Source organism: Bellilinea caldifistulae (assembly GCF_001306055.1).
GTDB lineage: Bacteria > Chloroflexota > Anaerolineae > Anaerolineales > Anaerolineaceae > Bellilinea > Bellilinea caldifistulae.
This window is the reverse complement of record NZ_LGHJ01000013.1, coordinates 1-115343: the sequence shown is the minus strand read 5'-3', so window position 1 is coordinate 115343 and position 115343 is coordinate 1. Positions and strand designations below refer to the sequence as shown.

Annotated in this window: 103 protein-coding genes and 1 pseudogene (1 of these 104 running past the window's edge); 71 read left to right on the top strand and 33 right to left on the bottom strand. The window is 52.2% G+C overall.

The features are described from left to right. A protein-coding gene (gene uvrA / locus AC812_RS07945) for an excinuclease ABC subunit UvrA (protein ID WP_061918254.1) crosses the window boundary here: on the top strand, positions 1-1353 show its end. The gene continues 1563 nt to the left of window position 1, outside the view; 1353 of the gene's 2916 nt are visible here — the last part of the coding sequence; the start codon falls outside the window, past its left edge; it ends in the stop codon at positions 1351-1353. A gap of 4 nt (positions 1354-1357) precedes the next feature. Here the strand turns inward: uvrA and AC812_RS07940 are convergent, their stop codons facing one another. The 4 genes from AC812_RS07940 to AC812_RS07925 all read right to left on the bottom strand — a co-directional run bounded on the left by AC812_RS07940 (position 1358) and on the right by AC812_RS07925 (position 5141). Next, a complete protein-coding gene (locus AC812_RS07940) occupies positions 1358-2035 on the bottom strand; it encodes an orotidine 5'-phosphate decarboxylase / HUMPS family protein (protein ID WP_061918252.1) in 678 nt (225 codons plus the stop codon). Beyond that, on the bottom strand, positions 2032-2805 hold the full coding sequence (locus tag AC812_RS07935; protein WP_061918250.1) for a slipin family protein: 774 nt from the start codon (positions 2803-2805) through the stop codon (positions 2032-2034). Before AC812_RS07935 ends, AC812_RS07940 begins: the two co-directional genes overlap by 4 nt. 130 nt (positions 2806-2935) lie before the next feature. Further along, entirely contained in the window at positions 2936-3727 is a 792-nt protein-coding gene (locus AC812_RS07930; protein ID WP_061918248.1) for a DNA-methyltransferase, read from the bottom strand. Positions 3728-3809: 82 nt separating this feature from the next. Then, positions 3810-5141, bottom strand: coding sequence for a UDP-glucose dehydrogenase family protein (locus tag AC812_RS07925; RefSeq protein WP_061918246.1), 1332 nt, complete (start codon positions 5139-5141; stop codon positions 3810-3812). Between the two features lie 217 nt (positions 5142-5358). Here AC812_RS07925 and folD point away from each other — a divergent pair, with 217 nt between their 5' ends. The 30 genes and pseudogenes from folD (at position 5359) to AC812_RS07780 (ending at position 37174) form a co-directional block, all read left to right on the top strand. Beyond that, positions 5359-6240, top strand: a complete 882-nt coding sequence (folD, locus tag AC812_RS07920; RefSeq protein ID WP_061918244.1) for a bifunctional methylenetetrahydrofolate dehydrogenase/methenyltetrahydrofolate cyclohydrolase FolD — start codon at positions 5359-5361, stop codon at positions 6238-6240. 118 nt (positions 6241-6358) lie between these two features. Continuing rightward, positions 6359-7747, top strand: a complete 1389-nt coding sequence (locus tag AC812_RS07915; RefSeq protein ID WP_061918242.1) for an 8-oxoguanine deaminase — start codon at positions 6359-6361, stop codon at positions 7745-7747. A gap of 53 nt (positions 7748-7800) precedes the next feature. After that, positions 7801-9594, top strand: coding sequence for an adenine deaminase (ade, locus tag AC812_RS07910; protein ID WP_061918240.1), 1794 nt, complete (start codon positions 7801-7803; stop codon positions 9592-9594). Between the two features lie 13 nt (positions 9595-9607). Beyond that, entirely contained in the window at positions 9608-10351 is a 744-nt protein-coding gene (locus tag AC812_RS07905) for a GntR family transcriptional regulator (protein WP_061918237.1), read from the top strand. Between the two features lie 133 nt (positions 10352-10484). Then, positions 10485-11441, top strand: a complete 957-nt coding sequence (gene pyrB, locus AC812_RS07900) for an aspartate carbamoyltransferase (protein ID WP_061918235.1) — start codon at positions 10485-10487, stop codon at positions 11439-11441. 27 nt (positions 11442-11468) lie between these two features. Continuing rightward, a complete protein-coding gene (locus AC812_RS07895; RefSeq protein ID WP_061918233.1) occupies positions 11469-12449 on the top strand; it encodes an ornithine carbamoyltransferase in 981 nt (326 codons plus the stop codon). Positions 12450-12486: 37 nt separating this feature from the next. Then, positions 12487-13440 carry a carbamate kinase gene (arcC, locus tag AC812_RS07890; protein ID WP_061918231.1) on the top strand — a complete coding sequence of 318 codons (954 nt, stop codon included), beginning with the start codon at positions 12487-12489 and terminating at the stop codon, positions 13438-13440. Positions 13441-13773: 333 nt separating this feature from the next. Beyond that, positions 13774-15096 carry a BMP family ABC transporter substrate-binding protein gene (locus AC812_RS07885; RefSeq protein ID WP_061918229.1) on the top strand — a complete coding sequence of 441 codons (1323 nt, stop codon included), beginning with the start codon at positions 13774-13776 and terminating at the stop codon, positions 15094-15096. Between the two features lie 108 nt (positions 15097-15204). After that, on the top strand, positions 15205-16668 hold the full coding sequence (locus AC812_RS07880) for an ABC transporter ATP-binding protein (RefSeq protein WP_061918227.1): 1464 nt from the start codon (positions 15205-15207) through the stop codon (positions 16666-16668). 28 nt (positions 16669-16696) lie between these two features. Beyond that, entirely contained in the window at positions 16697-17737 is a 1041-nt protein-coding gene (locus AC812_RS07875) for an ABC transporter permease (protein WP_211261470.1), read from the top strand. Between the two features lie 13 nt (positions 17738-17750). Next, positions 17751-18749: an ABC transporter permease gene (locus AC812_RS07870; protein ID WP_061918453.1), complete on the top strand. Its 999-nt coding sequence runs from the start codon at positions 17751-17753 to the stop codon at positions 18747-18749. A gap of 28 nt (positions 18750-18777) precedes the next feature. Beyond that, positions 18778-20025 (top strand): threonine synthase, encoded by a 1248-nt coding sequence (thrC, locus tag AC812_RS07865; protein WP_061918225.1) that lies wholly within the window; start codon positions 18778-18780, stop codon positions 20023-20025. 37 nt (positions 20026-20062) lie between these two features. After that, entirely contained in the window at positions 20063-21019 is a 957-nt protein-coding gene (locus AC812_RS07860) for a glycosyltransferase family 2 protein (RefSeq protein ID WP_061918223.1), read from the top strand. A gap of 14 nt (positions 21020-21033) precedes the next feature. Next, the gene (locus AC812_RS07855) at positions 21034-22500 is read left to right on the top strand and encodes a pyridoxal-phosphate dependent enzyme (protein WP_061918221.1); all 1467 of its coding nucleotides are present in this window, start codon (positions 21034-21036) and stop codon (positions 22498-22500) included. A 139-nt stretch (positions 22501-22639) separates the two neighbouring features. Next, positions 22640-23257 carry a hypothetical protein gene (locus AC812_RS07850; RefSeq protein WP_061918220.1) on the top strand — a complete coding sequence of 206 codons (618 nt, stop codon included), beginning with the start codon at positions 22640-22642 and terminating at the stop codon, positions 23255-23257. Positions 23258-23284: 27 nt separating this feature from the next. Then, a complete protein-coding gene (gene hydA / locus AC812_RS07845; protein WP_061918218.1) occupies positions 23285-24706 on the top strand; it encodes a dihydropyrimidinase in 1422 nt (473 codons plus the stop codon). A 2-nt stretch (positions 24707-24708) separates the two neighbouring features. Then, on the top strand, positions 24709-26301 hold the full coding sequence (locus tag AC812_RS07840) for a hypothetical protein (protein ID WP_061918216.1): 1593 nt from the start codon (positions 24709-24711) through the stop codon (positions 26299-26301). Positions 26302-26304: 3 nt separating this feature from the next. After that, entirely contained in the window at positions 26305-26880 is a 576-nt protein-coding gene (locus tag AC812_RS07835; protein ID WP_061918214.1) for a hypothetical protein, read from the top strand. Continuing rightward, entirely contained in the window at positions 26877-28280 is a 1404-nt protein-coding gene (locus tag AC812_RS07830) for a proton-conducting transporter transmembrane domain-containing protein (protein WP_061918212.1), read from the top strand. The genes AC812_RS07835 and AC812_RS07830 overlap by 4 nt, the downstream gene beginning before the upstream one ends. An 87-nt stretch (positions 28281-28367) precedes the next feature. After that, positions 28368-29546 carry a coiled-coil domain-containing protein gene (locus AC812_RS07825; RefSeq protein WP_061918209.1) on the top strand — a complete coding sequence of 393 codons (1179 nt, stop codon included), beginning with the start codon at positions 28368-28370 and terminating at the stop codon, positions 29544-29546. A 17-nt stretch (positions 29547-29563) separates the two neighbouring features. Then, positions 29564-31465, top strand: coding sequence for a selenocysteine-specific translation elongation factor (gene selB, locus AC812_RS07820; protein WP_061918207.1), 1902 nt, complete (start codon positions 29564-29566; stop codon positions 31463-31465). A gap of 14 nt (positions 31466-31479) precedes the next feature. Continuing rightward, the gene (locus tag AC812_RS07815) at positions 31480-32268 is read left to right on the top strand and encodes a YhfC family intramembrane metalloprotease (RefSeq protein WP_145962576.1); all 789 of its coding nucleotides are present in this window, start codon (positions 31480-31482) and stop codon (positions 32266-32268) included. A gap of 175 nt (positions 32269-32443) precedes the next feature. Beyond that, on the top strand, positions 32444-32761 hold the full coding sequence (rplU, locus tag AC812_RS07810) for a 50S ribosomal protein L21 (protein WP_061918203.1): 318 nt from the start codon (positions 32444-32446) through the stop codon (positions 32759-32761). A 5-nt stretch (positions 32762-32766) separates the two neighbouring features. Next, positions 32767-33030 carry a 50S ribosomal protein L27 gene (rpmA, locus tag AC812_RS07805; protein ID WP_061918201.1) on the top strand — a complete coding sequence of 88 codons (264 nt, stop codon included), beginning with the start codon at positions 32767-32769 and terminating at the stop codon, positions 33028-33030. An 80-nt stretch (positions 33031-33110) separates the two neighbouring features. Next, positions 33111-33320 (top strand): annotated as a pseudogene (gene rpmE / locus AC812_RS18125) (50S ribosomal protein L31); the annotation flags it as partial. Positions 33321-33347: 27 nt separating this feature from the next. Beyond that, positions 33348-33587 carry a DNA-directed RNA polymerase subunit alpha C-terminal domain-containing protein gene (locus AC812_RS18120; RefSeq protein WP_236839300.1) on the top strand — a complete coding sequence of 80 codons (240 nt, stop codon included), beginning with the start codon at positions 33348-33350 and terminating at the stop codon, positions 33585-33587. 127 nt (positions 33588-33714) lie between these two features. Continuing rightward, entirely contained in the window at positions 33715-34287 is a 573-nt protein-coding gene (locus tag AC812_RS07795; RefSeq protein WP_061918199.1) for a thymidine kinase, read from the top strand. A gap of 21 nt (positions 34288-34308) precedes the next feature. Then, positions 34309-34866, top strand: a complete 558-nt coding sequence (gene hpt / locus AC812_RS07790) for a hypoxanthine phosphoribosyltransferase (RefSeq protein ID WP_061918197.1) — start codon at positions 34309-34311, stop codon at positions 34864-34866. 12 nt (positions 34867-34878) lie between these two features. Next, complete coding sequence (locus AC812_RS07785; protein WP_061918195.1) at positions 34879-36420, top strand: CCA tRNA nucleotidyltransferase; 1542 nt, start codon at positions 34879-34881, stop codon at positions 36418-36420. After that, positions 36401-37174 carry an alpha/beta fold hydrolase gene (locus AC812_RS07780; RefSeq protein WP_061918192.1) on the top strand — a complete coding sequence of 258 codons (774 nt, stop codon included), beginning with the start codon at positions 36401-36403 and terminating at the stop codon, positions 37172-37174. The genes AC812_RS07785 and AC812_RS07780 overlap by 20 nt, the downstream gene beginning before the upstream one ends. A gap of 6 nt (positions 37175-37180) precedes the next feature. On the opposite strand, the gene AC812_RS07775 is transcribed toward AC812_RS07780, so the two are convergent. Both AC812_RS07775 and AC812_RS07770 read right to left on the bottom strand, forming a co-directional pair. Then, positions 37181-37477, bottom strand: coding sequence for a response regulator (locus AC812_RS07775; protein WP_061918190.1), 297 nt, complete (start codon positions 37475-37477; stop codon positions 37181-37183). 115 nt (positions 37478-37592) lie between these two features. Further along, positions 37593-37988, bottom strand: coding sequence for a response regulator transcription factor (locus AC812_RS07770; RefSeq protein WP_061918188.1), 396 nt, complete (start codon positions 37986-37988; stop codon positions 37593-37595). 215 nt (positions 37989-38203) lie between these two features. Here AC812_RS07770 and ppdK point away from each other — a divergent pair, with 215 nt between their 5' ends. The 5 genes from ppdK to AC812_RS07745 all read left to right on the top strand — a co-directional run bounded on the left by ppdK (position 38204) and on the right by AC812_RS07745 (position 46292). Beyond that, positions 38204-40972 (top strand): pyruvate, phosphate dikinase, encoded by a 2769-nt coding sequence (gene ppdK / locus AC812_RS07765; protein ID WP_061918186.1) that lies wholly within the window; start codon positions 38204-38206, stop codon positions 40970-40972. A 252-nt stretch (positions 40973-41224) separates the two neighbouring features. Then, the gene (locus AC812_RS07760) at positions 41225-42892 is read left to right on the top strand and encodes an APC family permease (protein ID WP_061918184.1); all 1668 of its coding nucleotides are present in this window, start codon (positions 41225-41227) and stop codon (positions 42890-42892) included. A 176-nt stretch (positions 42893-43068) separates the two neighbouring features. After that, a complete protein-coding gene (gene pdhA, locus AC812_RS07755) occupies positions 43069-44028 on the top strand; it encodes a pyruvate dehydrogenase (acetyl-transferring) E1 component subunit alpha (RefSeq protein ID WP_061918182.1) in 960 nt (319 codons plus the stop codon). Between the two features lie 12 nt (positions 44029-44040). Beyond that, a complete protein-coding gene (locus tag AC812_RS07750; RefSeq protein WP_061918180.1) occupies positions 44041-45012 on the top strand; it encodes an alpha-ketoacid dehydrogenase subunit beta in 972 nt (323 codons plus the stop codon). Beyond that, the gene (locus tag AC812_RS07745) at positions 45012-46292 is read left to right on the top strand and encodes a dihydrolipoamide acetyltransferase family protein (RefSeq protein WP_061918178.1); all 1281 of its coding nucleotides are present in this window, start codon (positions 45012-45014) and stop codon (positions 46290-46292) included. The genes AC812_RS07750 and AC812_RS07745 overlap by 1 nt, the downstream gene beginning before the upstream one ends. 59 nt (positions 46293-46351) lie before the next feature. Here AC812_RS07745 and AC812_RS07740 read toward each other — a convergent pair whose 3' ends face one another. Next, a complete protein-coding gene (locus tag AC812_RS07740) occupies positions 46352-48760 on the bottom strand; it encodes a lytic transglycosylase domain-containing protein (protein ID WP_062158852.1) in 2409 nt (802 codons plus the stop codon). Positions 48761-48936: 176 nt separating this feature from the next. Between AC812_RS07740 and AC812_RS07735 the strand changes: the two genes are divergently transcribed. The 4 genes from AC812_RS07735 (at position 48937) to AC812_RS07720 (ending at position 53475) form a co-directional block, all read left to right on the top strand. Continuing rightward, entirely contained in the window at positions 48937-49902 is a 966-nt protein-coding gene (locus tag AC812_RS07735; protein WP_061918175.1) for a carbohydrate kinase family protein, read from the top strand. A gap of 21 nt (positions 49903-49923) precedes the next feature. Next, positions 49924-51183 (top strand): adenosylhomocysteinase, encoded by a 1260-nt coding sequence (gene ahcY, locus AC812_RS07730; RefSeq protein ID WP_061918173.1) that lies wholly within the window; start codon positions 49924-49926, stop codon positions 51181-51183. Positions 51184-51397: 214 nt separating this feature from the next. Then, positions 51398-52558, top strand: coding sequence for a molybdopterin-synthase adenylyltransferase MoeB (gene moeB, locus AC812_RS07725; RefSeq protein ID WP_061918451.1), 1161 nt, complete (start codon positions 51398-51400; stop codon positions 52556-52558). A 17-nt stretch (positions 52559-52575) separates the two neighbouring features. After that, a complete protein-coding gene (locus AC812_RS07720) occupies positions 52576-53475 on the top strand; it encodes a PIG-L deacetylase family protein (RefSeq protein WP_061918172.1) in 900 nt (299 codons plus the stop codon). Between the two features lie 14 nt (positions 53476-53489). Here AC812_RS07720 and clpB read toward each other — a convergent pair whose 3' ends face one another. Beyond that, positions 53490-56084, bottom strand: coding sequence for an ATP-dependent chaperone ClpB (clpB, locus tag AC812_RS07715; protein WP_061918170.1), 2595 nt, complete (start codon positions 56082-56084; stop codon positions 53490-53492). A gap of 197 nt (positions 56085-56281) precedes the next feature. On the opposite strand from clpB, the gene lipB reads away from it, so the two are divergent. Further along, positions 56282-57019: a lipoyl(octanoyl) transferase LipB gene (gene lipB, locus AC812_RS07710; RefSeq protein WP_061918168.1), complete on the top strand. Its 738-nt coding sequence runs from the start codon at positions 56282-56284 to the stop codon at positions 57017-57019. On the opposite strand, the gene AC812_RS07705 is transcribed toward lipB, so the two are convergent. The 7 genes from AC812_RS07705 to AC812_RS07675 all read right to left on the bottom strand — a co-directional run bounded on the left by AC812_RS07705 (position 57008) and on the right by AC812_RS07675 (position 64259). Further along, positions 57008-58594: a Ppx/GppA phosphatase family protein gene (locus AC812_RS07705; RefSeq protein ID WP_201797722.1), complete on the bottom strand. Its 1587-nt coding sequence runs from the start codon at positions 58592-58594 to the stop codon at positions 57008-57010. The genes lipB and AC812_RS07705 overlap by 12 nt on opposite strands. Beyond that, entirely contained in the window at positions 58578-59618 is a 1041-nt protein-coding gene (locus tag AC812_RS07700) for a CHAD domain-containing protein (RefSeq protein WP_061918166.1), read from the bottom strand. The genes AC812_RS07705 and AC812_RS07700 overlap by 17 nt, the downstream gene beginning before the upstream one ends. Positions 59619-59748: 130 nt before the next feature. Further along, positions 59749-60429, bottom strand: a complete 681-nt coding sequence (gene phoU, locus AC812_RS07695; protein WP_061918165.1) for a phosphate signaling complex protein PhoU — start codon at positions 60427-60429, stop codon at positions 59749-59751. Positions 60430-60453: 24 nt separating this feature from the next. Then, entirely contained in the window at positions 60454-61242 is a 789-nt protein-coding gene (gene pstB, locus AC812_RS07690) for a phosphate ABC transporter ATP-binding protein PstB (RefSeq protein ID WP_114676148.1), read from the bottom strand. A 25-nt stretch (positions 61243-61267) separates the two neighbouring features. Next, positions 61268-62155, bottom strand: coding sequence for a phosphate ABC transporter permease PstA (gene pstA, locus AC812_RS07685; protein WP_061918161.1), 888 nt, complete (start codon positions 62153-62155; stop codon positions 61268-61270). Continuing rightward, entirely contained in the window at positions 62152-63072 is a 921-nt protein-coding gene (gene pstC / locus AC812_RS07680; RefSeq protein ID WP_061918159.1) for a phosphate ABC transporter permease subunit PstC, read from the bottom strand. Before pstC ends, pstA begins: the two co-directional genes overlap by 4 nt. Positions 63073-63158: 86 nt before the next feature. Continuing rightward, on the bottom strand, positions 63159-64259 hold the full coding sequence (locus AC812_RS07675) for a PstS family phosphate ABC transporter substrate-binding protein (RefSeq protein WP_082149154.1): 1101 nt from the start codon (positions 64257-64259) through the stop codon (positions 63159-63161). Positions 64260-64464: 205 nt separating this feature from the next. On the opposite strand from AC812_RS07675, the gene AC812_RS07670 reads away from it, so the two are divergent. Next, positions 64465-65631: an ATP-binding protein gene (locus tag AC812_RS07670; protein ID WP_062158850.1), complete on the top strand. Its 1167-nt coding sequence runs from the start codon at positions 64465-64467 to the stop codon at positions 65629-65631. Here the strand turns inward: AC812_RS07670 and cysS are convergent. From cysS to AC812_RS07655, 3 genes are read right to left on the bottom strand one after another with little or no spacing between them, the layout of a single operon-like run. After that, complete coding sequence (gene cysS, locus AC812_RS07665) at positions 65628-67016, bottom strand: cysteine--tRNA ligase (protein ID WP_061918155.1); 1389 nt, start codon at positions 67014-67016, stop codon at positions 65628-65630. The two genes, AC812_RS07670 and cysS, sit on opposite strands and share 4 nt — an antisense overlap. 42 nt (positions 67017-67058) lie before the next feature. After that, the gene (locus AC812_RS07660; protein ID WP_061918445.1) at positions 67059-67484 is read right to left on the bottom strand and encodes an EamA family transporter; all 426 of its coding nucleotides are present in this window, start codon (positions 67482-67484) and stop codon (positions 67059-67061) included. Positions 67485-67495: 11 nt separating this feature from the next. Further along, a complete protein-coding gene (locus AC812_RS07655) occupies positions 67496-68905 on the bottom strand; it encodes an aminotransferase class V-fold PLP-dependent enzyme (RefSeq protein WP_061918153.1) in 1410 nt (469 codons plus the stop codon). 160 nt (positions 68906-69065) lie between these two features. Here AC812_RS07655 and mraZ point away from each other — a divergent pair, with 160 nt between their 5' ends. The 20 genes from mraZ to AC812_RS07555 all read left to right on the top strand — a co-directional run bounded on the left by mraZ (position 69066) and on the right by AC812_RS07555 (position 91181). After that, positions 69066-69503 carry a division/cell wall cluster transcriptional repressor MraZ gene (mraZ, locus tag AC812_RS07650; RefSeq protein WP_061918151.1) on the top strand — a complete coding sequence of 146 codons (438 nt, stop codon included), beginning with the start codon at positions 69066-69068 and terminating at the stop codon, positions 69501-69503. A gap of 14 nt (positions 69504-69517) precedes the next feature. Then, entirely contained in the window at positions 69518-70453 is a 936-nt protein-coding gene (gene rsmH, locus AC812_RS07645; RefSeq protein ID WP_061918149.1) for a 16S rRNA (cytosine(1402)-N(4))-methyltransferase RsmH, read from the top strand. A 68-nt stretch (positions 70454-70521) separates the two neighbouring features. Beyond that, positions 70522-70995, top strand: coding sequence for a hypothetical protein (locus AC812_RS07640; protein ID WP_061918147.1), 474 nt, complete (start codon positions 70522-70524; stop codon positions 70993-70995). Further along, positions 70992-72761 carry a peptidoglycan D,D-transpeptidase FtsI family protein gene (locus AC812_RS07635; protein ID WP_061918145.1) on the top strand — a complete coding sequence of 590 codons (1770 nt, stop codon included), beginning with the start codon at positions 70992-70994 and terminating at the stop codon, positions 72759-72761. The genes AC812_RS07640 and AC812_RS07635 overlap by 4 nt, the downstream gene beginning before the upstream one ends. A 12-nt stretch (positions 72762-72773) precedes the next feature. Then, a complete protein-coding gene (locus AC812_RS07630; RefSeq protein ID WP_061918143.1) occupies positions 72774-74195 on the top strand; it encodes a UDP-N-acetylmuramoyl-tripeptide--D-alanyl-D-alanine ligase in 1422 nt (473 codons plus the stop codon). Next, complete coding sequence (gene mraY / locus AC812_RS07625) at positions 74192-75184, top strand: phospho-N-acetylmuramoyl-pentapeptide-transferase (protein ID WP_061918141.1); 993 nt, start codon at positions 74192-74194, stop codon at positions 75182-75184. The genes AC812_RS07630 and mraY overlap by 4 nt, the downstream gene beginning before the upstream one ends. Positions 75185-75186: 2 nt before the next feature. Next, positions 75187-76569 carry a UDP-N-acetylmuramoyl-L-alanine--D-glutamate ligase gene (gene murD, locus AC812_RS07620; protein WP_061918139.1) on the top strand — a complete coding sequence of 461 codons (1383 nt, stop codon included), beginning with the start codon at positions 75187-75189 and terminating at the stop codon, positions 76567-76569. Next, complete coding sequence (locus AC812_RS07615) at positions 76548-77798, top strand: FtsW/RodA/SpoVE family cell cycle protein (protein WP_061918137.1); 1251 nt, start codon at positions 76548-76550, stop codon at positions 77796-77798. The genes murD and AC812_RS07615 overlap by 22 nt, the downstream gene beginning before the upstream one ends. Next, the gene (gene murG, locus AC812_RS07610) at positions 77695-78834 is read left to right on the top strand and encodes an undecaprenyldiphospho-muramoylpentapeptide beta-N-acetylglucosaminyltransferase (protein WP_082149153.1); all 1140 of its coding nucleotides are present in this window, start codon (positions 77695-77697) and stop codon (positions 78832-78834) included. The genes AC812_RS07615 and murG overlap by 104 nt, the downstream gene beginning before the upstream one ends. Continuing rightward, positions 78828-79376 (top strand): hypothetical protein, encoded by a 549-nt coding sequence (locus AC812_RS07605; protein WP_061918133.1) that lies wholly within the window; start codon positions 78828-78830, stop codon positions 79374-79376. The genes murG and AC812_RS07605 overlap by 7 nt, the downstream gene beginning before the upstream one ends. Then, positions 79376-80767: a UDP-N-acetylmuramate--L-alanine ligase gene (murC, locus tag AC812_RS07600; RefSeq protein WP_061918131.1), complete on the top strand. Its 1392-nt coding sequence runs from the start codon at positions 79376-79378 to the stop codon at positions 80765-80767. Before AC812_RS07605 ends, murC begins: the two co-directional genes overlap by 1 nt. After that, complete coding sequence (locus AC812_RS07595; RefSeq protein ID WP_062158848.1) at positions 80760-80954, top strand: hypothetical protein; 195 nt, start codon at positions 80760-80762, stop codon at positions 80952-80954. The genes murC and AC812_RS07595 overlap by 8 nt, the downstream gene beginning before the upstream one ends. An 11-nt stretch (positions 80955-80965) precedes the next feature. After that, the gene (murB, locus tag AC812_RS07590) at positions 80966-81925 is read left to right on the top strand and encodes a UDP-N-acetylmuramate dehydrogenase (RefSeq protein ID WP_061918129.1); all 960 of its coding nucleotides are present in this window, start codon (positions 80966-80968) and stop codon (positions 81923-81925) included. Next, positions 81922-83034, top strand: coding sequence for a D-alanine--D-alanine ligase family protein (locus AC812_RS07585; RefSeq protein WP_236839267.1), 1113 nt, complete (start codon positions 81922-81924; stop codon positions 83032-83034). Before murB ends, AC812_RS07585 begins: the two co-directional genes overlap by 4 nt. Further along, a complete protein-coding gene (locus AC812_RS07580; RefSeq protein ID WP_061918127.1) occupies positions 83031-84056 on the top strand; it encodes a cell division protein FtsQ/DivIB in 1026 nt (341 codons plus the stop codon). Before AC812_RS07585 ends, AC812_RS07580 begins: the two co-directional genes overlap by 4 nt. An 11-nt stretch (positions 84057-84067) precedes the next feature. Continuing rightward, a complete protein-coding gene (gene ftsA, locus AC812_RS07575) occupies positions 84068-85303 on the top strand; it encodes a cell division protein FtsA (RefSeq protein ID WP_236839266.1) in 1236 nt (411 codons plus the stop codon). Between the two features lie 67 nt (positions 85304-85370). Further along, the gene (ftsZ, locus tag AC812_RS07570; RefSeq protein WP_061918123.1) at positions 85371-86522 is read left to right on the top strand and encodes a cell division protein FtsZ; all 1152 of its coding nucleotides are present in this window, start codon (positions 85371-85373) and stop codon (positions 86520-86522) included. Between the two features lie 669 nt (positions 86523-87191). Further along, positions 87192-87644: a transcriptional regulator NrdR gene (nrdR, locus tag AC812_RS07565; RefSeq protein WP_061918121.1), complete on the top strand. Its 453-nt coding sequence runs from the start codon at positions 87192-87194 to the stop codon at positions 87642-87644. A gap of 16 nt (positions 87645-87660) precedes the next feature. Continuing rightward, the gene (locus AC812_RS07560) at positions 87661-90279 is read left to right on the top strand and encodes an adenosylcobalamin-dependent ribonucleoside-diphosphate reductase (protein ID WP_061918119.1); all 2619 of its coding nucleotides are present in this window, start codon (positions 87661-87663) and stop codon (positions 90277-90279) included. A 347-nt stretch (positions 90280-90626) separates the two neighbouring features. Continuing rightward, positions 90627-91181, top strand: a complete 555-nt coding sequence (locus AC812_RS07555) for a hypothetical protein (protein ID WP_061918117.1) — start codon at positions 90627-90629, stop codon at positions 91179-91181. Positions 91182-91184: 3 nt separating this feature from the next. On the opposite strand, the gene lysA is transcribed toward AC812_RS07555, so the two are convergent. From lysA to AC812_RS07540, 3 genes are all read right to left on the bottom strand, one after another. After that, positions 91185-92498 carry a diaminopimelate decarboxylase gene (lysA, locus tag AC812_RS07550; protein ID WP_061918115.1) on the bottom strand — a complete coding sequence of 438 codons (1314 nt, stop codon included), beginning with the start codon at positions 92496-92498 and terminating at the stop codon, positions 91185-91187. A gap of 34 nt (positions 92499-92532) precedes the next feature. Next, a complete protein-coding gene (locus tag AC812_RS07545) occupies positions 92533-93057 on the bottom strand; it encodes a flavin reductase family protein (RefSeq protein WP_061918114.1) in 525 nt (174 codons plus the stop codon). 92 nt (positions 93058-93149) lie between these two features. Next, positions 93150-93359 carry an MreC domain-containing protein gene (locus AC812_RS07540; RefSeq protein ID WP_061918112.1) on the bottom strand — a complete coding sequence of 70 codons (210 nt, stop codon included), beginning with the start codon at positions 93357-93359 and terminating at the stop codon, positions 93150-93152. A gap of 167 nt (positions 93360-93526) precedes the next feature. Here AC812_RS07540 and udp point away from each other — a divergent pair, with 167 nt between their 5' ends. Further along, a complete protein-coding gene (udp, locus tag AC812_RS07535) occupies positions 93527-94288 on the top strand; it encodes a uridine phosphorylase (RefSeq protein WP_061918110.1) in 762 nt (253 codons plus the stop codon). Here the strand turns inward: udp and AC812_RS07530 are convergent. Then, complete coding sequence (locus AC812_RS07530; protein ID WP_061918108.1) at positions 94285-95805, bottom strand: YifB family Mg chelatase-like AAA ATPase; 1521 nt, start codon at positions 95803-95805, stop codon at positions 94285-94287. The two genes, udp and AC812_RS07530, sit on opposite strands and share 4 nt — an antisense overlap. Before the next feature lie 10 nt (positions 95806-95815). Further along, positions 95816-96259 carry a CBS domain-containing protein gene (locus AC812_RS07525; RefSeq protein WP_061918106.1) on the bottom strand — a complete coding sequence of 148 codons (444 nt, stop codon included), beginning with the start codon at positions 96257-96259 and terminating at the stop codon, positions 95816-95818. A 276-nt stretch (positions 96260-96535) separates the two neighbouring features. On the opposite strand from AC812_RS07525, the gene AC812_RS07520 reads away from it, so the two are divergent. Then, positions 96536-96901 carry a hypothetical protein gene (locus AC812_RS07520; RefSeq protein WP_061918104.1) on the top strand — a complete coding sequence of 122 codons (366 nt, stop codon included), beginning with the start codon at positions 96536-96538 and terminating at the stop codon, positions 96899-96901. Continuing rightward, the gene (locus tag AC812_RS07515; protein ID WP_061918102.1) at positions 96898-97884 is read left to right on the top strand and encodes a sodium:calcium antiporter; all 987 of its coding nucleotides are present in this window, start codon (positions 96898-96900) and stop codon (positions 97882-97884) included. Before AC812_RS07520 ends, AC812_RS07515 begins: the two co-directional genes overlap by 4 nt. Positions 97885-97939: 55 nt before the next feature. Here the strand turns inward: AC812_RS07515 and AC812_RS07510 are convergent, their stop codons facing one another. The 3 genes from AC812_RS07510 to AC812_RS07500 are packed head-to-tail and all read right to left on the bottom strand — an operon-like array spanning position 97940 to position 100640. Then, positions 97940-98794 carry a DUF6159 family protein gene (locus AC812_RS07510; protein WP_061918100.1) on the bottom strand — a complete coding sequence of 285 codons (855 nt, stop codon included), beginning with the start codon at positions 98792-98794 and terminating at the stop codon, positions 97940-97942. 56 nt (positions 98795-98850) lie between these two features. After that, a complete protein-coding gene (gene proC, locus AC812_RS07505; protein ID WP_061918098.1) occupies positions 98851-99699 on the bottom strand; it encodes a pyrroline-5-carboxylate reductase in 849 nt (282 codons plus the stop codon). Next, on the bottom strand, positions 99696-100640 hold the full coding sequence (locus AC812_RS07500) for a class I SAM-dependent methyltransferase (protein WP_061918096.1): 945 nt from the start codon (positions 100638-100640) through the stop codon (positions 99696-99698). Before AC812_RS07500 ends, proC begins: the two co-directional genes overlap by 4 nt. A 270-nt stretch (positions 100641-100910) precedes the next feature. On the opposite strand from AC812_RS07500, the gene AC812_RS07495 reads away from it, so the two are divergent. Beyond that, positions 100911-102077: a MalY/PatB family protein gene (locus tag AC812_RS07495; RefSeq protein WP_061918441.1), complete on the top strand. Its 1167-nt coding sequence runs from the start codon at positions 100911-100913 to the stop codon at positions 102075-102077. A gap of 55 nt (positions 102078-102132) precedes the next feature. After that, positions 102133-102726, top strand: coding sequence for a YdcF family protein (locus AC812_RS07490; protein WP_169787277.1), 594 nt, complete (start codon positions 102133-102135; stop codon positions 102724-102726). Between the two features lie 60 nt (positions 102727-102786). Here the strand turns inward: AC812_RS07490 and AC812_RS07485 are convergent, their stop codons facing one another. Then, positions 102787-102999: a cold-shock protein gene (locus tag AC812_RS07485; RefSeq protein WP_061918092.1), complete on the bottom strand. Its 213-nt coding sequence runs from the start codon at positions 102997-102999 to the stop codon at positions 102787-102789. A 285-nt stretch (positions 103000-103284) separates the two neighbouring features. Here AC812_RS07485 and AC812_RS07480 point away from each other — a divergent pair, with 285 nt between their 5' ends. From AC812_RS07480 to mtaB, 3 genes are read left to right on the top strand one after another with little or no spacing between them, the layout of a single operon-like run. Further along, positions 103285-104739: a tetratricopeptide repeat protein gene (locus AC812_RS07480; protein ID WP_061918090.1), complete on the top strand. Its 1455-nt coding sequence runs from the start codon at positions 103285-103287 to the stop codon at positions 104737-104739. A 59-nt stretch (positions 104740-104798) separates the two neighbouring features. Next, positions 104799-105464, top strand: a complete 666-nt coding sequence (locus AC812_RS07475; RefSeq protein WP_061918088.1) for a hypothetical protein — start codon at positions 104799-104801, stop codon at positions 105462-105464. 4 nt (positions 105465-105468) lie between these two features. Further along, positions 105469-106755, top strand: a complete 1287-nt coding sequence (mtaB, locus tag AC812_RS07470; protein WP_061918086.1) for a tRNA (N(6)-L-threonylcarbamoyladenosine(37)-C(2))-methylthiotransferase MtaB — start codon at positions 105469-105471, stop codon at positions 106753-106755. A 9-nt stretch (positions 106756-106764) separates the two neighbouring features. Here the strand turns inward: mtaB and AC812_RS07465 are convergent, their stop codons facing one another. After that, positions 106765-107397: a phosphatase PAP2 family protein gene (locus AC812_RS07465; RefSeq protein ID WP_061918084.1), complete on the bottom strand. Its 633-nt coding sequence runs from the start codon at positions 107395-107397 to the stop codon at positions 106765-106767. Positions 107398-107532: 135 nt separating this feature from the next. On the opposite strand from AC812_RS07465, the gene AC812_RS07460 reads away from it, so the two are divergent. Further along, positions 107533-109242: a glycoside hydrolase family 13 protein gene (locus tag AC812_RS07460; protein WP_061918082.1), complete on the top strand. Its 1710-nt coding sequence runs from the start codon at positions 107533-107535 to the stop codon at positions 109240-109242. Here AC812_RS07460 and AC812_RS07455 read toward each other — a convergent pair. The 5 genes from AC812_RS07455 to AC812_RS07440 form a co-directional block, all read right to left on the bottom strand. Beyond that, complete coding sequence (locus AC812_RS07455; RefSeq protein WP_061918080.1) at positions 109239-110198, bottom strand: L-lactate dehydrogenase; 960 nt, start codon at positions 110196-110198, stop codon at positions 109239-109241. The two genes, AC812_RS07460 and AC812_RS07455, sit on opposite strands and share 4 nt — an antisense overlap. A gap of 20 nt (positions 110199-110218) precedes the next feature. After that, positions 110219-111469 (bottom strand): CpaE/TadZ family protein, encoded by a 1251-nt coding sequence (locus tag AC812_RS07450; protein WP_061918078.1) that lies wholly within the window; start codon positions 111467-111469, stop codon positions 110219-110221. 4 nt (positions 111470-111473) lie between these two features. Beyond that, positions 111474-114740 (bottom strand): hybrid sensor histidine kinase/response regulator, encoded by a 3267-nt coding sequence (locus AC812_RS07445; protein ID WP_061918075.1) that lies wholly within the window; start codon positions 114738-114740, stop codon positions 111474-111476. Positions 114741-114789: 49 nt separating this feature from the next. Next, positions 114790-114954, bottom strand: coding sequence for a hypothetical protein (locus AC812_RS17820; protein ID WP_169787276.1), 165 nt, complete (start codon positions 114952-114954; stop codon positions 114790-114792). A 20-nt stretch (positions 114955-114974) separates the two neighbouring features. Next, positions 114975-115343, bottom strand: a 369-nt coding sequence (locus AC812_RS07440) for a transposase (protein ID WP_062158777.1), incomplete at its 5' end; no start/stop codon positions are given.

The window sequence follows — 115343 nt, the reverse complement described above, 5'->3', positions numbered from 1 at the left end:
GGTTCGCGGCTGATGGGCGTCTTGTACGTGCTGGACGAACCCTCGATTGGTCTGCACCCGCGCGACAACAACCGCCTGCTGGCAACTCTCAAAGGGTTACGCGATTTGGGAAACACCGTTCTGGTGGTGGAACATGATGAGGAAACCATTCGTGCGGCGGATTGGGTGATTGACCTTGGCCCGGGTGCGGGGGAACATGGCGGCTATATCGTCGCGGAAGGTACTCCGCAGATGATTCTGGAAAACCCCCAATCGCTGACGGGGGCTTATCTCTCCGGCCGTCAGCAGGTGCCACTGCCGCCCAAACGACGGAATGGCAACGGTAAAGCCCTGCGCATCATTGGCGCGCGCGCCAATAATCTGAAAAATCTGGATGTAACCATTCCACTTGGTAAACTGGTTTGCATTACCGGTGTTTCCGGGTCGGGAAAATCTACACTGATGGTGGATGTGCTTTACAATGCGTTAGCCCGTGATTTGAACGGGGCGCACACTCAACCGGGAGAGTACGAGCGCATTGAGGGGCTGGAACACCTCGATAAGATTATCAACATTGACCAATCTCCAATTGGAAGAACGCCGCGTTCCAACCCCGGCACTTATACCGGTTTATTCGATGAAATCCGCAAATTGTTTGCCGAATTGCCGGAGAGTAAACTGCGCGGCTACAAAGCCGGACGGTTTTCTTTCAATGTTCACGGTGGACGCTGCGAGGCGTGTCAGGGTCAGGGGCAGTTGCGGATTGAAATGCAATTTTTACCGGATGTATATGTTCCCTGCGATGTCTGCCATGGGGCGCGATTCAACCGTGAGACATTGCAGGTGCGTTTCAAAGGGAAAAATATCGCCGAAGTGCTGGATATGACCGTCAGTGAAGCGCTGGATTTCTTTTCTGCCTTTCCGGCAATCGTCAACAAATTGCGCACGCTGGAAGATGTGGGGCTGGGTTATATCCGAATCGGGCAGCCAGCCACCACACTCTCCGGCGGCGAGGCTCAGCGGGTCAAATTATCCCGTGAACTCTCACGACGAGCGACGGGGCGCACCCTGTATGTGCTGGATGAGCCTTCGGTTGGCTTGCACGCGGCGGACGTCCATAAATTGATTGAAGTGTTACAGCGATTGGTGGATGCCGGAAATTCGGTTTTGATCATCGAACACAACATGGACATCATCAAAGTGGCGGATTACATCATTGACCTTGGGCCGGAAGGCGGTGACCGGGGCGGTATGCTGGTTGCTGAAGGCACCCCGGAACAAATTTGCGGTTTTCCCGGTTCTTATACCGGTCAATACTTAAGTGAATATCTTTCCCTGCATCACCTGCACAATTGCAAGGACAACGGACGCTGAAAGTTTACTCGATTGTGGTCAAGAATTCGGCAGCGATGGCAGGCACATCCTGATCGGTGCGGATGCCCTGCCAATCGTCTCCGGGTTTGACCAGATTGACCACCACGATGTTGGCGCCGTTGAAGATGGCGCTGCGCGCCTCGCGCAAGTCCACCCCGCCGGCAGCCGAAATGACCACATCAAATTTACTGCGCAAGCGGTTGACGTGCCGGTATTGAATCACCTTGCCGCGGGTGCTTTCCTCATCCCGCCCGCGGTGGAGAATGACGACATCGGGCGGGTGGCGCATTTTCATGACCCTTTCAAGCGGATCGTCTACCCCAAGCATGTCCAGCATGGAAATCATGCTCAATTCGGCACACCGGCTTACGAAATGATTGAGCGTTTCAACCGGTGAACTGCCCAGTGCCGTAACCGCGGTTGCCCCAGCCTGATGTGCCATTTCGACTTCCTGACGTCCTCCATCGCTGACCTTCAAGTCTGCAACAATGTGACCCTTCCACATACGGCGCATTTCGCGGAGACCACGCATCCCCTCGTACTTGAGATAGGGAGTGCCTGCTTCAATAAAGATCCGCTCATTTTTCGGCAGAGAGGGAATAATCTGTCTGGCAAGCGAGAGGTCGTAATTGAAAGCAAGTTGCAGGTAGCGAGTTTTGGTGTCGAGAAGGTTGCGGCTCATTCTTTCTTGCTCATGATGGTGCTGAGGGTGTTGTTGATGTCCGATGGAACGAATAAGACAATCTTTTCAGAAGGATCAGCGGCAATGTCGCGGATGGTCTGTAAGGTGCGCAGGTGCAATGCCCCGGCGGATTGAGCAAGGGTTTCGGCGGCCTGGCGCAGGTTTTCTGCGGCTGAAAGTTCACCCTGCGAAGCAATGATCATGGCGCGTCGTTCCCGCTCGGCTTCGGCCTGTTTAGCCATGGCGCGTTTCATCTCGGCAGGGAGTTCAATTTCCTGAATCTTGATGCTTTCCACATCCACACCCCACCCGCTGGTTTCAGCATCTACAATCTCCTTGATGCTATTGGCAATTTTTTCGCGCTCGCTCAGCACAAAATCCAATTCGTGGTTGCCGATCACATCCCTCAAAGCAGCCTGAGTGTACTGGCGGATGGCATACACATGGTCTTCGATTTTGATGACGACATCTTCGGGGCGGACGACTTTGAAATAAACCACTGCATTGACCAGCATGGGGATGTTGTCCTTGGTCATGACTTCCTGACGCGGCACATCAGCGGTTTTGATGCGCATATCTACCTTTCGCATGGTCTGGATAACGGGAAAGATCAGGGTCAGACCGGGGTTGCGTGTGCCGCTGAATTTACCCAGCGTGAATACTACGCCACGTTCGTACTGATAGAGTTGCTTGATGGAAGAAAACAGCAAGAAAATCGCAACAAATAACAGGGGTACAAGACAGGCTGCCAGGCTGAGGATTTGCTCCATGAGATACTCCTTTACTGAAATGAATGTTCTCTTCTCGTCATCATAATATATGAAAAGGGATCCTTTGGGTTTCTCCCAAATGTTAAGAATGGGTTAAACCCTGAGTTTTTAAAAGGCAAACCCAATTCCATCAAGATTCACGGGATTGTTCGACAGACTCCCGCTTGATTTTTTCAATTCGTTTCAGGATGATCTGATAATACTGGGGGTTGATTTCAAAGGCAATGTAATTTCGCTGGTGGAGGATGCAGGCTGCTATGGTTGTCCCAGAACCAGCAAAGGGGTCGAGGACGACTCCCCCGCGCGGGCAAGAAGCTTTAACCATCCTTTCAATGATTTCGAGGGGCTTCTGAGTGGGGTGATTCTCGCGTTCATTGTGAATGCGGTGCAAGCGGCTGACCGACCAGACATCTTTGGGATTGTACCCCACTTCCAGCCACTTTTTTCCGACGAAAATCGAACGCGAGCGGGCTTTTTTGGTCTGCGGGTCATAGGGGATGCGGACAGAGTCGAGATCGAAGTAATACTGTTGAGTTTTAGCGAATAATCCAATGGTATCGTGTACCGAGGTAAAGCGGCGGGTTGTTCCGCCCATGCTGGGTACCTTGCGATCCCAGATGATTTCGTTAATCATGATCATGCGCTGCTTGAGGTAGATGAAGATTTCCGGGCTGTAGCGCCATGTGGTGAAAATATACAGGCTGCCGCTTGGTTTGAGTTTTGGCAGCACCAGATCAATCCAGCGGTATGTCCAGTTGAGCAATTCTTCGGGGTTGCGGCGGTCTGAATCGTTGCCATAATCTTTACCCAATCCATAAGGCGGGTCTGCAATCACCAGATCAATGCTTGCATCTGGCAGGTGGGGGATGCCTTCCAGCGCATCCTGATTGAGGACCTGATTCAACCAAGTGGTTGGCAACATGCGGCTAAACCTCGATTGGGATGCTCAACAGCATGCCGGGCACCCTTTTCAGGCGCCCGGCGATTGAGTGGATTGAGAGTTTTCAGGGGCAACCGCTCTGGTCGCTGCCGTTGAGCGAGGGACGCCCAATTCCATAATAGGTAAAGCCATACTGGCGCAGGCGTTCAGGATCCCATAGGTTACGCCCGTCCATGATCAATTTATTGCGCATCAGCCCGGCTATTCGTTCAAAATCAAGTTGCTTGAACTCGTTCCATTCCGTGGCGAGTACCAGAGCATCAGCGCCATCTGCAACCTCATAGGGGTTACTGCACAAATGCACTTTGGGCAGCATCGTGCGGGCAGCTTCCATTGCCTGAGGATCGTAGGCTTTGACAATTGCCCCTTCGACCTGCAACAGATGAATCACCTCAAGAGCCGGAGCTTCGCGAATATCATCGGTATTGGGTTTGAAGGAAAGCCCCAATACCCCGATGACTTTTTCGTCCAGCGAACCAAGCGCCTTACGCAGGCGTAGAACGACCCGGCGGCGCTGATTTCGGTTAATATCCATGACGGCTTGCAGCAGTTGAGGACTGGTGCCGTGGAGCACCGCCATGTGGGCAAGGGCTTTAACGTCTTTGGGGAAGCACGAGCCGCCCCAACCCAGACCTGCATCCAGAAATGCGTGACCAATCCGTTTATCCATGCCCATGCCCTGAGCAACCTGACGCACATCTGCACCCAATTCTTCGCAGATATTTGCCATTTCGTTAATAAAGGAGATTTTGGTGGCTAAAAAGGCGTTTGAGGCATACTTGATCATTTCAGCTGTGCGCAGGTCGGTGATCATGATCGGGCAGCGCAGGCTCAGGTAGAGTTGTGCCACCTTTGAGGCTGCCTCGCGGTTGACCGAACCCAGCACGATTCGGTCGGGGTACATGAAATCGTTGATGGCCGAACCCTCGCGTAAAAATTCCGGGTTGGAGACCACATCGAAATCCAGCGGTTTACCGGCGCGACGTTTGCGGATGATGTCTGCCACCCAGTCACCGGTACCAACCGGTACGGTGGATTTGTTGACGACAATAATCGGGTGGTCCACCAGATCGGCAATTTTCTCGGCAGCTGCGCGAACGTATTGTAGATCGGCTTCGCCATCCACGCCGGAGGGCGTACCCACAGCAATAAAGGCAAATTCAGCCGATTCCAGTGCCTCTTCGTAGTTGGTGGTAAAAATCAAACGCCCGGCTTTGACATTCTGACTGACCAGTTGTTCAAGGCCGGGTTCATAAATCGGCATAATGCCTTGTTTTAATTTTTCGATGCGCTGATGATCAATATCCAGACAGTGAACTTCGTTGCCAAGGTCGGCAAAGCAAGTTCCGGTTACCAGCCCGACGTAACCGGTTCCAATGACACAAATTTTACTCATGGGTTCGCGATCCTCCTGTTGATTTGAATTATAACGGAAAGTGTTGTCTCTATGCAAAACCTGTCCCTTTGATTTTAAACTCTTCGAGAAGGATGCCTTTTTCTGAAAAATCGGTATAATGGAATTATCCCAGCATTGTCAGATAACTGAACAACTCAACAGGCGGGTAAAAACGGCGCAGACTGCCGAAAAATTAGCTGAAAGAAAGGAGCGAAGAATGACGGCTGCAATAATTGACGGCAAGTTGATTGCAGAGGAAGTTCGGGCGCAGGTTAAAATGGCGGTTGAGGAGAGGATTGCCGCCGGAAAACCCAGACCGGGTTTGGCGACCGTGCTGGTGGGCGACAATCCAGCCTCGCATGTCTATGTTCGTTCCAAGCGCAAAGCCTGTGCAGAGGTTGGCATTGAGTCATTTGGATTTGAATTGCCGGCCGATGCTACCCAGGAGCAGGTGGAAAAAGTTGTTCGGGAGTGCAATGAAGATCCGCGCATTCACGGCATTCTGGTGCAGCTTCCCCTGCCTGCCGGGCTGGATGAAGAAGCGGTTTTGAATACCATCAGCCTTCATAAAGATGTGGATGGTTTTCACCCGGTCAATATCGGCCGTCTGGCTCAAAAAGGACGCGAACCGGCTTTTGTCCCCTGTACACCGGCCGGTTGTATTTACCTGTTGAAGAAGACCTTGCCTTCTTTGCGGGGAGTAAATGCGGTGGTGTTGGGTCGTTCTAACATTGTGGGGATGCCGGTTGCCTTGCTGCTGGTGCGCGAGGATGCAACGGTGACCATCTGCCATTCGCGCACCCGCGATTTGCAGGTGGTAGTGCGTCAGGCCGATGTGCTGATTGCTGCGGTTGGCAAAGCCGAGATGGTACGCGGTGATTGGGTTAAACCGGGTGCAGTGGTAATTGATGTCGGCATCAATCGGATCGAAGACCCCAATCATCCCAAAGGCTCGCGCCTGGTTGGGGATGTTGCCTTCGATGAGGTTAAGGAAGTTGCCAGTTACATTACGCCGGTACCGGGCGGGGTAGGGCCGATGACGATTGCGATGCTCCTGCAAAATACCCTGCGGGCAGCCGAACTGGCCGATAAAATGTGACGAAAATCATATTGTCTGACAATTGACAGAGAAACCGAAATCCATTAAACTGAGATTGTCTGATGTCTGATCAGAGGATTTTCCCCACCCCTGTTCAAAAAACGAGAATGGTTTTACCATGACGCAAACGCTGCTCGTCAAAAATGCTATGGTTCTGGTCACGATGGATGGCCTCCGCCGCGAGATTGCGGGTGGAGGTCTTTTCATCCGCGATGGCTTTATAGAACAGGTTGGTAAAAGCGAAGAATTGCCCCAAACCGCCGATGAGGTACTGGATCTTTCCGGTCATGTGGTGCTGCCCGGTTTGATCAATACCCATCACCATTTTTACCAGACCCTGACGCGGGCGGTACCGGCTGCTCAGGATGCTAATTTGTTCAACTGGTTGAAAACGCTGTATCCCATTTGGGCGCGGATGAATCCCGAAGATATCTTCATCTCGACCCAAACCGCGCTGGCAGAGCTGGCGCTCTCCGGCTGCACCACTGCATCGGATCACCTGTACCTTTTCCCGAATGGTTCGCGGCTGGATGATGAAATCGAAGCAGCCCGCCAGGTTGGGCTGCGTATTCATGCCTCGCGGGGTTCGATGAGTCTGGGTGAAAGCAAGGGTGGTTTGCCGCCCGACTCGGTGGTGGACAGCGAGGAGGACATTCTGCGCGATTCGCAGCGTTTGATTCAAACCTACCATGATCCCAATCCCGGTTCCATGGTGCAAATTGTGCTGGCACCGTGTTCGCCTTTCAGCGTCACGGGCGAGCTGATGCGCGAGAGCGCCCGGCTGGCGCGGGAGTACGGGGTTCATTTGCACACCCATCTGGCCGAAACGCAGGATGAAGAGGTTTTCTGCCAGCAGAAGTTTGGCTATCGGCCGGTCGGTTACATGGAATCGCTTGAATGGGTGGGTGAGGATGTCTGGTTTGCCCATGCCGTTCATGTCAACCCGGCCGAGATTCAGGTTTTTGCCCATACGGGCTGCGGGGTTGCGCATTGTCCCTCTTCGAATATGCGGTTGGCTTCGGGCATTGCACCGGTGATGAATTACCTGCAAGCCGGGGTGAAGGTGGGGCTGGGCGTGGACGGCTCCGCTTCCAACGACGGTTCGCATATGCTGGCTGAGGCGCGTCAGGCGATGTTGCTGGCACGCCTGGGGGCAGGTCTGGCGGGCGCTTCTCTCAGTCAGGAAGCCGCACCACCTTTGATGACTGCCCGGCAGGCATTGGAACTGGCTACCCGCGGCGGAGCGGCCGTGCTGGGACGCACCGACATCGGCTCGCTGGAAGTTGGAAAATGCGCGGATTTTATCGCCATCAACCTGAACCGATTGGACTACGCCGGTGCGCTGCATGACCCGGTAGCAGCGCTGGTATTTTGTCAACCGCGCCCGGTGGATTACACCGCCGTGCATGGCCGTTTCATCGTCCGCAAGGGTGAATTGCAGACGATTGACCTGATGCGTCAGATTGAACTTCACAACCAACGGGCAAGACGCTTATTATCCATTTAGCAGCGACCTGTTTCTTCTGAGAAACAGGTTGCGTTCTTACCGGAGGTAGAGAAATGGAAAAGTTAACCGCCGAGAACACTCGTAGATTGGTGGATTGCGCCATGGGGCGCATTCCGGCTGACCTGGTTATTCGCAACGGCAAATGGGTTTGCGTGCAGTCGGGTGAGATTATTCCTTCTACGGATGTAGCGGTTTTGGACGGGAGAATTGCTTTTGTGGGAGATTCGGCAGAGCATACGATTGGCGAACACACCCGCATCGTTGAGGCCGAGGGGCGCTACCTCAGCCCCGGCTTGCTGGATGCCCATATGCACGTCGAATCGGGTATGTTGACCGTGACAGAATTTGTGCGCGCCGTGGCACCCCGCGGCACAACCGGCATGTTCATTGACCCTCACGAGATTGCCAATGTATTTGGATTGAAAGGGGTGCAGCTGATGGCGGATGAGGCAGCCAATCAGCCAATTCACGTATTCGTGCAAATGCCATCGTGTGTTCCTTCGGCTCCCGGTTTGGAAACACCCGGTGCGGCGATTGGCCCCAAAGAGATTGCTGAGGCAATGCGGTGGGAGGGAATCATCGGGCTTGGCGAGATGATGAATTTTCCCGGCGTTTTCAACAGTGACCCAAACGTTCATGCAGAATTAGAGGAAACCCGCAAAGCCGGGAAGGTAATTGGTGGTCATTACGCTTCGCCGGATCTGGGTTTACCGTTTCACGGTTATGTGGCCGGCGGCCCGGAGGATGACCATGAAGGCACAACTCTGGAGGATGCGGTTCAGCGGGTGCGTCAGGGGATGAAGGTGATGATGCGTTACGGCTCAGCCTGGCATGATGTAGCGGCTCAGGTCAAAGCCGTTACAGATTTAGGTTTAGACCCGCGCCATTTCATCCTCTGCACGGATGATTCGCATTCGGCTACGCTCGTTCAGGAAGGCCACATGGATCGTGTTCTCCGCCATGCAATTGCACAGGGGTTGAAACCGATGCAGGCAATCCAGATGGCAACCCTTAACACTGCGGTTCACTTTGGCGTCAGCCGCGATCTGGGGATGATTGCTCCCGGCCGCTTTGCCGATATTGTCATTGTCGAAGATCTGGTCAATTTCCGTGCGGATTTGGTCATTGCGAAGGGGAAAGTGATTGCCAGCGGTGGAAATTTGCTGATCGAATTACCGGTTTATGCTTATCCCGACTGGGCAGTCCATTCGGTTCGGTTGAAGCGTCCGCTTACCCCGCAGGATTTTAATCTGGCTGTCCAGCACCCTGAAAATGGAAAAGTACTTGCCAATGTCATTGGTGTGATTGAAAATCAAGCGCCTACTCGCCATTTGAAGCGCGAAGTGAAAGTGGTCAATGGGCAAGTGATGTTGGCGGGGGAAACCGACCTAGCAAAAATTGCGCTGGTTGAACGCCACCATGCCAGCGGGGTTGTGCAGGTGGGATTGGTCTCGGGGTTTGGTTTTGACCAGAAATGTGCGATTGCCACTACGGTGGCTCATGACAGTCATCACATGATTGTTGTGGGGACGGATGAGGCGATGATGGCGCAGGCGGCCAATCATCTTGCAGAAGTTGGCGGCGGGCAGGTGGTGATCAAGGATGGCCAGATCATCGGAATGGTTCACCTTCCCATCGCCGGTTTGATGTCCAACAAACGCGCCGAAATGGTGGCGGCAGAAGCCGACAGCGTCTTGCAAGGCTTTAAGGCTTGCGGATGTTCATTGAATAATCCAAATATGCAACTCAGTTTACTGGCGCTGGTGGTGATCCCAGCGTTGCGTATCTCCGACCGCGGACTGGTGGATGTAAGCCGTTTCCGCTTCCTGCCGGTCGTTGAATCCTGATGAGAGAGGAAACATGGATACGATGATCCATCCTTTTCAAAGACTTCAAGTAGAACTGGCTGAAATTATTGCCCGAACTCCGCCAGGCGAGCGGCTGCCTTCCGAACCTGCGCTTGCCAAGCAACTGGGGGTTTCGCGGGCAACCCTGCGAGAGGCGATGCGCTCCTTCGAAGGGCAGGGCTTAATTCGCCGAAGACAGGGAATTGGCACTTTCGTGGTCAGTCATGTGCAGGTGATTGAAACCGGTCTGGAAGTTTTGCAAAGCATTGAGAGCCTGGCCGAAAAAATCAACCTTAAAGTGTACATGGGCGAGGTTAAGATTATCCGCCTGGAAGCAGATCCGATGCTGGCTGACAACCTGAATGTGGAAAAAGGGACACCTCTCATAAAGGTTGAGCGGGTGATCACCACGGAGCACAGGCCGGTTGCCTACCTGATTGACATTTTGCCGGAAAACATCCTTTCCCCCGCCGAGTTAGAGCAGGGTTTCACCGGCTCGGTGCTGGACTTTTTACTCAAACGGGGTGACCTTAACCTGATGAATTCTTACACGGAGATCAATGCCACTTCGGCTTCTTCGGAAATTGCAAAAGCATTGGAAATTCAACGTGGCGATCCCCTGCTGCTGTTTGAGGTATATCTTTATGATGATGGCGGGCGGGTGGTGGATTACTCCCACAGTTACTTCCTGCCCGGATATTTTCGTTTCCATCTGGTACGGAGAGTAGCCAGCCATCCGAACGTTAACCATGTGTGAAAAGAGGAGGTGATTTCAAAACCTTGTTGGCTGCAATGGCTGCAATTTCGGTTTTGACCGGATCAGAAATTTAAACGAATGACCAAGTTCACTTCGAGTTTCAATTTCAAAAATACAAACGGAGGTAATCAAAATGCGTAGTTTTGCTGGTCGTGATATTCTGTCTTTGAAGGACTTCGAACGGCAGGAATTCTTCCATGTGTTTGAAGTGGCGCGGAAAATGGAAGACATTGCCCGCGAACGAAAAAATATTGACCTGTGCAAGGATAAAACCCTGGTGACGGCTTTTTATCAACCCAGCACCCGCACCCGCCTGGCGCACGAAGCAGCCATGCACCGTTTGGGCGGGCACGTGACCGGTTTCGCGGATGCCAAGATGACCCGCGCCGGTGACTGGTATCAAGAATCGATCAAGGATACCGTTAAAATGCTGGAGTTCTACGGTGATGTGATCGTCATGCGTCACTTCCAGCAGGGAGCACCGCACGAAGCGGCCAAGTGGGCTTCGGTACCGATCATCAACGGTGGGGATGGCTGGGGTGAACATCCCACCCAGATTTTGACCGATCTATACACCGTGCTGCGCGAAAAAGGCCGCATTGACGGCTTGAAGTGGCTTGCAGTAGGCGATATGCGCATGCGCACCATGCACTCGCTCGGCTATGCTTTGACTCAATTCGACTGCCCGATCACCTTCGTTTCCCCGCCGGAAATGTCGCTGACCGAAGAATTCAAGGCAGAACTGAAATCCTACAGTTTGAACTTCCGCGAGGTGGAGCATGTCGAGCAGGCAATTGCCGAGGCGGATGTCATTCTGGTTGAGCCGGTGGTGCAGCCGGACTACACCAAAGCCCGCGATGAGCGCGCTGGCAAGGACGTCGGCATGACCCCCTCGAATTACAAGATTACCCGCGAATTGCTCACCACCAAAGCCAAATCGGATGCGATCCTGCTGCACTCGCTGCCGCGTATGGATGAAATCCCCACCGATGTGGACATTACTCGCTGGTCACGTTACTGGCAGGAAGCCTACAACGGCGTTGTGATGCGCATGGCACTGCTTGCGCTGGTTCTGGGCAAGATGGAGTAAGTTTTACTGCTGAAATTTGGAGGAAACATGCAAACCTTTCTTCACGGACGTGACTTAATCGGGGATCTCGATTTCTCGAAAGAAGAAGTCGAAACTATCCTGGATGTTGCTTTTGACCTCAAGCGCAAGCGTGCTTTGAATGAGTCTACCGCCTACCTGCGCGATAAAGTGCTGGCGATGCTGTTCTTCTTCAGCAGCACCCGCACACGCGGTTCATTTGAAGCGGGCATGGCGCACCTTGGCGGGCATGCCGCCTTTATCGAGAGCCGCACCACTCAAATTGCCCATGGCGATACCCCCAAAGAAATTGGTGAGATTTTCGGCCGCTATTTCGATGGGATTGCAATTCGGCATGTGGACTGGGGTGTCGGCAACAAGTACATCAGCGAAGTGGCTAAATACTCCCGTGTGCCTGTGTTGAATATGCAGTGCGATATCTGGCATCCCTTCCAGTGTCTGGCAGACCTGATGACCATTGTCGAAAAGAAAGGGCGCGATTTGCGCCGTAAAAAGATGGTGGTTTCCTGGGCGTATGCGGCTTCCTATCAAAAGCCGATGTCCGTGCCGCAATCTTTGATTGTGCAGATGCCGCGCTTTGGCATGGATGTGGTTTTAGCGCATCCGCCTGAATTCCGCCTGATGCCGGAAGTGATGGAGATGGCGCAGGAGCAGGCACGTAAGTACAAAGTCGGTTTTGAAGTGGTAGATGATATGGAAGAGGCTTTCAAGGATGCCGATATCATCTACGCCAAATCATGGGGCGCAATGGTGCATACGCCGGATGCCAATGAGGGCGCTGAGATTATCAAGAAATACTCTCACTGGATCACGGATGAACGCAAGATGGCGCTGGCCAAAGAAGACGCTATTTATATGCATCCCTTGCCGGCCGACCGCAACATCGAAGTCACCGACGGTGTGATGGACGGCCCTCAATCGGTTGTGTACGATGAAGCCGAAAACCGCATGCATGCCCAGATGGCGGTGATGGCGCTGACGATGGGCTAAAAAAAATTATCACTTTGAGAGAGGAGAATTGGAATTTATGGCTAAAAAACTGGCAGTTGTGGCAATCGGCGGAAATTCGCTGATCAAGGATAACTCCAAAGTATCGGTTGAAGATCAGTACCAGGCCGCCAAAGAGACCGCCTATCATATCGTGGATATGATTGAGGCGGGTTGGGATGTGGCGATTGGACATGGCAATGGCCCGCAGGTTGGGTTTATTCTGCGCCGTTCCGAAATTGCCGCAAAGGTAGAAGGAATGCACGAAGTTCCGCTGGATGTCTGCGGGGCCGACTCACAGGGTGCCATTGGCTATGCCTTGCAGCAAAACCTGCAAAATGAACTGCGCCGCCGCGGAATCGAAAAATCGGTCGCAACGGTGGTTACGCAGGTGCGGGTTGATCCGAATGACAAGGCTTTTCAGAACCCTACCAAACCCATTGGTGGTTTTATGGATGAAGCCGAGGCAAAACGCCGCGAGAAGGAAATGGGTTGGAAGGTTGTCGAGGATGCCGGCCGGGGCTGGCGGCGGGTGGTTGCTTCTCCCATTCCACAGGAAGTGGTTGAATTGCCGGCGGTTAAAACCCTGCTGGATGCCGGTGTGGTTGTCATTACGGTTGGCGGTGGTGGTATCCCCGTCGTCCGCAATGAGCAGGGTGACTTGCAGGGCGTGGCAGCGGTGATTGACAAGGATTACGCCAGCAGTCTTCTGGCGCGCGAGATCAATGCCGACCTGATGGTCATTTCCACCGCCGTGGAAAAAGTTGCCTTGAATTTCGGAAAACCCGACCAGAAGTGGATTGACCGCATGACATTAGCGGAAGCCAAGCAGTATCTGGCGGAAGGCACTCACTTTGCCAAAGGCTCGATGGCGCCCAAGATTCAGGCGATCATCTGGTTCCTGGAAGCCGGCGGCAAACAGGCATTAATCACCAATCCGGAAAATATCGGCCGCGCGTTGAAGGGCGAAACCGGTACCTGGATCGTCCCATAAACCTCAAAAAACAAGGGTCTGCCTGATATGATCGTATCAGGCAGACCCACCCCTCAAATGATTTAAGCTAATCTGGGGTTTAATTATATTGCCAGCGTTTGGAGCGAGTTTCTTCTTCTACCGGTATCTATTTCGTGTAAAATAGTAAGGTAATTCAGGGTTTGCCCCCCGACCCTTAATGTAAACCCGGAATGGGGTGGTCAAGATGGTTTCCCTATGTTTTTCAAAGATCAAGAAAGGAGGTTGGTAGAAGGAAAAGATTTGAGTTTATCCCTGATCCCACAGTCAAACGTTTCCAAATCTCTCGCTTTTAATTGAACAATGGAGGAGAAAATGAAATCCAAACGCATCTGGTTTGTCATGAGCTTTGTTTTACTGCTCACCCTTTTGGTGTCAGCCTGCCAACCGGCAGCCACTCCAACTCAGGCGCCCCAGCCGACTCAACCGCCCGCCGAACCGCAGCCGACTCAACCACCCGCCGAACCGCAGCCGACTCAACCACCCGCCGAACCGCAGCCGACTCAACCACCCGCCGAACCGGAAGAGTTCATCATCGGTATGCTTCTGGTGGGACCGTACAATGACCGCGGCTGGAGTCAGGCTCATTATGATGCCGGTCTGTATGTTGAAAAGAAAATCCCTGGCGTCAAGCTGATCTACATTGACAAAGTTAACCCGGCTGACCGACCCGGCACAACCCCCGAACAGCTGGCGGAGGATTTACTTTCGAAGGGTGCAAAGTTGATTATCTTCAACTCGGATGATATGAAGGATGGCGCCATTAACTTTGCCCGTGCCCATCCTGATGTGCCGGTCATTCACGCTTCCGGTGATACCTCCTGGAAAGAAGGCGTAAATTACATTGAATTCCCCAAATTCGGCAACACGATGGGGAGAATGGAATACGGTAAGATGATTGCCGGTTGTGCTGCTGCCCTGACCACCAAGACAGGCCAGATTGGCTATCTCGGCCCGTTGATCAATGATGAGACCCGCCGTCTGACGGCTTCGGCTTACCTGGGTGCCAAGTACTGCTATGAGAAATACGCTGGCAAGAACCCGGCCGACCTGAAGTTCAAAGTTACCTGGATCGGCTTCTGGTTCAACATCCCCGGTTTCACCGCCGACCCCACCCAGGTTGCGGATGATTTCCTGAACAGCGGTTACGATGTGGTCATCTCCGGTATTGACACCACCGAAGCATTGGTTCAGGCCAGCAAAGCCCGTGCTGCCGGAAAAGAAGTCTGGGCAATTCCGTATGACTATGAAGGTGCTTGCGCCGAAGCACCGGAAGTATGTTTGGGTGTGCCGTACTTCAACTGGGGGCCTGCTTACCTGCGGGCTGTTGAACAGGTTAAAGCCGGTACTTTCAAATCCTATTTTGAATGGCTAGGACCGGACTGGACGAACATCAACAACCACGATACCTCCGCGGTCGGCTTTGTGTTTGGCGATGCGCTCAGCGCGGATGCCAAAGCCAATGTGGAAAAATTCATCGCCGAACTGGCTGGTGGTTTGAACCTGTTCGTGGGTCCTTTGAATTACCAGGATGGCACGCCGTTCCTTGCCGAGGGTGAGGTGGCTACTGACTTGCAAGTCTGGTATCTGCCGCAATTGCTGGAAGGCATGGAAGGACAGAGCGTTCCCAGTAACTAATCATTCACATCCTATATGGATTTGGGGGCTGCCGCAGATGCGGCAGCCCCCAAAATGGAAGCACGAGCCAGATGGAAGGACTTTTGGTGTTAGAAGGCTGAGTTCTGCATGAAGGTTGAACTGATTCACATCCACAAACATTTTGGTGCAGTTCATGCAAACAATGATATCAACCTGACGGTTGAATCCGGGAAGATTCAGGGCATTCTCGGAGAAAATGGAGCCGGCAAAAGCACTCTGATGAAAATCCTTTCCGGCTATATTCAGGCCGATTCAGGAGAAATTCGGCTGGATGGAACACCGGTTAAAATCAGTTCCCCCTCGGATGCCATCCGAATGGGGATTGGTATGCTTCATCAAGATCCGCTCGATTTTCCACCCATGCGGGTGGTGGATAACTTGCTGATTGGTCAGGATGGGGGTTTATTCCCCAACCGCCGCGAGGTGGTGCGTGCGTTCAACGAGTTACAAAGCCAGTTTGGTTTCAGCATTGATCCTTATGCGTATGTGGATACCCTGACGGTAGGAGAACGTCAGCAGTTGGAAATCCTGCGTTTGCTCTGGTTGGGTGCGCGGGTGCTGATTCTGGATGAACCCACAACGGGGATCAGTGCTTCTCAAAAAGAAAAGTTGTTCGAAACCTTACGAAAATTAGCCGCACAGGGCATGTCGGTAATTTTTGTCTCGCACAAATTGGAGGATGTCGAGTTTCTGTGCGATCGGATTGCGGTTTTCCGAAAGGGTGAACTGGTGGGAGAAGTTGACCCGCCGTATGTCACCGATGAATTGGTCAAATTGATGTTCGGCCGCGTGATTAGTTTAGAGGAAAAACGCCGATACGAAACCTGTGATGTTTCCTTTCATCTCGATCATGTTACCATTGAAGATTACCGCCTGCAAATTCGAGATATCAATCTTACGGTGAGCTGCGGAGAGGTGATTGGATTAGCCGGTATGGAAGGTTCTGGCCAGGTGCAGTTTTTACGCACCTGCGCCGGTTTGATCCGCCCGGTGGCCGGTGAGATTAATCTGGGCGGCCGCCGATTGACCGGAAAACCCTACCGGGCTTTTTTGGAGGCGGGAATCGCCTATGTGCCTGCCTCACGTATGGAAGAGGGGTTAATCCCCGGTCTGTCTTTGACCGAGCATTTTATACTGGCTGAAGAGCAAAATGGTTTCTTTATCAACTTTGACAAAGCCCTGGCGACCACCCGTCAGAGGATTGAAGATTTCAACATCAAAGGAACACCGGTCAGTACGGTTGAGTCTCTTTCCGGTGGCAATCAACAGCGCGCTTTGCTGGCGATGTTGCGCCAGCCAGTGAATTTACTGCTGCTAGAACACCCCACCCGCGGTTTGGATATTGAGTCGGCTATTTGGATTTGGGGAAAATTAAAAGAACGCTGCAAGCAGGGTACAAGTATCATTTTCACTTCTGCGGATTTGGAGGAAATTTTGCAGTACAGTGACCGAATTCTGGTGTTTTACGGCGGGAAGGTTTCTCCACCGTTGGATGCCGAATCCACTACCGTTGAACAATTGGGTCAGTTAATCGGCGGTAAAGGTTTTTAATCCCCTGGCACAAGGTGACGGTATGACGATGATGAAGACATCCTCACGCTGGAGCGGCATTGGATTTCAAGCGTTGGCCGTTTTGTTGGCGTTGGCTTTTACAACGGTTGTCATGTTGATTTCTGGGGCTGATCCTCTTCAGGTTTATCAAAACATCATTACCGGTGCCCTGGGCTCGCCGACAAAAGTTGACGATATTCTGGTAGCCTGGACCCCCCTTCTATTAGCAACGGCTGGATTGCTGCTGACCTTTACAGCGGGTTTGTGGAACATCGGTATTGAAGGTCAGATTACGCTGGGGGCAATTTTCACTACCTGGGCGCTGCGAGTATTACAGCCGACTGACCTGCCACCCACGTTAATTGTGGCGGTTGGATTTCTGGCAGGGGCGTTAGGAGGTATGTTCTGGGCAGGATTGGTGGGCCTGCTGAAGATTTTTGGGAACGTTAACGAAATTTTTGGCGGCCTTGGTTTGAACTTTGTGGCGACTGCATTGACCATCTGGCTCATCTTCGGCCCCTGGAAACGTCCGGGGGTTGGCTCGATGAGCGGTACCGAGCCATTCCCGCTGGAATTATGGCTGCCTACCCTGCCCGGTTTTCGCCTCAGCCCTCTGGCACTGGCAATGGGAATTATCGCAATTGCAATTGTGTATATTTTGTTGCGCGGGACTTATTTTGGGCTGCGATTGAAAGCGGTTGGGCGGAACGGCAGGGCGGCCTTTTTGATGGGCATTCCTACGACCCGCTACATGTTGATGGCATTTTTGTTGTGCGGTTTGATGGCTGGACTGGCGGGCGCTACTCAGGTTTTAGCTGTCTATCACCGATTGATCCCTTCGATCTCGTCCGGCTATGGATTTCTCGGCATGATGGTTGCCATGCTGGTCAATTATCAAGCCCTTTGGGCAGCTCCGGTTGCCTTGTTCTTTGCCGCCTTGAATATCGGCAGTATCCAGTTGCCGATTGTCTTGAAACTGGATTCATCCCTTTCCGGGGTGTTGCAAGGTTCGCTGGTGCTGTTCGTGTTGTTGATGGACGGCGTCCGCCGCCGTCTGACACGCTCTTGATGAGGTTATGGAAATGGATACTCAAATCATCCTGATTGGTCTGGCTGGTGTTTTAGCCTCATCGGCGCCGATTGTCTTTGCAACCATCGGTGAAACTTTTGCGGAACGCAGCGGAGTGATCAACCTTTCCCTGAACGGCACAATCTTATTGACCGCCATGGCAGGTTTTGCGGTTGCCGTTACCACCAACAGTCTGTTTTTGGGCTTTCTGGCGGGGGCATTCATCGGCGGTCTGGTGGCATTGATTGTGGCGTTTAGCAGCATCACCCTCAAGCAGTCTCAGGTTGCGGTTGGTTTCATTCTGGCGCTTACCTGCCGGGATCTGGCTTATTATCTTGGAAATCCATTCATGGGCTTGCAGGGGCCGCGGGTGCCTTCCCTGCCCATTCCTGGGCTGGCGGATATTCCGATTATCGGGGTCATCTTCTTTCAACAGGATGTACTGGTCTATGCCAGTTTCCTTTTGATCATTGTTTCGTATGTGTTTATTTTCAAAACCCGTCCGGGTCTGATGTTGCAGGGGATTGGGGAAAAACCGGCAACGGCTTTTGTGCGCGGGGCAAATGTCAATCGAATGCGGTATTTTTACACCGTATTGGGCGGTATGCTGGCAGGTCTGGCGGGACCGATGTTTTCCTTGAGCGTCAAAGCCGGCTGGAAGGGTACCATCTCCGGGCTGGATGGATTCGGGTGGATTGCTCTTGCACTGACGATTTTTGGCGGCTGGAATCCGCTTCGGGCAGCATTTGGGGCTTACCTGTTTGGTTTGTTGCAGTGGCTGGGTTTGGTGCTTCAACCCAGTTTGCCAAACATCCCTTCCCAGGTTTTACAGGTTGCGCCTTTCCCGTTGATGATCTTAACTCTCCTTCTGGTCAACATCGGTAATGCTGAGTGGGTGGATCGTACGCTGGCAGCCTTACCGGAGAAAACCCGCAAGGGACTTGCCAATGTTCTACGGGCATTGCGTACTTCGCCGCCGGCTTCACTGGGCGTACCGTTTGAGAATGAATAATCAATCTTCTACCTAAGGATGAATATCTATGAGTGAATTTATTGGCTATCGCTGTTCGTTATGCAACACCGAGTATGCGCCGGGACAGGTAACCTATACCTGTCCGAAAGATGGCGGAAATCTGGATGTTGTGCTGGATTATGCTGCTATCCGGCAGAAATACGAAATTAATGACATCATTTCTCGCTCGGATTATTCGCTGTGGCGCTATTTGCCGTTATTACCCGTCAAAGACCCGGGGGGAGAAGGTACACCGCTGCGCATGGCTGGCTGGACGCCGACCTATTACCCGACCCGCCTGGCTGAGAAGTTGGGGCTGCGACATTTGTGGATCAAAGACGAAGGGCGTAATCCAACCGCTTCGTTTAAAGACCGGGCTTCTTCGGTGGTGGTGGCGCGTGCCCGGCAAATTGGAGCCGAAGTGGTGGTGACCGCTTCAACCGGGAATGCCGGTGCGGCTCTGGCGGGAATGGCAGCCGCCGTTGGTCATAAAGCGGTCATTTTTGCACCTAAGACGGCTCCCCCGGCTAAGGTGGCCCAATTGCTGGTGTACGGGGCACAGGTCATTCTGGTGGATGGAAATTACGACTCGGCTTTTGACCTGACCATTCAGGCTGCTGAAGAGTTCGGCTGGTACTGCCGCAACACGGGGTACAATCCCTTCACGGCAGAAGGTAAGAAAACGGCTGCATTTGAGATTTGGGAACACGTTATTTTGAACCTGAAACGGGATTTGCCACCGCTGGCTGTATTTGTCTCAGTGGGGGATGGCAACATCATTTCAGGCCTGCACAAAGGCTTCAAAGATTTGCAGGCGCTCGGCTGGCTGCAAAAAATGCCGCGCATTTTTGGCATCCAGTCTGAAAAGTCGGCAGCGGTTGCCAACGCCTTCTTTAAGGGCACCGAAGAAATCGAACCCGTGCAGGCGACCACGATTGCCGACAGCATTTCGGTGGATTTGCCGCGAGATGGGGTTCGGGCTGTGCGGGCAGCCCGTCAGACGGGGGGTGAGTACATCACCGTTTCGGACGAAGAAATCATTGCCGGGATTGGAGAACTTGGACCGGTTGGTATCTTTGCCGAACCGGCCGGATCAACAGCGTATGTTGGGTTGAAGAAAGCCATTGCCTTGGGTAAGATTACGCCCGAGGATCCGGTACTGGTCATTAACACCGGCAGCGGGTTGAAGGACATCCGGGCTGCCATGCAAGCAGTGCCGGCTGCGCCGGTGATCGAGCCTACCATGAGTGCCTTAAAAAAACATCTGGGAATTTGAAAACCGATACCTTGTGAGGTGAGAAAAGATTTTACATATGACCGAAAAACCAGTTTATTCCATCGTCGTGCCGGTCTACAACGAAGCCTCATGTCTGCATGAGCTTTACCGCCGCATGGTCGAAGTTATGGAGCGCACGGCTGAACCATGGGAGTTGGTGCTGGTCAATGACGGATCGGTGGATGAATCTCCTAACATCATCCGTGAGTTGGCTAATCAAGACCCACGTGTACGGCCGGTCATGTTTGCGAGAAACTTCGGTCATCAAATTGCGGTGACAGCCGGATTGGATTATTCCCGCGGTGATGCTGTTGTGATCATTGATGCTGACTTGCAAGACCCCCCGGAAGTCATTTTGGACTTGATTGAGAAGTGGAAAGAAGGTTATGAGGTGGTTTATGCGGTGCGCGCCGAAAGGGAGGGGGAATCCTTCTTCAAAAAGTTTACGGCTTCCCTTTTCTATCGTCTGATTGCCCGAATTACAGATGTGGATATTCCAATGGATGCCGGCGACTTTCGATTGATGGATCGAAAGGTGGTCAATGTATTGAACACCATGCGCGAACATCATCGCTTTTTGCGCGGCATGTCGGCATGGGTGGGTTTTCGTCAAACCGGCGTGCTTTACCGGCGGGCACCCCGCTTTGCCGGTGAAACCAAATACCCGCTGCGTAAAATGCTGCGGCTTGCGTTGACCGCGATCACCGGTTTTTCCTATTTTCCGCTCCAACTGGCGACTTATCTGGGCTTCTTTGCGGCGGGGTTGGCTATTTTAGCCATTCCGGTGGTGATTATCTTGCGAGCCATTCAGGCGCAAGCGTTTTTTGGTCAGGCAACCACCCTCATCGCTGTGTTGTTTCTGGGGGGTGTCCAGCTGATTTGCCTGGGAATTTTGGGCGAATATATCGGGCGAATTTACGATGAAGCCAAGGGCCGGCCGCTGTATATCGTCAGCGAAAGCCCAGAAGATTTTGAAAAAAATACCAAATCTTAATGAGGAGAAAACAGATGGCAACCATTGATTTAACCGTAATTCCAGAACGCAGAGAGCGGGCATTAAAACGGGTAAAGGAACGCAATATTATCATTCCGACTTTTGCCCAAATGAAAAATCCGAACTTAATACCCGACCACATCAAGGAAGAATTGCGAAACATTGGCTTATGGGATGTACACCCCCGCAACCTTTTCCGAATCACCTGGAAAAACGAGCCGAAACCCTTTGGCGGTTTGTTCGGCGGCGTCAATTTCATCGAATTACCCTCCAGCCTGACCGGTGTGCCAGCCCGCTTGATCGGTCTGGTGGGCAAATGGTTCCCGACCGGGGCGCATAAAGTCGGCGCGGCTTTTGGCTGCCTGGTGCCGCGGCTGGTGACCGGTCAGTTCGACCCCACCACTCAAAAAGCGGTCTGGCCTTCTACCGGTAACTACTGCCGCGGCGGGGCGTACGACTCGGCCTTGTTGGGTTGTCAGTCTATTGCCATCCTGCCGGAGGGTATGAGTAAGGAACGTTTCGAGTGGCTTTCCCGGATTGCTGGAGAAGTGATTGCCACGCCCGGCTCTGAATCAAATGTCAAAGAAATTTTCGATAAGTGCTGGGAACTGCGCCGCTCCGGTGAAGATTTGATGATCTTCAATCAATTTGAAGAGTTTGGCAATTACCTGTGGCATTACGATGTGACCGGACACGCAATGGAAGAAGTTTTGCAACAGGTGATGGGGCCGAAGGACAATTACCGGGGTGTGGCATTGACAACCGGTTCAGCCGGTACGATTGCCTGCGGTGATTATATGAAGCAGATTTTCCCGCGCAGCATCATTGTCGCCAGTGAGGCGCTTCAATGCCCGACTTTGTTGGAAAATGGTTTTGGTTCACACCGCATCGAAGGTATCGGCGATAAGCATGTGCCATGGATTCACAATGTGAAGAACACCGATATGGTGGTTGCAATTGATGATAATTCGGTAGTCAATTTGTTGCGTCTCTTCAATGAACCAACTGGCCGTGAGTATCTGGTCAAGAAGGGCGTTCCGGCAGAACTGGTGCAGCAATTAGATCTGTTCGGCTTTTCCGGGATTGCCAACATGCTTTCAGCCATCAAAGCCGCCAAATACTACGAAATGGGCGAAAACGACATCATGTTGTTCGTGATGACCGACTCGATGGAGTTGTATTCCAGCCGGATTCAGGAATACCGCGAACAGTTTGGTGAATTTACAACTTACGATGCCGCCGAGACTTTTGCCCGTGATTTACACGGCGAAACCACCGATCACTTGATTGAGTTGACCTACGCAGACCGCCGCCGGATCCACAATCTCAAGTACTACACCTGGGTTGAGCAGCAGGGCAAGACCTATGAAGAGATTGTGGCGCAGTGGTACGATCCGGACTACTGGACGAACATTCAGAAACAGGTGCCGGAAATTGATGCCTTAATTACCGAATTCAACCAGCGAGCCGGGCTGCTTTAAGCAAAAACTATGCCGTTGGTGCCAGCGGGGAGGGTAAATTCTTTTACCCTCCCCATCCTCTTTTTGTGGCTGGAGGATCATCCGCTCTACGGCAAATCTCCTTGCCGGTTTTGACTTTCGGCTATAATACGAATAGCCGATGACCAGTACGTATTCTCCGTTGCGTTCAATTGTCTCGGAAGATGCCATTATTCTGGTAGCCGTTCTTCCCCACCCCCGCGACCTGGAAATTGCCCGGGTTTTGGGATGGTATCGAATTCCTCTGCGTTCGGCGCCAAAAGTATTGAGTGTGGATTTCCTGGCGTTCTATCAGACGGCAGCCTTTGGAGAAAACGGGCGTTGGGGAATTCATTACCTTGCAGCCGTGCGCGGACATGAACTGACCACGCGGGCTGAATTGCTCCGTCATGAGGCTGACCATCCCCGCGCTCATGAAGAGTATTACAAAGTTCAACTGGGCGAATTGCAAAGACTGACACCGCCCATTCATGCTCACCGCTGGCGGAGGTTAACTTTCCTGTACACTACCGGTGAGCGGCTGAACCGGGCGACAACCCTTCAGGATCTGGTGGTGCATGATGAGGAAAGGCTGATTTTGTGGCGCGGCTTGCGGGAACGCGCTTTGCATCAACAGACCTATACCGCTCAGGAATTGCCAGATCAGTTGGAAGGTTTAGATGCCCTGCTTCTGGCCATGTTGGGTGATCAAAAGACCATTCAGGAACTGAAGAAGATTGATCAGATCGGTCAAAGCTGAGTAGTAAACCGCATGAAGGAGGAAACCATGAAGATGATTCTCAAAGGCGGCACGCTGGTTACGGCTGCGGAGATGTTCCGGGCAGATATTTTGATTGAAGGCGAAAAAATTGCCATGATTGGAACCGATCTACCGATCAGCGAAGATACGCAGGTTGTGGATGTTAGCAATCGCTTGATTTTACCGGGCGGGGTTGATCCGCACACCCATTTTGATTTACCCATGTTTGGAACGGTTTCATCGGATGACCATTATACGGGTCATAAGGCGGCAGCATTTGGGGGTACCACCACCGTGATTGATTTTGTCCCACTGGAAGACGAGGGAATTGAAAAAAGTGTTGCGCTCTGGCGGGAAAAAGCCGATCCCAAAGCGGCGATTGATTTCAGTTTTCACATGAATATCAGCCGCCTGGATGCTCAGATACAAGCCGAAATTCCTTATCTGGCGGGGATGGGGATTACTTCCCTGAAAGTTTTCAGTGCTTACAACAACCGCCTGCGCCTTTCGGATGAGAACATCTTTCGGGTGATGCGGATTGCCAGAGATCTGGGCTTTCTGACCATGCTTCACGCTGAAAATGGCGATGTGATTGAATTGCTGATTGCCGAGGCATTGGCTGCCGGCCATACCACACCCGAATGGCATGCTTTGACCCGGCCGGCATGGACGGCGGTTGAGGCGGTTTTGCGCGGTGCGGCTCTGGCGGCCATGGCGGAGGCGCCCCTCTATATCGTCCACATGAATGCAGCCGGTGAGGTTGATCAACTGGCTTATGCCCGCGATCGCGGTCTGCCGGTGATGGGAGAAACCTGTCCACAGTATCTGTTTTTTACCATTGATCATCTGCGCCGGCCGGATGGGGCTAAATGGGTCTGTTCGCCTCCCATGCGCACCACGGAAGATAACGAACGGCTCTGGCAAGGTCTGGAAAAGGGAATCTTGCAGGTGGTTGGAACGGATCATTGTCCATTTTTCTTCGATGGGACGAAAGCGATCCTGTACGAGGGTCAACCGGTGGCTATTCCCGGCAAGGAGCTGGGCAAGAAGGATTTCACCAAAATTCCCAATGGTTTACCGGCAATAGGCGACCGTCTTCCGGTGTTGTGGAGCGAGGGGGTTGCCAGCGGTCGGCTGACTCCTTCTCAGTTTGTTGCTTTGACCAGCACAAATCCTGCCAAAATCTTCGGCCTGTATCCGCGCAAGGGCAGTCTGATGCCGGGAGCAGATGCAGATATTGTGGTTTGGGATGCCCGGCGGGTTGTTGAGTATGGTGTGGCAAAATCGCATCATCGCACCGACTATAACTTGTTCGAAGGCTGGACTTTAACCGGCTTTCCGGAAAAGGTGTTCCTGCGCGGGAATCTCATTGTAGATGGTGATCAATGGCTTGGTAAAGCTGGAATGGGGCGTTTCGTGCAGCGCAGTTCACATAATCCGGTTCTTTGAGGATGTTTAACTTTTTACCGGTTCTGTTCCTTTTACTCCTGGCCGTAGTCATCTTTGCTTTGCACTGGAGTGAACAGGGCAAGCGCTTTGCGTGGCTGATTTCGGTGATCGGTCTTTTCCTTGCCTGGCTGGGGGTGTTTGCCCTGCGTTGGTTCCGACCGGCTGAAGTGGTTTTTCCGGCATGGCGTCCGTTTGAGCCGCTTACGGCAGATCGGATTGTTTTTGATTGGGAAACCAATGCCTGGGTTTTGGCGATTTGTCTGGTTGGTTTGTTGCTGGCAGTCATCCTCACCGCGCCGGTGCGCTTTCAATATAATAGTAACCCGCTTTCCTGGTCGGCGGCGATGACGTTTACTGCGATTGGCTTGCTTTCGATTCTCAGTGGATCACCGCTGGCGCTGGCTATCTCATGGACTTTGCTGGACGTAGTAGAAGTGGTCTATGTGCTGCTGATCATTCGCGATTACCGTTACCGCCGCGAGGTGCTGACTTCCTTTGCGCTTCGCCTGTTCTCGGTTGGGCTTTTGCTGAGTGTGATGATCGTGGCACGCCAACCCGGTCTGGGTTACACCTTTGAATCCACCCTTGAACGAGATGCGTTGTGGTTGATTGGAGCGGTGATTTTACGACTGGGTGTATTGCCATTGAGTTTGAAGTACGAAAAACAATTACCGCTCCAAAATGGATTGACGAGTCTGATGCGGATTACCGGGCAAATCAGCGGTCTGGCTTTACTGGCAAAATTGCCGGCCGGGCTGGTGGTCAGCACTTCCTATCCCCTGGTCGTCGGGGGAATTGTCCTGCTCATGTTGTATGCGGCAGTCATGTGGATTTTGGCAGAAAATGAAATTGCCGGCAGAACATTTTTTGGCTTGTTTTTCAGCGGACTGGCTATTTTATCGGTTTTACAGGGTAATGCTCCCCTTTCGGTGGTTTGGGGGGTAGCGCTGGTTTGCTGGGGAGGGTTCATCTTCCTTTGTACGGTTCGCAGTCCGCGATTGATGATCCTGACGGGGGCTGTACTGTTCAGCTTTTGCGGTGCGCCATTCACGATTTTATCCGCCGGCTGGCAGGCTGTGGCGGTCAACCCAGGTTGGGTGATTCTGCTGGCAATCCTGTGGGTTGTGGTCATCGCCGGTTTTATCCGTCATGCACTTCAACCGCGTGAATCAAGCCGGTCGTTTGAACCGTATATTGTCACAACCTATACCCTGGGGCTGATGGTGTTGCTGATTTCGGGTTGGCTCAGTGTGTTTTTAGGGGTCGAACAGGGTCTCCGGTTAGGAACCTGGTGGGGCGGCATAATCGTGTTGGGTTTAACCGTCTTTCTGGGACAATCAGCATACCGCAGAAAACAGGTCGAGGGAGACTCATCCCCGCAAATGGTCTGGCTGCAACCGCTAATCCAAAAGGCAACCGATGCAATCAGTGCATTTTTGCGTTTGAACTGGCTTTACCTTACCTTAAGGTTTGTCTTTCACGCGGCGCAGGGTGTTACCCGATTGTTGACCGTTCTTTTTGAAGGGGAAGGCGGTGTACTCTGGTCACTCTTGTTACTGGTTCTGGTGATTTCAATTATTGGGGGCGTTCGCTGAATCATGAACATCCAGACCATCCCTCTGTTATTTCTGATTGTAAGTAGTTTTATCCTGATTTTGTTTCTGGGATGGCGGTATGCCCTGCTTGGGCTTGCCTTACAATATATTGGGGTCTTCTGGTTGATTGCCCAGACATTGCCAGTTGGGCTGGCAGCCGTTAAGCTGATTGTTGGTTGGATGGCTGGAGCTATATTGGCTTCCTCTCAAGTGAGTCTGGGGGAAGAGTTACCCGTTTCAGACCTTTCCGGGAGGATCTTTCGCGGGTTTGTAATGATTTTTGGCGTGATTGTGGCTTTTTCCATTCTTCCGGCAGCCGAAACGTGGATTCCTGTTGAACGCTCTTTGTTGACGGGTGGCTTGATTCTGCTGATTTCGGGTTTGGTTCAACTGGGGCTGACCGGTAACCCGTTTCGACTCAGCCTTGGCCTGCTCACCTTTCTGGCGGGATTCGAGATGATTTACGCCGGTCTGGTTAGCTCTGTACTGGTTGTCGGCCTGCTGGGTTTGATTAATCTTGGTATAGGTTTGGCGGGTTCGTATTTCATATTATCGGCTACTTTGGAGGAGACCGGTTGAGCGCGCCAATCCTCTGGATTGTGATTCCGTTGGTTGCAGGGATGACCCTGTGGTTGCTACGCCGCAGGCGGTGGTTGGCGGGTGGAATTGCGGCAGGACTTTCCGCCTTTTTGGCTGGTCTGGCTGCGGCTTTACCGATTGGTGAGGTCATTCGTCTTGGCGGATTACAAATTGAACTGGCTGAGAGTCTCTTTATCTTGGGGCGTAGCTTCAACCTGACAAACAATGAAAGGCCTCTGCTGGTAGTGATTTTTACTGCCTGCGCGGTGTGGTTTGGTGGCGGTCTAATCCTCCGACAGCACCGATTTTTTGCACCGTTCGGTTTGATGGTCGTCTCGGCGTTGATTGGTGCACTGGCCGTTCAACCATTTTTGTATGCCGCTTTACTGGTTGAACTGGCAGTTTTGTTAAGCATTCCCCTGCTTGTGCCCCCCGGCGAACCCGTCCAGAGTGGTGTACAGCGTTTTCTTATCTTTCAAACACTGGGAATGCCATTCATCTTGCTGGCCGGTTGGGTGTTCGGCAGCGGTGACATTGCCCAATTTGATCCGGCTATTCTGCCGAGGGCAGCGGTTATCTTAGGGCTTGGTTTTGCTCTTTGGCTGGGTGTCTTTCCGTTTTATTTCTGGGTACCCCAGTTGACCAACCAGACCCATCCTTACTCGGCCGGTTTTGTGCTGAGTCTACTGCCCGTTTCGACCCTCATGCTGGGGTTGGACTTTATCAGTCAGATTGGCTGGTTGAGGGCATCTTCCGGAATGTTTTTGATCATTCAATTAGCAGGGATGTTGATGATCATTACAGCCGGGATTTGGGCGGCTTTTCAAGATGAAATCAGCCGATTATTTGGATACGCGGTCATTTTTGAGAGTGGATATGCCTTGTTATCAATCGGGGTGAATACCCTGCCGGGCTATATGATATTTGCGGCGGGCTTACTGCCTCGCCTGCTGGGGTTGTTTGTTCTGGCAACGGCTTTATCGGTTTTGAAGAACCATGATCAACCCACCGATTTCGATCACCTTCAAGGAATATTTCAGCGTTTTCCGGTTGCGGTGATTGGGCTGGTGCTGGCTCTGTTTTCGATGAGCGGAATACCGCTGCTGGCGGGTTTTCCGGTGCGGCTGGAGGCATTGGAACTGTTTGCCTCCCAACAGCCGTTGCTGATTGGATGGGTATTACTCGGTAATTTAGGGTTTTTGATTGGCGTTGTTCGGGTTTTACTGCATGTGGTCAGGTTGGCCGATCAACCCGAACAGCGCCTGGAAAACTGGAAAGAGCGGGGTATTCTGTTGATTGGGTTGCTTTTCTTGTTTTTGTTTGGATTGATGCCCGGTGTATTTTACCAATCGGTCATTTTCATTTTGCGGGTTGCACCAGCGTTGCTGGCTGCCCGTTGAGAGGAATTCGTTATAATAAGTGCAACCACAATCATTGAAATTAGCAGAATTTCAGGCTGATTTTTGGAATGAGAGGATTGATTTTCCATGGATATTGAACAACTGGAAAAACGTTTGGAGTGGCTGGAGGACGAACGCCGGAAGGATAAATTACTGGTGGCAACTTTACAAGATCGCATTGCCCATTTGGAAGAAAAAACCCAGCCGATTGACCAGCGCTTCAAGGAATTGGAAGGCGAAGTAACCCGCATCGCGACTTCTTTGCTGCGATTCAATCAAATTGAAACAGCTATGGCGCAAATGAGACAAGAACTCACCCGCATGATTCAAGACATTGAAAAACAACGGGCTGAAAAAGAACGGGAAGTTGAAAAAATCCGTCTGGCTGATAACGAATCGGTTAATCGCTCATTGGGGGAGATCCGGAAAACCCTGGAAGTGCTGCCAGAACTCCGGAAAAGTTTACAGGCAAGAGCCGAAGGGGAAAATCGGCTTGGCAGGGAAATTGAAGAGCTGGAGCAAAAAATCCTGCTCATCCGCCGTTCAGATGATGATTACAAACGCCAGATCAAACTTTTGGAAGAAAGCCAGCGACAGGATGCCAAGCGGTTGACCGACTTGCAGGGCGAAGTGACCGCGTTGCGCAAACGGCAGGAAGAACAACGCGGCAAAATTGACCTGAATGCTGACTCGGTGCGAAAAATTGAAATGCGCATCAGTGAACTGGTTGCCGCCGAAAGTGAACGCCGGCAGAGTCAGATTACATTCATGGAAAAACAGAACATGGCAGCTCTTGAAAGAGAGCGTGTTTGGAAAGATTGGCAGGTGCGCTTTGAGCAAATTGAGGCGCAATCCAGCAACCTTGATAATCAACTGCAATCGCTGGAAGCCACTCAGCGGGCGGTTAAACGCGCCCAGGAGGCTTTTGAGGAGATCACCAATCGCTTTGAACGGCGTATCAATGAAATTACCGAAATGCAGCGCCTGGTCGAAGACCGTTTTCGGCAGGAATGGGTCTCCTTCAAGGCAGATGACCAGAAACGCTGGACGAATTACACCCTTGCCCAGGAAGAGCAGCAACGCGAATTGCTCCGCTCGGTCGGTAAACTGGAAGAACGTTTGATGCTCCTGGAGGACTTGATTCAGGAAATTCAGGATTTTTCCCATCAAATTACCGAAGAAACTACCAGCCGTTTGCAATCCTTGCTTGCGCTGGTGCGCAATTGGAATGAGGAGCAGGAAAAATCAATCAGCCGCAAGCGTTGACGGTTTTGGAGCAAACCATGTTTGTGATTGGTACAGCCGGTCATGTGGATCATGGCAAATCCACGCTCATCGAAGTGCTTACCGGAATTAACCCGGATCGTCTCAAGGAAGAAATACTTCGCGAAATGACCATTGATCTTGGCTTTGCCTGGATGGAATTGCCGGGTGGCGTAGAAGTTGGGATCGTGGATGTGCCGGGTCATCGCGATTTTATCGAAAACATGCTGGCCGGGGTTGGTGGGATAGACGCGGTGCTGTTTGTCATTGCCGCTGACGAAGGGGTTATGCCTCAAACCCGTGAACACTTATTGATCCTTGATATTCTACAAATTCAGCGCGGGGTAATCGCTCTGACCAAAATTGATTTAATCGAAGATCCTGAGTGGCTGACACTGGTGGAAAGCGAAATTCGCGATGCTGTTGAGCATACTTGTCTGGCTTCAGCGCCGATTGTGCCGGTTTCAGCCAAAACGGGAGAAGGGCTGCTTGAACTCAGACAGAGCCTGTCCGAATGTCTGCAAGAAACACCGCCAAAGGCGGACCTCGGACGTCCGCGTTTGCCGGTTGACCGTGTGTTTTCCCTGACCGGTTTTGGCACGATCGTAACAGGGACTTTACAGGATGGTTCTTTGAAGGTTGGTGATGAAATTGAAGTGCTTCCGCGCGGATTGAGGGGCCGGATTCGCGGGCTGCAGACCCATAAACGTAAAGAAGAAACCGCGAAACCGGGACGCAGAACCGCGGTCAATATCAGCGGAATCAATACCGAGCAGATCCAACGCGGCGATGTCATTTCATTGCCGGGCTTGTATTCACCTACCCAGCGGGTAGATGCGCTACTCAGGGTTGCCAGCGGGATAGAATCAGCCTTGCAGCACAATATGGAAATTAAGTTTTTCCACGCCACCAGTGAGGTAATCGGCCGGCTGCGCTTGCTGGGCAGTGATGAATTGAAGGCTGGTGAGGAGGGCTGGGTGCAAATTGAGTTCCGGCAACCAGTTGTCGTTGCCAAGGGAGACCGTTACATCCTGCGGCGTCCATCTCCCCCAGAAACGCTGGGAGGCGGGTTGATTTTGGAGGCTCATTCACCGCGTCGCTACAAACGTTTTGCTCCCGAGGTTTTGGAAAGATTGAAAGGTCTGAGTACGGGTGATCCGCTGGGGGTTATGGTTCAAATCATTCAGCAGGCTGGCTTCCTCACCGAAAAAGAAGTGTTTCAGGCGGCTCGGTTGGATGCTCAACTGGCTCAAGAAGTTCTTCAAGGGTTGCTGGAATCGAATCGGGTGGTGGTGGTTGGGGAGGAAAGCAGTCGCTCAGGTTTGAATCGTTGGTTGACCACCCGCAAAATTTTTAACCGAGAGCAGGAACGGCTGGTTGATTTGGTTCGAGACTTTCATCAGCAGTCACCTCTGAAGCGCGGGATACCCCGCGAAGCGCTTAAGAACCGCGCTGGTTTACCTCCAAAGGTTTTTCAGTCCCTTTATCAGGGCTTGCTGAATGAGCAACGATTGGTCGAGGAAAACCTGATCGTTCGACTCCCGCAGCATACCATTCGATTTTCTCCTCCCCAGGAGCGTCTGGTACACCAGCTCATGGTTCAATTTTCGGCATCCCCCTACAACCCTCCAACGGTTCGAGACTGCTGTGCGCTGGTGGGAGATGAGATTTTTCAGGCGCTGGTGGATCGGGGTGATCTGATTCAAGTTTCCGCCGAGGTGGTGTTTCGAGCAGACACCTATCAGGAAATGCTGGCTGAAGTAAAAGCCATGATCCGTCAGCATGGTTCGATCACGGTCGCACAATTTCGCGATCGTTTTTCAACCAGCCGCAAGTATGCCCTACCATTTTTGGAGCATCTGGATCAACGCCGCATCACCGTACGGGATGGAGATAGTCGAAAATTGTTCCCAACCAAATAAATAGGAGTAAAAAAGTGGTTAATCCCGGATCTATTCTTGCCATGCTGGTTTCTGCACTGATTGTTTTCACCCTGCCAACCGTTCTGGCGGTTATCTTCATCCGAAGGTACGGAGCTTCCTTGCTGGCGGTGGGTGTTGGCGTACTCGGTTTCCTTGTTCCGCAAGTTATGCTTCGAATCCCCGCTCTCCAGTGGCTTGGACAGCAGCCCTTTTATCAACAATGGGCTGCTCAACCGTGGTTTCTGGCTCTTTTCCTAAGCCTCACGGCCGGCCTGTTCGAGGAAACCGGAAGGTGGATTGGTTTTCGATACCTGCTGAAGAATCGGCTTCAATTCAAAAATGCACTGGCATATGGAGTTGGACACGGCGGCTTTGAAGCCATTTTTCTGGTGGGGTTGAGTTATGTGAACCTGATCCTGTTCAGCGTGATGATCAATAACGGCACCTTTGACTCGGTGGTAGCTCCACAACTGGGACTGGCCGCAGAGCAAATTCGCACTCAACTGATTTCGACATCATCCTATCTCTATCTTGTTGGTGGAATTGAACGGGTTTTTGCCATAGCCGTGCAGTTGGGGTTGTCTGTGGTGGTGTTTTACGCAGTTAAAAACCGACAAGCACGCTACTACTGGCTGGCGGTGTTGTTGCATACACTGGTTAATTTACCCGCAGTTTTGCTTGCATCAGCAGGGGTTGCGCTCCTCTGGATTGAATTGTGGGTGGCAGTCTGCGCTGGGGTGGCTGTGTGGTTTGTCATCCGCAGCCAGAGACAGGAACAGCAGCAGGCTGTCTCAGCAGGTTAAGTAAAAATCAGCCAAAATGGTTGACATTCGCCCCGACCAAGCGTATAATAATGCCCGCAAAAGCCCCGGCTGAAGCTGCGCTGGGGCAAAAAACTGTACCCCAACTTACCCGTCCATCGGCGCATGAAGAGATAGCGCAGGTGAGGCGGCGAAGTGAAGATTGGAGACGAAAACGATGAAGTACGCAATTGTTGAAAGTGGCGGCAAACAGTACAAAGCCGTCGAAGGCTCGGCGATTGAAGTGGATCGGCTGAGTAATCAACCCGGTGATCAGGTTACACTGGATACCGTGTTGCTTGTCGTTGAGGACGACAAGGTTCTGGTTGGTAAGCCTACCGTAAAAGGCGCTCAGGTGAAGACGACTGTGGAAGAACACATCAAGGGCAAGAAAATCGTCGTCTTCAAGTATCGTCCCAAAAAACGCATTCGCGTCAAAACGGGACATCGCCAGCAATATACCCGGTTGAAGGTTGATTCTATTCTTGTGGAGTAAGCGCAATGGCACATAAAAAAGGTGGTGGTTCCAGTCGAAATGGACGCGACAGCAATGCGCAACGCCTCGGCGTAAAGCGCTTTGCCGGTCAGGTTGTTCTCTCCGGTAATATTCTGGTGCGCCAGCGCGGTACACGCATCAAGCCCGGCCTGAATGTGGGTGTGGGTAAAGACGATACCTTGTTTGCTACGGCAGATGGGGTGGTGGTATTTGAGACCTTACCCAACGGCCGGAAGCGCGTCAGTGTAATGCCAGTTGAGGCTGAGTAACGATTTCAACGCTCTTGCATCGCTGAACAATCGGTTTCTGTCGAAGGCAAGGGTATTTTACACAGAAAGGTGAGACGAAAATGAAGAAGGGTATTCACCCGACTTATTATCCGGATGCATTGGTGATTTGTGCTTGTGGTAATACCTGGCGGACAGGCTCAACCCGGAAGGAAATCCGCACTGAGGTTTGCTCAAAGTGCCATCCATTCTTCACCGGCCAACAGCAGCGTATTCTGGACATGGAAGGGCAGGTTGACCGCTTCTACAAGCGGTTGCAGGCCCGGCAGGAATTTGTGGAAACCCAAAAAGCCCGCGAGATGGCGCGAACTTCTCCGGCCCGGCCAGTGGCGGAACTTGAATTGGGTAATCGCCCGACCGAGGCATTGATCAAAGCCGGTCTGACAACTGTTGGTCAGGTGCTTGAACGACTGGCTGAGGGTGAAGCATCTTTGCTGGCAGTGGAAGGATTTGGCCGCAAATCGCTGATTGACTTGAAAAAACGCCTGCGCCAGCTGGGCTATGAATTGCCGGCTGCCGCTGAGGATATTGTTGTCTAAGGCAATCCTTGAGTAAAATTGGACTTTCAGCCCCGAAAGGGGCTGAAATTTTTAATTTGGGAAATGGGTTACAGCCGTGAAGTTGGAGTAAAATCAGACTATCTCATCCCATCCTGTTGAGGAGCACATGAAACACCATTCAGGATCCATAGAAGTCATCACCGGTTCCATGTTCAGCGGTAAGACGGATGAAATGATCCGCCGATTACGACGGGCGACCATTGCCCGCCAGAAAGTTCAAGTATTCAAACCGGTGATTGACAACCGCTATCATAGCGAGCAGGTTACTTCTCACGCTGGAACGGCTTATGACGCCATTCCAATTCAGCGCGCTGCTGAGATCCTCAAGCTTCTGGAGGAGGATACAACCGTCGTAGCGGTGGATGAGGCTCAGTTTTTCGATGATGAAATCACTGCCATCGTTCAACACCTGGCCGACCGCGGCATTCGTGTGATTGTGGCCGGTCTGGATACCGATTTTCGTGGTGAACCGTTTGGATGTATGCCGGTGCTGATGGCTATTGCCGAGAAGGTGGATAAATTACAAGCGATTTGCATGGTATGCGGTGAGCCTGCTTCTCGAACGCAGCGGCTGGTCAATGGAAAACCGGCTCGATATGATGATCCGGTCATCATTGTTGGCGCTTCGGAAATGTATGAAGCCCGCTGCCGTCAACATCATGAAGTGCCGCGCCTGTGATCGTATCCAAAGGAGGAAATCATGCGGGATTACAAAGATTTTCTGGCCGAGGTATTGATTGAACCGGAGGCACTCCAAAAAAGGGTTGCTGAATTAGGCGCCCTCATCAGCCACGATTACCGCGATTCGGATGCGCTGGTTTTAATTTGCATCCTGCGCGGAGGCGTGCTTTTCCTCAGCGACTTGATCCGGCACATCACCGTTCCCCATGCGGTTGAGTTTATGGCGGTCTCGTCATATGGCAGTGGAAAACGAGAATCGACCGGACAGGTACGAATTACCCTCGATTTGAACATGAACATCCATGATAAGGATGTCATTCTGGTTGAGGATATTATTGACAGCGGCAGGACGCTGGCTTCGGTTTTAGATTTACTTTCTGCCCGCAAACCGCGCAGTTTATGTGTTTGCACGCTACTGGATAAAAGTGAACGACGGGAAGTATATGTGCCGCTGCGGTATGTGGGTTTTACCATTCCCAATAAGTTTGTTTTTGGGTACGGATTGGACCTGGATGAACTGTACCGCAATTTGCCATTTGTGGGAGTGGTGGACGAAGATCGCTACCGCGAAGGATAATGCTTTTACGGGATGCTAATCACACTCGAAGGTCTGTTTCCTGACCCTGCGGTACATCAGTTGGTTCGCCGTCAAGCTCGCCACAACCAGCGGATTTATCTGGTTGGTGGCTGCATTCGGGATCTGCTGCTTGGTCATTCCAGCCGAGATTTTGATTTCGTCGTCGGCGGAGATGCCATTCAAGTTGCACGTCAGATTGCCAGGGAATTGGATGCCGCCTTTTACATTCTGGATGATGAACGAAATACAGGCCGGGTCATTTTGCAAAATTCAACTGGCCAGCGTTATTATCTCGATTTTGCCCGGATGCGTGGTTTTCAGATCGAGCAGGATTTGAAATCCCGTGATTTTACTGTCAATGCCATGGCGATTGACCTCATGGAAGAGGGTCGTATTCTCGATCCTCTCAACGGCAGCCTGGACTTGCGGAAAAAGATCTTACGGGCTTGCAGCGAACATTCCTTCGAGCAGGATGCAGTGCGGGTTCTACGGGCAATTCGTCTATCCATGCAACTGGAATTTCAAATTGAAAAACAAACCATTCAAAGGCTGCGATCGGCGGTTGGGCTACTGCCTGAATTTTCTATCGAGAGACAGCGGGACGAATTCTTCAAAATGCTGGATGGCAGACAAATTCACACTGCCATTGATCTGATGGATCGCCTTGGTGTGCTGGAAGTTCTCATTCCGGAACTCAATCAAACCAGGGGCGTGCAGCAAACCGCTCCGCATACTCTGCCAGTGTGGGAACACACCCTCGAAACCCTGCGCTGGCTGGAAGAACTGTATCAATTACTGGTTTACGGCCCTGAATTTATCAATGGAGAAAACCTGCTTGTGGGTATGGCTTCACTCGCATTGGGCCGTTATCGTGCGGAGTTACAGACCCACTTTTCAACCTCCATACATGCGGAACGCAGTTTACGCGGATTGCTCTTTTTTACTGGTCTGCTGCATGACATTGGAAAACCGCTGGCTCAGGAAGTACAAGACGATGGCCGAATTCGTTTTCTGAATCATGATCGGTATGGGGCGGAAATGGTGGAAAAAATTGCCCGCCGGTTTGCCCTGTCCAATCCCGAAGTGGAGCGGATCACGCTGCTGGTCAGAGAACACATGCGCGTTCATCATTTGGCGTCAACCAGCAATCAGGTCAGTCGGCGAAGTATCTACCGGTACTTTCGAGAATTGGGCGAAAGCGGGGTGGATCTTTGCCTGCTCTCGCTGGCGGATACGCTGGCAACCTACGGTATCACCATTCCGCCAGCCCGATGGGAACGAGAACTGGTAATATGTCGGCAATTGCTGGAAAGCTGGTTTGAGAAACGTGCCGAGACCATTGCTCCACCCCGTCTGGTTAGCGGGGATGATTTAATGAATCGGTTTGGTTTAAAACCCGGGCCTCAACTCGGCCGATTACTGGAAAATGTCCGGGAAGCGCAGGCGGCCGGGCAGATTCACACCGTTGACGAGGCGTTTAATCTGGTAGAATCGCTCTTGAGCGATTATTCGATGGGAGAAGGAACGGAAAATCATGGAACTAAAGACGGTTGATTTAGCCGTAGAGGAGCATGGTGAAGGAACTCCATTGGTGTTGATCCATGGTTTTCCTTTGAATCGGCAGATCTGGCAGCCAATCGTCCCTCTGCTCAAGTCAAAAGCCCGCCTGATTTTGCCTGACCTGCGTGGTTTTGGGGAGTCTCCTCGCGAAGTTGAAGGTTACTCAATGCGTCTGGTGGCAGCCGATATTTTACAGTTACTCGACCGGCTCAACATTGAAAAGGCAATTATTGCAGGGCATTCAATGGGAGGTTATGTTGCCCTGGAATTTGCCCATGCTTATCCTCACCGGCTCAAAGGGCTGGCGCTGGTCGCATCTCAGGCCGATGCGGACAGCCCGGAGCGCCGTCAGGCGCGGTTGATTACCGCACGCGAAGTCCGCAGTCGGGGTATTCGTTACATTGCTGATGGCATGCCGTCCAAATTGAGTGAAAATGTTGAAATTCAACATCAATTGAACCAGATGATCTTGACCTGTGATGTGGCTGTGGTGGTGGCCGCTTTGAGGGCCATGGCGGACCGACGGGATGCAAATCTCTGGTTGCCCGAAATTCAGGTGCCTGTACTTGTCATTACCGGCGCAAAAGACCAGCTGATTCCGCCTGAACGAGCCCACTCGTTTATAAAGTTGGTCAACAAGGGCTGGATGGTCGAGATTCCAGAGGCAGGACACATGCCGATGATGGAAAGCCCGCAAAGAACAGCGGAAGCATTGTTCCAATTGATTTGTGCTGCCAATGGTTGTTGATCAGATTTAGGGGAAAATTTCGGTCAGCATGGGTTCATAAAAACAGCGGCAGCCGTTTGGGCTGGAGCAGCCTTCAATTGGTAAAGGCGGCACTTGATCTTTGGGGTAAGTAGCCGCCATGGATTGACAGACCGGGCAGGCGTCATCATCCACCACCAATCGAATATCACGAACGCGGGGATTTTGCTGTAATTTTTTAAGTGCAACGGCACTCACCGAAAACTGGCGTAAATCAGCACCGCAGTTTTGACATTCCAGGGCTGTATCGGGTGACTGTGTGTAGCAAAGTGAACAGGTTTGCACGAGAATCGCTCCTTATTTTGAGGATTTCCCTTGAAAGCAAAACAAGGATATTCCATTGAACATCCCGCTCAAAATCGGACGGGTGAATTTTACTACAAAAAGGGTTTATTCGGCGTCAGGTGGTGCTGGCAGCGGCTATGTTGGATGGGATGGGTTTGCTACGCCGGAGCAATGTGTTAATGCGGGTAATTAGCATGCTGCTGGAAACAGGTTTGATCAAATAATCGTCAGCTCCGGCATCCAGGGCTGTGGCAACCATACCGGGGTGATCCAATGCAGAGAGAATGAGAATTGGAATGCTGCTGAATTCACGGATGCGTTTACAAACCTGCCATCCGTCCATTTCCGGCATCATCAGGTCAAGAATGACAATATCGGGTTTTTCTTTTTCGGTTTGATCAACCCCCTCCATTCCCGAATTCGCAACAATGACATGCGCAGGGATGGTCCGCAACAAGGTGGAGAGTAACTCTGTCATGGCAGGGTCGTCATCAATGACCAGTATCTTCATTCGCATCTCCTTTGCATTGACTACACCCCTATTATCAGCGAACTTATGGGTTTTTATCCTTTCAACTTCTTTACAAATGAAAAATTATTTGACCAGTCAAGTGGGGGTGATCTCGCCGAAAAAACGCAAAATTTGTGGTAGAATTTCCCGATTAAGGGCTCAGGACGAATTATCCCCTTCGAGGGGTTAACTATTTTCTGGAGGTTAAAGAAAACATGAAGAAATGGGTATACTTATTCCATGAATTAGATGCTGCCGAAAAGTATGTGGGCGGCGATTGGGATGCAGTGCGGGGGCTTTTGGGGGGCAAAGGCGCCAACCTGGCTGACATGACCCGATTGGGTGTTCCGGTTCCGCCGGGTTTCACCGTCACCACCGAAGCATGCAACGCTTATCTGGCGGCGGGTGGAAAATTCCCGGAAGGAATGTGGGAGCAAATGCTGGATGCCCTCAAAGAGGTTGAGCGGCTTTCTGGTAAGAAATTTGGCGGTACCGATAATCCTTTGTTAGTTTCCTGCCGATCCGGCGCTAAATTCTCCATGCCGGGCATGATGGATACCGTCCTCAACATCGGCTTGAACGATGAAACCGCCCAGGCGATGATTCGTTTGACCAATAACGAACGCTTCGTGTACGATTCATACCGCCGCCTGATTCAGATGTTCGGTGCGGTGGTTCTGGGCATGCCGGATGAAGCCTTCGAGGATGTACTGGAAGAGTTCAAGCGCCAACGCGGTGCCAAACTGGATACCGATCTGAGCGCTGAGGACTTGAAGGAATTGACTGCTATTTTCAAGGGTGTTGTTCGCAAAGAACTGGGCTTCGACTTTCCGATGGACCCGTTCGAGCAATTGAAACTGGCAACCGAGGCGGTCTTCAAATCGTGGAATGGTAAACGAGCAGTGGACTATCGCCGTGCGACTAACATCCCCGATGATTTAGGCACAGCGGTCAATATCGTTACCATGGTTTTCGGTAACATGGGTAATGACTCCGGTACTGGTGTGGCATTTACCCGCAACCCGGCCACCGGCGAAAAGAAACTATATGGCGATTACCTGCTCAATGCGCAGGGTGAAGATGTGGTTGCTGGTATCCGTAACACCGAAAAGATCGAGAATCTGGAACGGGATATGCCGGAATGCTACCGCGAATTCCTCCAGATTTGTGACAAGTTGGAACGCCACTACCGCGATATGCAGGACATGGAATTTACCATTGAACGCGGTAAATTGTGGATGCTTCAAACCCGCAACGGCAAGCGCACCGCCAAAGCAGCAGTTAAGATTGCAGTTGATATGGCCAACGAGGGGATTATCACCCGTGAAGAGGCCGTCAAACGGGTTACACCTGAAAATGTGGATACCCTGCTGCACCCCCAATTTGATCCCGAAACCATCAAAAAAGCCAAAGCCGACGGTCGCTTCTTCGCCAGTGGCGTGAACGCCTCACCCGGTGCGGCGGTGGGTCAGGTTTACTTCGATGCCGACACTGCCGAAAAAATGAACAAGGAATATCATCAGGATGTCATCATGGTGCGTCCGTTCACCAAGCCAGATGATGTTCATGGTATGCTGGCTGCCAAAGGCATTCTCACCAGTGAAGGTGGGGCAACCTCCCATGCTGCGGTGGTTGCTCGTCAGTTTGGGGTGCCGTGTGTTGTGGGCGCGGCCAGTGTGCGCATTGATCTGGATAAACGCCAGATGGAAGTGGATGGTAAGGTTGTCAAAGAAGGCGAGTGGATTTCTCTGGACGGCGGTACCGGTGAGGTTTTCCTTGGTAAATTGCCCATGACTTCCCCATCGCTGGAGGAACAAACCGATCTTTTGACCCTTCTGGATTGGGCGGATGAAATTTGTGCCCGCCCTGGTATTCGTAAGAGTGTCAATGGCTCTCCAACTACCGGTTTGCAGGTATGGGCAAATGCCGACTATCCCAAAGACGCTCAGCGCGCTCGCTCCTACGGCGCCCGAGGAATTGGTCTGTGCCGGACTGAGCACATGTTCTTTGAACAGGAACGCCTGCCGATTGTTCAGCGAATGATTCTGGCGAAAACCTCCGAAGAACGCAAAGCCGCTCTGGATGAACTGCTGCCTTTCCAGCGGGCCGACTTTGAAGGCTTGTTTACCGCCATGGATGGGTATCCGGTCATTATCCGCCTGATTGACCCGCCGCTGCATGAGTTCCTGCCGGCTGCCAAAGACCTTGAAGAACAGATCATCACCAAGCGCATTGAAGCGCTGGCCGGTTACGTGCTGGGCAAAGGCGAACCCAAAGAGGTGGTGGAACTGGAACACATGCTCCAGGCCGTAGAGGCCATGCACGAAAGCAACCCGATGATGGGCCTGCGTGGCGTGCGTTTGAGCATCGTCATGCCCGAAATTGTCGAAATGCAGGTGCGCGCCATTTTTGAAGCAGCCGCCAACGTGACCCTTAAAGGGGTCCATGCCAAGCCAGAAGTGATGATCCCGCTCACCGGCCATGTCAACGAGTTGAAGGTCATTCAACCGCGGCTGGAGGAGATTGCCCGCGAGGTGATGAAGGAGAAAGGCGTATCCTTCCCCTATAAGTTTGGGACGATGATCGAAATCCCGCGCGCAGCAGTCACCGCTGCGGAAATTGCTGAGATCGCCGAATTTTTCTCCTTCGGCACCAACGATCTTACCCAGATGACTTTTGGCTACAGCCGGGATGATGCTGAGCGCAGTTTTCTGGTTACCTACGTGGAAAAAGGCATCCTGCCCAAGAATCCCTTCCAGACATTGGATCGGGATGGTGTCGGACGCCTGATGCAAATTGCCGTGGCGGACGGCCGCTCGACTCGCCCCGATCTGGAAGTAGGCATCTGCGGTGAACACGGCGGTGATCCGAACTCGATTGAGTTTTGCCATCTGGTTGGGAACAACTATGTTTCCTGCTCACCCTTCCGGGTGCCAGTTGCCCGCCTGGCGGCTGCCCATGCCGCTTTGAAGCACGCTGCCTAGTCCGCCTAAGGAAGGTAAAAAAACTTTCGGAGAGGTATTCAGTACTTTGCAAGACCTGTTGGCTAGCAGTTTTTGCCAGCAGGTCTTGTTTTTTTGACGGAATTTTTCGCTCAATTTGCAACCATTTCCCCGTAATTCTCCGGCTTTGCGGAATTGAAAGGTTGTTTTTCAACAGGGTTGGTATAATTTTTTTTGTAGGCATCCTTCTTGCACAATGGGCTTTTGTGCCATTCCCCCTCAAGGAGGAAAGAATTGAGCGAATTAACCGAGTTGATTGTCCCCCAGGCAGAATCAAGACCGGCCAGTAAAGCAGGTTCGTTGACGAACTGGATCGGTTTCTGGACAGTGATTGTTCTGGCGCTGGCAGGAGTTGGCTTGATTCAGGCAACCTGGCTGCCAATCAGCGTCTTGCCCGGCATGTATCCGGGGATTAATATCACGAATGTCATGCTGATTGGTCTTGGAAGCATGCTGATTGTATTATTGACAATCTGGACGATGGGCAGGCTTGCCGGGCGAGAAGCGCCGGATTATCTCTTTGGTACGCGGGTGATTCATCCCCTGTTTGGTTTTGCGTTCAGCTGGACGTTTCTGATCGGCGGTGGTTTGTTTATTGGCTTTCTGGCAAGCACTTTTGCCCGAATCATCCTGCCTGATCTGGCTAATATGTTGGGAAATGTTCTGGACATTTTTGATCTGCAGGTCTTTGCAGCCTCTCTGCATAACCCACAAGTGATGGTTTACCTTGCAAGCGGCTTGATCTTTACGGCATTTATCCTTTCCATTCTCTCGCCGCAGGCAATCCGCAGGATTCTTGGGTGGGGATCAGCTCTTTCCATTTTAGGATGGCTGGTAATTCTTGGACAGTTTACCGCCGTTTCTCAAAACCAGTTCAGCGCTTTTTTTGACCGGATTTTTAGAGAAGGTTCACATGCCCTGCATCTTAATCTCGCTTTTCAACTGGGGATGAAGGCACAGGGTGAAACGCTGCCGGAGATGATCGCCATTGGCCTGATCATCGGATTATTCGGATTTTTTGCTCTGGGTCTGCCGGTCTGGATGGCGGGTGAACTGCGAACCCATCGAAGCAATCTCGTACCGGCCGGTTTGCTGGCACTGATCATTGCTGGATTTTTGTTGATTGCGGCGATTGCCCTGGTGGAAAGGACGATTTCGTGGCAATTTCTGGCAGCGGAGAGTTTTCTGCGGCTTAAGGGCATAACCGGTGAAGGCGGGGTGGTTTTACCCATGCCGGTTTCGACACCGGGCGGCAGTTCTACGGGTGTCCTGCGGGGAATTGTCCTGCCATGGCTGCCGTTTTACGCAGCGGTGGTGCAATCCAATCCATTGCTTTTGTCCTTTTTATCCGTCATCTGGATTGTGATGTTTGTTCTGGTCGTGCAGGTATATATGCTGGCTTTGAGCCGGGTTCTCAAAGCCTGGGCAGAGGATCGGGTGGTTCCGGAGTGGATTGGACTGGTACATGCCCGCCAGCACAGCCCACTATTTGCGCTTTTGATGGTGACGGTGATCGCTTTGCTGGTGGTGATTGATGCGGCTCAGGCAAACTGGATTGGGAATCATTTCAATTTCGGATTGTTTGTATCTTTTGCACTTTTGCTGCCGGTTCTTGCGCTGATTAAAAACCCCTATTACTTCCTTGCTGATGGAGACGACAGACCTTCGAAAGGCTGGGTGCGCTTTTTGGGGGTAATAACCGTTGTCATCTTACTGGCAACAATCCTTCTGCCTTATGTTTTTGGGGTGAAGATCTTGCCGGTGGACTGGCAGTCAGCTGCCCTGTTGGCGGGAGTTTTTGTGAGCGGCATGATGTGGTTCGGCGGCAGGTGGTTGTACCTGAAACAACGCGGCATAGACTTGATTACGTTTTTCAAAAAAATCGAGGAAAATAGACAGTAACTCCAATCATCCTTCTGGATCATCGGAAATCCATCCTTTGAGGTGTTACAATCCCCTGTGAGGGGATTTTGATTCTGGTATAATCGCTGTGACATTGTCCAGTTAACCGGCAATGGTGACCCGCAGCGGGGTCAGGGGAAGGAAGTACACATCGAACAAAGGAGGATCTCCATCCGATGGAGAAGCGAGATTATCTGGATCTCTATCATCAAATGGTCGTGATTCGCCGGCTGGAAGAACGTTCGGCTGAATTGTATCAACAAGGAAAAATTGGTGGCTTTCTCCACCTCTATATTGGTCAGGAGGCGGTGAGTACTGGCTTGATTTCGGTGCGCCGCCCTGAAGACCGAATTATCACCGCTTATCGCGATCACGGTGTGGCGATCAACTGCGGTCTTTCGGCACGAGAGGTAATGGCCGAGCTGCTTGGTAAAGCTACCGGATGTTCGCGCGGCAAGGGAGGTTCAATGCACCTTGCTGATGTGAAAAAGAATTTCTGGGGGGGGCACGCTATCGTAGGGGCGCATTTGCCCATTGCAGCCGGATTGGCGTTGGGGGATGTTTATCAGAACAACCAGGCTGTGACCGTGTGTATGTTTGGAGATGGCGCCACCAATATTGGATATTTTCACGAGGCGCTCAATCTCTCGAAAGTTTGGAACCTGCCGGTTTTGTGGGTGTGTGAAAATAATCAATACGGCATGGGAACAGCGGTTGAACGGGCATCGGCTGTGTCAGAAATCCGGCGCAAGGCGGACGGTTATGGGATGAAAAGTGAAGCGGTGGACGGCATGGATGTCATGAAAGTCCGCGAGGTTTCGGCCCGTTTATATGAGGAAATTCGCAACGGCAGCGGCCCGCAATTTTTGGAAGTAATCACCTATCGTTTCCGCGGGCATTCGATGGGTGACCCGGAGCGGTATCGTTCCTCCGAAGAAGTCAAAACCTGGCTGGAAAATGACCCCATTGGCATTTATCATCGTTATTTGCTGGAAAATGACATTGCCAGTGAAGAGGAACTTCAGCAACAGATTCAAATGGCAGAAGAAGAAGTCAACGATGCAGTTGCGTTCGCCGAAGCCAGCCCGGAACCGCCGGCTGAAGAATTATTCAAGCACATTTACGTTGAAGGATGACGGGGTGACACAATGGCACGAATAACCATGCGAGAAGCCATCTCTCAGGCATTATGGGAAGAAATGGAACGAGACCCCAGGGTGTTCATTTTGGGAGAAGAAGTGGGTGTATGGGGCGGCACCTATGCGGTAACCAAAGGATTTTATGATCACTTTGGTCCGGAACGGGTAAGGGACACACCGATTGCAGAAGCCGCAATTATCGGCGCGGCAATCGGGGCAGCCTTGACCGGTCTGAGACCGGTTGCCGAATTGATGACAATCAATTTTGCCTTTTCGGCGATGGATCACATCGTCAATCAGGCTGCCAAACTACATTACATGTTTGGCGGACAAATGATCCTGCCGCTGGTCATCCGCGCAGTGGGCGGCGGGGGGCGTCAACTGGGCGCTACTCACTCTCAAACTCCCGATGCCATTTTTGCGCATTTTCCCGGTTTGAAAGTGGTTGCCCCCGGTACCCCTGCGGATGCCAAGGGAATGTTGAAGGCTGCCATCCGCAGTCAAGATCCGGTATTGTTCATCGAACATGCTACCTTGTATCAGACCCGCGGGGAGGTGCCGGAAGGTGATTACATTGTCCCGCTGGGAAAATCCACCATCCAGCGCGAGGGCCGGCATGTGACCATTGTAACTTACTCCAAAATGCTGGAAATTTCCACCAAGGCTGCCGATCAACTGGCAAAAGAGGGCATCGAAGCTGAGATTGTCGACCTGCGTTCGTTACGCCCGCTGGATATGGGTCCTGTACTGGAATCGTTCAAAAAAACCAACCGGGCGGTCATCGTGGAAGAAGGTTGGAAATCCTATGGGGTTGGGGCAGAAGTTGCCAGCCGGATTTACGAAGAAGCCTTTGATTATGTGGACGCTCCCATCAAGCGGGTTGCCCAGGCTGAAGTGCCGTTACCTTACAACCGCACACTGGAACAGATGGCCCTGCCTCAGGTGGAGGACGTAATTAAGGCAGTCAAGGAGGTGTTGTAATGGCTGAAATAATTGCCATGCCCAAACTGGGTTTTGATATGGCGGAAGGCACACTGGTGCGTTGGGTGGTCGGTGAAGGTGAAGCGATTGAAAAAGGCCAGGTATTAGCTGAGATCGAAACCGATAAAGCCACCGTTGAGGTGGAATCCAGTGCAGCGGGGGTTGTGTATCGCCATTTGGTCAAGGCGGGGGATATTGTACCGGTGGGGACGCCCATTGCAGTCATTGCAGCGCCGGGGGAGAAAGTTGAGGATATTCCGGCGGTTGCTGGCGGCGGAGAAGCACAGCCGTCCGCCGCTCAGACGGAACAGCCAGCAGAGCAGCCGATACCTGCCAGCCAGGAGACTGCCGCCATTCTGGAAGATGACGGACGCACCAAAGCCTCGCCACTTGCCCGTCGGATGGCACAGGAATACGGCATCAATCTAAAGCAGGTACAGGGCAGCGGCCCGGGCGGACGGGTGGTCAAGCGGGACATTGAAAAAGCGTTGAAAACCGCTCCGGTTGCGGCTGCGCCGGAGATTGAAACGCCTCCAGCCCCGATTGCTGCGCCAACGACATTACCGCTTCCTGCGGTTGTACCGGCGGCGGCTGCCGAAGATCAACGAGTGGCAGTGGATAAATTGCGCGCCATCATCGGTCGCCGCATGGTTGAATCCAAGACCCAGATACCGCACTTTTACCTGACCAGCGAAGTAGACATGGCGGCTGTGATGGAACTGCGTAAACAGTTCAACAGCCAGTTGCCAGAAGAACAGAAGTTATCCGTCAACGATTTCATCATCAAAGCCGCTGCGCTTGCTTTGAGGCAATATCCCAACCTGAACGCCTCTTTGCAGGAAAATGAAATCATCCGCCATGCTCACCGCAACATCGGTGTTGCGGTTGCCCTCGAAAACGGGCTGATGACCATTGTTTGCAAAGACGCAGATTATAAATCTTTGGGCTTGATCTCCCAGGAGGTCAAGGAAATGGTTGCACGGGCGCGGGCTGGCAAAGTCCGCCCGGAGGACATTGAAGGCTCCACCTTCTCCATCAGCAATTTGGGCATGTTTGAGGTGGAGCATTTTGTGGCGATTATCAATCCGCCGGAAGCGGCCATATTGGCGGTTGGGTCGGTTAAGGAAGTGCCGGTTGTTGAAAACGGCGTGGTCAAAGCGGGGTTGCGAATGAAGATGACTCTGTCGGCCGATCATCGGATTACCGATGGGGCTGAGGCGGCCAGGTTTATGCAAGCCCTGAAGAATTACCTGGAAAAACCAGCTTTGATTTTGTTGTAGAGAGGATTGGGACAGGCCACAGCCTGTCCCAATTCATATTTCCATTTGATGGGCTTTACTTATTTCCTTTCATATATCAGTCGGTAAATGTTCATGATTTCAGCGATGGAACGGATATACCGCTGCGTCTCTTCAAAGCGGATGACTTCGAGGAAAAGATCGGGGTCGCCTTCGGCAAGTTGCGCCCAGGCATACGCATTACCCGGCCCGCCGTTGTAGGCTGCCAGAGCCAGATACAAATCTCCACCGAAGTAATCACGCTGATTGGCAAGGTATTTTGCTCCCAACCGGATGTTAATCAGTGGGTTGTGCAGGTCTTCAACCTGAAAATCGGGGTAGCCGTAGCGTTCGGCCAGTTCCTGTCCGGTGGCCGGCATGATCTGCATCAAGCCGCGCGCTCCGGCACTGGAAATCACAAAGGTCTCAAAAAAAGATTCCTGGCGGATGATGCTGAACAGTAATAAAGGATGCAGGCCGGTTTCGTTAGCCTCCTGCATTACGGCATCCTTGTAGTACGTGCCGAAGCGAACCAGGTTGAAAAAGCGGGGAGCGTTCAAGGTCTGAAGGTTGTCCATTCCGGCCAGGTTGAGAATCTGGCGACTTGCAAAAATAGCCGGGCGGTAAGCTCCAATTTGCAGCATGATGTTCAGGAAACGGTAGAGCACCACCGGGTCTGAGGAAATTTCTTCGCGCAGGCTTTCAAATTCACCGCGAGCAGTCTGATACAAACCGAGTTCCCACAAGGCCATCCCGCGGATGAAACGCGGGTTTTGGGCTAAATCTCCTATGCCTTTCAAATCCGTTTCAGGCGGTATCGCAAAGGTGTCACGCAGCCAGTCTTCTGCACGCTGCTGTTCGGTTGACCAGTCTATCCCCAGATCATACACAGCGGGCGAGTGAAAGGGAGGCTGATTGTTGAGCAATTCGTCTGCCCGTTCACTGTAATAACCGGTGGGGTCGAGGGAGGCGGCTTGCTGCCATGCCTCCCGGGCAGCATCGGGATTGCCGGCTCGTTGCTGGATTTTCCCAATCCACAACAGGGCAGCTGCCTGGTCGTTAGGCGAGGTCGAGAGAACAACCTGCCGTTGCAGCGCGTTCAAGGCGCGCTCGTCCGCGCCGAGACGGTAATAAGTAATCCCCGCCAGAAACTGGGCTCTGGGGCTGATGGAGGCGGCCGGGTATTCCTGGAGCAGGCGCTCCCAGGTTTCAGCGGCGCGGGTCAGGCGGTTACTGCGTTCCAAAATGCGGGCGGCGCTGAATAAGGCATTGGGGGCTTCATTCGATGAAGGGTTTTGAGAAACAAACGCCAGAAGGGTGTTGGCAGCCCCTTCAAAATCTTCTAAGAATGCCCATTGCGTGTAGGCGATTTCCTGCCAGGCGGTTGAATAAAACGAATCACCGGGATGGTCGCGAATCAAAGTCCGCCATTCTTCTAATGCACCTTCCAGATTGTTGATTTGTCGTAACGCCAGGGCGCGGTAGTGATGAGCCGTTCCCTCATGATCCGGATTGTTGTTAATGTACCCCAGCAGCACTTCTGCCGATAGTGCGTACTGCCCGGCAAAGTAGTTCACCAGGCCGCGGTTAAGCTGATTCACCGGCTGACCGGCGTTGACCAGCTCAATCAAACCCGAGTAGGTATCATAGTAACGCGGGAAGTTATTGACCGAGTCCTGAAAACGGGCATAAGCCTGTTCTGGAAATCCCAATCTCAGATAGGCTTGACCCGCCAGAAAATTAGCCTGAGCCTTGTAGTAGTCGTTGCTTGTGCTTTGGTAAGCTTCCAGATACTGGCGAATTGCTGCTTCCAGATCGTTCAATTGCTGATAGGCCTGACCGATGCGGATTGTAAGGCGGGCGGTATCCTGCATTCCGGAGGCTTGAATGGCTTTCTGGTAGGCTTGAATGGCCTTTTCATATTGACCGGCAGCCATCCAGGCTTCCGCGGCTTTTTCTGCAATCAGGTCGTCCAGAATACCCGGTTTCAGTTGCAGGAACATTTCGTAGGCTTCGGCAGCCTTTTGATTTTCTCCCAGGGCAAGGTAGGCTTCCGCCAGAAAGTAATATCCATTGGCCAGCGAATGATTCGCCGGATGTTCGTTGATCAAGGCCAGCAATGTTTCAATGGCCTGCTGGTAATTCCTTTCCTCGTAATAGGCGCGGGCAATCCCCACAAGCGCTGCTGCCTGAATTTCTGGATCATCGCTTGCCATTGCAGCGGATTGGTATTCCTGACGAGCGCGTTGGGTATCCCCCAGCAATAAGGCGTTATCACCCTGAGTCAAACGAACGGCAGGAAGGGGGGTCGGCGTGGATGTTGGTGTTGGAAATGTGGGTGTGATGAGATTTGGGGTTTCCGGTGCAGACTGTCCATGCGGGGGAGTATTTGAGCGGCTCAGTGAAGTGGGCAGGTTACAGCCCATCATCACCAACAATAAGATGATCGAAACGATGCGAATATGTTTCATGTGCGGCATAATTTCTTATACCGAAATGTGGGAAATGTGTCAATGTATGAACTTCGTCAGCCCGCTTTTTTCAATGGTATAATCAACTCGCTCCCCCGCGGGAGCAATTTTGATGAACCCCGATTGGTTTAAGGGGAAAATTTGAAATTTTCGATGAGAAGGACACGAATTCAAGGATGAGCATTGTTCTGACCGGCTCAATTGCCTATGACTACTTGATGACCTTTCCCGGTTATTTTAAAGATCACATCATGCCGGAGCGGCTGGACTCGATCAGCCTTTCTTTTCTGGTGGATCAGATGGTACGCCAGCGAGGGGGAATTGCGCCCAATATCGCCTATACGATGGCTCTGTTGGGTGATAAACCGCTGATTTTTGGGACTGCCGGGGAGGATTTTGAGGATTATCGCCAGTGGCTGGAAAGCCATCATATTGATACAACCTACATCCGGGTTGTGCCGGGAGTTTTCACAGCCAGTTTTTTTGCCAACACCGACCTCGCCAATAATCAGATTTGCAGCTTTTACACCGGGGCAATGGCATACGCCCGCGAATTGTCCCTGGAAACGCTGCAATCCCGGCCAGAGATGGTGGTGATTTCACCCAATGACCCGGTGGCGATGGATCGCTATGTCGAGGAATGCAAACAAATGCAGATTCCGTATGTGTATGACCCCAGCCAGCAAATTGCCCGATCAGACCCGGATGAATTGCGCCGAGGGGTGGATGGAGCATACAGTCTCTTTGTCAACGAATACGAATGGGAATTGTTGCAAAAACACACCGGCTTCAGCGCGGAATTTATCCTGCACCGCGTTCCCTTAGTGGTAATTACCCGCGGGGCTAAGGGGGCTTCCATCTACTGGCAGGCCAGTGAGGTGGACGTTCCAGCAGTACCGGTTGAAAAAATTGTGGATCCCACCGGGGTTGGCGATGCCTTCCGGGCAGGATTTTTAAGGGGCTGGCGGTTGGGCTTTAACTTCGAAATTTGTGGCAAGATGGGCTCGCTGGCAGCAGCCTATTGTCTGGAGCAGCGCGGCACCCAGTCGCATTATTTTACCGTTGAAGAGTTTATTACACGCTTCCGCACCCATTTCGATGACGCTGGTGCGCTTGAAGTAATGAAACAACCCACAGTTTAATTTTTTTGATGGAGGACACGAATGACCAATTTTGATGTGAAGGACTTAAAACTGGCAGAGGGCGGCCGCCGGCGGATTGAATGGGCGGCCCGCGAAATGCCCGTTCTGCGTCAAATTCGCGAGCGGTTTGAGAAGGAACGACCGTTGGCGGGAATTCGCATTTCTGCCTGTTTGCATGTGACCACTGAAACCGCTAATCTAATGCAGACTTTACAAGCCGGCGGAGCAGAAGTCGTACTGACTGCCTCAAACCCGCTCTCCACGCAAGATGATGTGGCAGCTGCTCTGGTTTCTTATTCTGAAATTCCAGTTTTTGCCATCAAGGGTGAAAATAACACGGTGTATTACAAACACATCCATGCTGCACTGGATCATAAACCGCATTTGACGATGGACGACGGCGCCGACCTGGTCAGCGTTTTACACAAGGAACGCCGCGAGTTGCTGCCCAATGTGATTGGCGGCACCGAAGAAACCACCACTGGTGTGATCCGCCTGCGGGCTATGGCGGCGGACGGGGCGCTGGCTTTTCCAATCATTGCGGTCAACGATGCCATGACCAAGCATTTCTTCGATAACCGTTATGGTACCGGGCAGTCCACCATTGATGGCATTATCCGCGCCACCAACATCCTGCTGGCGGGCAAGAATTTTGTGGTAGCCGGCTATGGCTGGTGCGGGCGCGGTCTGGCGATGCGGGCGCGCGGCATGGGCGCCAATGTCATCGTCACTGAAGTTGACCCGCTCAAGGCTTTAGAGGCGGTGATGGATGGTTATCGGGTGATGCCGATGAAAGAAGCTGCCCGGATTGGCGATGTGTTCTGCACCCTGACCGGTGATATTAATGTGATTGACCGTCCCCATTTTGAGGTGATGAAAGATGGCGCAATCATCTCCAATTCCGGCCACTTCAATGTCGAAATCAACATCCCGGCACTCGAAGAAATGTCCTCATCCAAACGCTTGGTGCGTCCCTTCGTGGAAGAGTATGAGTTGAAAGACGGCCGCCACATCTACCTTTTGGGTGAAGGCCGCTTGATTAATCTGGCAGCTGCCGAAGGTCACCCGGCCAGTGTGATGGATATGTCGTTTGCCAATCAGGCATTGAGTGTGGAGTACATGGTCAAACACGCAGCCGAGCTGAAAAAGCAAGTTTACAGCGTGCCGGCCGAAATTGATAGCGAAATTGCCCGTCTGAAACTGGCCGCCATGGGAGTTGAAATTGATGTACTGACCGATGAACAGGTACATTACCTGAATTCCTGGGAAGAGGGTACCTGAACCAATCGAAAAAACGGTGAGCGTTTTCCGAGCTTGCCGGGGTGAAGTCTTATTATCAGGACCCTGCCTGCAGATCCGCATGGGAAGAACGGGCAGGGCTTTTCTTTTGCTCGAATAATTCCCACTCAATTCGTCAGAATACGCTACGGCGAACCTTCAAATGGGCGGCTTCGTAGTACAATTTTCTCATCCTGAAAGCGAAGGGACGAAATCCATGACTGGAAAAGGCGAACTGACCCAAGAAGAAATTCTGCGCTACTCGCGCCATTTGTTGATCCCTGAGGTTGGGCTGGAAGGCCAGCGCAAGTTGAAGGCCGCCTCCGTGCTGCTGGTCGGCAGCGGTGGTTTGGGTTCACCGATTGCTCTGTACCTGGCGGCTGCCGGCGTCGGTCGCATTGGGATTGTGGATTATGATGTGGTGGATGCTTCCAACCTGCAACGCCAGATTATCCATGACACTCAGCGGATTGGGATGTTGAAGGTCGAATCGGCTCGCAATCGGTTGCTGGCATTGAACCCCTTTGTGCAGGTGGATGTGTACAACGAGGTATTCACCTCGCAAAATGCTGAACGAATCGCTGCGGATTACGATATTCTGGTTGACGGTAGCGATAACTTCCCCACCCGTTACTTGCTGAACGATCTGGCAGTATTGAGCGGCAAACCGTTTGTCTATGGCTCAATTTTTCGTTTCGAGGGTCAGGTGAGTGTTTTTGATGCGCGGCGCGGCCCGTGTTACCGTTGTCTTTTCCCCGAACCTCCCCCGCCGGATACCGTGCCATCCTGTGCGGATGCGGGTGTATTTGGGGTGCTGCCCGGCACCATCGGCTCCATTCAGGCAACCGAGGTGATCAAGATTATCCTCGGAATTGGAGAACCGCTTACCGGCAAACTGTTGCTGTATGACGCGCTGGACATGAGTATGCAGGTGATTCACCTGCGGAAAAACTTGCAGTGTAAGGTGTGCGGCGAAATACCCGAAATTACCCATTTGATAGATTACGAGGCTTTTTGCGGTGTGCCTGCGAGAGCCGTGCAGGAAAATGGACTGGAGGCCGATCGTATCATTGAGCCGGCCGACTTGAAACAACGTTTGGAAACAGGAAATGAAGTGGTGTTGATTGATGTGCGCGATCCGGTTGAGCAGCAGGTTGCTGCATTACCGGGGGCGCTGCTCATCCCTCTGGAGCGGCTTGGTCAGCGGATGAAGGAACTTGATCCGCAACGGGAGTATGTCCTCTTCTGCCGTACGGGTGTGCGTTCGGCACGGGGCGTGCGTCAAATGGCAGCAGCAGGGTTTACCAAAGTCAAAAATTTACGGGGTGGCCTGAATGCCTGGGCTGATCAGGTTGACCCGACCATGTTGAAATACTGAGCGAGGTTTGTAGAACGATGACGGATGATCACAAAGCAAAACCGGTTTTACTGGCTGTTCTGGCCCATCCAGATGATGAAACCTTTGGGATGGGCGGAACGCTGGCTTATTATGCCCGCCGTAATGTAGCAACCCATTTGATTTGCGCCACGCGGGGTGAGGCGGGGGATGTGGATGAGGAATACCTGAAGGGCTACCGTTCAATTGCCGAACGTCGGGAGGCTGAATTACGCTGTGCAGCCGGAAAGTTGGGCCTGGCTGGGGTTTACTTTCTCGGCTGGCGTGATTCGGGAATGCCCGGTTCGGCTGACAATCAACATCCACAGGCCTTGATTCAGCAGCCGCTGGAGCAAGTTGCCGCCCAGATTGCAACCTATATCCGCCGTTTGAAACCGGATGTGCTGATTACGTTTGACCCGATTGGGGGTTACCGGCATCCTGATCATATTTTTATCCATCAGGCGACGGTGGAGGCTTTTCGAATGGCGGCCGATGAGAACTGGCAGGACACCGAGCATCTGCCGCCCCACCGTCCGGCTAAATTTTACTTCCAGACCATCCCGCGAGGCTTCCTGCGCTTTATTGTCCGCCTGCTGCGTTTGTTTGGAAAAGACCCGCATAAGTACGGGCGCAATCGTGATATTGATCTGGTGGCGATCAGCGAGGTAGATTTTCCGACTCACGCTGTGATTGACTACCGTCCGGTGGCTGATATTCGCGATGAGGCTTCGCGGTGTCACGCCAGCCAGGGGGGTGGATCGCTGACCGGAGGGTTGTTTGCTCCGTTAAGGCGCATTTTTGCGTCCAAGGAGATGTACATGCAGTACTACCCCGAACCCAAAAATGGGCGGGTTGAACGAGACCTTTTTGAAGGCATCGTTCAACTGCCGCCCTTTAAACGAGAGCCGAAATTCTGATCCGGCTTTGTCAATCAGGCTTCAACCGGTTCGCCCACTACAAGGGACTGGAAGACCAGCCCATCGGGAGCAGCATCTACCAGAATGGTGTCGCCTTCTTTGAATTCACCGGAGAGGACTTTGAGCGCCAACACATCCTGCACTTCGCGTTGAATGGTGCGTTTGAGCGGGCGTGCACCAAAATCGGGGTCGTAGCCGGCCTGAGCCAGATATTCTTTGGCAGCCGGGGTGACTTCCAGTTTCAGGCCGCGTTGTGCCAGCAGATTTGCCAGACGGCCCAACTGGATATCCACGATTTTGACCAGATCCTCGCGGGTGAGCGGGTCAAAGATCACAATTTCATCAATGCGGTTCAAGAACTCCGGCCGGAAGTGGGCTTGCAGGATGCGGTTGAGGGTTTCCCGGCCGGGTTTTCCAGCCGCATGGTTCAACCACAATTCGCTGCCCAGGTTGGAGGTCATGATGACCACGGTGTTGCGAAAATCCACCGTGCGCCCCTGACCGTCGGTCAAGCGCCCGTCATCCAGCAACTGCAGCAAGACGTTGAAGACCTCCGGATGGGCTTTTTCGATTTCATCGAATAGCACCACACTGTACGGCTTGCGGCGGACGGCTTCGGTCAACTGACCGCCTTCCTCATAACCGACATAGCCCGGCGGAGCGCCCACCAGCCGCGATACGGTGTGTTTTTCCTGATACTCGCTCATGTCAATCCGGATCATGGCTTTTTCGTCGTCAAAGAGAAATTCCGCCAGAGCGCGGGCGAGCTCGGTTTTACCCACGCCGGTCGGGCCAAGGAAGATAAACGAGCCGATAGGCCGGTTTGGATCTTGTAAGCCGGCCCGGGCGCGGCGTACTGCATTGGAAACTACCCGGATGGCTTCATCCTGACCTACCACACGCTGATGCAGGCGTTCTTCCATGTGCAGCAACTTCTGCATCTCGCCTTCCATCAGGCGTGAAACGGGAATACCCGTCCAGCGTGAGACAATCTCGGCAATCTCTTCGGCGTCTACTTCTTCCTTCAACAGGGCGCCTTCTGCCTGAATTTCTTTCAGACGATTTTCGGCTTCATGCAATTGCTGCTCCAATTCCCGCAACAGACCGTAGCGCAGGCGGGCGGCTTTTTCCAGATCGTTGCGCCGTTCGGCATCTTCCATTTCGATGCGCGCCTGCTCGATTTTTTCCTTTACTTCCCGCAGGGCAGCAATGGCTTGTTTTTCTGTCTCCCAACGAGTATACAGTTCGGCAGCACGTTCGCGCAGATCGGCCAGTTCCTGTTCGAGCTTTTCCAGCCGTTCTTTGGAGGCTTTATCCTTTTCTTTCTGCAAGGCCTGGCGTTCGATTTCCAATTGCATAATTTGACGGTCCACTTCGTCCAGCGCCTGCGGTTTGGAGTCGATTTCCGTACGCAGGCGGGCCGCGGCTTCGTCAATCAGGTCAATTGCCTTATCCGGCAGGTGGCGGTCGGTAATGTAGCGGTGCGAAAGGGTAGCCGCCGCAATGACGGCTGCATCGGTTATCCGAACGCCGTGATGGACTTCGTAGCGCTGTTTGAGACCGCGCAGAATGCTGATGGTATCTTCTACTGAGGGTTCTTCAACCAGCACGGGTTGGAAGCGACGTTCGAGAGCCGGGTCTTTTTCCACATGTTTGCGGTATTCGTCAATTGTGGTAGCGCCGATCATGTGCAGCTCACCACGTGCCAGCATTGGTTTGAGCATGTTGCCGGCATCCATGGCGCCTTCAGCTGCCCCAGCCCCAACGACCGTGTGCATCTCGTCCACGAACAAGATGACTTCCCCAGCCGCGCTGGTGATCTCGTGCAAGACAGCTTTGAGCCGTTCTTCAAATTCGCCGCGGTACTTTGCCCCGGCAACCAGGGCGCCCATGTCCAATTGGACGATGCGTTTATGCTTCAGACCCTCCGGCACATCACCATTGACAATGCGCTGTGCCAATCCTTCCACAATCGCGGTTTTACCCACACCGGGATCTCCAATGAGAGCCGGGTTGTTTTTGGTGCGGCGTGAAAGGATTTGAATGACACGGCGAATCTCTTCATCCCGTCCGATGACCGGGTCAAGTTTGCCCTGACGTGCCATGGCGGTCAGGTCGCGCCCGTATTTTTCCAAAGCCTGATAGGTGGCTTCCGGGTTTTGGGAAGTGACCCGCTGGGTGCCTCGCACGGAAGCCAGGGCTTTGAGGATTGATTCCTTGGTTACGCCGTACTGGCTGAGCCGTCGGCCTTCGATACTCTCCGTTAAGCCCAACAGGATATGTTCGGTGGAAACGTAATCATCCTGCATGCCTTTGGCGTAACGTTCAGCCGTGCTGAGTACATCCGCTGCTGCGCGGGAAAGACCAACTTCCCCGCCGGCTCCGTACACTTTGGGGCGCTTTTCCAAATCCTGGGTCAGTTCCTGGCGGATGGCCAGCACACTGCCGGCAATACGGGTGATCACGGCGGGTACAACGCCGTCTTCCTGTTGAATTAATGCCAGCAGCAAGTGGGCTGGTTCAATTGCCTGGTGGTTCAAGTCCTGCGCCAAACGCTGGGCTTGAAAGATGGCTTCCTGAGCTTTTTGGGTGTATTTATCTAAGTTCATTTTTTACCTCCTGATTATTGCAATTTACACCAATAAATCCATCAAGGGTCTATAATGGCTGTTCTCATGCTATTCGGATAATATTAGATTTGTGTCGGTGAAATATTAGAGAATGTTAAGAAATCTTTGAACGAAACCGGCCAATGCGGGTATACTTATGGCGAGAATTATTGCAGATAGACTTAAGAAAAAATTTTATGGAAAAATCAAATTCTTGTCAGGTTTACTGGTTGGGGGAGGTCGAGTATCAACGCGCCTGGGACCTGCAAAACCGCCTCGCCGGGCAGATTGCAGAAGGACGCCAGCCGCCAACGGTCTTGATGCTGGAACATCCCCACACTTATACCATTGGACGGCGCGGCGGGCGTGAGCATATCCTCTGGCCGGCCGAGGAAATTCAACGACGTGGAATTGCCATTTTTGAGGTTGACCGCGGGGGTGATATTACCTATCACGGGCCGGGGCAACTGGTGGGTTACCCGTTGCTGCCGCTGGCAGCCCCCGGCTGGCAGGGTGAGCGCCTGCCTCAGGCCGATTTTGTGGGGTATGTACGCAAACTGGAAGAGGTCTTAATCAGCGTGCTGGATTTTTATGGAATCGAAGCCTTCCGAAGGGAAGGTTTAACCGGCGTTTGGGTGAACAAAACCGCCGGTGAATATCACCTGCCCACCAAAATTGCCTCGATTGGGGTCAAAGTGGATGCCCGCGGTGTCTCTCGGCATGGTTTTGCCTTGAATGTGCAGCCGGATATGCTCTACTGGCAGGGAATTATTCCCTGTGGGCTGGAGGGGGTACAAATGGCTGCGATGAGTGACTGGCTTTCGCCCTGTCCATCGGTGCGAGAAGTGGCCGAACAGGTGAGCCGGGTTTTTGAAACTGTTTTCGGTTTTAAGATCGAGTGGCAGGCTGCCGATCCGGAAATTCTAAACCGATGACTTGGCAATCACCCGCACAACCAGAGGACGGTTGAAGGTCTTCTCGAAGGCTTCGAGGTGGTTTTCCACGCCCCATTGTTCCAGCTGGCAATCCTGATCCGAAAACATTTCGAGGATGACCTCTCTTTTATCGCCGGAGACAAAACGCGCCCGATGAACAGCACCCATGTGGCTGCGATCCAGACTTTCGGAGAGGCGCAGAATGATCCCCAACACCTTGACGGCGGTTTGGGAGTCTTTATCCAGGGCGGCAAATTCGGGTTCTTTTTTGCTGGGTAACGCTTTGCGGTGGTGAAGACTGGCTAACGCCATGATGGTGATTTCTTTCTGGTCAAAACCCAGTAAATCGGCGTTGCGGATCAGGTAGTAGGTGTGCATTTGATGATTTTGATAGGAAAGAAACGCGCCAATATCGTGCAGCAAGGCGGCATACTCCAGCAATTCTCTTTCCCAGCGTCCCAGGCGGTGTAAGCCGATCTGGTAGCCCGAATCGTACAATTGCAGTGCAAGGCGGGCAACATGACGGGCATGTGGCTCATCAAAGTTGACTGTGCGGGCTAGATGCAGCACAGAACGTTCCCGCACGGTCATTTGACCGAGCATGAGGGATTGATCCGTCCGCGAGAGATAATCAATCAACAGTCCATCCCGCAGGCCGCGTTCACTGGGGCGGAAGGAGGGCAGTTTGAGCTCTTCCATGATGGTATCAATGATTGCTGCTCCAGCGATGATGATATCGGCTCGTTCCGGGTTGATGCCGGGGATCTGCCGGCGTTCTTCCAGATTGGCCTCGCAGAGCACTTGAATCACTTCCTTGAGCTGGGCGTGGGTGATTTCATCCTCGCGTTCCAGTTTACGCTTGAAAAAGCGATGGGCTGCTATATCTGCGAGATTGAGAATGGTTCCGGAAGAGCCGTAAACCACATCAATCTTGTAGGGTTGAACACGTTGAATCGTCCGCACGATGATATTGCGAACATAATTTTGAATCAACGCATAACGGATAGGGGAGATGGGTTCCTTTTCATCTGGTAGGAAAAACATGGTTGTCAGGCGGATCGCACCTAATTTGAGCGAATCCAGCAGGTGATACTGCTGCTGGTCACCGACAATGATTTCGGTGCTGCCGCCGCCAATATCCACGAATAAGGCCTGTCGGTCAGCGAGGTGGACGCCGGAGGCAACCCCCAGATAAATCAGGCGGGCTTCTTCCAGGCCCGATATGGCACGCACATCCAGCCCGGCTTCGTCTTTCAAACGCTGGATGAATTCGGCTTTGTTGCTGGCTTCGCGAGTCGCCGAGGTGGCTACCGCAATGATTTCTTCCGCCTGCCGTTGACGGGCAAGTTCGGCAAATTTTCGGCAAACGGTGATGGCGCGCTCCATGGCTTCGGGCTGAAGGGTTTGCTCAATGAATTCGCCCTCGCCGAGCCGTACCACTTCTTTTTGGGCGGTCAGCACTTGATAAGTCTTGTTGGGATTGATGCGCACCAACAAGAGACGAATGGAGTTTGTACCAATGTCAATAAAACCCACCACCCGGCTTTTTGAAGGGAGTTCAGGATTCTCCATCATTCTTCTCCTCCGGCTGAGTTGTCTGGGCAGAAACGGCAGTCGCCTGTGAATCCGGCTCAGAATCGGGTAAGTGGAAGGCAACTCTGCGGCGCAGGTTTTCCCACAAATTTTCGGCCTGCCATTCCTGCCACGAATTGACGAATTGCTGGTAAAGATTCTGGCGTTCTTCTTCGCGCAGTTTTTGGTAATAAAACAGCCCCGGTAGCAGACGCTTGAAAGGACGGGCGTGACCGAAATATTCGATGGTGCGCTGGCGTTCTTCTTCAATGAATTGTGGCAGGTAGGCAATCCACACATCGGCATCGTGAATTGCCCCCAACAAGTCCTGACACTGACGCAGGGATTTGATAAAGGGTTTCAATTCATCCTCAAAAAGCGGAGCAAAAAATTCCAGGGTGTAGCGCAGGTGTTTTCCGGCAATTCGCATGGCGTGCAATTCGCTGACGCATTCCGGGCGGTTCACATACGGTTCAAACGCAAGAAACTCATCCAGTCTGGCCTGGATTTGTTCATCGGCCAGTTTACGCAAAGGCGGATCGCTTAAGTCCAGTTGATTCTTGTAAATTTCAAACGGGGCCAGTTTCTGGGTAATTTCGGCTACCAGATCGTCTTTTTCCAGCCGGCGCAGGGCTTTGAGGACGTCCTTCTGCATCTCGCGCCGGCGCTGGCGAAGGCGCAGCAGCAATCGGCGCACGCCGGCGCGTTCGGGCGGTGTAAGCCGGCTGACCAGTTCGGTTAAGTGTTCAATTTGGACATCTGTATCGCGTGCGGCGCCTAAGGCGCGGGTTATGGCGCGGATTCGTTTACGCCAGTTTTCATGCCGGCGGGGGGCGAGAAATGGCCCGAAAATGGGCAAAGCACTCCGCAGGCGGCGGGAGGCAACCCGCATGCGGTGGACGGCTTCAATATCTTCGGCTTTTTTTACGCCCTCCATTTCATCCACCATCGCGCTCAATTGTCGCAGGATGATGGCTGCTCCGAATATTTGAACATTGGGATTGGGGGAAGACTTTGGCTTTGGCATGAGGGCACCTCCTCGTGCTGATTGGTTTTCATTATAGCATTGTCTGGCCTGCTTTTTTAACCGCAAAGAAAAATCCCCCGCCACAGGTCAGGTGGGGGATGGTTTTGGCGAGGAAATACCCGAATGCAGCTCAGACGTTGGCGTCGTCTTCGTCCATTCCATCAATCTCAAACAGTTCGCCGGTAGCGCTGAAGACGGTTCGTTCGCAGATGTTGGTCACCCGGTCGGCCAATCGTTCCAGGTTGTGAATGACCCACAACATGAGATTGGTGTGATCAATCAGGTTGGGATTGGCGATCATCGCCTCGATGATCTTTCGGTAAGCCTGGTTGAACAATTCATCTACCTGATCGTCTTCCTTTGGAATGGCAAGAGCCTGAACGTGGTTTTCCGAAACAAACGCTCCTAAAGCCCGGTGCAACATGCTGACAGCAATTTCTGCCATCTTTTCAATTTCTTGAATGGGAATGATCACATCGCCTTCGCCAAGACGGGTGACTACTTTGGCAATACCTTTGGCGTAGTCTCCCATGCGTTCCAGTTCGGTGTTGACCTCGAGCATGGCGGTCATTTCGCGCAGATCGCGGGCCATGGGCTGCTGAGTTGCCATGAGGGTGATGATGGCATTTTCAATGGCAAAACGTTTTTCATTGATATTTTGATCGGCTTCGAAAATCTCGCGCGCCAGATGGGTATCGCGGTTCTTTAATGCCTGAATGGCAGATAGGGTAGCCTGTTCTACCATACTGCCGAGAATGAGGATTTCATCCCGTATCTGGTTAATTTGGCGGATTAGGGTCTCGCGTGGCATTGGAAAGCCTTTCCTGTTTGAAATTTAGCCGAAACGGCCGGTGATGTAGTCTTCGGTGCGTTTATCTTTGGGGCGGGTAAAGATAATGTTGGTACGGTCGAATTCAATCACCGTTCCGGAACGTTCTCCCTCACCGGTTAACATCATCATCGCAGTATAATCTGAAACTCGAGCCGCTTCCTGCATGTTATGAGTTACTATGACAATTGTATAGTTTTCCTTCAATTCACGCATTAAATCTTCAATTTTTAAAGTTGCAATTGGATCAAGCGCTGACGCAGGTTCGTCCATCAAAATCACTTCGGGTTTGATGGCGATTGCTCGTGCAATGCAAAGACGTTGCTGCTGGCCGCCGGAGAGTGATAGTCCGCTTTGATCCAATTTGTCCTTAACTTCATCCCATAACGCTGCGCCGCGCAAGGCCTGTTCGACCAGATCGTCCATTTCGGATTTTGAACCGCGGAATCCGTTAATTTTCAACCCCCAGGCGATATTTTCATAAATGGACTTGGGAAAGGGATTAGGTTTTTGGAAAACCATGCCAATTTTGCGGCGGACCTCAACCGGATCAATTGTGGGATCGTAAATGTCCTCGCCATTAAAAAGAATTTTTCCCTCCGAACGGGCTGAGGGTACCAATTCATTCATCCGGTTAAACGATCTTAAGAGGGTGGATTTACCACAGCCTGAGGGTCCAATGATGGCCGTGATTTGATTGCGAAAAACCTGAAAATTGACGTCTTTAATGGCTAAAAAATTGCCGTAAAAGACATTGAGATTTTTAGTTTCTAAAACGACGTGGTTGTTGTCCATGATCAAGTTAAAGCTCCCAGTCATTTCACCAACGGATTTGCAGCCGATTACGCAGCCAGATGGCCAGGGCGTTCATGGAAAGCAAAACCGCCAGCAATATTATAATCCCTGCCGCGGCTAAACCATGAAAATCAGGGTTGGGCAAAGATACCCAGTTGAAAATCTGAATCGGAAGCACCGTAAAAATATCAAAAGGACCTTTCGGATCAAAGGCAATATAGGTCAAAGCGCCTATGGTGATCAATGGAGCGGTTTCTCCAATCGCACGGGACATTGCCAGGATGATACCGGTCATTATCGCAGGGGCAGAATAGACCAGCACATGATCGCGGGATACTTCCCAATCCGTGGCACCCAGGGCGAGCGCCGCCTGACGGATGGATTGAGGCACGGCACGAATGGCTTCGCGGGTGGTGACAATAATGATGGGAAGCACCAGCAGAGCCATGGTCATTGCACCGGCGATGAGGGTTCTTCCCAGACCTAACTGGCGAACGAACAAACCCAATCCCAACAATCCATAGATGATCGAAGGCACGCCTGCTAAATTTGCCACATTAATTTCGATAAAACGTGTGATCCGATTCTGTGGGGCGAACTCTTCCAGATAAATTCCTGCTCCAACACCAATCGGGATCGCCATCACAGCCGTCAGAACCATCAACCACACTGAACCTTGAAGCGCTGAACGCAGTCCGGCTTTATCTGGAAAACGCGAGGGAAACTCGGTGATCAGTTTGGTGCTTATCCAGGGTAATCCATCCAAAAACACATCAATGAGCAGGGTAAGCAGCATGGCAATGCCCAAAAGGATCGCAAAAAAGGCGATGATCTCAAATAATTTGCCTTTCAGCTTACGCAGGGAAAGATTGCGTTCAAAAGTGACATCTCTCAAAGCGGTCAAAGTGCTCATTCGTATTTCTCCCTAAAACGTTTGGTGACAAAGTAGCTGATGATGTTCATGACCAAAGTCATAACGAACAACAACATTCCCACCGCAAAGATCGTTTTATAAGCAATGCTTTGGTGTGGGGTATCTCCCAAACTAACCTGAACGATGTATGCGGTCATGGTTTCAACGGATTGGAGCGGATTAAGGGTCAGTTTAGGTTGTTGACCGGCAGCGATTGCAACAATCATCGTCTCACCAATGGCACGTGAAACCGCTAAAATAAAGGCGGCAGCCACACCGGATAGGGCTGCGGGTAACACGACCTGAGTTGCAGTCTCAAACTTGGTGGCACCCATTGCATAGGCCGCTTCCCTGAGCGAACGGGGTACCGCCGATAGGGCATCTTCCGAAACTGAAGCCATCAGCGGTAAAATCATGAATCCCATGGCGATTGAAGCACTGGCCGCGTTGAAAATTTGGGTTTCGGGGAACAGGTCTCGTAAGATGGGCGTAATAAATAGCAGGGCAAAATAACCGTAGACCACGGTTGGAATACCTGCCAGAATTTCCAAAATCGGTTTCAGGATTCGGCGCAACCTTTCCGAAGCGTACTCGCTCAGAAAGATTGCAGCCAATAAACCGAGCGGTACTGCGACCAGCATTGCGCCAGCGGCAACCAGTAAGGTGCCATTTACCAGCGGCAGAACGCCGAATCGCTTGGAAGCAAACAGAGGAGTCCAACGGGTATCGGTGAAAAATTCGATTATGGAAACTTCCCGAAAGAACAGGATGGTTTCGTTAAGAAGTTCATAAATGATCCCCGCTGTGGTACCCACTGAAAGAAGGGCGAAGACAAAAGTTAACGCTCGAACAATTTTCTTTTCGCGATCGCGCTTCAGGTGATTTTGTGATTTCAGGGATTGGATTGTGGTAGTCATAATATGGCTTTCCTTCCATGACACAGACAGAGGGAATGGGACGAGGGTATTCGTCCCATTCCTGTCTGAGTCAGATGAACGAGAATTTACTCTTTAGCGAGCAAATCGGCCAGCGAAACACCAATGGTTGAGCCCTGGCCTTCGAAGATTGAACCGGTCACGCGGTTGTCATAGCGTTTTTGCGCCAGCTGATAGATTTCATCGGTCAAGGGAATGTAACCCACTTCTTTAGAAAGCTGTCCGGCGTTTTTGAGGTAGAAGTCAATGAACAGACTGATTTCATCCTTCTGGTCTACCCGGGCGCGGTTGACGTAAATGAACAGCGGCCGAGACAAGGGTTGATAGGTGCCTTGTGAAACGGTGGTGAGATCAGGCAACACACAGTTACCATCGCCATTATCAATGGCAACCAGCTTAAGTTTGTCCTGATTTTCTTCATAATAAGCCAAGCCAAAGAAACCGAGGGCGTTGGGATCGCCAGCGATACCCTGCACCAGCACATTGTCATCTTCGCTGGGCAGGAAGTCGCCACGGCTCGAACCTTCCTCACCGACGATTGCGGCAGTGAAGTAGTCGTACGTACCAGAATCGGTGCCAGCCCCGTAGAGGGTCAAAGGTTGATTGGGGAAGCCTTCCCGTACTTGACTCCAATTGGTGATCACACCTTCGGCTTCGGGTGCCCAGATTTTCTTCAACTCTTCAACGGTGAGGCATGCAGCAAAGTTATTGGAAGGATTAACCATGACGGCCAGCCCATCAAATGCCACCGGCAGCTCGATATATTCGATTCCATTTTTCTGGCAGAGTTCTACCTCGGAGGGTTTGATCGGCCGGGATGCGTCTGAGATGTCGGTTTCACCGTTGCAGAATTTCTTAAAGCCACCCCCTGTACCGGAAATGCCGACCGGAACGCGAACTTCGGGATAGACTTTTTGAAATTCTTCAGCAACTGCTTGAGTGATTGGTGCAACCGTGCTGGATCCATCAACCAGAATGGTGCCTTCTACTGGTCCAGCGGTGGGGGTGATGATTTTTTCTACCTCAACCACCTGTGTTTGAATAACTGTTTTCTCAACGATTTTTTCGGTTTGGGTTGTCTCAGTCGGAGTAGTAGCAGGTGCACAGGCTGACAAGATCAGACCGAGTACAACCAACACAAAGAACAGTGGGCGAACTTTATTCAACATACATTTCTCTCCTGATATAAAAGTGTTTGGAAATCACTACAACATCATAACAAGTCATGTTTAATGCCTTTCGATGATTGTGTTAAGGGGTGGTTAAAATAAATTTAACTCTTTGCTTATGGACAAACGGATGGAAGGTAGTTAATTTTTTGTTTTTCCTATAAAGCAAGTAGCTGCCTAAAGGATATAATAGAGACAATATCTTATGAGAAACTCCGTGAAACACTGGCTGGCTGTCATCCAAAAAGCCTTTCCGGCGCTCTCCGAGCGTGAGTTGATGGAAATCATCTCAGCGGGCAGGATTCGCGCCTATCCGAAAGGCAGTAAACTGACCACGGAAGGGGCTTACGAAACAACTTTCTATATCTTGTTAGATGGAGAGGTTGAGGTCACCAAAAAGTTTAATGAAAATGAAGAGCGGATCTTAAAACATTTATCTGCCGGTGACTTTTTCGGCGAAATGGCAATCATCCATGATGCTCCCCGGGCGGCGACGATTACCGCATTAACGGATGTAGAAGTTCTGGAAATGGAACGGGAGGCCTTTGTAAATTTACTGCATACCAACAGCCAGCTTTCTCTGGCGATGGTCAGGGAAGTCAGCCGCCGGTTGAGGGAGAACGACGAGATTGCCATTGCCGAGCTGCGGAAAAAAGCCGAGGAATTGAGCGAAGCCTACCGCCGGCTTTCTCAACAGGAAGCAGCCCGCAGCCAGTTTTTGACCACAATTGCCCACGAGCTACGTACTCCCTTGATGGTCGCCAACGGCTTTTTGCAGATGATTCGCTCCGGTAGGTTGCAGGGAGAAACTCTGCAAGGCGCCCTGGATACCGTGGCGCGAAATTTGCAGGAAATTACGGCGTTAATCAACGATATTTTGTTTTTACAAGAGATGGAATTGATCCTGCCGGAATTTCAGCCAACCGACTTGGGTCAGGTTGTTTTGGATGTAGTCGAAACTTATCGTCCGGCTGCGCAAAAGCAAGGGGTTGATCTGCAAGTCAACCTGCCGGTGAACACAGTGCAGGTGCATGGTGACCCGAAAAGTCTCAGCCGGGCGCTGGCAGCGGTGGTGGATAATGCGGTTAAGTTCAGCCCCAACGGCGGAAAGGTGGAAATCTCTTTATTCCCTCGTGAAAGTTGGGCGGAAATTGAGGTTCGTGACAGCGGGGTGGGGATACCACCGGAAGCCCTGCCCTACATCTTTGACCGTTTTTACCATCTGGATGAGGTGCATGGTCACCTTTTTCGCGGGGCAGGGCTGGGGTTGTCCATCGCGCGACAGGTGCTTGAACAGCACGGCGGGGAAATTGGCGTGCAAAGTGAAGTAGGGCGGGGCAGCACCTTTTGGCTGCGGCTGAAACGGAGTTAACTTCCCCGGCGACGCTTGACCTTGGGTCCCTGGGGAGTGTCCATCACTTCGTAGCCGGCCGCGGCGATCTGATTGCGCAGCGTGTCGGCGTCCTGCCAGCGCTTTTCGGCGCGAGCCTGCTGGCGCAGCTCGACCAGCCGTAAAATTTCATCGGGGATGACCTCTTCGGGCGGCTGCCAGTTAGCCAGATCCAACCCCAGTACCCGGTCAAAATCGAGCAGGGTGGCTTTCTTGACCTCATTGGGAAGATCCGAGCGCACCAGATCCCATGTCAGCGCCATGGCGCGCGGCATGTTCAGGTCATCATTGATGACTTCAAGGAATTTTTGCAAGTAGGCGGGGTCGGGTTCACCCGGTGCGCCCCATTCATAAAAGGCATTACGCAAGCGATCAAGCGATTTGGCAGCCCCATCCAGTCCATCCCAGGTAAAGTTTAATTTCTGGCGGTAAATGGCGTTGAGGCAGAACATGCGGTAGGCCAACGGATCGTAGCCTTCTTCGATCAGCGATTCCACCCGCAGGAATTTTCCGCTGGATTTGGACATTTTAACCCCTTCGTCCAGTTGCAAAAAGTAACCGTGCAGCCAAAAATTTGCCAGACGGGTGCCGTAGCAGGCTTCGGTTTGGGCAATTTCGTTGGTGTGATGGACGGTGATATGATCCTCGCCACCGCAGTGGATATCGAAGAAGGGGCCAAGGTATTTTGCTGACATGGCGGAACATTCGATGTGCCAGCCGGGAAAACCAACTCCCCACGGGCTGTCCCACTCCATCTGGCGTTTCTGGTCTTTGGGGCTGAATTTCCACAAGGCAAAGTCGGTCGGGTGGCGTTTTTCACCCATGTCAATCCGCGCCCCGGCTTGCAGTCCTTCAATGTCCAGTCTTCCCAGGTAGCCGTAAGAGGGCAGTTTGCTGGTGTCAAAATAAATCCCATCCGAGGTGCGGTAGGTGTATCCCATCTCCTCGATGCAGCGGATGAAGTCAATCTGCTCCTGGATGTGATCGGTTGCGCGGCACCATATGGTGGGTTCCAGGATGTTGAGGCGTTTCAGGTCTTTGCGGAATTCTTCCGTGTAGTACTCGGCAATTTCCCAGGCGGTTTTTCCGGCGCGGCGGGCGCCGGCTTCCATTTTGTCTTCGCCGGTGTCCGCATCCGAGGTCAAGTGACCCACGTCGGTGATGTTCATAACGTGCTTGACCGAAAAGCCGTTGTATAACAAAACCCGTTTGAGAATATCTTCGAATATGTAGGTGCGGAGGTTGCCAATATGGGCATAATCATAAACCGTTGGCCCGCAGGTGTACATGCCCACTTCCGGCGGGTTGAGCGGTTGAAATTCGCGTAAAGTACGGGTGTAGGTGTCGTACAAAACCAGAGGTGTCATAAAATTCTTTTCTCTTATGGCTGGGATTTTCTTTTCTATATTTTACTCGATGGTCAGTAAAATAATCCCGCCAATTGTCAACGACATTCCCAAAATGGTTTTAAGGGTGAGCGGTTCTCCGCCAACGATCAAGCCCATCAATGCACCGAACAAGGGAGAAGTAAAGGCGATTGGCATGACCCGGCCGAGCGGAGCGCCTTTGATGGCGGTGTAAAAACACAACATCCCGGCTGCCCCGGCAACCACACCGCCGCCGATCACCATATAGAGCAGTGCTTTGCTGCCGGCCAGCGGCACGGTTTTCCACTGAGGAAATGAGGCAACTGCCAGCAAAATAAAGGCAATCAGAGTGCGGATGGTGATTCCCATGGTGGGCGAAAGGTTACCCAGATGCAAACCTTTCTTTTCAAAATAGCCACCGACTCCCCAGCAGATGGCTGCTAACAGGGCAAAAACCTGTGGTTTCACCATAGCCTCCTTTACTGCGGTTGAAAGGTAAAAAACTGTTTGTAATCCGTTTGCCAGCCGAACGGTAAAAATTCGCCGGTTGCCTGATTTTGCAGGTATTGACCGGTGTAATCACCCGCACGAATTGCCTGTAAGGCGTCAATCAGACGATCAACATCGGCGGTGGAGTTATACAAACCGAAAGAAATGCGCACCATGCCGGGAGCATTGCGCCGGTCACCGCTGATCATCTGCTGGCGGATTTGTTCGGCTTCACCTTCGCTAAATCCAAGCAAGTGGAGCAGGTAGGGGTGGGCGCAAAAACAACCATTGCGCACCCCAATGCCGAACTCGTAACCTAAAACCGCTGCTACGAGGAAGTGGGAAATCTCCGGTAGATTGATGGGAATGACTCCCAAACGTTGATCAGCGGTCTCCGGGCGGGTATCCCCGTAGATTTTAATGCCGGTTATGGTTTGAAGGCGTTGGAGCGCGTAAGCGGTCAGTTCGGCTTCGTGTGCGGCAACGGTTTCCATGCCAATTTTTTCCAGCTGAGCGGCGGCAGCCGCCATGGCAATTGCCCCGATGGTGTTGGGGCTGCCGGCCTCTTCGCGCTCCGGCGGCGCGGACCAGACCACTTGCCGGGTGGTGACAATTTCAACCTGACCACCACCGCGCAGGTCGGGGTCGCCTTGCTCAAAGATGTCGCGCCGTCCGATTAATGCTCCACTGCCAAATGGGGCATACATTTTATGTGCCGAAAGCGCGATGTAATCCAGATGCGCAGGATCATCCAAAGGCAGTATGCGGATTTGGCGATGAGGCGCAAGCTGGGCGCAGTCCACCATCATCTGGGCGCCGACGGCGTGAGCCTTTTCTGCCAGACGGTGAATTGGGTTGATGTAACCGGTCACATTGCTGGCTCCGCTGATGGCCACCAGTGCCACCCTGCTGCCGTATTTTTGCAGCAATTCGTCAAAGTGGGTTTCATCCAGCCTTCCATCCGGCAGCAGGCGCACGTGAATCACCGTTGCCACGGCCCGCCACGGTAGATCGTTGGAGTGATGTTCCATCTGGCTGATCAGGACGATATTTCGTTCGGGTGAGAACGGAAACCGGCGGGCAAGTTTGTTAATGGCCTCGGTAGTATTTTTACCAAAAATGCACAGATGGTTTTGGGGGTCTGCGCCCACAAATTTCAACATTTGGGTGCGGGATTCTTCGTAGGCATGGGTGGAAAGCTGGCTCTTAAAACCGGTGCCGCGATGCACACTGGAATAGAAGGTCAAGAAACGGTTGACACTCTCCTGAACATGGCGCAGGGCGGGGGTGGATGCGGCATTATCGAGATTCACATAAGGTACGGTGTTACCGCTCAGGGTAGGGACGGGCGTATCCATGCCGCAAAACAGGTTGCGAAAATCGTGGGTAGTTGTGTTCATAGCCTCCTCGGTGGAATGGAAAGTTAACAGTTTTGTCAAACTACTTGCAAAATGGAACAAAAACCGCTATACTAGTGGTAGATTTTGGAAAATAGTGGGTTAAGGTGGTAGAAAGCGCCGGACAACCGGCGTTGCGCTGTTAAAAGGAGAAATCGAACAAATGTTCTTAGGCCAGTTTGAGCATTCCATAGATGAAAAGGGTCGGATGGTGATACCCAGCCGTTACCGGGATTTGCTTGAACTGGGTGGTGCATATGTGACGCTTGGTTTTGATCAAAACTTGATGGTGATGACGGCTTCCTCCTTTAAGGAAATTGCAGAAAATACTCGCAAAGTCAGCCTGACCGATGAAGACGCCCGTGACCTCAAACGCTGGATTTTTTCCAATGCCGTTTGGGTCGAAGTGGACCGGATTGGGCGTGTCCTGATTCCGCAGCATCTGCGCGAAAAAGCCCGCTTGAACACTGCCGTTGTGGTGGTGGGGGCGGGAGACTACTTTGAAATCTGGGCGGCGGAACTGTGGAATCAAAGAGTGAAACAAATTGAAGACTCTGAGCAGGCGGCAAAACGGTTTTCATCCTTCGATATCCGCCTGTGACCGGTGGCAAAGGAATGACCAAAGCGGAGGAATTCCCACACCACCAACCTGTACTTTACCATGAAATTATACACGCTTTAAGGCCGCAAAGCCCGGGGAGATACGTTGACGCGACCGTTGGTGCCGGGGGGCATGCCTGGGGGATACTGGAAGCAAGCGCGCCGGATGGGCAGCTTTTGGCGCTGGACAAAGACCCGCAGGCGCTGGCAATCGCGAGCCAGCGCCTGTCTGTGTATCATCGGCGCGTGATCCTCGTCCATGCTTCCTACATTCAATTGCGGGAGGAACTGCGTCGACTCGGATGGGAGCAGGTCAACGGGATTGTGTTTGATCTGGGGGTCTCGTCCATGCAATTGGATCAGGCCGAACGGGGATTTTCCTTTCTTGCCAACGGGCTGCTGGATATGCGTTTTGACCCAACAACCGGCCGGAGTGCTGCAGATCTGGTCAATACTTTGTCCGAAGACGAGTTGACCGATTTGATCTGGCGGTACGGAGAAGAACGCCACGCCCGCCGGATTGCCCGCGAGATTTGTCGTTCGCGTCCGCTGGCGACAACCCTGGCATTGGCTCAGGCAGTCGAACGGGCGGTTGGTGGGAAGCGAGAACGCATCCACCCGGCCACCCGCACTTTTCAGGCTTTGCGGATTGCTGTCAACGACGAACTGCGCGGTCTGGAGCAAGTCCTTCCGGACGCAGTCGAAGTCCTGGCGAGCGGCGGCAGACTGGCGGTGATTTCGTTTCATTCCCTGGAAGACCGCATCATCAAACAATTCTTCCGCCGCGAAAGCCGCGACTGCATCTGCCCCCCGGAGCAGCCGGTTTGTACCTGTCATCACCGCGCCACCTTGCGGGAACTTACCCGCAAGCCCATCCTTCCCTCAGCCGAGGAAATCGCAACCAACCCCAGATCCCGGAGCGCAAAATTGCGCGTTGCCGAAAAACTCTAAACTGGCACGACAATTGCATTCATTCCACCGAGAGAATTCAACCAACTCAGAACGGAGTAACATCCAAGATGAATCAGCGAATAATTCAAGCCTATCGCCAAGCTCCATGGCGCGTACAGCTCCAGTGGATTGGTTTGTTTTTGCTGATACTGGTGGCGGGGATGCTGATTGCCGGTGTGTATTTGTATGTAAGCGGACGGGCTGCAGAAACGGGGGCGCGCATAAAAGCGCTTGAGGTGGAACGCGAGGGATTGGCAATTCGAATTGCGGATATGCGCACCCAGCTGGCTTTACTGAATTCCTCCCAGGTGATGCTGGAGCGGGCCGAGAAACTGGGCTTTCGGCCAGTGGAACGTGAAGATCTGGTTTATCTACCGGCGGCGGGGGTGTCCGGTCGTGAGGTGGTCTTTTTGGCGCCGCCCCCCACCTCGGTGATGCGTGAAAACAAACTGCTGCGTCCGGCATATACCCAGTCGCTTTGGGATTTGTTCTACCAGACGGCTTATCAGTATTTGAACACGAGAGGGGGGCAGGGCCAATGAACGATGGCGCTGGGCGGATGCGGTTGATCGGTGCAGTATTTGTTTTGCTTAGTGCGGCGATTGTTTATCAGATGATCCGCATTCAAAACAGCGAGCATTCCCGTCAACTGGTGGAGATGTTTGCCAGAACCTACAATCAGCAGGTGCGGATCATTTTGCCCGAACGGGGCAATATTTATGACCGATGGGGAAATTTGCTGGCCGGGAACAAAGAGGTTTACGAGGTAGGTATTGCTCCGCCGCAAGTGGCCAATCCCGAAACCGTGGCGAGAGACCTGGCGGCTGTGCTTGATGTGGATTATTATGATACCCTTCGCAAAGCCGAGTCGTTTCGAAAAGAAGGAAACGAACGTTACGAATTGATCAAGGATTTTGTGCCGGCCGATAAGATACGCCAACTGGAACAAAAACTGGCAGAATACGAGAATGCAGAAAAACCCAAAAAAGGCGCTCCCCCGTCACTGGCGGGTGTCTATTGGAAGGCGCATCTCATCCGCAGTTATCCTGAAAATGAACTGGCTGCAAATGTGCTTGGCTTTTACAATTTTCTGGATCGCTGGAATGGCAGGGGTATGCTGGGGCTGGAAGAGCAGTATAATAACCTGCTTGCAGGGAACAAACAGCAGGTCGTCCTGCCGCTAAATCCCACCGAAATTCAGGAAATACCTGAAATTCCACCCGGCGCCAGCCTGATTACCTCGCTGGATCGGGATATTCAGGCAGCCATGGAGCGAATTATTGATCAAGCCGTCAAAGAAAACGGCGCAGAATCGGGCACATTAGTGGTAATGGACCCAAAGACGGGTGAAATTCTGGCGATGGCAACAACGCCACACTTCAATCCTAACGAATACTGGCGCTACGACGAGATTTTCCCGGTTGGCAGCTACTTTAACCGTGCTATCAGCCAGTTATACGAACCCGGTTCAGTCTTCAAAGTGTTGACGATGGCAGCTGCAATTGATGCCGGTGCCGTTCAGCCAGAAACGCCATTCGTGGACGTCGGCGCAATTGAAGTGGGCGGTATCTGGATCTACAACTGGGACCGCGGGGCGTGGGGCCCTCAGGACATGGTAGGCTGTATGCAGCACTCTTTAAATGTATGCCTGGCGTGGGTGGCTCAAGAATTAGGACCAACCCAGTTCTACAAATATCTACAAGACTTTGGAATTGGGCGTTATACCGGCATTGACCTGGCGGGTGAGCAGGTTTATCCGCTGAGTTTGCCCGGCGACTCGAACTGGTATCCGGTCAATCTGGGCACCAACTCATTTGGTCAGGGTGTCGCAACGACTCCCATTCAGATGATCACAGCAATTGCAGCTATGGCGAACGAGGGTAAAATGATGGCTCCGCATGTCGTCAAGGCCTATATTCAAGATGGGGTTCAATACACAGTGAACCCCCGCGTGATTCGTCAGGTTGTCAAGCCGGAGACAGCCCGGACGATTACCGAAATGCTGGCGGTTTCACTTGAAAACGAAGCTTCCAATGCGCTGGTTGAAGGGTACCGGGTCGCCGGAAAAACGGGAACTGCCGAAATTCCTGGCCCTGGCGGATACACCAATATGACCAACGCTTCTTTTGTGGGATGGGGTCCGGTGGATGATCCCCGCTTTATTGTGTATGTCTGGCTGGAAAAACCAACCAGTTCACCATGGGGCTCGGTAGTGGCGGCCCCGGTGTTCAGTCAGGCGGTGGAGGAACTGGTGGTTTTGATGAAAATTCCACCTGATGAAGTCAGGCAGCAACTGGCAAGTCCATGAGGTGATGAAGATATGCTAACGCTGGCGGATGTATTCGAAGCCCTGAGTGGTGTCAGACCCCAAGCTGCCTCGCTGGTAATCAGTGAGGCTGCAGTCGATTCACGCCAGTTGATTCCGGGTTCGTTGTTCGTTGCGTTAAAGGGTGAGCGCAGCGATGGCCACGAGTTTGTTCGGGCGGCTTTTGAGCGGGGAGCGCATCTGGCTTTGGTTCAGCGTGAGGTGGAGGTTGACCGCCCAATCGTGGATTTACGCACTTTTGACCCCAAGAATGGTTTGGAAGTGCCGCCCCCGCCGTTCTGCATTCGGGTGGAGGATACCCTGCTAAGTTTACAAAAATTGGCGGCTTACTGGCGCCGCAAACATGACCTGCGTGTGATTGGGATTACCGGTTCGGTGGGAAAAACCACTACCAAAGAACTGATTGCCGAGGTTCTGGCGCAGCGTTACCGGGTTTTGAAAACACAGGGAAATTTAAATAATGAAATTGGGTTACCGCTCACCCTGTTGCGCCTAACTGCAGCGCATCAGGCGGCTGTACTGGAAATGGGTTTTTATGTACCCGGCGAAATTGCCTTTTTGTGCGAAATTGCCCAACCCCAGGTGGGCGTAATCACCAGCATCGGTACCGTCCACGTTGAGAGGGCCGGCTCGCAGGAGGCGATTGCCACCGGTAAGTCAGAGCTGGTGCAGGCACTGCCCCCCGCACCCGCAGGAGTAGCCATTCTGAATTGGGATGACCCGTGGGTGCGCTGGATGGCAGACAAAACCCGTGCTCAGTTATTCACCTATGGTCTGGATGCCGATGCTGACCTGAGGGCTGACCAGATTGAAGGACTGGGATTGAAGGGCATTCGTTTCCGCTTGCATTTTCGCAACGACGTGATTCATCTGCGCGTTCCGATCATCGGTCGTCACTCGGTTCACACGATTTTACGAGCGGTGGCGGTTGGGCTGGTCATGGGAGTCAGCTGGCAGGAGATCATTTATGCCTTGCAGCACAGCCAGTCTCAATTACGAATGGTTACGGTCAATTTGAGCAACGGAGCGATGATCCTGGACGATTCCTACAACGCCGCCCCTGAATCTACCCTGGCAGCTTTGAATCTTTTGTCGGAAATCAACGGCAGGAAGATTGCAGTACTGGGAGATATGCTGGAACTGGGAATTTACGAGAAACAAGGTCATGAAAAAGTGGGAATGCGTGCCGCAGAAGTGGCCGATACCTTAATTACTGTTGGAAATCTGGCGCGAATGATTGCCGAGTCGGCTCGCAAAGCCGGCCTGCCTGCCGAAAAAATTCACATCACCGATGGGGTGGATCAGGCAACCGACTTGCTGCGTGGAATGTTGCGCGAAGGGGATGTGGCATTGGTCAAAGGTTCGCATGGTTTACGAATGGATCGCATCGCAGCCGCATTGGAGGTCGAATCATGAGAGAGACATCCCTGGCGCTAGCACTGAGTGGTTTTAGTTTTATGCTGGCAATCATCTGGGGGCCGCCGTTGCTGCGGGTTCTGCGTCATTTTCGGATTGGCAAAATCATCCGGGTTGAAGAGCCGGATCGCCATTTCACCAAGATGGGAACCCCCACCATGGGCGGGGTGATGATCTTGCTGCCGGTGATGTTGCTGACCATCCTGCTGAATGCGGCCTCGTTGATCGGCGTAACCGTTTTAGGACGTTCGGTGCTGCTGCCTCTGTTGGTCTTGCTGTCGTATTCGATTTTGGGCGCCCTGGATGATTGGGAAGGAATCCGTGGCCCGCGGCGCGGTTTAGGCATGCGGGCACGTACCAAGTTTATTTTCCAGTTGATTTTAGCCCTTGGTATTGCCTTTGGTTTGAAGTACGTTCTGCAGGTTCCAGAAATGTTCTGGCCGGGTTTTGATGAGCCGATTTCTCTGGGCATTTTTTACATCCCGATTGCAGCATTCATCATCGTTGGAATGTCGAATGCCGTCAACTTCACAGATGGACTGGATGGATTGGCAGGCCTGATTGCCGCGACAGCCTTTGCGGCATATGGCGGAATCGCTCTGCTGCAAGATCAGGTCTTTCTGGCGCGCTTCTGCTTTACGCTGGTGGGAGCGATTTTCGGATTTTTGTGGTTCAACGTTCATCCGGCAGAATTGTTCATGGGAGATACCGGCTCGCTCTCGATTGGGGCCACGCTGGCTGTCGTGGCGTTGATGACCGGTCAATGGCTGTTGTTGCCGGTGATTGCCATCATCCCGGTGAGCGAGGCATTGAGCGTGGTTATCCAAATCCTGTACTTCAAAGCCACCAAAGGGAAACGATTCTTCCGCATGGCCCCATTGCACTATCACTTTGAATTGGGGGGTTGGAGCGAAACCCAGGTGGTGCAGCGTTTCTGGCTGGTGAGTCTACTGTTTGCCATGTTGGGTGTGGCACTGGCGGTGGTGTGAAGATGAAGAACTGGCAGGAAAAGCGTGTACTGGTTATCGGAGCCGCCCGGCAGGGGTTGGCGCTCAGCCGCTTTCTGGCCAGTAAAGGCGCGCAGGTTATTGTGAATGATCAGCGTCCTGATGATCAATTGCAGGATGAAAAAGCTGCGCTGCGGGGGTTTAAGGTCGAATGGCACGCAGGCGGTCATCCGCTGCATCTGCTGGAAGGTGTGGATGTGGTCTTTGTGTCGGGGGGTGTGCCTTTGGATTTGCCGTTGCTGGTGGAGGCTGTCCGACGGGGTATCCCTCTCTCCAACGATTCACAATTATTCATGGAACAGGTTTCTGCCCCGGTGATCGGGATTACCGGCTCGGCTGGTAAGACCACCACCACAGCCCTGGTTGGGCGGATGGCGCAGGCGGATGTTCAACCGCCACAGCAAGCCTGGGTGGGCGGCAATATTGGCAATCCGCTGATCGAGGATCTGGAAAAAATCCAGCCACACGACCGGGTGGTGCTGGAACTTTCCAGTTTTCAACTGGAATTGATGAGCAACTCTCCACAAGTAGCAGCGGTTTTGAATATCACCCCCAATCACCTTGACCGGCATAAAACAATGGAAGCCTATACGGCTGCTAAAGCTCATATTATTGATTTTCAACGGAGCGGCGATGTGGCCATCCTAAACCGCGAGGACAGTGGTTCGTGGGGATTACGCCACCGGATAAAGGGAAAACTGGTCACCTTTGGCTTTGAACGGCCATCGCCTGAATTAGACGGTACGTATCTGGAAGAGGGGCTCATCTGGTGGCAGCATAACGGTGAACGGTCTGCCCTGTTCCCCGCCAGCGAGATTTTGTTGCGGGGTGAGCACAATCGCTTGAACGTGCTGGCAGCCTGTGCGATCGCTCTGGCGGCTGGCTTTTCGGTGGAGTCCATCCGGGCGGGTGTGAGCGGCTTTAGGGGCGTGGCGCATCGGCTTGAGTATGTGCGCACATGGCGGGGAGTACAGTGGTACAACGACTCAATTGCAACTGCACCAGAGCGGGTTCGAGCCGCTCTGCGGGCTTTCAGCGAGCCGCTTGTTTTACTGTTGGGCGGACGAGATAAGCACCTGCCGTGGGAAGAACTGGCTGCCGATATTCGTCAGCGGGTAGATCATGTGGTCTTGTTTGGTGAAGCCGCTGGCAAGATTCAGCAGGCAATTGGAAGACCAGCCCCTGGAGAAAGGCCTATTACGATTACCCGCTGTGAGCGCCTGGAAGAGGCCGTTCTGGCGGCTGCCCAGGTGGCTGAGGCCGGAGATGTGGTGTTGCTTTCTCCGGGCTGTACCAGTTTTGACGCATTCAAAGATTTCGAGGAAAGAGGGGAGGCCTATCGCTTATGGGTGAACCAACTGTCATAAATTCTCGAATTGCCGCAACGCGGGGTGAACCTTCCATTCGCCCAATTCGTTTGGGGATTGATGTGCCGTTTGTCCTGGTTGTCATGTTCCTGCTTGGTTTTGGCATTTTGATGGTTTATTCTGCTTCATGGCAGCCTTCCATCTTGGCTGAAAAGCCAATCAGCTATTTCTTTCTCAATCAGCTGCGATGGGTGTTTGTAGGAGTCGGTGTAGCCGTTTTCTTAATGTATGTAGATTACCGGCGATGGAAGAAGTGGCTCATTCCGATGGTTTTGATCATGATCGCCTTGTTGCTGGCAGTTGCATTGGTGGGGGAAATGCGCTTTGGTGCTCGCCGCACCTTGTTTAACGGCTCAATCCAGCCCTCCGAACTGGCAAAACTGGTGGTCATCATTTACCTTGCCTTCTGGCTGCACTCAAAACAGGAAGTCTTGAACAACATCCATTTTGGGCTGATTCCCATGGTCACCATACTCAGCCTTACTGCTGCCCTTATCATGTTGCAGCCGGACCTGAGCGCAACCCTGACCATTCTTGTGCTGGGCGGAATGATGTTCTTCCTGGCCGGGGTGGACTGGCGGCAAATCATCTTGATTTTACTGGTGGTGGGTGGAATCAGTGCGTTATTCTTGCTGGTATCGGATACCGGCCGTTTTCGGTTCGAACAATACCTGGTGGCTTTACAAGATCCGGCTAATGCGCATGATCACATTAAGCGGGTAATCGAATCGATTGTGCGGGGTGGCGTGTTTGGTGTAGGGATTGGGAAAGGGTCTTCCAAGTTTGCCCTGCCGGTTTCCCACACCGATTCAATTTTTGCGGTCATTATCGAAGAAACCGGTCTGATTGGGGCAGGTGCGGTGGTGATCGCTTTCATGATTTTGATGTGGCGAGGGATGAGCATCGCTCGAAAAGCATTGGATATCCAGGGACGTTTGCTGGCAGCGGGTTTAACGTTTTGGATTACCTTCGAAGCCATCCTGAACATGGGCGTGATGGTGAGTGTTTTTCCAATCACCGGAAATGCCCTTCCATTAATCAGCGCCGGCGGTTCCAACCTGACTATGACCATGGCGGCAATTGGGTTAATCCTCTCGGTTGGCAGGGTTGCCAATCACAAGAAGAATGAAGAAGAAGGGAGAGCATTCAGTGCGGTTGTTAATTTGCGCCGGGGGAACGGGCGGCGGGGTGTATCCCGCGCTCACCGTTCTTCAAACACTCGCCGATGAGGCCAACCCCGTTTTGTGGGTAGGAGGGGAAGACGGCATGGAAAAGGACCTGGTTTCCCGCCTGCAAATCCCCTTCCGCGGCATTCCTGCTGCCGGCGTGCACGGCGTGGGACTGCGGGTTTTGCCCGGCAACCTCATGCGGCTGGCAAAAGGCACGATTGCCTCCCGTCAAATTCTGCGTGAATTTCAACCGGATGTGCTTTTCTTCACGGGTGGTTATGTGGCTGTACCAATGGCCCTGATGAGTATTCCGCGAAACAGTCTGCTGTATGTACCCGACATCGAGCCGGGTCTGGCATTGAAGACGCTGGCTCGATTTGCAGATTGCATTGCGGTCACGGCAGAGGAATCCCGCAAATTTTTCTCTTCCGGGAAGCGGGTTGTGGTGTCGGGTTACCCCGTCCGACCAGAAATCATGAAGTGGGATCGTCGGGCGGGGCGGGCCCGGTTTGGGATTGAAGAACAGGAAAAGGTACTGCTTGTCTTTGGTGGCAGCAAGGGAGCCCGTAGCATTAATCAGGCATTGTGGTCTGTATTGCCGGAATTACTGGGGAGAATGCAGGTGATTCATGTGACCGGACAGGGCGACTGGCCATTGGTGGACGAGCAACGGGCTCAATTATCAGCCGAGCAGCTTTCCCGTTATCATGTGTTTGCCTACCTGCATGAGGAGATGGGTGCAGCCCTGGCAGCAGCGGATCTGGTTGTTTGCCGGGCGGGTGCTTCGACCCTGGGAGAATTGCCGTATTTTGGTTTACCCGCGGTGCTGGTGCCATATCCCTATGCCTGGCGTTATCAAAAGGTTAATGCAGAGTATCTTGCCTCACGTGGGGCGGCTGTGGTTGTTGAAAATAATGACCTTGCCCAACAGTTGCTGCCTGTGGTTACTCGATTGATCACTGAAGAGTCTCGTCTTGCGGCAATGCGCTCGGCAATGCTGGGTCTTGCTCAACCGCGGGCAGCGGAGAAAATTGCGGACTTGCTGCGGGAACTGGCACATTCTCCCGCGCAGAAAGGCAGGATGACGACATGGTGAGCCTGAATGTCGTATTTTGGCTACTGGTCATTTTATTTGCGCTGGTAGGCGGTGTGCGCGGCTGGGCGCGAGAAATTCTGGTGACATTTGCAGTGGTGCTGGCGATGTTCATCGTCACCGTGCTGGAGCGGTTTGTGCCTTTCATCCGAATTTTGCGGGAGAATGCTCCCGAAACTCTTTTCTGGATGCGAGCCATTGTGCTGCTTTCGCTGGTCTTCTTTGGTTATCAAACTCCCAATCTCCCTCGCATTGCTCAAACCGGTAAATTTGCTCGCGAACGATTGCAGGACATCCTTCTGGGTTTCTTTTTGGGCGCTGTCAACGGTTTTATGGTATGGGGAACGTTATGGTGGTTCCTCCACAATGCCAATTATCCTTTTCCAATCATTACAGCCCCCGATCCGAATACGGTCATGGGGCAGGAAGCTTTGCGATTAATCAATCTTCTGCCACCTGAATGGTTGATGGCAGAAACCGGTACACCGATTATCTACTTTGCCGTAGCGATTGCTTTCGTATTTGTTCTGGTGGTGTTTATCTGATGAAACACGTGCATCTGATTGGAATTGGTGGAAGCGGCCTTTCGGCAATTGCCCTCTTCTTAAAGGAGAAGGGCTATCGCGTGACGGGTTCTGACCGTGTGCTTTCTCCTCTGGCGGCTCAACTGGTCGGCGAGGGGATCACGGTTTATGCCGGACATGATCCCGCCAATGTACGCGGCGCAGATGTCGTGATCCGTTCTTCGGCAGTCCCGCCGGAAAACCCGGAGGTCCAGGCAGCACTTGCGGCCGGCATTCCAGTGCTGAAACGCCAGGAATTTTTGGAACAATTGAGCGGCGATCAAAAGGTACTGGCAATTGCCGGTACACATGGCAAGACCACCACTACCGCCATGTTGGCGTGGGTTCTAACCCGGCTGAATCATGATCCCTCTTATTTGATCGGTGGTGTTTCTAAAAACCTTAAACGGAATGCGCATGCCGGGCGTGGACAATGGTTTGTGATTGAAGCGGATGAATATGACCACATGTTCCTTGGATTAAAGCCGGATCTGGTCATCCTGACCACAGTGGAACATGATCATCCAGATTATTTTCCCACACCGGAAAGTTATTTCAAGGCGTTTGGTCAGCTCATTGAGCGGCTGCAACCCGGCGGGGTAGTAATTGCCAATGCTGATAACAGCATGGCTGCCCGCCTGGCTAATGAATTTCGTCAACGAGGCGGGAGTTGCCTGTCCTATGCGCAGGAAACAAAAGCGGATGTGCATGCAGTAATTTTAGGCGTCAATGAAATGGGCGGCCTCGATTTTGAAGTTACTTTTGTCCAACAGGTACAGTCCATCGGATCCGTACGGGTTGGGTTACAGGTACCCGGTACTCATAATGTGATGAATGCCACAGCGGTGCTGGCGGCTTGCAACTGGCTGGGATTGCCAATGGATGAGGTTGCGCAAGCCCTGGCTGAGTTCAGCGGAACCGGGCGGCGCTTTGATGTTTTGGGCGAAGCCAGCGGGGTAATCGTGGTTGATGATTACGCTCATCACCCCACTGAGGTGAGCGCCACCCTTTCGGCTGCGAAAATGCGCTATCCCCAACGGCGGATTTGGGCGGTATGGCAGCCACACACCTATTCAAGGACGCTGGCTTTGATGGATGGCTTCACCCGCGCTTTCCAATTGGCGGATGAGGTCGTGGTCACGGAGGTTTACGCAGCCCGTGAAAGGAATGAGGGCTTTTCGGCAGCGCAGGTCGTTTCGCAAATGGTTCATCCTTCGGTCAGGTTCATTCCGTCCCTCCATGAGGCTACGGTTTACTTGCTGGAAAAATTGCAAAAAGGCGATGTCCTGCTGGTGCTTTCAGCAGGTGATGCTGACCAAATCAGCGCACAGGTTTTTTCGGCTTTGAAAGAAAAGGAGTTGGCAGATGTCTGAGACAAAGAAACGAACGTATTCCTCCACTGTGTCCGTGGCGACCCCTCTGCGTTTGGAAAGCGCGGAATTTCAATCACGGAGAGAGGCACACCCCCAACGGGAATGCCTCACTTCCCGGCCGCCTGTGTTGGATGGAAATCGGGAAGATCTGCTCAACCGCTTGATCGAGGCGATTAAGGCGCTATAGGAGATTCTGGCGTGAAATCACCACTTTCTAACCTTCCGATCAACGAACTGCGCGAGCAGTTTGGGGAACGGCTGCAAGAAAACGTGCGGCTGGCCAATTATACGGCTGCACGAGTTGGCGGCCCGGCGGATGCGTTGCTGGTGGTGAATAGTGCGGATGAGCTGGAAAAAGCGGTTAAAACGCTGTGGGAATGGAATGTCCCCTTCCTGATTTTGGGCGGCGGAGCAAATGTGCTGGTGAGTGATCGGGGTTATCACGGCGTTGTTTTGCTCAATCGGGCGCATACCATCAAGATTCATTCCCAAACCGAACCGCCGACGGTGTGGGCAGAATCGGGGGCAAACCTTGGCATGATTGCCCGCCAGGCCGCTCTGCGTGGCTTTAGTGGACTGGAATGGGCGAATACCGTGCCGGGAACCCTGGGTGGGGCAATTTACGGCAACGCCGGGGCTTTTGGCGGGGATATGCAGGGAAACCTGCTGATGGCAGAAATCTTGCACCCGCAAGAAGGCAAGCAGACCTGGCCAGCCGAAAAGTTGGGTTATGAATATCGCAGCAGTGTGTTGAAACGGAGCGGGACAAAAGCGGTCATTCTTTCGGCCACCTTAAAACTGGAAAGAAGCACACCTCAAGCCGTAAAGGAAAAAATGGACGAATTTTCAATTCGCAGAAAACAAACTCAACCGCCGGGTGCCAGTTTGGGTTCTATGTTCAAAAACCCACCCGGCGACTATGCCGGACGGCTGATTGAGGCGGCTGGATTGAAAGGGATGCGGGTTGGTGGCGTGCAGGTGAGTCCAGTACATGCCAACTTCTTTATCAACACCGAATCGGCAACTGCCAGTGATTATCGTCAATTAATTGAAAAGGTGCGCAAAACGGTTGAGGAGAAATTTGGGGTGCAGTTGGAACTGGAAGTGGAACTGGTTGGTGAATGGCAGGATGATGATACCAATTTAAAGGGCGAATGATGACAAACCAGATTACTGTCGGAGTTTTCTTTGGTGGGCGTTCCGGGGAGCATGAAGTTTCTTTGCTCTCGGCTCACTCCATTATCTCCAATCTCAACCCGGCAAAATACCGTCTGATTGAAGTCGGAATCACCAAAGATGGAAAATGGCTGAGCGGAGAAGGGGTGCTGGAATCATTCCAGAAAGGCAAAACTGCCCATCTTCAACCGGTTGCAATGTTCCCTCAGGCCGGTGATCACAATCTCTATCGTTTGAATGACAGCGGGTATCAACCTTACGCACATCTGGACGTGGTCTTTCCGGTCTTACACGGCACTTTTGGCGAAGATGGCACCTTGCAGGGTTTTCTGGAATTAATTGGGATTGCTTATGTGGGTGCCGGAGTGCTGGCTTCGGCGGTGGGCATGGACAAAGCGTTATTCAAGACCGTGCTGCGTTCTTTCGATTTACCGGTACTGGATTATCAATTGTTTACTCGTCGGCAGGTGGAAGAGAATCTGGCGCAGGTTATTCAAACCATCGAATCCACTCTGCCATACCCAATCTTTGTTAAACCGGCAAATCTGGGCTCATCCGTGGGGATCACAAAATGCCGGAACCGCTCGGATCTCGGGGAAGGTTTAAACGAAGCGGCCCGCTATGACCGGCGAATTATCGTTGAGCAGGGTTTGGAAAAACCGCGCGAGATTGAAGTCAGTGTTTTGGGAAACGATCAACCGGTTGCTTCGCTACCCGGAGAGGTTGTTCCGGGGGAAGATTTCTACACCTATTCCGCAAAATACCTTTCGGATAATTCCGAGCTGCTCATCCCGGCGCCATTATCGGATGGGCAGACGCAGGAAATTCAGCGAATTGCCGTGCAAACCTACAAGGCGATTGACTGTGCCGGTATGGCAAGGGTTGATTTCCTGCTCGACCGCCAAACAGAGCGAATTTACGTCAGTGAAGTCAATACCATTCCGGGTTTTACCCGTATCAGCATGTATCCCAAACTCTGGGAAGCCAGCGGACTGCCTTACGGAGAGTTGCTGGACCGATTGATCGAATTGGCTTTCGAGCGCAAAGCAGACCGTGACCGGACCGAGTTTGGTTTTCGGAGGAAAGAATGAGCGTAAATTCCACTTCCACACTCAACCGAGCCGAGCAGTTGCGCCAAAGGCGGGCGCAAAAAACCGCCAGCCGGGCTTCGGCTGCCCGCAAATCAGCCCCGCTGAAATCACCGGTCGGCACTAAAACAGGCCCTTCGTTCTTTTCGAGAGGTTATCAAGCCAGCACCAGTGTTCCCTTGCGGAAAATACCGCCAATGCGGGTGAGAAGACAGTATTATTATCCGCTTGGATCGAGTGGGGCGGAGATCCGTTTGCCAGCCATTCCGCTGGTGAAGCCCGGTACGCGGCTGATTTCGGCAATTCTGCTGGTTTTGTGTGCAATGGTTTTATACACGCTGGCTTTCAGCGACCAGTTCGAGGTTCAAAGTTTTCAGGTGACCGGATTGCAGCGGCTCTCCTATGCGGATGTGGAGGCGGTTTTACGGTTGGAGGGCTCACAAATCATCGAATTTGATCCCGGACATGCACGGGAAGCGTTAAGAGCCGCATTCCCCGAACTGGCGTCCATTGATATCCAGGTTGGTATTCCGGCTGAAGTGACCCTTCAGGTGACCGAGCGGCAACCGGTTTTCATGTGGGATAAAGGCGATCAAGTTTACTGGCTGGATGCGGAGGGGGTGATTCTTCCGCCGCGAGGGGATGCTGAAGGGTTGATAAGAATCGAATCCAACATTACACCGCCTTTGACCTTCATTGATCTGCCTGCCAAAAGCGGGGCAGAAAACTCTTCAAGTGACTCACCAACAGCGTTGTGGGGACAACAAGTAGATGCGCTGCTTTTGAAAGCGATAAATGATCTCGTTTTTCGCTTGTCCCCTGAATCCAACCTGGTCTATAATTCTATTTATGGATTAGGGTGGCAGGATCCACGCGGTTGGGAAGTCTATATCGGCAAAAATCTGGAGAATTTTGAACAAAAACTGACAGTATATGAATCCATCGTTGAATACTTTGAAAAAATGGGCATCCACCCTCAAGAACTGGTCAGTATTGAGTTCATTAATGCTCCCTTCTATAAGTAATGGAGAATGCCATGGATGAACCAATCGTAGTCGGAATTGATATCGGAACGACCAAAGTCTGTACGCTGGTGGCGCGCGTGGAAGGCGAGCGAACCATGCGCATTCTGGGCGTGGGGATCGAACCCTCGCAAGGTATTCGCAAAGGGAATATTGTAGACCTTGCGGCTGCTTCAACTTCGATTGCGCGTTCGATTGAGAAGGCCCAGCGGACTTCGGGCTTTGAAATCACCTCGGCACTGGTCAGTCTGGCGGGGTCGCACGTGGCCTCGGTCAATAGCCGCGGGGTGGTAGGCATTTCCGGTGGTGTGATTGACGAGATGGATGTGGCGCGGGCTTTGGAGGCGGCTCAGGCTGTGGCAATTCCTCATAACCGTCAGATCATCCATGTCATTCAACGCAGTTTCATTGTGGACGGCCAGGACGGCATTCGCACGCCGATTGGGATGCATGGCTACCGCATGGAAGTAGAGGCGCACATCATCACGGCTGCCGAATCGACTGTGGAAAATCTGCGTCAGTGTGTGCAGGCAGCCGGAGTCCAGGTCACTCAATTTGTCCTTAACCCGCTGGCTTCGGCGGAGGTTGTCCTCTCCGAAACCGAACGTCAGATGGGCGTGGTGGTGTGTGATATTGGCGGGGGAACAACCGATCTGGCCATTTACATTGATGGAGATCTGTGGCACACCATGGTGCTGGCGGTAGGTGGCAATCACATCACCTCTGACATTGCCCATGGCCTGCGGCTGTCCATTGATCAGGCTGAAGAAGTCAAAAAACGCTATGGACATGCGATTGAGTCCGAAATTGCCGAAAATGATGTGATCAGCGTCCGTTCCTTTGGCCAGGAGGCTCCCGTACAGGTCAACCGGCGGGATTTAGCCCACATCATCGAGGCTCGCGTTGAGGAGATTTTCATGCTGGTGCTCCAGGAGATCAAACGCTCCGGTTATGACGGCTTGCTGCCGGCAGGAATGGTTCTCACCGGCGGAGCAAGTTTGTTGCCCGGCATGAAGAATCTGGCCAGTTCGGTGCTGGGTTTACCGGTTCGGGTAGCCAAACCCGAAAATCTGGTGGGTTTAACCGATCAATTGAACTCACCGGCCTATTCGACCAGCGTGGGATTGCTGCATTGGGCGTTGCTGCTCAGCGAGGCCGAACCACTCCACCCGCGCCGGTCGTTTCTCCCGAAAGGGATTAACTTGGATGGAGACAGGATCAAGAACTTCTTGAAACGCCTGTTGCCCTAACTTTTTCTGGAGGTCAAGTACCTGAAATTCAAATCCAATCAAGACAGGTTAAGCGGAGGAACACAAAATGGATCTTTACAGTAATCAAGCAGAATCTTTTGCCCGCATCAAAGTAATTGGTGTGGGCGGCGGTGGCTGCAACGCAGTCAACCGCATGATCGAAGAAGGGCTGAGCGGCATCGAATTCATCACGGTCAATACCGATGCGCAGGCTTTGCTGCTCTCCAAAGCACCCACCCGTGTGCGGATTGGTGATAAATCCACCCGTGGGTTGGGGGCTGGCGGTAACCCCGAAGTGGGACGGAAAGCGGCTGAAGAATCCGCTGAAGAGCTATACGAGGTGCTCAAAGGCTCCGACATGGTCTTTGTCACTGCCGGGCTTGGCGGAGGTACAGGCACTGGCGCAGCGCCGATTGTGGCACAAATAGCCAAAGAGGTTGGGGCTTTGACCATCGGTGTGGTAACTCGTCCCTTTACCTTTGAAGGCATGCGCCGTCAGCAGGCAGCGGAAGCCGGCATCGCCAAGCTCAAAGAACACGCCGATACCCTGATTGTCATCCCCAATGACCGCTTGCTGCAAATTGTGGACAAACGTGTCACCTTGCAGGAGGCATTCCGGACGGCCGATGATGTTCTGCGGCAAGGCATTCAGGGCATTTCCGAACTGATCACGGTACCGGGGTTGATCAATCTTGACTTTGCCGATGTACGGGCGATCATGTCCGAAGGCGGCGCAGCGTTGATGGCGGTTGGGCATGCCAGTGGTGAAGACCGGGCACGGATTGCGGCTGAGATGGCGATTTCGAGCCAGCTGCTGGACATCACCATTGACGGTGCGCGCGGTATCCTCTTCAATGTGACCGGTGGAAACAGCCTGACCCTCTTCGAGGTCAATCAAGCGGCGGCGATCATCAAGGAAACCGCTCACCCAGATGTGAACCTGATCTTTGGTGCAGTGGTTGATCCGAACATGGGTGATGAAATCCGCATTACCGTAATTGCAACCGGCTTTGACCGGCCCAGTGTTCGTTCCCCTTTAGTGGAACCGCGCCCCGCCCAGAAGAAGGAAGAAACCGCTTCCTTCCAGGCGAGCAGCCCCGCACCCAAGGCTGAGCGGCAAGCGCCACCCACCTCGCCAACCGAATTCCAGCCGCACGTAATCAACACCAACGATCTGGATATTCCGGCATTTTTACGGAATCGCAACACGCAACGCTGAGCCGTTCACCTCGATGATCGGAGAGCCGATGCTCTTCGCTGGTTACGACCGGTAGAACAACAGGAACGACCCAAGTCCCTGTAATTGAGGGTGCCTGTTTTCGGGAAACATCAGCACGGCGGAAGCCATCCTCCCTTCTGCCTGACGAGCGTGGTGTGTTAGCGGTGTGTTTCAACCTGTCTTGAGGAGCCCCCCTGAATACATTTCAGCGGGGGTTTCCGTTTTAAGGCTACAGGAAGATAAAATGAGCGAAACAATATTTCGAATTGGTTAATGGATCGTTAACATAAAAAATTCTAAATTTTTGACGGGTAAATAGACCCGCCCGTATATGGAAAATCAGGCGGAAATTTGCCTGATAACACCAGATATTGGGAATTTGATAAAGTCCTGATCAAGTATTCAAAGTAAGGAATAATTTTTTTGCAATTTGTCGAACGTAATTTCTACAAAGATAATTTTAAGATTAGAAAAGTCCTTTTTCTATTGCATCTTAATATCAGATATGCTAAAATAATCCCGTACATATACTATACATCAAAATAAATACCCCCATATATGGGGGTGTGTTTTCCGAAAAAAGAGTGTGAGGAAGATCAGGCTCGGAGGTTTAAGGGGGATTGGTGTGTGAGTCTTTTTCCAAAAATCAGCATAAGATGGAGGAGTTCATTGCGTTGCCCATATTGTCATTATGAACAATCGAGGGTTCTGGATACTACTCACGACCAGCGGGGTGGAATCCGTCGCCGCCGGGAGTGCGAAAAGTGTGGCCAGCGGTTTTCGACCTATGAAAGAGCGATTCTCGCCACGCCGTTGGTTGTCAAGCGAGATGGAACCCGCGAAGAATTCGATCGTGAAAAGTTGATGCGCGGTATTCGAATTGCCTGTGCCAAACGGCCCGTTTCTGCGGCGGAGATCGAACGATTGGTTGGCGAAATCGAATCGTCCCTGCAACAAATGGGGCGGGCGGAGGTCTCTTCCCGTGTGGTGGGAGACATGGTAATTGCCGGTCTGAAGGAACTGGATCAACTGGCTTATATTCGCTATGCGATTGTCTACTTGAACTTGAACGATTTGCACGCCATTCGCAAAGAAATTGACCGTCTTTTAGAAGGTTCATAATTTACAGGAGGATATCATGCAAACTCAACAACAAATCACTAAAAATGGCTTGCTGCCAACACCCCCTCGTCCCAAAGATCTTCCCAAAGTCGAATTAACCGAAAATGCCCGACAGGTGCTGATCCGCCGTTATGTACGGCGAGGCGATGACGGAAAACCGTGCGAGAGCGTTGAGGACATGTTCTGGCGGGTGGCTTATCATGTAGCCAGGGTTGAGGAACAGTGGGATAGTGATGTGATGAGCCGGGCGCGTGAATTTTACATCCTCCTCACCAGCAAAAAGTTCTTCCCAAACTCGCCCACTTTCACCGGAGCTGGCACTCCGCTTGGGCAGCTGGCAGCGTGCTTTGTGCTGCCGATTAATGATGATATGGGGCGGGATGCTTCCGGCATTTTCCAAACCTTACGGGATGCTGCCTTGATTCAGCAAACCGGAGGCGGCAATGGCTTTTCCTTCTCGCGGTTACGCCCAAAAGGCTCGATGGTCAAGTCCTCTGCTGGGCAGGCAACCGGTCCGGTAGGGTTTTTACGAGTTTATGACCACGCATTTGGTGAAATTGCCCAGGGCGGTACCCGCCGCGGCGCCAACATGGCTGTTTTGCGTGTGGATCATCCGGATGTTGAGGAATTTATTACCTGTAAAACCGATGAGAATGCCATTACCAATTTCAATATTTCCGTTGGAATAACAGATGACTTCATGCGCGCGGTTGAAAACGATGAAGAATGGGAGTTGCGTTTCCCGGATGTCCATTCTCCTCTTTATCGGCAGGTGAAAGGGACGCTGGAACAATTGGTGGAAGCCGGTGTTCCGCTGGTGACTTATAAAAAGGTGCGCGCAAGAGACCTATTTGATAAGATTGTGCGGCAGGCTCATCACAATGGGGAACCGGGGGTGCTGTTTTTGGATGCAGCCAACCGGAGCAATCCTGTACCTCACTTATATCCGCTGGAAGCCACCAATCCGTGCGGTGAACAATGGCTGGGCCCTTACGAAAATTGCTGTTTGGGTTCGGTCAATCTGGCTCAGCATTTTGCGCCGGATGGAAAGGTGGACTGGGAAGCCTTGCGGCAATCGGTGGTTACCGCAACCCGCTTTCTGGATGATGTGGTAGAAGCCAATCAGTATGTGCCAGCAGTCCCCCAGCTCAAAGAGGCAGCGCACCGCGCCCGACGAATTGGGCTGGGCATTATGGGGCTGGCAGATTTGATGTACCACTGCGGGGTGCGTTATGGATCGCCGGAGGGGCAGGAATTTGCTGCCCAGGTGATGGAGTTTGTCCGTTACCATGCCATGATTACTTCGGTGGAGATGGCAAAAGAACGCGGCCCGTTTCCGGCGATCAAAGGTTCTATTTACGATTCCGAAAATATGCGCTGGTCACCTCCCAGGCCGCTTTTCCCCTATGAACGGGATTGGGGACGCCCAGCAGTGGATTGGGACTGGCTGGTGGATCAGATCCGCATCCATGGCATCCGCAACGCAGCCCAAACGACTATCGCTCCCACCGGTACCATTGCAACCGTGGCAGGCTGTGAGGGGTACGGTTGTGAACCGGCATTTGCGCTGGCTTACATCCGCCATGTCAACGATAACGGCAAAGATTTACAGCTGACCTATGCCAGCCCGCAATTTGAGCAGGCGTTAATCAAAGCCGGCATCGAGCCGGAAAAACGCCAGGAGATTATTGAGCAAGTCATGCTGGAAGGCTCCTGTCAGCGGGTTGAATCTGTACCTGAAGAAATAAAACGGGTCTTTGTTGTTTCGGGCGATATTACCGCAGAAGAACATGTACGAATGCAGGCTGCCATGCAGGCCTTTGTGGATAATTCCCTCTCGAAGACGATCAACTTCCCCGAAGGAGCCACAGTGGAAGATGTGGCAATTGCCTATCATCTTGCCTGGAAGTTGGGCTGCAAGGGGATTACGGTGTATGTGACCGGTTCCCGGGAAAAAGTCGTTTTGGAAACTCTCTCCACCGCAAAGAAAAAACAGGCGGGAAGCGAGGAGGAAAAACCCCAGCCTGCCCTGGCAGAAAAAGTTGAGGATCAATTAACCATCTGGCATGAAACCAAAAAGCCGCGTCCACGTTACCTGACCGGATTCACATATTCGATAGATACACCGTTGGGTAAAGCCTTCATTACCGTCAATGAAAACGGCGGCAGTCAACCGTTTGAGGTGTTCATCAACACGGCCAAGGCTGGTTCAGATACGGCGGCTGTGTCGGAGGCGATTGGAAGATTGCTTTCCTACATCTTACGCCTTGCCTCTCCGATTGAACCGGCACGGCGGCTGCGTGAGGCTGCAAATCAACTGCTCGGAATTGGCGGGGGACGTTCATTGGGATTTGGGCCGAACCGGGTACGTTCCTTACCGGACGGGGTTGGGCAGATTCTGGACGAATATTTACAAATTCGCGCCGAGCGGTTGGTTTCGCAACAGGATAAAGCGAACAAAGAACCGGCTGCACCGGGCAACGGTCACCGCAGCGCCGCAGAAAAGGGTGACACCCCGCCGGTTGGTCAGAAACTGCTGCGTTTTGGGGATTTATGCCCGGAGTGCGGTGAAGCAGCTGTCATTAACGAGGAGGGCTGCCGCAAGTGCTACGCTTGTGGTTACAGCGAGTGCTAGCCTTACCCGCTAATTCAAGGCAATCAAGTCCGAGAGCGCTCAGGCCTGAGCGCTCTCGGATTGGCTTTTTGGGTTGTGTTCTCGTCCTGGTTTTGGCTGCCTGTACCACCACGCCATTACCACCTGCTCCAGTGAACCCCGCCACTCCGTCAGTGGCTGAACAGAGTATGGTGTTGCAGGTTTCCCCAGCAACTCCCTTACTCTCAGCCACTGTCCAGCCTTCAAAAACCTTCACCATAACGATTTCACCTTCATTTTCACCAACTTTCACCTTGACAGTCACACCAAGCTTTACCACCACTTTTACTGTTACGCCCCTGCCTACCTATGTTAAGTTAAGGGGAAAAGTGACCATCGCGCAGGCGGTCTGTCATTACGGGCCAGGTGCGCCGTACCTTTACAAATACGGGGTTTATGCCGGCAGTAATTTGGAAATTTTAAGGCGAGTGGAAGGCGGGAATTATATTGAAGTGCAGGCAATTGGCGGTAATAACCCGTGTTGGGTGAGGATGGATTACATGGACATACGGGGTGATGTGAATGCTCTCCAACCGGTGCATCCTTTTGAGGTCAAATTGCCAATCTCACCTTATTATGCTCCACCGACATGGGTTCGCGCTGAGCGAAACGGGGATGAGGTTAGGGTAGAATGGGCTGCCCTCAACCTGCGAGCAGGGGACGATTCAGAACAGACGCCCTACATTGTTGAAGCGTGGGTTTGTCAAAGCGGTCAAATGGTTTTTCAACCGGCCGGCACTTACCTGACTCAGGTGACTATTCGGGATGAGGCAGGTTGTGCGGAGCCTTCCCGCGCCCGGCTGATTGCGGCTGAAAAACATGGTTACACCCGCCCGCTGGTAATCGAATGGCCACAGCCGGTGTTGGCGACTACGCTGCCTTGAGGGTTAGTGTTTTCCCTCGGAATATACCAGCCAGCTGGATTGGTCAGGCTGTTCGCGTTGCTGGAGTATCTCAATCTGCCCTTGTTCCAACCACAAGACGGTTGGGCGGGCAGCGTAGTTATAATTGGAAGCCATACTTAATTGATAAGCCCCAGAAGCGGGAATGGCCAGATGATCTCCGCGTTGGAGGGGGGGTAAATTGACCTGTGGAATGAGCACATCACCGGATTCGCAGAATTTTCCAACAATTCGTACGGTTTGAGTGGCTGGTTCAGCCGCCCGTTCCACTACTTTTGCGATGTAGCGGGCCTGATAAAGAGCAACCCGGGGATTATCCGCCAATCCTCCGTCAATCGCAACCAGATGAGTTTGGGCAGGTGTGGTCTTTTGATTTCCCACCCGATAAATGGCTATCCCAGCGCGAGCAATCAGCCAGCGCCCGGGTTCCAGTACCAGACGAGGATACGGCCAGTCATGGCGGATGGCGGCTTCTTGCATGGCGCCGGAAACGGTTCTTACCCATTGCTCGGGGTCATCATCGGGGTCTTCGGGTGTATAACGGACACCCCACCCTCCGCCGGGACTAATTTCTGCGGGTATGTAATTATTTTTGGCGGCGAATTCGCACAAACGTTCAATGGCCAGCCGATATGGCTCAGTATCGAAAATTTGTGAACCCAAATGAGCATGAATCCCGCTCAGTTCCAACCACGGACTGGATAAACTCCGCTGTAGAGCTTCATCTGCCTCGCCGTTTTCTAAATGCAGTCCAAATTTGCTATCCAGATGGGCAGTTTGAATGTGTGGGTGTGTGTCCACACTCAGGTCTGGGGTGATACGCAGCCAGATGCGTACTCGCTTTTGGCTGTGAGAGGCCATCTGTTCCAGTAATTCCAATTCTTCCAGATTGTCCACGACAATTGCCTGAATTGCCCAGTCCAATGCGGCTTGCAATTCAGCTTCGCTTTTGTTGTTCCCATGAAGGTGAACCACCGACGGCTGAAAACCAGCTGTTTGAGCGATGTGGATTTCTCCCAAACTGACCACATCTAACCCAACGCCGTACTTCGCCAGTTTTTTTGCGAATTGAAAAGAGAGATAGGCTTTACTGGCATACGCCAGAAGGGCTTCGCCGGGATAATAACGCTTGAAGAGGCGGTGCAGGCGGTCAATTTGCGCGCGGACAGTGGCTGCATCATAGAGGTACAATGGTGTGCCGTACTGATTGGCAAGATCCACCAAATCATGCCCTGCAATTGCCAGGTGACCATTTTGGTTGATTGAGGTGCTGTTGGGAAAAATTGATAAATCATCCATGGATCAGAAGATTAATCCTCTTTGAAAAGGTTTTTTATCGGTACGCATCAGTCGCGCTGATGAATAAAATTTCTCCGTAAAAAATGCGATGATAATCTTTATTTGGGTAATGAGATTGGATACTCTCATCCAGAAAATTATCAGGATTAAAATCTGCCCAGTAGATTTTCCGACACTCAATGGCCAGAGAGGCTTCGGCAAAGACTGGAGCAGCAACTACCTGAGCTGGTTGCGGGGATAAGCCAGCCTGGGCAATTTTATCGGCATCCTTACCGGATCGTGAGCCGATTAAAGAAAGGGCTTTGCGGTATTGGGCGGGGAAGGCGCACAGGGTGAAGGTATCATACTCATTGCAGAATTTGTAGGTATAACGGGTCGGTCGGATAAACACTTGCGCGTAAGGTTTACCCCAAAGCGAACCAAGACTGCCCCACGAGACGGTCATCGCATTGAATTTACCGGATGAATAATCCCCGGCAGTGAGGAGTAGCCAATCATTTTCCCACAAGTCGTAAATTCGAACCCGCAATGTTTCGGGAGAGAGAGGTGTACGCTGCATGTTATCTCCTAATCTTCAGGCTAACACAGCCTCCGGCAATTATAACAGGTTGACGAAAACTGAATCTAAGCGGTTGGGCGGTTCAATCTGGTTCATGGGAGAATTCTGGAGAACGACTGGGTGATAGCCTGCCCCAACCCTGATAAGCCCTTGAGAATGGGAGTGAAAGGATCCCAGCCGGCACTTTTCCCAAAACTGAATCCGCTGCCAAAATCAGAGCCGAAATAGAGCAGCAGCGCAAAGGCAATTCCAATTATCAAAAGGAAAAAAATTTCCCCCTTGCGATTTGATCCACTACCCATGGAAAAACTCCTTTCCTTGACCGGCTACCCAAGGTCAGGTTTTCCAACCATGACCGTCTACCTGCATTATACATATGGTTAGTCCAAAAGAGCCTGATTCGAAGAAAATATGCAAGTATTCAATTGATGATACAATAAAAATCCATCTCACAAACAAGAGGTTAATTATGCAGGATCATGATGGACTTCAATATCATGTGAAGGTAAAACGCGGGGATGTGGGTCGTTATGTTCTCCTACCGGGTGATCCGGGCAGGGTTGAAAAAATCGCCCGCTTTCTGGATGAACCCTGTTTTATTTCCTCAAATCGGGAGCACACGGTTTATACGGGAAAACTCAACGGCGAACTGGTTTCGGTGGTTTCCACCGGCATGGGCTGCCCTTCGACAGCCATCGCCGTAGAGGAGCTGATTGCGGTGGGTGCAGATACGTTCATTCGGGTTGGCACATCCGGTGCAATGCAACCGGGCATGCAACTGGGCGACCTTGCGATCGTCACCGGCGCAATTCGGGATGAAGGTACCACCCGCCAGTATTTACCGATTGAATTTCCAGCGGTTGCAGATGTGACGGTTGTCAACGCCCTGGTTGAGGCAGCCTCGCGCCTTGGCGCTCGATACTTTGTGGGTATTTCCCATACCAAGGATTCATTTTACGGCGAGGTAGAGCCGGATCGGATGCCGATTGCAGCGGAGTTGAAGGCACGCTGGAATGCGTGGGTAGCCGGCGGCGCCATTTGTTCGGAGATGGAGGCGGCTGCGATTTTTGTCCTTTCATCTATTTACCGCAAGCGGGCGGGCGGAGTAATGACGGTGATCGGCAGCGACACGGCCACCCTGATCAACCAGAAGACCTCTCCCGACCTGATGATTCAGGTGGCGGTAGAGGCCATCCGAATTTTGATCGAATCAGACCGGCGTTCCAATTAATTGAGCAAATTGCGGTGGCGGTATTGAAGCGCTTCTGCCAGATGGGCAGTTTGAATGTTGGGGCTGCCGGCTAGGTCGGCAATGGTGCGTGCCAGCTTTAAAATCCGGTGATAAGCCCGGGCTGAAAGCTGAAATTGCTGCATGGCGGTACGCATCAGGTTGGTGCCGGTTTCATCCAGAATGCAGTATTTCCGAATCTCTGCCGGGCGCATGTCGGCATTGCAGGAAAGACCATCCTCTTTGAAGCGTTCGCGTTGAATTTGACGAGCGGCTTCGACTCGGTTGCGCACCACCTCAGAGGGTTCTCCTTGCCGTTTATCGCTCAATTTTTCGTAATCAATACGCGGCACTTCGATGAAAATGTCAATGCGGTCGAGGAGCGGTCCGGAAATGCGCTTCTGGTATTTGGTAATCGTAGAGGGGGAGCAGGTGCATGCTTTGACCGGGTCACCGTAATTCCCGCAAGGGCAGGGATTCATTGCAGCCACCAGCTGGAAATTAGCCGGAAAGGTGAGCGAACCCTGGGCACGGCTGATGGTGACGATTTTGTCTTCTAAAGGCTGGCGTAAAACCTCCAGTACCCGCATACCAAATTCGGGGAGCTCGTCCAGAAACAGCACACCCCGATGGGCAAGGGAGATCTCACCGGGGTGAGGGGTATTGCCCCCGCCAACCAGGCCGGCATGAGAAATGGTGTGATGGGGAGCGCGGAAGGGGCGACTGCGGACGAGCGGAACATCACGGGGTAATTTGTCGGCTATCGAATAAATCCGGGTAACATCCAGGGCTTCGTCAATGGTCATGCGCGGCAAAATGGCGGGTAAAGCCCGGGCAAGCAAAGTTTTGCCGGTGCCCGGCGGCCCGGACATTAGAACATTATGACCGCCAGCTGCTGCAATTTCCAAAGCTCGTTTGGCATGTTCCTGCCCTTTGATCTCTTGAAAATCGGTTTGAACTTCAACCTGAATTTCGCTGATTTCAACCTGTGGATAGGGGGAAATGGGGTTTTCTCCCTTAACATGGCTGATCAGGTCGAGAATAGTGCGGACAGGGATGATTTCCAGGTCGGGAATCAAAGCGGCTTCGGCTGCGTCCGCTTCCGGCACGAACATGCGGGTAAACCCCAACTGCCGGGCTGCGGCTGCCATTGGTAAAATGCCGCGGACATGGCGGACACCACCATCCAGTGAAAGCTCACCCACGACCAGTGAATTGGAGAAGGCTGCCTGAGGAATTTGCTCGGTAGCGACCAGCACCGCCAGGGCAATCGGTAAATCATAAGCCGGCCCTTCTTTTTTCACTGAAGCTGGGGCAAGGTTTACCGTGATGCGCTTACGCGGGTAAATCATCCCCGCGTTTTTAATTGCCATTTGCACCCGCTCGCGCGATTCCTGAACGGCGGTGTCGGGTAATCCAACGATGATCATCGCCGGCAGACCCTGACCCGTATCTACTTCAACTTCAACGATGGCGGTTTCTAAACCGATGATGGAGCAGGAATAAATTCTGGCAAGCATGAGGACTCAATTAGCGGATATATCGCCCGCTGATATATTTTTCTAATTCTTCCAGCAATAAAGCTTGATCGGAAATGATCGTCTTGACGACATCGCCGATGGTGATGATCCCAACCAGACTTTCATTTTCAATGACCGGCAAATGGCGGATCCTTCGAGCGGTCATCAAAATCATGCAATCTTTTACGGTTTGTGTCGGGGTAACGGTGATCACATCGGTGGTCATAAAAGTCGAGACAGGCAAAAGGTTGAGCGTTTCGCGCTGACGGACGGCCTGACGGGCATAATCCCGCTCCGAAAAAATACCGACCAGTTTGCCATCTTTGACGACCGGAACTGCCCCAATGTCTTTTTCCGCCATCAGTTCGAGTGCCTCCATGACGGTTGCATCAGGCGAAACAGACCAGACTTGGGTACCCTTGTTTTGCAGAATCTGCCGGACTGTGCTTTCCATAATACCCCTCCCTTTCATATTTTGGTTGAGACAAGCACCTGTATTTATTATAGAGTAAAAATGCCCTGCAAGGTAATTGGGATTTGAGCGAAAAACCGGTAAAATGGAAAGACCACCGTTTTTGCTACTTAACGGGTGAGAGATTTGACGTCCTGGCAGTTTGGTGTTTTGCTGGTTGCGCTCAGGTTCGGCAATGCTTGCAGCGCAGCAGAGGTTTGAAAATCTGTCAGGGTAATCCAACAACCCCTCTGTCTTTTCAAAAAAGGAGCGTTTTATATGTTCATGATCTTGTTTGTGCTGGATGACCCCGGCCGTTTGGACGAATTGCTGGAGGGATGGTCGGAAATTGGAATTAAGGGTGTTACGATCATCGAAAGCAGCGGTTTTTACCGACGGCAAATCAAACGCACGAAACTGCATTTGACGTTTCTGGTAGAGCCGGTTTCAAGCATCCTTGAGGAAGGCAATATCACCCTGTTTACGGCGGTTGAGGATGAGGCGTTGGTCGAGCAGTGTCTGCAAAAAACCGAACAAATTGTGGGCAATCTGGAAAAACCCCATAGCGGTGTGTTCCTGTCCTGGCCGTTGAGCAGTGCAAAGGGTCTGCACAAATCGTTGGAAGAAGGGAAAAAGACCCTATGATCTGGATTGAATTTATTATTAGTGCGGCTCTGGTGGTGCTCGCAGCGGTGAAACTGGCCGAATACGGCGACATTATTGCAATCCGCACTGGCTTGGGAAGAGCATTCATCGGTGTGATCTTGATGGCTTCGGCTACTTCACTGCCCGAGTTCCTGACCGCCATCAATTCGATCCGTTTAGGCATCCCCGACCTTTCGGGAGGAAATATCTTTGGCGCCAATATGTACAATATGCTCTTGCTGGCATTTATCAGCATTTTGGGGTGGAGAGAACGAGCCTTGCGGGTAGTGGTGCGCCGGCATGGTTTGACCGGCGGCGGGGCAATTTTGATGATTTTGCTGGCTACTTTTTTTGTCTATGTAAATCTGGATATCAAAATTGGCTGGGTGGGGGTTGATAGTTTGCTGTTGATTGCCTCTTATCTGATCCTGGTTCGGCTATTGCGTACCTCGACCACGATCAGCGAAGAAGAGCGCAATGAGGACGACGAAGGATTACCCCCATTGAAAACGGCCTTATTATGGTTTGGTGGCGCGGCGCTGGTACTGGTACTGGTGATGCCCTGGCTTGTTCGCGTAGCCAACGACATTGCCAACCTGACCGGCTTGGGTGAGGGTTTTGTGGGGGTGGCTTTGCTGGCGTTCGTATCCACCATGCCCGAACTGGTAGCCACCATTGCGGCTGTACGCATGAAAGTCTACGATCTGGCGATTGGAAATTTGTTTGGCAGCAATATGTTCAATATGTTTGCGCTGGGATTGGTGGATTTTCTGTTCACCAAAGGGCGGTTTATTGGTAGTATTTCGCCGGAATTTGTACTGGTGGGCTTTTTGGGGTTGATTATGAATACAATGGCGTTAATTGGCAACCAATCCATCATTCGCCGGCGGGCGTTGGCTTTTCTGGAACTGGATGCGGCGGTCTTGATTTTGACCTTTATCCTTGGGATGATGCTGATTTATCAACGTGGGCTGGGAATTTAATCCAAACGGATCTTCCCTGCTTTTGGGAAGATCCGTTTTTTCGCCTATCAACCGATTAGAACGAAGTAGCTTTTGAGGTAAAGGTTCTTTGAACCATGCTGTCATCAAAGAAACCGCCGGTGTGGCCGGTTTCAGCGTACTGGTAAACAGCAGCGGCATAAATTCCGCTTAAGGTGGAATTGATCAACCCGATCAGGATGAGAGCAATGACTATCAAAACAAAGATTGCAATAGCCAGAGGCGCGGATTCCAGGACGATGAAAGCCACACCGGAAAAGATCATCCCGAAAATCACAATTCCGAAGGAAATCAGCCCGAAAACCGTCCCAATACCGACATTTCCGGCTATTTGTTCCCCCCACGTTTTGCGCAATAAAGAAACACTGCGTTTGATAGCCTCAATGGGGCCAACCCCTTCAACCGCAAGCACCGGTACCACCAGAAAAGTGGCGATATTCCATGCAAAGCCAATTAAAGAGATAACCATTCTGCCCAAACCGCGGCTGCGTTCGGAAACAGCCCTTAGTAGCATACCTACCGTGGCTGCGATGATGGCGTAACCGATGATGTTCACAATCCGGCTGAAAGCAATTTGAAAACCCTGTGCAACTGTGGGGTCACCGCCTCTCAAACGGATGATGGCTGCACCGACCAGGGCGGTGTTGGCAAAGAAGATGACAGTATATTGCACGATGTAAAAAAGGAAAATGACCACGAACCCGGCAACCTGGATCCTTTCGGAAAACAGGCTGTCTACCAGTCCACTCAAAAACAGGGGCAGTGCAAAAGTGAGTGTAACAATTAAGGTGCCGATAGCCGATACGATTGGAAAAACGACCAGTTCTTTATCGGCTGAAAGGACTCGAAAACTCGCTTTGACCAACTCCCAACTATTGCCCAACTTGTCCATTGTGATTTCCTCCACAGGTATCTACGATCAGCAGCCCAAAAAAGTTGCGTAACCGGCTAGTCCGAGTTTTTTTCCGGTGGCTGGCTGTTTTTACCCCGTCCCAATTCTTGAGAGCGCTCGTAAGCCGCCCAAATTGCCCGGCTGAGTGCTGTTCTGAAGCCGGCTTTTTCCAGATAATACAGAGCTGCGGCAGATGTCCCACCCGGTGAGGTGACTTGATTGCGTAAATGTGCCGGATGATCCTTTTTGAGGGCATAATACTCCACCGAACCACGAATCGTTTGCGTGACCAGTTGTTCGGCAATCCGGCGGGGAAAACCCAGATGAACCCCGGCGTCAATCAGCGCTTCCATGAAAAGAAAAACGTAGGCCGGACCGGTGCCGGAAAGAGCAGTAGCCATATCCAGATAATTTTCTTCCTCAACGTAGATTTCCTGCCCAAGCGCCGATAAAATCAACCGGGCTGCCTCTAGTTGGGCTTCAGTTACGGCGAGAGAGGAAGTCCAAACCGTAATTCCCTGCCCAATTTGAGCCGGTGTGTTTGGCATCGCCCGGATAACGGCGGGGTGTTCCAGTCCGCTGCTGATGCTTTGAATAGAGGCACCAGCAATGATGGATAAAACCACCGCATGAGGGGCAATTTTTCCCCGCAGCCCAGCCAGCACGGTGCGTAATTTTTGTGGCTTGACCGCCAGTATGACAATGTCAGCGGCGCTAACCGCTTCGGCGTTATCGGCAGTAAAACGGATGCCGTAGCGTTCAACCAATTCGCTGCCGCGCTCTGGACGCGGCCCGGCTGCAATGATTTTTTGGGCTGGCAGCACTTGATTACGAATCAAGCCAGCGATGATGGCTTCTGCCATTACACCCGGCCCGATGATTGAAAGATTTTGTGAGCTCATCATGTTCTAATTCCACCTTCTTGTGTTCGGGATTCAGGGGATTTAAACCGTGACCAGCGGGCAAAAATCGCCATGGAAAGGAACCTGCCGGCACTCTTTTCCATCAAAGCCACTTCACCAAAACTCCACTCACCATCCGATTGTGTGAGCATTTCCTGCAGGGCATAGTGAAGAGTCAAAGCTGAGGCCTTGACGGCGTAAGCCGTAAGTACGACAAAAAGCGGATTTGGTGAAAGAACTTTTTTGCAAGCATCCAGTAAATTGGGTAATAAACGGAAAAATTCCCACACTTCCCCTTTGGGGCCGCGCCCGAATTTTGGTGGATCCAGAATCAAACCATCGTATTTTACCCCCCGGCGGCCTTCCCGCTGAACGAACTTAATCGCGTCATCCAAAATCCAGCGGATTGGAGCAGTTTCCAGGCCGGAGAGGGTTTGATTTTCTCGCGCCCAGTTGATGACCTTTCGAGAAGCATCCACGTGGGTTACCTGCGCACCGCTTTGGGCGGCAGCCAGACTCGCCAGTCCGGTATAACCAAAAAGATTCAAAACCCTGGCTGAGCGACCAGCTTTAGTGATTTGTTCAGCGATCCAATCCCATTGACAGGCCTGTTCGGGGAAAACCCCCACATGCCGGGAAGCGGTTGTTTGGATGAAAAAGGACAGGTTCTTATAGTGCATGATCCATCGTTCCGGGATGGGTTTGTGGTGTTGCCAATGTCCACCGTTTTCTTCCGGTGTTGGCACAAAACGGGCATGAGCTGCTGCCCATTTGTTTTCCGGCAGAGCAGGCGCCCAGACGGCTTCGGCTTCCGGTCTCACCAGCAGGTATTGACCAAAGCGCTCCAGCTTCCAGCCGTTTCCGCTGTCCACCAGCTCGTAATCTTTCCATTCCGGGGATGTCAGGATTAAGTACGTGAATTGCAGTTTGTTTTGAATTGCCATAGTCGTTATGCAAGCGAGTATATCAGATTTTGACCGTTGCAGTTCGGGCTGAGCGTTGTTGGATTCCTGTTCGGGTTAACCCATGCAATTAGAATAACGTTTGGAAAGTCAGGAATTGTCCAAAAAATTCCATTTAGGTGGCTTGAAAGACATGTTTTGGTAAAGATTGACTGGCTAAATTTTTCGGGATTGTTCGACAGGAACGAGATTGGGCATTATAATCCTCAGCGTTTTCAGGAAAACACCAATTCCCTCAAGAAGGATTTGCGGATGCAGGTTTATGATTTCGACCAGGTGGTTGACCGCCGAAATTCCGACAGCATCAAATGGCATTACTTTGCGGAGGATGTCCTGCCCATGTGGGTCGCAGACATGGATTTTGCGGCTGCCCCCGCCATCATTGAAGCGCTCCATCAGCGGGTTTCGCATGGGGTTTTTGGATATGCGGCGGAATTAAAGGAATTGAGAGAGGCTATTTTAGCCTGGTTGGAAAAACGACATGGTTGGAAAGTCAAGGCAGAAGATTTGATTTTTCTGCCGGGGGTGGTGGTTGCCTTCAATCTCGTAACCCAGGCACTGTGTACCGAACAGCGCGGTGTGGTCATCCAGACGCCGGTATATCCGCCGTTTTTGAGCGTCGGGCAAAATGCAGGTGTTCCGCTGCTTTCGTCCAAACTGGCAGTGAGATGGGATCACCATTATGAGGTGGATTGGGATTCCTTTGAACATTGCCTCGATCAAAATGCCGGCATGTTCCTGTTATGCAATCCGCATAATCCAGTTGGGCGGGTTTTTTCACGCGCTGAATTGGAGCAGATGGCCGAGCAGTGCCTGCGGCGGGACGTCATGATTTGCTCGGATGAGATTCACTGTGATCTGGTGTATGACGGCAACCAGCACATTCCGATTGCTTCACTGGATGCCGAAATTGCAAAAAAAACGGTCACGCTGATGGCGCCGAGCAAGACGTTTAATATCCCAGGGCTGGAGTTTTCTTTTGCAGTCGTTCCGGATCCGCAGGTGAGGCAAAAAATTCATCAAGCCCGACGCGGGTTAGTGGAAGGAGTGAATCTGATGGGAATGACGGCGGCAAGAGCTGCTTATCAGCATGGGGAAGATTGGCTGGATCAGTTGATGGTGTACCTGCGCTCCAACCGGGATTGGTTATATCAAACCGTGCAGGAATGTATGCAGGGGGTTCACTTGCCTTTACCGGAGGGGACTTATCTGGCGTGGCTGGATTTCACCCGGACCACGATTGGAGAAGACCCGTTTACTTTTTTCCTCCAAGAGGCAAAGGTGGGGTTGAACGATGGACGTGCGTTTGGAGGCGGTGGCGAGGGTCATGTCCGGTTGAATTTCGGCTGCCCACGCAGCTTGTTACAGGAAGGCATCCATCGGATGATTATGGCATGGGAGAAACATCAGAGAGGATGATATGACTCGAACCACTCAAACCCCAAATCACAGCAGGGGGTGTGGAGGCTGTTTCATGAGGGGGATGGGGGTGTTCAGTTTGCTGCTTTTGCTCCCGATTGTGATCTATGGAGTGTTGTATGCTGTGGGAGCGTTATTGATCACTTCGGATTCTTTGAAGGATGCCGGAATGGTTGTCTTGTTGAGTGGTGGAGATCGCCAGCGCTGGGAGGAGGCCGTAAAACTTTACAGGGCTGAACCTTCCCGAATTATTTTGATTACGGAGACCGGTGACACAATTAATGATATTGGCACTCGCTACAGTCTGCTGGTGCGCAACAATCTCTCGGCGATGGGTGTCCCGATGGACCACATCCGCATCATTCCTGAAGTGTCCCGTTCAACGGTGGAGGAAGCCAAAAGCGTGCGGGAATACATGGAATACTGGGGGCATCCTTCCTGTGTGGTGGTAACGGATCCTTACCATACCTTTCGCACACGGCTGATCTTCCACGATACATTTCGGGGAAGTCCGGTCAAGGTGCAAATTCACGCGGTACAGGGACACTGGTATCAGGCGGCAACATGGATGTTCAGCCGGCAAGGTTGGGAGGTAACTTTGCTGGAATTGGCCAAAGTGGTTGGTTATGTATTTGGCGCCGGGCGTTGAGACAAACAACAGAGCCGCTTTAAGCGGCTCTGTATGACGATTGGATGAATTGGATTGGGGTTATTGCAGTGGGACAACTTGCGCGGCTTGGAGACCTTTGGGACCTTTTTCGATAGAAAACTCCACTTTCTGGCCTTCCTTCAACTGCTTGTAGCCCTGCATATCGATTGCGGAGAAATGTACGAAGACATCTTCTCCATTGTCACGGCCGATAAAGCCGTACCCCTTGGCGGGGTTGAACCACTTGACGGTCCCGGTGAAACGTTCTGACATGCTTTACTCCATACATTTTGAGAAATTTCAGGTCTGGCTCCATGAGCCGCTTGACCATGTATGACAAATGTATCACGCCTTATTTTTGATGTCAAGTCAGATTGGTTTAGAATTTTTTTGAATGAGCCTGTTTCAAGTCAGAAAGACACAATTTTACCTGTTTGAAGAGACCTTCTCTCGCCCTTGTTTGACGATTCCGAATGAACCCCCGGTGTATTGCACAAACGCATGGGCTGGGGGATAATAATCCTGACTTGAACTTTTGCAGGGTCTAATGGGTTTGAGATGGTGAAGCCGAATCTTCAAAGCCTGAAACGCCAGTTTTTGTTGGCGGTGATGATTATTCTCCCGCTGGTCTTTCTTGCCATTTTGCCCCTTTCACCACGTCCTCTTCGGGAACTGACAATCATCACGCACTTGTATCAGGCGGAGGTTTTGAATAACCACGAGAAGGCTGCCATGAATTTGCGGATATTGTTGGATTATTACCCAGACCGCGTGGAGATGTGGGAGCGGCTGGCCTTTCACGAACTGGAGGCAGGGAACTTACCCCAGGCAGCAGCCGATTTTCAGCGGGCGTGGGAATCAGGCGCGATTTCCGAAAAAGGTTTGTTTTCATTGACTCAGGTTCTTTTTGAATTGGGGCGCCCCCACCTTGCGGTGGAATACGGGCTTGTTCTGCTGGACAAAGAGGATTTAGCCCCGGATCATTTTCGCCGATTGATTGATCTCTTTGAGAAAGCCAATCGCTGGGATCTGGCAAATCAAGCCGCTCAACGTTGGGCGCTTGTCCAGCCCGAAAATTCCGAGGCAGTCTGGATGGCGGCGGTGTTCCAGTCTTTTCAAAACCCGGATGAGGCCATCCGCCGGCTGACCCCATTGAGTGCCGGTCGCGGCGCACTGGCGCGCCAGGTCGGCCGCTTGTTAGAGGCTTTGGAAACGGCGCAGGAAAACCCCGACCCGGCCTACCAACGGCTGGTCATTGGTCAAAGATTAGGGGAGCTGGGTTACTGGTACGTTGCCGAGCAGGCATTTTTAGAAGCCGTCAGTTTATTCCCGGATTATGCCGAAGGATGGGCCTTACTGGCAGAAGCCCGTCAAAATTTGGGAAAGGACGGCTACACGGCTTTGCGGCGGGCGTTTGAACTCAACCCGGTTTCGGATATTGTCCAAACCGCCATGGCGCTCTATTGGCGGCGTCAGGATCAGCCTTTGGTGGCGTTGGGCTATTTACGAACGCTGGCAGAAAAACATCCCGATGAAGGGCGCTGGCAAGTCGAAATTGGGGCTGCGCTGGCTCAGAGTGGAGATTTGATCGAGGCGCTCCACGCATATCGGCGGGCGGTGGAAATTGAGCCGGAAAATGCCGAACTGTGGAGGTCGCTGGCGATGTTTTCTGCCTCGAATGGCTTTGACCCGCAAGCCTATACCTTGCCGGCTGCCCAACGGGCTTTAGATCTGGACGGCAGCAACCCCGCCTCACTGGATACGGCTGGTTTTGTTTATCTGCAATTGGGTGAATGGAAAGAAGCGGAACAGTTCTTGCAACAGGCATTGAAAGTAGATGATTCCTATGCTCCCGCTTGGCTTCATCTTGGACAGGTCTATCTCGAAATGGGCAGAACCAGTCAGGCTTTTCAACCCCTCAAAAAGGCTGCCGAATCGCAGGATGAAGGGATTGCTCTGACTGCCCAAAGATTGTTGCAGCGTTATTTTCCGGCTGAAGCCATTCAACCTTAGGATAGACATCTACCTCACGGCAGAGGACTGCCGTACATCAGCCGCAGGAGGTTGATCCGATGTTAAAGGTTTTACGCAATGGTTTGATTTTAATTGGGATTTTCATTTCCCTGAGTGGGTGTAATCTGATCAAGCAGATCGAGTCCTCGGCTCTGGCAGCAAAGGATGCGGGCAGTATCCTGTTGTATGATGATTTTTCGGATTCGGCCAGCGGCTGGCGGCAGTGGAGTTCTCCAGAAGCCGTCATTCATTATCAAAATGGCGTGCTTGCTTTTCTGATCAATCAGCCTAATTATGATTACTGGTCATTGGCGGGAAAAAACTTTACCGATGTCACCCTTGCTGTTGAGGCTGAATTCATCAATGGGCCGACCGATAACGATTTTGGGCTGATTTGTCGTTTTCAGGATGAATATAATTTTTATGCCTTTCTGATCAGCAGCGACGGTTACGGGGGAATTGTCAAGGTTAAAGATGGTCTTTATCAGGTTTTAAGCAGCCCAAATGGGCTGGAATTTGGTAAAATGATCACGCAGGGATATGCCCGAAATCAGCTACGCGCCGATTGCGTGGGCTCACGCCTGACACTGTTTGTCAATCAGCAAAAGTTCGCCGAGGTGGAAGACGCAGATTTCAGTATGGGTGATGTAGGGCTGCTGGCCGGTGCTTATCAAACAGCGGGTGTAGAGGTTCATTTTGACAATTTTTATGTGATTAAGCCTTAGAGGTATGCGCATCTATTTCGACACTGTTGGCTGTCGCTTAAATCAAAGCGAGATTGAATTGCTTGCCCGTCAATTTCGGGCGGCCGGTCATTTGATTGCTGATTCAGCTGCCGAAGCCGATCTGGTGGTGATCAATACCTGTACAGTGACCAGCGCGGCAGCCTCCGACTCGCGGCAAAAAATCCGCCAGGCTGCCAGAGCCGGTGGGGCTTCCATTGCGGTAACCGGCTGTTGGGCTACCCTTGAACCGGAAGCAGCCCGGCGATTACCCAATGTGGATTGGGTGATTCCCAATTCCGAAAAACATCACCTGACTTCAACCGTGTTGGGCATGCCGGTTGAGGAGTTTGATCTCGAACCGCTTGCCCGTCAGCCTTTGCCTGGTCTGCACCAGCGTACACGGGCTTTTATCAAAGTTCAGGATGGATGTGACAATTTTTGCACCTTCTGTATCACGCGTCTGGCTCGGGGAAAAGGACGCAGCCAATCCATTAACGAGGTCGTTGGCGAAGTGAGAGCGGCTGTGTCCGGTGGGGCACGCGAGGTCGTCCTTTCCGGCGTCCATCTGGGGTCGTGGGGAAAGGATTTTCCCATGCCACTGCATCTGCGTCATCTGATTGAAGCAATCCTGATGGATACCGATGTGGAGCGTGTCAGGCTTTCATCGCTTGAGCCGTGGGATCTGGACGAGGCGTTTTTCCGTTTGTGGCAGAATCCGCGAATGTGCCGCCATCTGCATTTACCGCTACAATCCGGTAGTGCGGCAACCTTGAAGCGCATGGTTCGCAAGACCACGCCCACAGCCTTTGCCTGCCTGCTTGAATCGGCCCGTGCCATCTGCCCGGAAATGGCAATTACCACCGATATTATCGTCGGTTTTCCCGGTGAAAGCGAAAGCGAATTTGAGGAGAGCCTGGCCTTTGTGCAGCAGATGAACTTTGCCGGTGGGCATGTCTTTTCTTTTTCCAAACGGGAGGGAACCGCAGCCGCCCGCATGAAGGGTACGCTCCATGGAAGCGTAATCCGTGAGCGGAATGCGCGAATGCGGGAGGTTTTGCGCCAGTCATCGCTGACTTATCGTCAGAAGTTCCTGGGGAGCCTGGCGGGCGTGTTGTGGGAATCCTGTGATGAGGTGGGAAGACAGGGCTGGCGGTTGCACGGCTTAACGGATCATTACATCCGCGTAGAGGCCTGCTCACCCCAACCGCTTTGGAATCAAATCAGCCGGGTCAGGCTGGTGCAAGTGACCGATGAGGGAATGCACGGCGAAATCCTGGATGTGGGGGAATAAGCCGAATTTCTACCGCAGCAGCCAGAAAGCCAGCGTGAAACTGATCATCCCCCACAAACTGCCGGCGATGGTCTGGTAGAGGGTATGACGTTTAAGGTGCACTCGTGACCATGCCACCAGCGGGATGAAAATTAACATGGGAACAGCCAAACCACCCCCAACCCAAAAGCCCAGTGAGGAAAAACCAGCCGCAGCGGCGGCGTGGGCAGAGATTTTCCATTTCAAGTTGACCAGAAAGAGGCCGCTGGTTTCAAAAGTCGCTGCAGCTGCAATCACCTGCAGCAAAACCGGGGCATAAGACTGATGAAGCATTCCGAAAGTTACCAGACTGCATGCGATACTGAGTAAATAAGGGCGAATGCGCTGCTGTCGGACGTACACATCCAGGTCGGTAATCTGGCCGCGCTTGTGAAGATAAACCAGATAGGCGGCCGGAGTGAGAATCATCAGGAATAGCGTGAGGAGAGACCAGCCTATGGCGGCACGGCTCGAATCCGTGAGGGCAATGGTCATCAGGGCGACGGCTGCAACCAATGGGGGTGAAAACAATCGGGAGATCCATTCGGCCAGCCGATAGTGCCATCTTTGGGGTACAATAGGCACGATTTGTTCAGAAACGTGAATGGAAGGGTTGATTTCCATATCTTTCTACTTTTTTAATTTTAATGGGTAGCGGTTAAAGTCTTTTGATGATCATGTTAAGGTTTGGTCAATGGAATTTTGATTTTCAATCCATTCGGTCGCAATCATATTGAAGAGGAGTGAGTAACTGAATCTATGAGCCCGAAGAAATGGTGGCAAACGGCTGTTTTTTATCAGATCTACCCGCGCAGTTTTGCGGATGGCAACGCGGATGGAATCGGTGATTTTGAGGGGATGATCGAGAAAGTGGATTATCTCAAATGGCTGGGAGTGGATGCTGTCTGGCTTTCACCGCATTTTGCCTCCCCTCAGGTGGACTGGGGCTATGATGTCAGTGATTATTATGGGATTGCTCCTGAATATGGCACAATGGAGCAATTTTTCCAATTTATGGAGGAATTGCATCGTCGCGATATGCGGTTGGTGCTGGATCTGGTTTTGAACCACACCTCTGATCAGCACCCGTGGTTTTTGGAATCCCGTTCCAGTCGGGACAACCCCAAACGAGACTGGTATATCTGGAAGTCGCCCCGCAATGGCGGTCCTCCGAATGACTGGTTCTCTACTTTTGGGGGGCCGGCGTGGACGTTTGACCCGCAAACCGGCGAATACTATTACCATTTCTTCTTTGCCCAACAACCTGACCTGAATTGGAGAAATTCCGAAGTCAAACAAGCCATGTTTGAGGTGGTACGTTACTGGCTGAACCTTGGCGTGGATGGTTTTCGCCTGGATGCTGTTGGCACGATCTTCGAACGGGAAGGGTACCCCGATCATGCTACCGGCGATCATCTGGATGCGATTTACCGGGATGCACGGCTCGCTAAGACAAAGGATGAGGAACGCCGGGCAAACCGCCGCTGGCTGCGCCTGTTCCGGCATCAGGTGGACATGCCCCAAGTGCACGACCTGATGAGAGAACTCCGCCAGGTGGTAAATGAATACCCGGAAAAAGTTTTGATCGGCGAGACGGAGGATGTTCGCTTTTATGGGAGCGGAGAAGATGAGCTCCACTTGAATTTCAATTTTCCTTTGATGCGTACAGACCATATCACGCCGCGTTGGGTGCGCAATAACCAGAGGGAGAGATTTTCGCAAATGCCGCCGGACGCCTGGCCGTGCAATACCTTAAATAACCATGATGCCGGACGAATGATGAGTCAATTTGGGGATGGAAAACATGATCAGCAGATTGCACGGGTTAATCTGGCCTTGCTGCTGACTTTGAAGGGTACCCCTTTTTTGTACAATGGTGAAGAAATCGGCATGGTCAACCACCTTGACCTGAAGCGGGAAGATTTCCGGGATCCGTTGAGTTTACATGCTTACCGCCTGGAAATTGAATTGCTGGGTAGCTCTCCTCAGGAAGCCGAATTGCACGCGATTGAATATGGACGGGATAAGTGCCGCACCCCGCTGCAATGGGCTAATCAGCCAAACGCCGGTTTTTGTCCGGCAGAGGTGAATCCGTGGCTGCCGGTTCATCCGAATTATGCCGAGGGGGTCAATGTTGAGGAGCAGAAAGATGCCCCCGACTCCTTGCTGAATTACTACCGGAGGTTGTTGCATTTGCGTAAAAACACGCCCGCATTGACTGAGGGCGACTATCAACCGCTGGACGAAAATAACCGCAATGTGTTCACTTTTCTAAGACGGACAGAAAATCAAAGCTGTGTGGTGGCTTTGAACATGAAAGCCCGCCGTGCCAGAACCGTTTTGCCCCACTGGATTAAAAATTTGCGGTGTGTTTTTTCAACACACCGCAGGGAAGGACAATCGGCGCAGGCTGGTTTTCTTTCCTTGCAGCCCTTTGAGGTCTGGATTGGCGTGATTGAATCGCCTTAAATCTTCAATTGAGAAATGATATTTTTTAGCAGGTTGGCTGATTTCTGCAGACCGATGACTTCTTCCTCATTCAGGTCAAGGCGGATGATGCGTTCCACACCGTCCAGGTCTACAATGGTGGGCAGACTCAGGCAAACATCCTCAATGCCGTAGTAGGGTTCGTCAATGTAACTGGAAACGGACAGGACGGTGCCTTGATCGCGAATGATCGCCTCGCAAATTCGCACCAGGCCACTGGCAATGCCGTAGTAGGTAGCCCCTTTGCGCTCGATGATGTGATAGGCAGCATCGCGGGTTTGCTCAAAGATGGTATTGAGGGTTTCATCCGCGCAGCCCAACTCGTTGACAGCACAATACTGCGGCAGGCGCATACCGGCGATGTTGGCAAGAGACCAGACCGGTACTTCGCTATCTCCATGCTCGCCAATGATGTGGGCATGTACACTGCGCGGGTCAACGTCAAAGTGTTGAGAGAGCAGGTAACGGAAGCGAGCCGTATCCAGCACCGTTCCCGAACCGATGACATGATTGCGTCTGAAGCCGGAAATCTTGAAGGCAACGTAGGTCAGGATGTCAACCGGATTGGTGGCGATCAGCAAAATTCCATTGGGGTTGTTTTCCACAATTTTGGGGATGATTTGCTTGAAGATTTCGGTATTGCGCTGAACCAGGTCCAGGCGGGTTTCACCGGGTCGTTGAGCCGATCCGGCTGTGATGACGGTGATCACTGCCCCTGCCGTATCTTCGTAGCTGCCGGCCCAGATGCGAGCTGGTCTGCCGAGAGGCATAGCGTGATTCAAGTCCATTGCCTCACCTTCGGCTTTGGCGTGATTGGCATCAATCAGCACAATTTCGCTGGCCAATCCGCTAATTAAGAGGGAATAGGCAAAAGTAGCTCCGACATTGCCCGCACCGACAATGGCGACGCGGGTTGGTTTCTTAAACACATGGGTCATGGCAATTCTCCTTGCGAAAATTATCGTTGAGACTGTTTTTCTTTGGCCTTGCGGGCTTCCATGAAGCGGTCATAGACCCGCTTCCAGGCCTGAGTTGGCTTCTCCGGCCGGATTTTTTTGTGTTCCTCTGTGCTCATAAAAAAGGCAAAGTCTTCTAAGAGAACGGAGATGGGTTCATCCGGCGAATGATACAAAATGGGTTTGCCAAGGTTAATGGATTGTACCAGTATGTCCGGTGAATAGGGGAGGCTGAGTGTAACAGGTTTTTTGAGTGCTTGTTCAATTCGATCGCGCGGTAAACCGTGTTTGGGAAATACATTGTTCAAAACCAGTTTGATTTTTTCGGGGGGATAATTTAATTTGGTATAGGTGTCCAGCGCTGCCGCTGCAGCTCGCAACGAGGAAAGTTCGGGAGCCAGTACGAGCAGGATAACATCAGCCATCTCCAGGGCGATAAGCGCCACTTCGCTGAAATCATGGGGTAAATCGGCAATGAGGTAGTCATAATGGGGGCGGAGAAGCTTGAGGGAGACGTTCAGAGTTTCGTCGGAAAGCATCTCCGCTTCGGTAGGAAAGGTGGGGGCAGCGATGAAGCTCAATCCGCTTTTGTGGTTTTCAATAATCGAATGGAGGGCTTCGGTGTCCATTTCCAAGGGGTCAATCCCGGCAAGATCGGCCCAAGTGCGTTTGAGGGGCATGTTCAACAAAAGGGCAACCTGTCCGGCCATCAATACCAGATCAATCAAAAGAGTGGGGGTGTTCCACAGGGAACGAAGTGCAATTGCCAGATTGACGGCGAGGGTGGACGTGCCAATTCCACCGCGTAAGGAATGCACGGCAATCATCTTTGCCATTTTGGTCGGAACAGCCCCTTCACCGCTGGGCAAGGCATGGCGGATCACCTCCATGCGGCGGAGAAGGACGGTCATGCGGGCTACCAATTCTTCCGGCTCAAAAGGTTTGGTAATGTGATCATCGGCTCCGGATTCAAACGAGGCAAGTTTATCCTGTAAGCCCGCCTGACTTGTCAGCACCATGATGGGGGTGTGGGCAAAAGCAGGGTCGCGGCGTAATCGGCGGGTGACCTCGTAGCCGGAAATGTCCGGTAAGTTAAGGTCGGTGATGATGACATCCGGTTTTAGGATATTGGCGGCTTCCAATCCCTGTGTGCCGGTCAGCTCGGTATATACCATGTGTCCCAGCGGACGCAGGGCATGTTCAATCATGCGGTGGAAGATGATTTCGTCATCAATCAGCAGTACAGTGGCCATGAATCTATCCTTTGAGGTTGTTTTCTGCCGGGTGTTGCTGCGCTTTCATTTCCAGCAGGGCTTTCTTCAGCAAGGGGATCTGACTTTCCATTTCAGCAATTAAATCATCCGCCCCATTCAAGTCTCCGTTGGCTGCCTGTAAATCCAGCTGGTGAGCCAGGCGGGTCAGTTTGACGGCTTCAAAGTTGGCTGCCACCCCTTTAAGGTTGTGGGCATGGAGTTTGACACTCGCAACATTTTGGGAGCGAACGGCTTCTTTCAGTTCGACCAATTTGGTTTCGCACTGCTGGATGAACTCTTCAAAGGTGGCCAGAAAGAACTCCAGGTCATCACCGAAGCGCGGGAGGATTTTTTCGACGTAATGGGCATCACCAAGTGATTGGGTGTTTTTCCGGAAAGCACGGCTGAGGAATTCGTCTTCTTCCCCGATCAGATCCTCGCCCAGTGGAGAAATCTGCTCTTCAGTGGAGGGGGGTGCTGATTGGGGTAAAAAGCCGTTTGGGTCGGTTTCAAGGGATTGAAAATACTGTTCAAATTCCAAGGAGAGGTCTTCCTTGATCAATGTGGTTGAGGTTTCATCCACGTCCGATTGTTTTGGTTCGCCTTCAGCCTGCTTGTGTCCCCAATGTTCGATGGCATTGAACAATTCACGCGGTTTTATCGGTTTGGAAAGGTAAGCATCCATCCCGCTGGCGAGGCAGCGTTCCACATCACCGGCCAGTGCCCGCGCCGTCATGGCAATGATGGGGGTGTGATGCGAGGTTCCCTCTCTGGAACGAATTCGCAATGTGGCTTCATAGCCATCCATTTCCGGCATCTGGACGTCCATCAAAATTAAGTCGTAATTTCTTTGGGAGGTTTTTTCAACAGCAACCCGTCCATTTTCGGCTTCTTCAACGGTATGCCCAAATTTGGTGAGCAAATTCACAACCACTTTTCGATTGACTGGATTATCTTCGACCAGGAGTATGTGGCGCGAGAGGGAAGTACGCAGTCCAGAGGCGGTCAGGCGGTTTTCGGTGGCCGGTTTTTCGGCAACTCTGGCCGGCTCCGGGCTGGCAAGAGCGGACTTTAAAGCATTGTAGAGCGCCTGTTGACGCACCGGTTTAATCAACGTGGCTATGCAGCCGACTTTCTGGCAATCTTCTTTGGTGATATGAGTTCCAAGGGTGGTCAGGACGATGACTTTGAGATCGTTGTTTACCAATGGTTTGATGTTATCCGGCAGACGGGGTTGACCGTTATCCAATAGAATCCGGTATTCAACCATTGCCAGTTGCACTGGAGCCCGATTTTCGCTGGCGAATTGGAGTACCTGAACAAAGGTTTCACGATCCGCGCATTCCGTGACCGCAAAGCCAACTTTTTCCAGTTCCATCCGCAAGGATTGACGACTGGATGCATTAGGATCGGCAATCAAGATGTGTTTTCGGTGAGAAAGGGAAATTAACTTGTGCGGCTGGGATTCGGGAGTTTCCTGACGCGAAAAGACAGCGTTGAAAGAAAAAGTGCTGCCAACCCCCGGTTCACTGATCAGCGAGATTTTTCCACCCATCAGCTCCACCAACTGGGTAGAAATGGCTAAACCCAAGCCGGATCCGCCGTATTTGCGGGTAGTGGACATATCCGCCTGAGTAAAGCGCTCAAAAATGCGCGCCTGGCGGTCGGGGGGTATGCCGATACCGGTATCGCGTACCGAGAAACTGATGGTGGCCTGCGTGTTGGTTTGGGCAATCGGCTGAACGCTGATGACAATTTCTCCCTGCTCGGTGAATTTAACCGCATTGCCGACCAGATTATTCAATACCTGCCGCAAGCGGTTGGGATCTCCACGCAACAAGACAGGCGTTAGCGGATCAATCTGACAGACCAGTTCCAGCCCTTTGGCAGCCGCCCGCTGTGAAAAGTTGACGGCCACATTTTCAACAATGGTGCGTAAATTGAAGTCGGTGGTTTCCAGTTCCATTTTGCCGGCTTCAATTTTTGACAAATCCAGAATGTCGCTAATCAAGTTGAGGAGCGACTCGGCACTTTCCAGCGCAGCGGTGAGATATTCGTTTTGTTCGGCGTTGAGGGGCGTATCCAGCGCCAGGTTAAGCATGCCGATCAGACCATTGAGTGGTGTGCGGATCTCATGACTCATGTTGGCCAGAAATTCACTCTTGGCCAAATCGGCTTCTTCGGCTTTCTGGCGGGCGCGCACCAGTTCGGTGATGTTGTGATACAAGTTGAGAACGCCCACCTCCTGTCCGTTGACAATGACCGGAACACCGAAGATCTCCACATCAATCAATTCACCACGCCGGGTCTGGCGCTTACTGACGCTGTGAATCAGCTCACCCTGACGAACCCGGCGGCTAAATTCAAATGCGCCATCTCGGAATTCTTTGGAGGTGATGATTTCATCCAGTTTTCCACCCAGCACTTCTGCCTGAGTGTACCCAAAAAGCCGTTCGAAAGCGGGATTGCAGGCTACGATATGACCGTTCAGGTCAAGGGTGACAATCGCAACCGGGCTATTCTGGAAGATACTTTCAAAGTATTGTTTCTGGCGTTGAATTTCAGCCTCGGCTTTTTTGCGTTGAGCGATGTCGTGGAAGATGTAGATGATTCCTTGCTGGTTTTCACCATCCTGAAAGGGAAAACCGGTTACTTCAAACCAGCCGTATAAAGATGGCATGGGGATGACCTGAGTTTTGGTCAGGGCTTTTTTCTGCACCGGTTCAATGACACCAGGGAACACCTCTTCGATATTTTTACCAATCAAGTTGGCGTAGGAGGTTTTAAGGGTTTGGATGGTTGCCTGATTGCAGCGTATGATTTTCCCGCTCGCATCGGTCAGTAAAATCAGGTCTGAGATCGCATCGAAGGTTGCTTCCCACTCCTTTTTTGCCCGGATGATATTGGCTTCGGCCTGATGCCTTTCCAGTATTTCACGCTGGGAAATTTCTTTGACTGCGTAAAGTTCAGCGGTGCGCTGGACCAGTTCATCTTTCAGGCGCAGGTTTTGGCGGATTGTTCTGAAGTGCTGGAAAGCGTTGACTGAGTTCAGCAGAACGATGAAAGCCGAAAAAAGGTCCACCAGCCATAATATCGGTTCATTGAATTGAGCCTGAAAAAAGGAAGAGAGTGTAAGGGTGAATCCCCCCGAAAGAATAAATACCGCCGTAACTAAGAACGGCAGAACCAATCCCACTACTACCGCTGCGATAGGAAAAAGTATCGGGACAAGCGTGCTGAGGGGGAGTTTGGGGTTCGTATCCGATAGCATTTTGTTTTCTCAACTGGCAGGAAGGAAATAAATCATCCAATTTCCTTGACTAAAATGAGAGAGTTGAAAAATCAAGCGTAATACGCCGAGCAGGCTGTTTGAGGGGTGGAAAAGCCGCACCCGATGGGGTATCCACCCTAAAATAAAGGGGCTGTGTATCTTGATTTGACCTCTTCACTTCCATTTTTTCTGGATTTTTGACCACCAGCGACACTTCACCCTCCGCATGGGAGTTCACCCTTGGATGGCGGCCCCAGCCGGGGTTTTGAACCCGACGCCAAACAGGAGCTTGACCATTCGTTTCAAGTTGAGCGCTATCGCCGTCAAAAAGGCTTGCACCGCAAAGCCCATTTTTCCCAAATACCGGCAGCGTCCCAACCCATGCCACTGTTTGGCTTCCCCAAATTTGCGTTCGATTTTGTAGCGCTGTTTCAAGCCTTGACGGTACGGTTGGGTCTGCTCCAAGGCCAGCCAGCTGTCTTTGTTGGCGTCTTTCTTCTGCGTGCGCGTCTTTTTCAAGCGAATTGCCGAGTGTAAGCCGTGCAGTTCTAAATAGAAGTGATTGTTGCCGTCATCATAGCCTTTATCCGCCGCATAGGTCTC

Excerpts from the sequence above, each read along its gene's own strand:
- AC812_RS07930 (WP_061918248.1), bottom strand. The coding sequence starts at position 3,727 with ATGTTGCCAACCACTTGGTTGAATCAGGTCCTCAATCAGGATGCGCTG.
- AC812_RS07490 (WP_169787277.1), top strand. The coding sequence starts at position 102,133 with ATGAGGGGGATGGGGGTGTTCAGTTTGCTGCTTTTGCTCCCGATTGTG.
- AC812_RS07745 (WP_061918178.1), top strand. The coding sequence starts at position 45,012 with ATGGCTGAAATAATTGCCATGCCCAAACTGGGTTTTGATATGGCGGAA.
- AC812_RS07780 (WP_061918192.1), top strand. The coding sequence starts at position 36,401 with ATGGAACTAAAGACGGTTGATTTAGCCGTAGAGGAGCATGGTGAAGGA.
- AC812_RS07905 (WP_061918237.1), top strand. The coding sequence starts at position 9,608 with ATGGATACGATGATCCATCCTTTTCAAAGACTTCAAGTAGAACTGGCT.
- pyrB (WP_061918235.1), top strand. The coding sequence starts at position 10,485 with ATGCGTAGTTTTGCTGGTCGTGATATTCTGTCTTTGAAGGACTTCGAA.
- cysS (WP_061918155.1), bottom strand. The coding sequence starts at position 67,016 with ATGACACCTCTGGTTTTGTACGACACCTACACCCGTACTTTACGCGAA.
- AC812_RS07870 (WP_061918453.1), top strand. The coding sequence starts at position 17,751 with ATGGATACTCAAATCATCCTGATTGGTCTGGCTGGTGTTTTAGCCTCA.
- AC812_RS07670 (WP_062158850.1), top strand. The coding sequence starts at position 64,465 with ATGAGAAACTCCGTGAAACACTGGCTGGCTGTCATCCAAAAAGCCTTT.
- AC812_RS07585 (WP_236839267.1), top strand. The coding sequence starts at position 81,922 with ATGATGACAAACCAGATTACTGTCGGAGTTTTCTTTGGTGGGCGTTCC.
- arcC (WP_061918231.1), top strand. The coding sequence starts at position 12,487 with ATGGCTAAAAAACTGGCAGTTGTGGCAATCGGCGGAAATTCGCTGATC.
- AC812_RS07475 (WP_061918088.1), top strand. The coding sequence starts at position 104,799 with ATGTTAAAGGTTTTACGCAATGGTTTGATTTTAATTGGGATTTTCATT.
- AC812_RS07460 (WP_061918082.1), top strand. The coding sequence starts at position 107,533 with ATGAGCCCGAAGAAATGGTGGCAAACGGCTGTTTTTTATCAGATCTAC.
- AC812_RS07750 (WP_061918180.1), top strand. The coding sequence starts at position 44,041 with ATGGCACGAATAACCATGCGAGAAGCCATCTCTCAGGCATTATGGGAA.
- moeB (WP_061918451.1), top strand. The coding sequence starts at position 51,398 with ATGACTGGAAAAGGCGAACTGACCCAAGAAGAAATTCTGCGCTACTCG.
- pdhA (WP_061918182.1), top strand. The coding sequence starts at position 43,069 with ATGGAGAAGCGAGATTATCTGGATCTCTATCATCAAATGGTCGTGATT.
- pstB (WP_114676148.1), bottom strand. The coding sequence starts at position 61,242 with ATGGACAACAACCACGTCGTTTTAGAAACTAAAAATCTCAATGTCTTT.
- rplU (WP_061918203.1), top strand. The coding sequence starts at position 32,444 with ATGAAGTACGCAATTGTTGAAAGTGGCGGCAAACAGTACAAAGCCGTC.
- AC812_RS07735 (WP_061918175.1), top strand. The coding sequence starts at position 48,937 with ATGAGCATTGTTCTGACCGGCTCAATTGCCTATGACTACTTGATGACC.
- selB (WP_061918207.1), top strand. The coding sequence starts at position 29,564 with ATGTTTGTGATTGGTACAGCCGGTCATGTGGATCATGGCAAATCCACG.
- AC812_RS07640 (WP_061918147.1), top strand. The coding sequence starts at position 70,522 with ATGAATCAGCGAATAATTCAAGCCTATCGCCAAGCTCCATGGCGCGTA.
- AC812_RS07770 (WP_061918188.1), bottom strand. The coding sequence starts at position 37,988 with ATGAAGATACTGGTCATTGATGACGACCCTGCCATGACAGAGTTACTC.
- hpt (WP_061918197.1), top strand. The coding sequence starts at position 34,309 with ATGCGGGATTACAAAGATTTTCTGGCCGAGGTATTGATTGAACCGGAG.
- lipB (WP_061918168.1), top strand. The coding sequence starts at position 56,282 with ATGGAAAAATCAAATTCTTGTCAGGTTTACTGGTTGGGGGAGGTCGAG.
- AC812_RS07520 (WP_061918104.1), top strand. The coding sequence starts at position 96,536 with ATGTTCATGATCTTGTTTGTGCTGGATGACCCCGGCCGTTTGGACGAA.
- mraZ (WP_061918151.1), top strand. The coding sequence starts at position 69,066 with ATGTTCTTAGGCCAGTTTGAGCATTCCATAGATGAAAAGGGTCGGATG.
- AC812_RS07510 (WP_061918100.1), bottom strand. The coding sequence starts at position 98,794 with ATGGACAAGTTGGGCAATAGTTGGGAGTTGGTCAAAGCGAGTTTTCGA.
- AC812_RS07450 (WP_061918078.1), bottom strand. The coding sequence starts at position 111,469 with ATGGCCACTGTACTGCTGATTGATGACGAAATCATCTTCCACCGCATG.
- AC812_RS07540 (WP_061918112.1), bottom strand. The coding sequence starts at position 93,359 with ATGGGTAGTGGATCAAATCGCAAGGGGGAAATTTTTTTCCTTTTGATA.
- AC812_RS07720 (WP_061918172.1), top strand. The coding sequence starts at position 52,576 with ATGACGGATGATCACAAAGCAAAACCGGTTTTACTGGCTGTTCTGGCC.
- AC812_RS07840 (WP_061918216.1), top strand. The coding sequence starts at position 24,709 with ATGTTTAACTTTTTACCGGTTCTGTTCCTTTTACTCCTGGCCGTAGTC.
- AC812_RS07850 (WP_061918220.1), top strand. The coding sequence starts at position 22,640 with ATGACCAGTACGTATTCTCCGTTGCGTTCAATTGTCTCGGAAGATGCC.
- AC812_RS07455 (WP_061918080.1), bottom strand. The coding sequence starts at position 110,198 with ATGACCCATGTGTTTAAGAAACCAACCCGCGTCGCCATTGTCGGTGCG.
- AC812_RS07915 (WP_061918242.1), top strand. The coding sequence starts at position 6,359 with ATGACGCAAACGCTGCTCGTCAAAAATGCTATGGTTCTGGTCACGATG.
- AC812_RS07495 (WP_061918441.1), top strand. The coding sequence starts at position 100,911 with ATGCAGGTTTATGATTTCGACCAGGTGGTTGACCGCCGAAATTCCGAC.
- AC812_RS07615 (WP_061918137.1), top strand. The coding sequence starts at position 76,548 with ATGGGTGAACCAACTGTCATAAATTCTCGAATTGCCGCAACGCGGGGT.
- hydA (WP_061918218.1), top strand. The coding sequence starts at position 23,285 with ATGAAGATGATTCTCAAAGGCGGCACGCTGGTTACGGCTGCGGAGATG.
- AC812_RS07525 (WP_061918106.1), bottom strand. The coding sequence starts at position 96,259 with ATGGAAAGCACAGTCCGGCAGATTCTGCAAAACAAGGGTACCCAAGTC.
- rsmH (WP_061918149.1), top strand. The coding sequence starts at position 69,518 with ATGACCAAAGCGGAGGAATTCCCACACCACCAACCTGTACTTTACCAT.
- AC812_RS07795 (WP_061918199.1), top strand. The coding sequence starts at position 33,715 with ATGAAACACCATTCAGGATCCATAGAAGTCATCACCGGTTCCATGTTC.
- AC812_RS07485 (WP_061918092.1), bottom strand. The coding sequence starts at position 102,999 with ATGTCAGAACGTTTCACCGGGACCGTCAAGTGGTTCAACCCCGCCAAG.
- AC812_RS07860 (WP_061918223.1), top strand. The coding sequence starts at position 20,063 with ATGACCGAAAAACCAGTTTATTCCATCGTCGTGCCGGTCTACAACGAA.
- rpmA (WP_061918201.1), top strand. The coding sequence starts at position 32,767 with ATGGCACATAAAAAAGGTGGTGGTTCCAGTCGAAATGGACGCGACAGC.
- mraY (WP_061918141.1), top strand. The coding sequence starts at position 74,192 with ATGAGAGAGACATCCCTGGCGCTAGCACTGAGTGGTTTTAGTTTTATG.
- mtaB (WP_061918086.1), top strand. The coding sequence starts at position 105,469 with ATGCGCATCTATTTCGACACTGTTGGCTGTCGCTTAAATCAAAGCGAG.
- AC812_RS07445 (WP_061918075.1), bottom strand. The coding sequence starts at position 114,740 with ATGCTATCGGATACGAACCCCAAACTCCCCCTCAGCACGCTTGTCCCG.
- clpB (WP_061918170.1), bottom strand. The coding sequence starts at position 56,084 with ATGAACTTAGATAAATACACCCAAAAAGCTCAGGAAGCCATCTTTCAA.
- AC812_RS07825 (WP_061918209.1), top strand. The coding sequence starts at position 28,368 with ATGGATATTGAACAACTGGAAAAACGTTTGGAGTGGCTGGAGGACGAA.
- murG (WP_082149153.1), top strand. The coding sequence starts at position 77,695 with ATGAAGAAGAAGGGAGAGCATTCAGTGCGGTTGTTAATTTGCGCCGGG.
- pstC (WP_061918159.1), bottom strand. The coding sequence starts at position 63,072 with ATGACTACCACAATCCAATCCCTGAAATCACAAAATCACCTGAAGCGC.
- AC812_RS07895 (WP_061918233.1), top strand. The coding sequence starts at position 11,469 with ATGCAAACCTTTCTTCACGGACGTGACTTAATCGGGGATCTCGATTTC.
- AC812_RS07630 (WP_061918143.1), top strand. The coding sequence starts at position 72,774 with ATGCTAACGCTGGCGGATGTATTCGAAGCCCTGAGTGGTGTCAGACCC.
- pstA (WP_061918161.1), bottom strand. The coding sequence starts at position 62,155 with ATGAGCACTTTGACCGCTTTGAGAGATGTCACTTTTGAACGCAATCTT.
- AC812_RS07605 (WP_061918133.1), top strand. The coding sequence starts at position 78,828 with ATGGTGAGCCTGAATGTCGTATTTTGGCTACTGGTCATTTTATTTGCG.
- lysA (WP_061918115.1), bottom strand. The coding sequence starts at position 92,498 with ATGGATGATTTATCAATTTTTCCCAACAGCACCTCAATCAACCAAAAT.
- AC812_RS07560 (WP_061918119.1), top strand. The coding sequence starts at position 87,661 with ATGCAAACTCAACAACAAATCACTAAAAATGGCTTGCTGCCAACACCC.
- AC812_RS07880 (WP_061918227.1), top strand. The coding sequence starts at position 15,205 with ATGAAGGTTGAACTGATTCACATCCACAAACATTTTGGTGCAGTTCAT.
- AC812_RS07500 (WP_061918096.1), bottom strand. The coding sequence starts at position 100,640 with ATGGCAATTCAAAACAAACTGCAATTCACGTACTTAATCCTGACATCC.
- ahcY (WP_061918173.1), top strand. The coding sequence starts at position 49,924 with ATGACCAATTTTGATGTGAAGGACTTAAAACTGGCAGAGGGCGGCCGC.
- AC812_RS07465 (WP_061918084.1), bottom strand. The coding sequence starts at position 107,397 with ATGGAAATCAACCCTTCCATTCACGTTTCTGAACAAATCGTGCCTATT.
- thrC (WP_061918225.1), top strand. The coding sequence starts at position 18,778 with ATGAGTGAATTTATTGGCTATCGCTGTTCGTTATGCAACACCGAGTAT.
- murD (WP_061918139.1), top strand. The coding sequence starts at position 75,187 with ATGAAGAACTGGCAGGAAAAGCGTGTACTGGTTATCGGAGCCGCCCGG.
- ftsZ (WP_061918123.1), top strand. The coding sequence starts at position 85,371 with ATGGATCTTTACAGTAATCAAGCAGAATCTTTTGCCCGCATCAAAGTA.
- AC812_RS07940 (WP_061918252.1), bottom strand. The coding sequence starts at position 2,035 with ATGAGCCGCAACCTTCTCGACACCAAAACTCGCTACCTGCAACTTGCT.
- AC812_RS07925 (WP_061918246.1), bottom strand. The coding sequence starts at position 5,141 with ATGAGTAAAATTTGTGTCATTGGAACCGGTTACGTCGGGCTGGTAACC.
- udp (WP_061918110.1), top strand. The coding sequence starts at position 93,527 with ATGCAGGATCATGATGGACTTCAATATCATGTGAAGGTAAAACGCGGG.
- AC812_RS07855 (WP_061918221.1), top strand. The coding sequence starts at position 21,034 with ATGGCAACCATTGATTTAACCGTAATTCCAGAACGCAGAGAGCGGGCA.
- AC812_RS07515 (WP_061918102.1), top strand. The coding sequence starts at position 96,898 with ATGATCTGGATTGAATTTATTATTAGTGCGGCTCTGGTGGTGCTCGCA.
- AC812_RS07935 (WP_061918250.1), bottom strand. The coding sequence starts at position 2,805 with ATGGAGCAAATCCTCAGCCTGGCAGCCTGTCTTGTACCCCTGTTATTT.
- proC (WP_061918098.1), bottom strand. The coding sequence starts at position 99,699 with ATGATGAGCTCACAAAATCTTTCAATCATCGGGCCGGGTGTAATGGCA.
- folD (WP_061918244.1), top strand. The coding sequence starts at position 5,359 with ATGACGGCTGCAATAATTGACGGCAAGTTGATTGCAGAGGAAGTTCGG.
- AC812_RS07705 (WP_201797722.1), bottom strand. The coding sequence starts at position 58,594 with ATGATGGAGAATCCTGAACTCCCTTCAAAAAGCCGGGTGGTGGGTTTT.
- ftsA (WP_236839266.1), top strand. The coding sequence starts at position 84,068 with ATGGATGAACCAATCGTAGTCGGAATTGATATCGGAACGACCAAAGTC.
- AC812_RS07675 (WP_082149154.1), bottom strand. The coding sequence starts at position 64,259 with ATGTTGAATAAAGTTCGCCCACTGTTCTTTGTGTTGGTTGTACTCGGT.
- ade (WP_061918240.1), top strand. The coding sequence starts at position 7,801 with ATGGAAAAGTTAACCGCCGAGAACACTCGTAGATTGGTGGATTGCGCC.
- AC812_RS07875 (WP_211261470.1), top strand. The coding sequence starts at position 16,697 with ATGATGAAGACATCCTCACGCTGGAGCGGCATTGGATTTCAAGCGTTG.
- AC812_RS07885 (WP_061918229.1), top strand. The coding sequence starts at position 13,774 with ATGAAATCCAAACGCATCTGGTTTGTCATGAGCTTTGTTTTACTGCTC.
- ppdK (WP_061918186.1), top strand. The coding sequence starts at position 38,204 with ATGAAGAAATGGGTATACTTATTCCATGAATTAGATGCTGCCGAAAAG.
- AC812_RS07595 (WP_062158848.1), top strand. The coding sequence starts at position 80,760 with ATGTCTGAGACAAAGAAACGAACGTATTCCTCCACTGTGTCCGTGGCG.
- AC812_RS07580 (WP_061918127.1), top strand. The coding sequence starts at position 83,031 with ATGAGCGTAAATTCCACTTCCACACTCAACCGAGCCGAGCAGTTGCGC.
- AC812_RS07835 (WP_061918214.1), top strand. The coding sequence starts at position 26,305 with ATGAACATCCAGACCATCCCTCTGTTATTTCTGATTGTAAGTAGTTTT.
- AC812_RS07785 (WP_061918195.1), top strand. The coding sequence starts at position 34,879 with ATGCTAATCACACTCGAAGGTCTGTTTCCTGACCCTGCGGTACATCAG.
- AC812_RS07740 (WP_062158852.1), bottom strand. The coding sequence starts at position 48,760 with ATGAAACATATTCGCATCGTTTCGATCATCTTATTGTTGGTGATGATG.
- phoU (WP_061918165.1), bottom strand. The coding sequence starts at position 60,429 with ATGCCACGCGAGACCCTAATCCGCCAAATTAACCAGATACGGGATGAA.
- AC812_RS07700 (WP_061918166.1), bottom strand. The coding sequence starts at position 59,618 with ATGCCAAAGCCAAAGTCTTCCCCCAATCCCAATGTTCAAATATTCGGA.
- AC812_RS07655 (WP_061918153.1), bottom strand. The coding sequence starts at position 68,905 with ATGAACACAACTACCCACGATTTTCGCAACCTGTTTTGCGGCATGGAT.
- murC (WP_061918131.1), top strand. The coding sequence starts at position 79,376 with ATGAAACACGTGCATCTGATTGGAATTGGTGGAAGCGGCCTTTCGGCA.
- AC812_RS18120 (WP_236839300.1), top strand. The coding sequence starts at position 33,348 with ATGGCGCGAACTTCTCCGGCCCGGCCAGTGGCGGAACTTGAATTGGGT.
- AC812_RS07635 (WP_061918145.1), top strand. The coding sequence starts at position 70,992 with ATGAACGATGGCGCTGGGCGGATGCGGTTGATCGGTGCAGTATTTGTT.
- AC812_RS07480 (WP_061918090.1), top strand. The coding sequence starts at position 103,285 with ATGGTGAAGCCGAATCTTCAAAGCCTGAAACGCCAGTTTTTGTTGGCG.
- AC812_RS07545 (WP_061918114.1), bottom strand. The coding sequence starts at position 93,057 with ATGCAGCGTACACCTCTCTCTCCCGAAACATTGCGGGTTCGAATTTAC.
- AC812_RS07530 (WP_061918108.1), bottom strand. The coding sequence starts at position 95,805 with ATGCTTGCCAGAATTTATTCCTGCTCCATCATCGGTTTAGAAACCGCC.